A 115,343-nucleotide genomic window follows, 5' to 3' on the forward strand; every position below is an offset into this window, starting at 1 on the left:
GCGCGTGCTCGATCAGGCCTCAGGCGCACCAACTTTGGCCTCCGCCGTCAACATCGGCGCCTTCAACCTCGGCAACGCCATCTCCGCCTGGCTAGGCGGCCTGGTCATCGCGGCCGGCTTCGGCTACACCGCCCCCAACTGGGTCGGCGTCGTCCTGGTCCTCATCGCACTGGCCCTCGCCGTCTGGTCCGGCGCCCTCGAACGCCGCTCGACCACCCAATCCCCCACCGCCCCAACCGAACCCCGCATAGCCGTCACCCACCCCTGATCTACCCCGCCGCGCCGGCAATACCCCTCTGCGCCCAGCTCACGACGCGCCGCCCATTCGAGTACTGCCGCACCCTTCGTCAAATCAGTACCCCTCACCAGCCCTTACGCAGCAAGAGCGACAAGCAACCACAGAACGAAACAGACCTGGCACTCGCCCCGCCACATCCGCTCAACAAGCGACCCAACGCCGAACGGGACACAGCCGGTCCGGTCCCCCCGACTTGGGCCGACACGTCCCATTCAGCGACAACCTCGCCACCCAACGGGACACCACTGAGCCAGTCCTGGCACTTTTGCACAGTCACGTCCCGCTCGACGAGCAGACTGACGCCGAACGGGACACCACCGAGCCAGTCCCCACCACTAACCGCAACCACGTCCCGCTCGGCGGGCGTGTGGCGCTGGACACGACGCACCCCGGGTCGCTGAGCGATCCGGGGTGCGTGCGTTAACGGGTTGGGGCCGTGGGTTATTCGACGGTGACGGACTTCGCCAGGTTGCGCGGCTTGTCCACGTCGTAACCGCGGGCCTGCGCCACCTCGGCGGCGAAGATCTGCAACGGGACCGTCGACAGCAACGGCTGGAACAGCGTTGGCGCCGAGGGGATCTCGATGAGGTCGTCGGCGAACGGGCGCACCGTGTCGTCGCCCTCCTCGGCGATCACGATGGTTCGCGCGCCGCGCGCCTGGATCTCGCGAATGTTGCTGAGCAGCTTGGAGTGCAGCACCGCGCGTCCCTTCGGGGACGGCATCACCACGATCACCGGCAGGCCCTCTTCGATCAGCGCGATCGGGCCGTGCTTGAGCTCGCCCGCCGCGAAACCCTCGGCGTGCATGTACGCCAGCTCCTTGAGCTTGAGCGCACCCTCCAGCGCCACCGGATAGCCGACGTGGCGTCCGAGGAACAGCACCGTCGACACGTGCGCCAGCTCGCGCGCGATCGCCCGCACCTGCGGCGCCGTCTCCAGCACCCGCTCCACCAGCTTCGGCATCGCCTCGAGCTCGGCGAACTCGCGGGCCACCTCGTCCGGGTACTTCGTGCCGCGCGCCTGCGCCAAGGCCAGCCCGACCAAGTAATTCGCGGTCACCTGGGCCAGGAACGCCTTGGTCGAGGCGACGCCGATCTCCGGCCCCGCCCTGGTGTAGAGCACCGCGTCGGACTCGCGCGGAATCTGCGCGCCGTTGGTATTGCAGATCGCCAGCACGCGCGCCTTCTGCTCCTTGGCGTGCCGCACCGCCTCGAGCGTGTCGGCCGTCTCACCGGACTGCGAGATCGCCACGACCAGCGTCGACCGATCCAGAACCGGGTCGCGATAACGGAATTCGCTGGCCAGCTCCACCTCGACGGGCAGCCGGGTCCAGTGCTCGATCGCGTACTTGGCCAGCAGCCCAGAGTGGTAGGCACTGCCGCAGGCGACCACGAAGACCTTGTCGAAGTCGCGCAGTTCCTGATCGGCGAGGCGCTGCTCGTCCAGCACGATCCGGCCCGCGCCGTCCTGGTCCACGCTGAAATGCCCGATCAGCGTGTCCGCCACCGCGGCGGGCTGCTCCTCGATCTCCTTGAGCATGAAGTAGTCGTGGCCGCCCTTCTCGGCGGCAGCCAGATCCCAGTCGATGGTGAACGGGCGGGTGCGCGCGGTCGCGTCCGCGCCGGCGAAATCGGTGACCGTGTAGCTGTCCGCGGTGATCACCACGGCCTGGTCCTGGCCGAGCTCGACCGCCTCGCGGGTGTGTTCGATGAACGCCGTGACGTCCGAGGCGATGAACATCTCGCCCTTGCCGACCCCGATGACCAGCGGCGTCGACCGGCGCGCCGCGAAGATCAGGTCCGGGTGATCGGCGTGGGTGAAGACCAGCGTGAACGCGCCTTCGAGCCGGCGCACCACCGCGAGCGCGCTGGCCGCGAAGTCACCCGCCGTCGGTCCCTCGGCATAAGCCCTGGCCACCAGGTGCACCGCGACCTCGGTGTCGGTGTCGCTGCGCAGCTCGACGCCCGCGTCCTCCAGCTCCCGGCGCAGCGGGGCGAAGTTCTCGATGATCCCGTTGTGCACGACCGCGACCTTGCCGCTGTCGTCGCGATGCGGATGCGCGTTGCGATCGGTCGGCGCGCCGTGCGTCGCCCACCGCGTGTGTCCCATTCCGGTGCTGCCCGCGAAGCGCGCGACCCCGATTTCGGCGAGTTCGGCCTCCAGATTCGCCAGCTTGCCTGCCTTGCGTTCCACTGCCAGCGCACCGGCGCCGTCGACGATCGCCACACCCGCGGAGTCGTAGCCGCGATATTCCATGCGGCGCAACGCGTCAACGACAACGCCGAGCGCGTCCCGGTATCCGACGTACCCCACGATTCCGCACATGGCTCACCAGAGTACTTATCGGATAACGTTCTCGTCGTGTCGGCGTCTGTGAAATCACTCCTGAGCACCCTGACCAGCCGCGGCCCCCATCGGGTGCTGCGCGGCAATTTGGCCATCGCCGGGCAGCCGGGGGTGGTATTCACGCCCGAATCGGGGCTCAACCTGCCCGCCGTCGCGTTCGGGCACGGCTGGCTGACCAGCGCCGCGAACTATCGACAGCTACTCGAACACCTCGCGTCCTGGGGTTTCGTGGTCGCCGCCCCCGATACCGAGCGCGGGCCGATCCCGTCACACCTCGGCCTGGGCACTGACTTGCTTACCACCCTGGACATCTGCACGGGTGTGCGGCTCGGCGACGGCACCATCAGCGTGCATCCCGACCGGCTCGCCCTGGTCGGCCACGGCATGGGCGCGGGCGCCGCCGTCATCGCCGCGACCCAACGCCAGGTCGCCGCGGTCGCCGCCCTGTTCCCGGCTCCCACCGCTCCGTCGGCGGAAAACCTCGCCCCCGACCTGGACACGCCCGCGCTGATCCTGGCCGGCGCCACCGATCTCGCCTCGGTCAGCTCCAACGCCATCCCCCTCGCCACCGCGTGGGGCGGTCGCTCGGTCTTCCGCGCCATCGACGGCGCCTCCCACAACGGCATCATCGAGGGCCGCCGCGTGCTGGCCGCCGTCGGCGCGGGCAAACACGAATCCAAAACCGCCCGCACCACCCGAGCCCTGCTCGCCGGCTACCTACTCGCCACCGTCACCGCCGACAAGACCTACAAGGCGTTTGCTGACCCGGAAGCGGAGATCCCACACACCGCGGTCATCGACCCGGAAGCCAAGGAAGAGCCGAAGGCCCCCAAACTCAAGATCGGCCAACTCGCCGGCCTGCTCCGGCGGTAACACCCGCACTACGGCACAGCCAGACAACCTGATCTGAGACCGCACACCCTTTGTCCAAGCTGCACACCCGCTATAGAGGGTGTGCAGCATGTGCAAACGGCGTGCAGCACCCAACTCGCCCCGCAAACGGCGGAATCCGCACCCTAACTCGGGATCCGCACTCTAACTCGGGATCCGCACTGACTTTAGGGCCCTATTGTCGGTGCGGATCCCGAGAGAGGGTGCAGATCTTCGAGGGGACCGGCTGCCGGGGTGCTTCGCAGGCAGGTTCACTATCTGGCCCCCTTTTCGAACCACCACGAAACCGCCGGCCGACCACGCTCTTGTCCGAAGCGCTTGTGACGGGACCACAGCCAGATGACCACGCTGGAACGCGAGACCGCGTGCCTGACGGATAACTAAAGCCGGGTACGGCACACGACGTGCCCAGCACTACTTCAGTGAAAACCGGTGTAGGTCTTCAGTTTTACTGGCCAGGTCAGCCTGGGATGTCCTTAGTTGTACCTACCGGGTAGGTGTACCTGCTCCAAGGGGAAAGATCCGCGGTGCGGGCCTGGTTCGTAGTTCTGAAGACTTGTCCCAGGTTTTCACTGGAGCAGTGCTGGGCGCGTCAGGTGGGGTACCCGGCTTACCTCCCGCTGTTGGTATGGGCAACGTGGGAGTTCCGGCGTGGTCACTTGGCTGTGGTCCGGTTCAGAGAGGCTTGGGACAAAGACGACTCGGGTCATGGCGTCGCTGGGTGTATTCGAGGTGAGTCAAATGGTGGTTGGGTGCGTCGAGGGGAGTCATAAGGTCGTTCCAGTTATTGAGGGGAGTCATATGGTTGCTGTTGAAGATCAACTAGCGACCATTTGACTCACCTCGATGGCGGCTACCCCCGATAGCTCAGATCAGCCAGGTTTCGCGCTGGTAGAACGCGGCTTCTTCGTCCTCCTGGTCGACCGGGAGGACGTCGCGGTTGGCTTTGCGGGCGGCGATGGAGCGGGCGATGGCTTCGCGCTGTTCGCGGGCTTCGGTTTCGAGGCGTTCTCGCTCTTCGGCCTCGGCGCGCGCCTTGGCCAGCTCGTCCGCGTGTTCGGCGAGGAACTCGTGCATGTCGGTGGCGGCGGCGTCGGCGAGTTCGCGGCTGGTGTCGGCGGTCCGCCGGTTGATCTGCTCGAGTTCGTCCAGCAGCAGGGCCGAGCGGCGGCGGCATTCCTCGGCGGCGCGCTCGATCTCCTCGGCGTAACTCACGATCTCGGTTCTCCCCGATCCGCAGGTGGACGACATCAGCTCGCGGCTCCGCGCACACGCGCTCCCGGCCGCGTCCGCACTAGGCTACCGGCTCAGCGGCACGCTGTGGCGTGCTCACAGTGGTCCGGCCTCGGCCAGATCGCCCATCGGACCGGCCTCGGCCAGTTCCGCGCCGCTGTCGAACGGGGCGTCCGGATTCTGTTCGCCCGGCATGCGTTTGGGCTTGTGCTCGCCGTCTTCTTCGCGCCGCAAGGGTGGTGGGGTGCCGGTGCGCGCGCTCGGCTGGCCGGCGTTCTCTTCCTCGGCGGCGGGCGGCTTCTCGACCGGCTTCTGCTGCTCCGGTGCGGACGGCGCTGGGTCCACAGGCGACTTCTCACCCGGCTTTTCCTGGTCCGGCGCGGCCGGGGCCTGATCCCCGGGCGACTTCTCCTTCTCCGGCGCGGACGGGGTGTGGTCGGTGGGCTTGTCACCGGGCACCGCGTCGTCCTTCGGCTCGTTCACCGAGATGACCGGCATCCCGTGCTCGTCCAGCTTCACACTGAACTCCTGCGCCTTCCCGTCCCCCTCGGACATCACCAGCTTCAGCTGCCCGTCGGCCATCTCGAACTTCAGATGCTTACCGGCAACATCGAATTCGGCCGCGGGCTTACTGTCCGGCTTGCCGTCGCCGTCCTTGTCGACCTGCGTCGGCTCGATGAGCCCCTCGACCATCTTCACCGCGTCCTCGGCCCCGTCCTTGATGATCCCGGTCAAGGAACTGACCCCGGCATCGACAAGGCTGCTGATCCCAGATGCCAAGGGCGACAACTGACTCGCCACTTGGCTGAGCGCGGGCAAACCCTCCAGTGACGAGGTATTCGGGGTCGACGGCGTGACAGGCGTCGAGGGCGTGTTCGGTGTCGACGGAGTGCTCGGTGACGACGGAGTGCTCGGTGACGACGGCGCAGGCGTAGTACTCGCCGGCGCAGTAGGCGACGAGGGCGTCACCGGCGTCGACGGAGTACTCGGTGTCGACGGCGCAGGCGCAGTACTCGCCGGAACCGTCGGCGCGGCAGGGCTATCCGACTTCGGCACCCCCGACTCTTTCGGCGTCCCCTCACTTTTCGGCTGCTCCGGCGTCGGCTGCTGCACCGGCACCCCCGCCGGACGCGGATACGAAGCAACCGAAACCTGGCCCAGCGCACTGACTATCGGCGCATAGACCTGCTTGACCGCCGTATCGGTCAAATCACATGCCGCAGTGAACTTCTGCACCTTCGCCAGATATTCCGGCTTGAACACGTTGTCCAGCCAATGCTGACAACGCGCCTGAATATGCTGCTGATAGTCCGACCCTGGCAGGATCCCGAGGACATTCCGGGCCGCCCAGGCATCGGATCCTCCGGTCAGATCCGGAAAGATTCGGCCGAGCTTGCTGAGCAAACTGTCGTCTTGCCAGCCATTGCTGACCGCGATGCTCGTGCCGGAAATGATGTCGTCGATGTCTTCCGGCGACTTCTCGGCGATCTTGACGCTCTCGCCGTTCTCCAGGATGTAGCGCACGACGTCGGCTTTGATCTTGACCGCGGAGCGCAGTCCATCCCCCGCCGCCGCGATCGCCTTCCACGCTTCCCCCGCGGCCTTCCAGTCGATGCCCGCCTGGTCGACCTGCTGGTTCAGCATGGCGCTCGCCGCTTCGGCAGCCGCACCTTCCCAACAGCCCCACAGGGCCTTGGCTTGGCCACGCTGCACGTCCAGCTGAGCGCCCGCGTCTTGCAGCACGACCTGGAGCTTCGCCGCGACGTTGCGCAGCTTGTCCTCGTTCAACCCGTTCTGCTCGTAGAACCGCTTGTGCAGCTGCTGATAGGCAGGCAAGCCGGCGGTATCGCCGAATGCGCGCTTGAACCGTGGTTCGAACTTCTCGAAGTACAGCAGGCTCCGCGACCCGATATTCAGATACTCGGCGACGGGCGCGTAGGCGGGAACGTCGAAAGTCATGGCCGCCCTTACGCCTTGCTGCCATGGTCGAGCTTCGCGATGTCGAAGGAGGCCTCTTGATCGGTGTTCGAGTACTTCACCACCGCGGCCCCCACCACATCACCGGTGGCCAGCGTCGCCTCGGACCAGTTACCGAGCCACTTGTAGATCGCGTCGAGCCCGGCCTGGATCTGACGTCCCTGATCGGCGTAGTTCTCGCCCGCATCGGCCGGGCCGAACGTGGCGTCGGCCACGTCCTTCGCGCGATTGCGCACGGTCTGCCCGGACGTACTCAGGTCATTGCCGAGACGCCCCAACTCCCCGGTCTTGACGCCGACCAACTCGGATCCGGCCACGCGATCCCCTCCGTCCCTGCGTCGTGCACGATCTCCCCGGACTTACGTCGGCGCCGGGCGTCCCCATACTTCCTTCGACGCGCCTCGCCGACGTTCGGTTCCATCGAATTCGCAGAGCGGTGCCGAACCGGCTCGACGGATCTAGGTGCCGATCTTCCCGTGATCGGTGCGCACCCACTCCGAGGACCCGTCCGGATGCCGATGGAACTCCCACGCGGCGTAATCGCCGTCGTTCTCCACCACCGTGACGTGGTCGGCGAGCCCATCGTGGTCGTAATCGGTCCATACCTGCATGGCATCGCCACCGTTGGTGGTGATGGTGTCGAGCGTGCCGTCCCCATCGATGTCCTGCGTGGGATGGTGCAACTCGACCGCGCCGAGGCCGTCCAGCGACGAGGACGCGTCGATGCCGGGCAGTTCCAGACCCGGCAATTCACCCGAGGTGATCATTACTCCTCCTCAGCAGGACTCGTGGGGCTGTCATCCAATGACCCGACAACAACGCTATCGCTCCATCCTGACATCCATGGGTGCCCGACGCAGCCCCCTGGCCTCACTTCTTCGGCATCAGCAGCCACAGCACCAGGTAGACGATGAACTGCGGGCCGGGCAGCAGGCAGGAAACAACGAACAGCAGGCGCACGACATTGGCATTCCAGCCGAGGTAGTCGGCGATGCCGCCGCAGACTCCGGCGATCCATTTGTCCTGGGTGGAGCGGGTGAAACGGCGGGCAGGTGCGGTCATGGTCTTGTCCCTCTCTGGTGATGATCTCTTCGAACTCCACTCTGCCGAGCCGCACGCCGCGCCGCATCGGTCCCTGGGGCGATGCCGACCCTGATTTCCAGTACCCAGGGGTCAGGGTGCAACCCCGAGTGGCCGAGCAGGTACGGGTCCACGGCAGACTTGGGCCAGTGAGCACCACTTTGCACGCGCGCGGATTGTCCGCGGGCCACGGCGAACGCACCCTGTTCGACGACCTCGATCTCACTCTGGCCCCGGGTGACGTGATCGGCCTGGTCGGCGCGAACGGCGCGGGCAAGTCGACGCTGCTGCGCATGCTCGCGGACCGGCACACCCCGACCGGCAGCATCACCCTGAGCCCGCCCGACGCCACCGTCGGCTACCTCGCGCAGGAACCCGAGCGGGTGGCCGGCGAGACGGTGCTCGAATTCCTCGGTCGCCGAACGGGAGTCACGGCCGCCCAACAGACGATGGACACCGCAGCGGAACGCATAGCCGACGGTGGCGAAGACGAATACACACCCGCACTCGAACGCTGGCTCGCCCTCGGCGGCGCGGACCTGGACCAACGCGCCGCCGAAGTCGCCGCCGATCTCGGCCTGACCGCCAGCCTGCCCAACGGCCTGGACACCCCGATGACCGGCCTGTCCGGCGGCCAAGCCGCACGCGCGGGCCTCGCCTCGGTGTTGTTGTCCCGCTTCGACATTCTGTTGCTCGACGAGCCGACCAACGATCTCGATCTGGACGGCCTGGCCCGCCTGGAACAGTTCGTCACCGGCGTCCGGGTACCGCTCGTGGTGATCAGCCACGACCGGGAGTTCTTGGCGCTGACCGTGAATCGCATCGTCGAACTGGATCTCGCGCAGCAACAGGTCGGCCTGTACGACGGCGGTTACGAGGCGTATCTGACCGAACGCGAGATCGCCCGCCAGCACGCGCGCGAGGCCTACGAGGACTTCGCCGACACCAAGGCGGGCCTGGAGGCGCGGGCGCAGATGCAGCGCAACTGGCTCGAACACGGTGTGCGCAACGCGCGTCGCAAGGCCCGCGACCCGAAGAAGGTCGACTCGGACAAGGCCGGCCGCAAGATGCGCGCCGAATCCACCGAGAAGCAGGCCGCCAAGGCCCGGCAGACGCAACGCCGCATCGAACGCCTGGACGCGGTCGAGGAGCCGCGCAAGGAGTGGGAGCTGCGGATGACCATCGGCAACGCGCCGCGCAGTGGCTCGGTGGTGGCCACGCTGTCCGACGCGACGGTCACCCAGGGCGATTTCACCCTCGGCCCGATCACCCTCCAGGTCGACTGGGCCGACCGGATCGTGCTGACCGGCGCGAACGGCTCCGGCAAATCCACCCTGCTCGCGTTGCTGCTCGGAAAGATCAAGCCGCACACCGGATCCGCCACACTCGGTTCCGGCGTGGAGATCGGCGAGGTGGATCAGGCGCGCGGCCTGTTCCGCGGAAGCACCTCGCTGGCCGACACTTTCGGCGCGCAGATGCCGGACTGGCCGGACGCCGAGGTCCGCACGCTGCTGGCCAAGTTCGGCCTGCGCGGCTCACATGCGTTGCGCGCCTGCGAAACCCTGTCCCCCGGCGAGCGCACCCGCGCCGCCCTCGCGCTGTTGCAGGCGCGCGGGGTGAACCTGCTCGTGCTCGACGAACCGACCAACCATCTGGACCTGCCCGCCATCGAACAACTCGAGCAGGCCGTCGAATCCTTCACCGGCACACTGCTGCTGGTCACCCACGACCGCCGGATGCTGGACACCATCCAGGCGACCCGCCGCTGGCACATGGACTTCGGCAAGCTCACCGAAACCACCTGACCAGCGGCGCTGCCGATCAGACGGAGGCGACCCGCTTGGCGAGGTCGTCGGCGAGCTGCCTGGCCTGGGCCGGATCGGTCGCTTCGACCATCACCCGGACCAACTGCTCGGTACCGCTGGGACGCAACAGGACTCGGCCGGTGTCACCGAGGATGCGTTCGGCTTCCAGCACCGCGTCGCGCACCTCGGGCGCCGCCGCGACCAGCGACTTGTCGCTGACCGGCACGTTCACCAAAACCTGTGGCACGGTGTGCAATACGCCGGACAGGTCGGCCAGGCTGCGCCGGGTCCTGGCCATCCGGGCCATCAGTTTCAGGCCGGTGAGGATGCCGTCGCCGGTGGTGCCGAACTTCGGGAAGATGACGTGCCCGGACTGTTCACCGCCGAGCGTGTACCCGCCGCGGCGAAGTTCCTCCAGCACATAGCGGTCGCCGACGGCGGTGGTGAGCAAGGTGATTCCGGCTTCCCGCATGGCGATGTGCAGGCCGAGATTGCTCATCACGGTGCCGACCAGGGTGTCCTTCGCCAGCTCACCGGCCTCGTACAGGTCGAGGGCGAGAATCGCCAGGATCACGTCTCCGTCGACGACATTGCCGTCTGCGTCGGCCGCGAGGCAGCGGTCCGCGTCACCATCGAGCGCCAGACCCAGGTCGGCGCCGTGCTCGCGCACCGCCCGCTGCACCATCTCCAAATGCGTTGAGCCGCAACCATCGTTGATATTGAGGCCGTCCGGCTCGGCGTTGATCGCGATCACCGTCGCGCCCGCCTCCCGGAACGCCGCGGGCCCGACCTCGGCGGCCGCGCCGTGCGCGCAGTCGACCACCACGGTCAGCCCGGTCAGGTCCTGCGCGGTCGCCTCGACGAGGTGCTCGACGTAGCGCTCGTGCGTGCCCGCGATGCTGTACTGATCGGGAATGGTCTGCCCGTGGTCGCGCGCGCCGGACGCGTTGACCACCCGGCCGATGCCGCGTCCGGTCGGTCGCACCGCGACGTCCTCGGCGAGCAGCGCCTCGATGCGGTCCTCGATCGCGTCGTCGAGCTTGTGCCCGCCGGCCGCGAAGATCTTGATGCCGTTGTCCGGCATGGGATTGTGCGAGGCGGAGATCATCACGCCGAAGCACGCGTCGTAGAGCCCGGTGAGGTAGGCGACGGCAGGCGTCGGCAGCACGCCGACCTGAAGCACGTTCACCCCGGTGGCGGTCAGGCCCGCGGTCACCGCGGCCTCCAGCATCTCACCGCTGGCGCGCGAGTCGCGGCCGACCACCGCGAGCGGGCGTTCCTTGCCGCTGCTCAAGATCTGGGCGGCCGCACCCGAAACGCGCAGCGCCAGTTCCGGACTCAACGACTCGTTGGCCAGCCCACGGATTCCGTCGGTGCCGAACAAACGTCCCATACCTCAGCCCCTCATCGGTGGATCCGCGGCGCGCCCGAAGGCGACAGCCGGTGATGCCACGAGGGCATCCGAAACGCCGCGGCTTGATACAGCACGAGAGCAGGCGACCAGCCGATGCCGGAAGCCTGCTCTCGCACAGGTTGCCCGCCGACCGTACCGCCCCCGGCACCTCCAGGGTGCCGGATGACGGTGGTCGGCGAAGCCAAAATCAGCGCTTCGAGTACTGCGGCGCCTTACGGGCCTTCTTCAGGCCGTACTTCTTACGCTCGACGGCACGCGGGTCACGCGTCAGGAAGCCGGCCCGCTTCAGGGCGGGGCGGTCGTCCGGGGTGACCTCGATGAGCGCGCGGGCAATGGCCAGACGCAGGGCGCCGGCCTGTCCCGACGGGCCGCCACCGTGCAGCAGGGCGACGATGTCGAAGTTCTCGGCCCGCTCGACGGTCACCAGCGGCGACTTGACCAGCTGCTGGTGCACCTTGTTCGGGAAGTAGTCCTCGATGGTGCGGCCGTTGAGCACGAAGTTGCCGGAGCCCGGCACCATGCGCACGCGAACGACGGCTTCCTTACGCCGGCCGACGGTCTGCACCGGGCGGTCGATCACGATCGGGGCGAAGGTCTCCGCGGCGACCTCGGCCTCTTCGTAGCCTTCGCCGTCCTCGACAACCTCGACGGCGTCGAATTCCTCGACGACGGCTTCTTCGTTGAATTCCTCAGGAGCGGTCACTGGGCCACCTGCTTGATCTCGAACGGAATGGGCTGCTGAGCGGCGTGCGGGTGGTTCGGGCCTGCGTAGACCTTCAGCTTGCCCGCGATCGCGTTGCCGAGCTTGTTCTTCGGGATCATGCCCTTGACGGCCTTCTCCACGAGCCGGTCCGGACGGCTCTCCAACACCTGACCGACAGTGCGCGACTTGAGGCCGCCCGGGTGCCCGCTGTGGTGGTGGATCAGCTTGTCCGCCTTCTTGTTGCCGGAGATGGCAACCTTGTCGGCGTTGATGATGATGACGAAATCGCCACCGTCGAAGTTCGGTGCGTAGGTCGGCTTCGTCTTGCCACGCAGCAGATTCGCTGCTTGAACGGCGAGACGGCCGAGCACTACGTCAGTGGCGTCGATGACGTACCACTGCCGGGTGACGTCACCAGCCTTGGGGCTGTACGTAGGCACAGTGCTTCCCTGTCTGTAGTCGGTGTTGCCGGCCAGGCATGTGGTCGAAGCTCCCGGCGGCCGGTGGAGACCCGGGGTTCGATTGCACGACCGGTTTCCCGGTCGCCCATACGCCAACGAGCCACAATACCAGCCCGGATCTACCAGCCGAAATCGCGTCAGATCTGGATCGGTGGCCCTGGATCGATGGCCCGCCGCGGGCCGGGGAGCAGGAAGCGCAAGGTGTCGACGCTCGGCTGCCCGCAGTCCGGATCCGCGGCCTCGCGGTCGGGCCGACTCGCCGTCGGGCCGCGGGTGGACGAGATGCCCGGCCGGACCTCGTTGGTCACGTACGGCATCAGCGGGCACACCGTCGGACCGGCGGGCGCCGGCGCCGCGAGGCTCACCTCGGCCGCGGTCAGCTCGACCTGATCGGTACCGGTCGGCAGCGCGACCACGGCCAGCGCCAGCGCGCCGACCACCGTGTGCGCCCCGAACAGGTTGTCCTTCATCTTGTTCCACAGCTTCCCCTTGCGGGGACGGCCTTCGTCGTCGTCGTCGTCGGACTCCGGCTCGCGCCATTGCCCCTGCCGCCCTTGCTCGGCGGGATCGGACTGCGGCGCCTGATACGACCGCGCACCGGACGGCTGGGCGGGCGGCGGACCGCTCTGCGGCGCGCTGCTGCCGGGCGGACGACCCGGCTCCTCCGGGTACTGCCCCGGCGGCCGGGTGAACCGGCTGCCCAGCTCGGCCAGATTCGGCGGCAGGCCGCGCTGGACCTCGTCGCGGGTGATCCTGGTCGTCGGTTCCTCACCCTGCGTCGGATAGCCGGGCCCGTACTGCACGGGCGGCACCGTTCGCGGCGGGGACGGATCCATGTGGGGCTGTGGCACGTCCGTTCGGCGCTGTGAGGACTCCGCTTGGCGCTGTGCCGATTCGGCCTGCCGATGCGCGGCACCGGCCTGACGCTGTCCCGGCGCGGCCTGCTGCGGCGCGGATTCCGCCCGGTAGTGCCCGGCCGGATCGCGATACTGCGGTCCCGGATCCTGGAACTGCGTGGGGTCGACACGCGGCTGCGCGGGTTCGGCATGCCGGCCCGGCGGTGTCGCTGGTTCCGGCTCTTCGGCTTCGGTGTCGGTCACCAGCAGGTGGGCCGCGCCGAGCACGAGCGCGTGCATCGGATGATCGGCAACCTGGAGCCGGTGGCCGAGATGGTTCTGGAAGGCCAGTCGCAGCGCGTCGTTGAAACACACGTTGCCCGATAGCAGCACCGTCGAGGTGTCCGCGCCGATCGAGCGGGCCGCGGCCATCACCTCGATCACCACGTTGTCCGCGGACCTGGCGTCGCGCATGGACTCCATGGTCACCGGCACGTCGACCGATTCGGTCGGCTGTTCGTCGTCGCCGTGCACCGCGACCACCAGCACGGTCCGGCCGTCGGAGTAGACGCCGGTCGCGCCGATGCCGTGCGGTCGCGCCTGATCCGGCGGATGCACCAGCCCGAGCGCGCGCACATAGCCGGACAACGCGACGCTCTCCGGCAGCGGCTCGACGGTCACGTCGAGCTGTTCCACCAGCGCGGCGTACACCTCGACCTTCTCGTCCGGCCAGCCGTCCGGGAACGGCAGCGCCACCAGATCCGGCTTGCCGCGCAGATGCTTGCCGATCGAGGCGAGCGGGTTGTACATCCTGGCCCGGAACACCAGTTCGGCAGGCCAGGTCGCCCCGGCCACCACGATCTGTGGGTGGCCGAGGATGTCGCGCACATCGGCGATCGCCATGCCGAGGTCCGGGCGCTGCCGGTCCACGCCGGCGGTGTGCAACCGACCCGACGAATCAGCCAGCAGATACGCCGGCGGTGTCCACATACCCTCCACCTGGACCGGGCGGATCGGTGTGCCACCGCCACCCGCGGCCACGGACACCACATCCCAGCCGAGATGTACTGCCCCTACTCGCACCGTCACAGGCATAAGTGTGCCTGGTGTGCGGCCGAGATGCTTGCTGTTGTCCGGAGCCCCCGGTAGTGGCCGGAAAATCGCTCGCCCATCACGCGGCCGACGACTTCAGTCGCAACCGCCGCCAGGTGAGCACGGCGAGCACCAGGGTGATCAGCAGCAGCACGCCGACGTCCAGGGCCCAGATGCCCGGCGTGTGCTGCCACAACGTGTCCGGCTGCGCGTTGAGGAATACCTCACGAATGTTCACCGTCGAGGCGCCGGACGCGTAACCCCAGCGCGCCGGGAACAACCAGGACACCTGCTCGAGCACGACACGGCCGGTGACCGGGATCAGCCCGCCCGCCATCACCAGCTGCACCATGATGGCGACCACCAGCAGCGGCATCACCTGCTCGTTCGACTTGGCCAGCGACGAAAGCAGCAGTCCGACAACGACACAGCACACCGCGGTCAACGCGATATCGATGTACAACTCCGCGCTGCCCGAAGACAGCACCGCGCCCTCACCGGGCCGCTTCTTCCCGGCGAGCACGATGCCGACCAGCACCGCCGATTGCAGCAGCGCGGTGATGCTGAACACGGCGATCTTCGCGGACAGATACGCCGACGGCAGCAAGCCGACCGCGCGTTCGCGCTGGAAGATGGTGCGCTCGCCGACCAGATCACGCACGGTGAGCGTGGATCCCATGAAGCACGCGCCGAGGATCAAAACCACGAGTAGCTGCTGGGTTTCGCCGCCGCCGGTGGGCACAAAAGTGCCGTCCGGCAACGCCTTCAGCGCGCCTCGCTGGAAACCGTCCTTGCCCGGCACCACCAGCGACAGCGCGCCGAGAATGAACGGCAGGATCACCAGGAACGACAGGTAGCCGCGGTCGGCCAGGATCAGCCGCATCTGCCTGCGCGACAACGTCGAGAACTGTTTGCCGCCACTGGATTGCGGTGGCGAGCCCGCCGACCCGTATTGCTGAGGGGGCGGTGGCGGCGGTGGCGCGAACGCCTGCCTGGATCGATAGGCGGCGAACGCCTGATCCGGGTTGGCCGCCACATTGGCGAAGATCTCCGCCCAGTCGCTGGTGCCGAGCGCGTTGCCGACCCCGGCCGGGTTGCCGCAGTAGGCGGTCTTGCCGCCGGGCGCGAGCAGCAGCACCTGGTCGCACATGTCGAGGTGGGCGATGGAGTGGGTCACCACGATCACCACGCGGCCGGCGTCGGCCAGCTCGCGCAGCATCACCATCACCTGCCGGTCCAGCGCCGGGTCCAGGCCCGAGGTCGGCTCGTCCAGGATCAGCAGCGAGGGACCGGTGAGCAGTTCCAGCGCGACCGAGGCGCGCTTGCGCTGGCCGCCGGAGAGCCGGTCCACCCGGGTGTCCGCGTGCTCGGTCAGTGAAAGCTCTTTCAGCACACCGTCGATCACCTGTTGCCGGTCGGCACGGCTGTTGTCCGGCGGCAGCCGCAGCTCGGCCGCGTAGCCGAGCGCCTGCCGCACCGTGAGCTGGCGGTGCAGCACATCGTCCTGCGGCACCATGCCGATCCGGGAGCGCAGCGCCTCGTACTCGGCGTGCAGATTGCGGCCCTCGAAGGTGACCACACCGCCGGACGGACGGGTGGTGCCCGCGATCAACCGCGACAGCGTCGACTTGCCCGCGCCGGACGGACCGATCAGCGCGGTCAGCGTGCCCCGGCTGGCCTGCATGTTCACGTCGACTAGCAGCTGCTTGTTGCCCTCGACGGTGAAGCCGACCCCGTGCACCGCGAGCCCCTGCTCGGCCACCGGCTTCTGCCGGAGCACCAAAGTGCCCTGCTGCACGACGAAGTCGATGTTGCCGATGGTGATGATGTCGCGCTCGCGCAGCACCGAGCGCTGCTGGCGGTGGCCGTTGACGAAGGTGCCGTTGGCCGAGCCGAGGTCCTCGATGGTCAGTCCGTCGGACGCGGAGACCAGGCGCGCGTGCTTGCGCGAGGCCAGCGGATCGTTGACCACGATCTGGTTGTCGGAAGTGCGGCCGATGGTCAGGCCGCCGGCGGGCAGCCGGTCGCCGCGCGCGATCGCCGCGGTGGAGGCGCGGGCGCGCACCGGCGGCATGTTCGAGGTGTCGGCCCGGGTGGTCAGGTTGACGTTGATCTGCGGCGGCGCGTCCTGCGGCGGCGGATACACCGGGCGCTGGAACTGCTGGGCGGGCCGCTGGCCCGACATCGGCTGACCCGCCATCGGCTGCTGGCCCGACTGCGGTGGCCGCGCCGAGGGACGCTGCGGGGGTTGCGGATTGGCCGGCAACAGATGGAGCAGCGGACCGCTGATCGCGTCACCGAGACGGACCTGGGTCGGCCGGTCGATCGACACCGGCTGGCTGAGTCTGCGCGCGTCCACGAACACACCGTTGGTGCTTCCGTTATCGCTCAGCACCCAGGCACTACCCTGCCACGTGAGCGTCGCGTGCACCCGTGATACCAGCGGGCTGTCGACGAAAAGCGTCACCTCCGGCGCACGGCCCATGGTGACCTGCTGGCTCGAATCGAATACTCGTTCGTTTCCATCATGGCGCACGGTGATGGTCTGCGCCCCCGGTGAAGACATGCAGCGGATACTATTCCATCACCCGGACATCGGCGGTGCCCCCGACGCGCCTTTTGCCCCGATCCGGCGACCGATGTGAACGTGATACCGGCCGACGAGGGGGAGCCTTGCCGAAAGTCCGTGCGACGGCGATCATTACCGCCGCGCTGCTTGTCGTGGTGCTGGTCGCGGGCTGCACCAGGCTGATCGACGGCCGTGCCGTCTCCATCTACGACGACCCGTTCAAGGTGGCCGGACTGCCGACCACCAGCGGTCCGAGCGGACCGCGCCCCGGGGTCGAGGACAGCACGCTCACCGCAACCAACGGCGACGGCGGCCCCGAGGACACCTTGGCGCTCAACGCCGTCGACGACATCCAGACCTACTGGCACGCCGAATTCGGCAAAGAGTTCCAGAGCGGCGACTTCAAGCCGGTCGACACGCTGCTCTCCTGGAGCGCGAAGGCGCCCCGCAGCGATGCCCGCGAATTCTGCAAGGAAACCACCTTCCACCTGGTGAACGCCGCCTACTGCCGGCTGGACAACTCCATCGGCTGGGACCGCTCGGTGCTGCTGCCCGCCATGACCGAGACCTTCGGCAAGATGGCCGTGGTCATGGTGCTCGCGCACGAGTACGGGCACGCGGTGCAGACCATGGCCCGGCTGGTCGGCGCCAAGGACCCGGTGATCGTCAAGGAACAGCAGGCCGACTGCTTCGCCGGCGCGTTCATGCGCTCGGTCGCCGAAGGCAAGTCCAAGCACTTCACCATCAACACCTCCGACGGCCTGAACTCCGTCCTCGCCGCCACCGTGGCCATCCGCGACTCCGACCCCGACGACCCGGAAAGCGTGCACGGCTCGGCCTTCGAGCGGGTCACCGCCGTTCAGGTCGGTTTCACCGACGGCCCGAAGGGCTGTAAGCGGATCGATATGGACGAGATCAACCAGCGGCGCGGCAACCTGCCGAAGGACTTCGCCAACGACACCGGCCGCGGCGAATACGAGATCAACAAGGAGACCCTGGTCGAGCTCAGCAAGGCGCTCGCCGCGCTGCTGCCGACCAAGCCGTCCCCGACCTACGACTACTCCAGCGCCAAGATCGCCTGCCGCAACGGGGTCGCCACCGAACCGGTCAGCTACTGCCCCGACACGAACACCATCGGCACCGACATCCCCGCCCTCGCCCAGCGTGGCGCGTCCAACTGGGACGTGGACGACCCGCTGCCGCTGAAGGTGACCGGCGACTACAACGGCTACATCGTCTTCATCTCCCGCTACACCCTCGCGGTCCAGCAGCACAACGGCCAGGAACTCGTCGGCGCCAAGACCGGCCTGCGCGCGGCCTGCCTGTCCGGCGTCATCACCGGCAAGCTGGCCGCGCCGAACCGCCCGGCCGCGCAGGGCGACATCGGTCTCGCCGCAGGCGATCTCGACGAAGCGGTCTCCGGCCTGCTCACCGACGGCCTGGCCGCCAGCGACGTGCAGGGCAACACTGTCCGCAGCGGCTTCGCCCGGGTCGACGCGTTCCGCGCCGGCGTGATCAACGGCGAAAAGACCTGCACGTCAAGGTATTCGTAGTCGGCTAGCCGCCGAAGGGCGGCGGGGCGGAGTGTTCGAAGCGCAGGACGCGGTTGCCGAGCATGACCTCGGCGCCGGGCACCAGGACCATGGACTGGTTGGGGGCCAGGCGAATCCAGTCGCGGTAGCCGGGCAGGCGGGTGCGCGTGCCGTTGGTGGAGCCGCGATCCACCACGGTCACATCCCAGTTCAAGAGATGGACCTCGGCGTGGGCGCGGGACATGCCGCCGGAGGAGTCGTCCACCCGTAGCGGGATCAGGCCGCGTTGCGCGGCGTCGGAATGTTCCGGGTCGCGGCCGATTACCGCGTCCGCGGCGAGCACGTAGGTCATGCCGTCGTCGAGGATCAGGATGCCCAGCGGCGGGCGGACCACCTCGATCAGCGCCTGGGTCTGGTCCACCGGCATGCCGCACACCGTGCAGAACGCCGCGCGCGGATCGCTGGGATGCGCTCTGGCGCACTTGAATCCCATCACCTTGACGGTGAGCGTGGTGGCCTTCGCCGTCGCCTCCAGCCGCCGCTGCAACTCCGGATCGGGCGGCGCGGCCGGATTGGTGCCGCTCACCTCGGTATGCGCCCGGTGCGGGTCGTCGTCGAGGCCGTGCGCGGCGGTCGAGCGCTGACTTCCGGTGTGTGGCTGCGGTTCTTGCGGCTGTGGTTCGGGCGGCGGCTCGTGGTCGATGCGCGCGGTCGGCAGCAGTTCCTCGTCGTCGCGCCGATGCGCGCCCTCGCGCGGCACCCCGGTCAACGCCCTGGTTCGCACCTCTTCGGACCAGATGATCGCCCCGCCGGCCTGCGCGATGCCCTCGACCAGCCAGCCGATACCGCGCTGCGCAGGCAGTTCGGGGATGCGGCCCTTCGCGTCGTCCACGAACAACGCGACGGCTCGCGCAGGCACACCGGCCACCCGATCCACGGTGAACGCCGCGTCACTGCCCCGATGCCGCTCGACCGTGCCGTCCCCGGCCAGCACCGCGGTCACCGCGCCGTGCAGGAATATCGCCACCCCGCCGTTTTCCGCGGTGGACAGGATGCCGAAGTCGATCGGCTCCCCCGGACTGATCTGCTCGGCCTGCTTCATCAGCCACCGCGTGGCCTGGCGGGCGATCACCGCGCCGGGCCCCTTCGGCTCGTGCCCGGCCGCCTCGCGCACCAGCTCGGCCAGCGATTCCACGGCCAGCGCGGCCGGTGAATCCTGGGTCAACCTGCCCCGTCCGCGATGCCCGACGACGACGAGCGCCCCGGCGACGCGCACCACCGCGTGACCACCGACGACGACCTCGACCTGCCGATCCATCAGAGGTATCGGCCTCGACCGAAGGCACTGTCCAGGGGCGTCGTCACAGAAACCAGGGTATTGCAATCCCACAACTATCGACCCCCCTCCCAGGCGTCCGTCCGGTAACTTCAGTGACAGCACGTGAAGAAACGAGGGCCCGTCATGGTTCGGACATCGCGAATCGCGCTTGCCGCGTCGTGTATCGCATTGGCTGGTCTTCTGACCGGGTGCGGCGGCGTACGAGGCACCGCTACGGCGGGCGAGGTCGACGTACGCCAGCTAGAGGTCGGCACCTACGCGGTGGACCGGCACCAGTACAACCAGGACCCCGGCGACAAGGGCGCGCTACTCGAGGGCATGCGGATGTCCGACGCGGTGGTGCCGACCGTAGTGATCGATCCGTCGCTCAAGGTGGGCCGGGGCAGCACGGTGGTGGCCGACGCCGACCAGGCGCTCGATTTCGTGGCCAAGTCCTCCAAGCCGGTGTTCGACGATCGCAAGCTGCTCACCGGTTACGCGGCCAGCGGCGCCGACCAGCCCGACCCGGCCGGGCAGACCAACCCGGCCCCGGACGCGACCGCGGTGACCACCGCCCTGTTCCGCTTCCCGGATCCGGCGATCGCCAAGCTCGCCGCCCGCGAGCTGGAAGACGTGGATATCACCATCTCGCCGGACAATCGCAAACTGCCGTCGACCAAGTACCCGGACGCCTACATCCATTGGCGCCCAGGCGTTCCCACCGTGGGCACCTTCATGGCCTACAAGGAATTCGTCATCTCCCTGTTCATCCAGCGCCCGCGCGCCGACAGCGCCGACCTGACCGGCTGGGTCGACAAGGCGCTCGCCGCGCAGGTCACCCAGCTGGACAAGTTCCAGGCGACGCCGCAGGAGAAGATCAAGGACCTGAAGGTCGATCCGGACGGACTGCTCGCCCGGGTCGCGGTCAGCGACCGCAAGAACCGCGCGCCCGACCCCGCCGTCTTTGCCATCTTCGGCCCGCGCCACATGGTGCACCGCGCCGAGGACGAATCCGCGCACCTGCGCCTGGTCGAGGAGGCGGGCGTCGACCGTCAGGCGGTCGCCGACGACAGTTACGTCGCCCGCACCAGGGACACCACCGCCGCCCAGAAACTGGCCGACGGTCTGATGGAAAGCGAAGGCGCACACTACGACACACTCGGCGCACCGAAGGACGTGCCCGGCGCCAAATGCCTGCAACTCAACGGCAAGGGCAACCCGGACCGCGAATACAAGTACCGGTGCTACGTCGCGTACAAGCGTTATGTGGGTGTCGTCACCAGTGACAAAGAACCGGATGTCCGGCAGAAAGTGGCCGCGGAGTACGCGCTGCTCGCGAACAGTTTGTGAGCCGAACCCCGAATGTTGTGACCGGGTGTCGCGTCACGCGGTGACGTAGGATTCCGCGGGAACCACAGTCGTCAGGGGAGGGATGTTGCAGCTCCGCGCGAAATCGATGCCGCGCCGGACGGCGTATGCCCTGATCACGGCGGTGATCCTGACGATTGCCGCCGTTGGTTGCGGATCGGATGAGCCGCGTGCGGATACTCCCGTCGCCGCGGTCGACCTCGACAAGCTGGACGTCGGCAATTACGACGCGAAGCCACGTCAATTGGGTGCGGTGAAAAGCCTCGAGCAGGCTCGGATAATCGAAGCGGAACGGCTCGGCAATTTCGTGCCCGTACCGCTGGATATCGACCCCCGATTCGCGCACAGCAATCCGTTCGTCGCCACGGTATTCACCGACCCGAAGTACGCCCTCGACCACAGCATGGCCGTCGACCGGTTCGCCGAGGCCGCGCCCGACTTCGTCGCCGGCTTCCAGAGCTACGGCCGCACCGAGGAAGACAACCGGGGCATCGACCTGATGAACGCGGTGCTGATCTTCCCGGACGAGCAGAAGGCCACCGACGCCGCCGCGGCGCTGGAGCGGGTCGATCACGAGGCCAACGACCGGAATACCACCGTCGAGATACCGAAATACCCTGCCGCGCACGCACACTGGCAGCCGAACCAGCAGTCGATCGGATCCTGGTATGCCACCGGCAAATTCGTCGTCTACACGTGGATCTACGACTACCTGAAGATTTATCTGGAGAAGGTCGATCTGCCCGCGATGCTGTCGCTGGTGCAGAAGAGCCTCGACACGGTGGTCCCGGCCATCGCCAAGTTCAGCCCGACCCCGCCCGACAAGCTCATGGAACTGCAAATCGATCTCGACGGCATGCTCAACCGCACCATCGCGCGGCCGAAGGAAGACTCGTGGCTCAATCCGCCCGGCGCCTTCAATGCCCGCACCGCACTGCATTTCGTCAATGATCCGCCCGACGCGCTCCGCTATCTGGAGAAAGCGGGCGCCGACCGGTACGCGTCGAACGGAGTGGAGCTCTACCGGGCCCGCGACGCCGCCGCGGCCGCGACCTTGCAGAAAGACATGGGTGGTCTGACCAAACGGTTCAAGAGTTCCGCCGCGCCGGCGAATCTGCCCACCGCCGACTGCCACGAATACATCGGACGAACGACCATGGCGATCCGCTTCTACTGCTCGGTGTCCTACGACCGCTACGCCGCGTTCTCGGCATCGCACCAATTGCTGGACGCCCAGCAGCGGATCTCGGCCGAGTACACGTTGCTGGTGAATACCAAATGAGGCGCGCGGTGTTGTTGTCGCTCGCCGCTGTGGTGACGGCGAGTCTTACCGCGTGCGGATCGACCGTGGCCGGAAGCTTCCAGCCCGCCGAGGTCGATATCCGCAACCTCGACACCGGGTCCTACGCCACCGAGCCGCCCAATGCGCACGATGACGATTACCGGCCCGATTTCACCTCCATGCCGCACATCGCCGCAATGCGATTGTCGGACTACGTGATACCGGCCTACGAAATAGATCCGCACCTGAAGTACGGCCAGCTGCCGTTCGAGATAACCCGCGGACTGCTGCCCGGCGAACTCGGTAGCGAAGGCGACCTGAAGCCGATCGCCGAACGGAACAAATTGCTGTTCGGTTTCAAGACCACCGGTTTCGATCAGAAGACGACGATCGTCCCGTCCGCCTGGCCGATCAAGACGACGCAGCACGCGACCACGATCTCGACGATGGTGATGCAGTTTCCCGATCCGGAGCGGGCGACGGCGGCGGCATCGCAGTTCTATGACGCGGATCTGAATGCCAACCGGGAGCAGAACCAGCCGGTGACGCTGCCGAATTACCCTACCGCGCATGCCCATTGGCGTCCGGGCACGCCGTTTCTGCGCGCCTTCCTGGCACACGGGTCCTACGTTGTCGCCTATCTGGTCTCCAGCAACGAACCGGAGCTGAACGCATTGCTCGGACTCGCCGAAAAGTCCTATGCCGCACAACTTCCCGCGCTGGATCAGCTGAAGCCGCTCACCGACGAAGAACTGTTCCAGTTGCCCTGGGATACCGACCGTCTGCTGAGCCGCGCATTGAATCCGAACAAGTCCGAACGACCGGCAATCGGCAGTCAAGCGCTCTACGGCCTGCGCGGCATCGTGCAGTACGCCGACGATCTGAGTATCGCGAAACAACGCTTCGGTGCGATGAACGCGGACCGGTTCGCCGTTTCCAACGGCACCATCGTGGCCCGCACGCCGGACTCCGCGGCGGCGAAGAAGATTGTCGCCGAACGCCGCACTCCCGCACCGACGACGCATGATGCCGATCCCCCGCCGAATGTCCCGGATTCCGCCTGCGTCGAGAACAAGCGTTCGGCCATGGATTTCGAGATAAAGCGATTCACCTGCATCGTCGCCTACCGCCAATACGCGGGCTTCGTGACCGGCGATCAGTTACTGGATGTGCAGCAACGCGCCGCCGCGCAATACGCGATATTCGCGAACAGCCGCTGATGCGACGCACCAGGCCCGCTCCGCGCGTTCCAGTATGCTGCCGCGTGGGGACCGACTCAGGAGATTGTGGATCATGGCGATAAGCCCCGGCACTATCGTGGGCGGGTACCGCGTCCAGGGCGTGCTCGGCGCGGGCGGCATGGGCACCGTCTACCTGGCCAAACATCCCAGCCTGCCGCGCATGGACGCGTTGAAGGTGCTCAGCGGCGAACTCAGCAACGACCACGAGTTCCGCACCCGCTTCGAGCGCGAGGCCAATCTCGCCGCCGGCCTCGACCATCCGAACATCGTCTCGGTCTACAATCGCGGTGAAGAAGACGGTCAGCTGTGGATCGCCATGCAGTACGTCGACGGCACCGACGCCTCCGCCGAGCTGGCCCGCGACAAGCGCGCGATGAATCCGCTTCGCGCCCTGCGGATTACCACCGAGGTCGGCAAGGGCCTCGACTACGCGCACCGAAAAGGCTTGCTGCACCGAGACGTCAAGCCGGCCAACTTCCTGCTCTCCTCCACCGAGGGTGACGAAGAACGCGTGCTGCTCACCGATTTCGGCGTCGCCAAGTCCAACGACGACACCACTGAGCTCACCCAGACCGGCAGCTTCGTCGCCACCATCGCCTACGCCCCGCCCGAGCAGCTGGTCGGCGGACACCTCGACCACCGGGCCGACATCTACAGCCTGGCCTGCGCCTTCTTCAAGCTGCTCACCGGCCGAAACCCTTACCCGGCAACGCAACCCGCGCTGGTCATGATGGGGCACCTGCACGAGCCGCCGCCGCTGGCCACCGCGGTCGATCCCAGCCTGCCCGCCGCCATCGATCACGTCTTCGCCAAGGCGATGGCGAAGGACCCCACCGCGCGGTACAACACCTGCCGTGAATTCACCGACGCGGCCGCGAGCGCCTTCTCCCCCGGCTATGTTCCGGCCCCGACAAGCACCTCGGGCAGCTATCCGGTTCAGTCCTACGATCCGCGGCCGAATACCGATCCGCGCGTTGCGTTTTCGGGTCCGCAGACGGTGGTGCCGCAGGCTCCCAACCGCAGGCGGTGGGTCATCGGCGCGGGGGCCGGTGTCGTCGTTGTCGCGCTGGCCGCGGGCCTGGGCATCTGGGGGCTCGGCGGTAATGACAAGTCCAGCACCAACATCGCGGCCACGACCACTGCGGCCAGCTCCACGGCCGCGGTGAGCGCGCTGCCGTCGAAGGAACAGGCCCGCGCGGCCAATCCAGCCTTCCGCGGCAAGACCATCACGGTGGTGGACGTGCAGCGCTCGGTCGATTTCAACAAACCGGTTTCGATCTTCCTGGGCGGCACCGCACAGTCGAAGTTCCTCGAGGACTTGGGCTTTGTCTACAACCCGGGCTACGTCGCGCAGGGTAGCGAACCGTCGCCGCGAGCGATGAAATCGGGAGACACACTGGAGGTTGCGGCCGACAGCTTCGTCCTCGCGGTTCGCACCGACGAAGACGCCGGAGGCGGCGGGCTACGCGGGCTGCCCTACCAGGTCGCGGGTACCCGTGCCACCGTCATCCCGCTCGACGATCCCGAGGCCGTGGCCGCATTCCGCAATTGGACTCCAGGCTCGGAACAGACACTCCTCGACAAGTTGGTCCCGCTGCTGCAGAAGCGCGTGAAGTAGTTCGAGCGGTGTCGCGGGACGACCGTCCCGGGTGTTATGTTGCCGAGCAACGATACGTCGCCGCAGGCCGAGCCAGCGCACGCGCGTATGCCGGGGGGATCATTGTTCGTTGGCTTGTCCTCCTGCTTGTCAGCCGATGGAGGGAACGATGCGAAGACCATTGAGAGCCCTGGCCGTCGGATTGGCAGTCCTGTCCCTGGGCACCGCAGGATGTGGGTCTGATTCCCCTACCCCGCCGCCCGCAGTCGACATCAGCCAGCTCGACGTCGGCAGCTACGCGACCGCACCACGCGAGATCGGCAAACCCGGATTCGACCGCGCACGGCTCAGCGAAGGCCAGCGCCTCGGCAGCTTCGTCTCGCTACCGATGGACATCGACCCACGATTCACCTCTCAGCCCTATTCCGAGACCAGTTCGTTGATGGCATTCATCGAAACCTTGTATAACCTCAACCTTTCCGCTGAGAGTTTCAAGGCGAATACACCGGGCTTCATAGCCGGCTTCTATAGCCTGGCGTACTCCGAGAATGAAATTTCACTCGCCACCTCCCTCACGAACACAGTGCTGCTGTTTTCAGATGAGCACTCCGCCACGTCGGCCGCCGCAGCTCTTGCTCCGGCTGTCGCGGCAAAGGAAGAACTGAGCGAACCGGTTGGCATCAGCAAGCACCGAGACGCTGTTGCGTACTGGAAACCGGGGACGCAGGAGCTCCACTCGTTCCAGGCGAGCGGACAGTATGTGATCTACACCGAGGTCAAAGACGCAGCCAAGATCGCGGTCGGCACCACCGATCTACCTGCCATGATCTCTCTCGTAGACAAGAGTCTCGATACGGTTGGCGCCCGGCTGCGCGAGTTCCGCCCAACACCGCCGGACAAACTGACCGATGTCCCTATGGATCACGACGGCATGCTCGGCCGCTCGCTTCCGCGACCGACCGAAGACGGTTGGCGCAACCCACCCGGACTGTACGATCGCGCGGGCGCGCTGAATCTGAGTAGCGATCCGGTACGAGACAAGAAACTGTTCGACGAGGCCGGCGTCGACTGGTTGGCGTATAACGCCGGGCACCTCTACCGCGCCGAAAATCCGAAAGGTGCGCAACTTGTCCGAGACGGCCACAGCGCACCAAACAAGCTGCATCGCCGGATCGGTCCGCCGAAGAATCTTCCCGACGCTCGCTGCCTCGAGTACCGCCCAAAGGACATACTGATCCCCAGATTTCATTGCGTGGTGGCATACGACCGGTACACCGCAGAAGTGTGGTCGGATCAGCTGATCGACGTATATCAACGGATCTCGGCGCAGTACGCGATGCTCGCGAAAGCGAAGTGAGGCGCATGATCAACACACGTATGCGGCACACCTGCGCTGTCTTTGCGCTGCTCGTCGTTTCCGGGTGCGGTGCGCCGATGACCGGGACGCCGCTGCCCGGCGAGATGGACGTCCGCACCCTCGACGTCGGCCAGTACTCCACGGAGCCGCTGGACTCTTACGAGGAATTTCAGCACTCGGTGCGCAGCGGGACCGCCCTGGCCATCTCACGCCTGGCCAACCACGTGGTGACAGGTAACGATATCGACGCCAAACTGCGCTACGGCACCGGCGTGCAACAACTCGCCAAACCCGAAGATGTCAAGAACGTCCTGGCCGAACAGAGCGTACCGGTCGCCGCTCGAAACAAGATGCTGTTCGGATTCGCCTCCGGCAGTAGCGATTTCCGGCCAGAGCCATTCGTGGAAGTACCGTCGGACTCGACACTCACCACCGTGGCCGTCATGCAGTTTCCGGACTCCCAGTCCGCCGACCGGGCGGCGACCGAATTCGAAGAGACCGACTTCTCCGTTTCCCCGGACCAGAACGAGCGTGTGCAACTCGCGAAATACCCTATGGCGCATTCTCATTGGCGCCCTGGAACGCCGACTATAGGTTCGGTCGTCGCGCACGGAAGCTATGTGGTCAGCACTTTCATCTCCACATCCCAGCCCGTCCTCGCCGACCTGACCGCACTTATAGAGAAGGTTTACGCAGCACAGTTGCCTATGCTCGACACGCTTGCGCCGCTGTCTGCCGAACAGGCCCTGCGATTGGACCTCGACCCTGAAGGCATAATCCGCCGAGTCCTCAATCCCGGCAAGCTGGCTGTACCCGATCCCGGCGGCCTCGCGGCATACGAACTGCAAGGATTTCTACACTTTCAGACCGACCGCATAGCGTCGAAGATTCTGTATGCCGACAGCGAGCGTTTCGTCTTCTCGGATGCCTACTCGCCCACAACGAACAGCTACACCAAGGGAGTTGCACAAAGCTTCGGCAAGGGGACCGACAGGTTCCTGCAAGGAGCCATCCTGATCCGAACGCGGGGTATCGACTCGGCCAAAGCACTCTGGTTGGCGATTCTGGACGCACCGGACGCCAAACAGGCACCGTCGAATGTTCCGGACAGCAAATGCACCGAACTACCGACGGATAAATACGTCAAGGACTGGGTTTGCGCCGTACGGTATCGCAGCTACGTCGGCTACGTCTGGAGCACTCAACTGCAGGACGCACAGCAGCGTGCGGCAGCTCAGTATGCCGTGCTCGCCAACAGCCAGTAGCGCACCGGCCCTGCCAACATCACCGACCCTTTGCTGCCGATATACCTGCAATCTGATGTAGCGGGAGCCATAGTGGTTGGGTAAGGTACAACCAGCCAGCCCACTCGCCAATCAAGACATCAGCGAGCAGGGGGAAGGAGGGGAGCCGAGCGCTGGCGTTGCAAGCATGCCAAGATGACCACGTCCGTAGCCTGTCGAGCGGCCCATACGCGGCCCCGACACCACGGACGAGCACGGCAACGGACACTGGGGTCTGATCTCCGTAGGGGGAGATCCAAATTTTCTCGAGTCGGATGGAACCGATCAGACCTATCGAGCGTCCAATCAGATGTACAGGCCAACTGGGGGCTTCTGCCGTTGGCCGAGACGGGAAACCGAGAAGGAGCCGAAAATGGCAGGACAGCTTCAAGCGGACCACATCGCCATCGAGAAGTTCGCGCAGAACTGCAGTGATCGTCACACCGCACTGCAGAACGCGATCACCGCGCTGAACACGCGGTCGGACGAAACCACCGCGACCTGGTCAGGCCAGGCACGGAAGGCGTTCGATGCGCTGATGGACGCCTACTTCGAACAGGCGCGGAGGCTGAACGACACGCTGGACCAGACCTCCGACAGCCTCCGCAAGGCCGGCAAGTCTTTCGTAGCGCAAGACGAGCAGTTTGCTCAGCAGGTATCGCAGCAGGCTTCCAGCCTGACACTCCCCTGATCGATCAGCCGAACCACTAATACCACGGAGGAGTTCCAGATGGTAGCGAACGACCCGAATACAATTTCCTCTAACTTCGGCGCGGTCGAGGCTGGCGCACAGTCCATCGTGTCCGAAGCGAAGAACATCTCGAGCATGCTCGAGGACTTCCACAAAGAGGTCACCGACTTCGTGACCAACAACTGGAAGGGTGACGCCAACGACGCGTTCGCCCAGCTCCAGTCGCAGTGGAACACCAACGTCACCCAGCTGAACGCCACGCTGGAGACCGCCGGTCGCGCCGTCAGCTCCGGCAACACGGATCTGCAGAGCACCGACACCAGCCTCGCTGGTCTTTTCTGAGATCCTGTCTCGGCTAATTCGGGCCCCCGGCAAGCTACTTGCCGGGGGCCCGAATTATGTGCTGTCCAAACACTTATGGATAAAGACGAGGCAATCCGCGGTGCGCGACTGCTGGCCTCCGACATCGAGAATTCACTGGGTTTTTCAGCGCAGCTCACTTCCGATGTCACAGAAGAATGGCTCGAGTTCAGAGAGCAGACAGGACGACCCGCGCCGAATTCCATGGTCGGCCTCAGCGTTCCCGACGTGGGCTCGTCAGCGGCCCTAGACCCCGGCGATCTGGAGAGCACGACCGCCGAGGAGTTCGCGATGGCGTTGGCCCGAATCCTGCAGGACGACATCCAGATCCACACCCGAGAGCTATGGCCGAAGGACCCGGCCACCAGCGGCCGGGCGCTGCACTCGAGCGAGCGCGGTTGGCAAAGTATGGAATACCGCGCGTATCTCGTGCCGTACGGCCGACTGGGCCGAGATGCCAGCCCTATTGAATGACACGAACCGAACTGCCGAAGTTCTCACAAGTCGTCGACAAGGACTGCCAGTCGTTGTCGGCGTATTGGCAGCCGATGCTGACCTGAATTCCGTACTCCAGCAGCACATGCCAGCGGACGGTGGAGCCGTCGCCGGGGCGCTCGGTGTAGGCGAGGGTGGAGCGGCCGCCGTAGACGACGTCGCGCTGCAAGTCGGACATCACGCCGGCCGGGCGCTGCTTCATCTGGGTTTCGAGTTTCGTCGCGACCTGGTCGTAGGTCGCGCCCGGTGCAACCGGGGTTTGCGTCACTGTGACGCGTAGGCGAGCACCGTCATCCGGGGACAGATCCACCCGGGACTTGCCGGAAGCGTCCGGCGTCGAGGCGAGATGCCAGCCGTCGGGGATCTGAAAGCGGATGCGGCCGTATGTTTCCGGTCCGGCGGCAGGGGTGGTTGTCGGTGCGGCGGCGGTACTGCTCGGTGCCGATTCGCTGCTGGGTTCCGCGGTAGTAGGCGCAGCGACCGGTGCATCGTCGGAGCGGTTCAGGAAGACGACACCGCCGACCACGGCCGCGGCGACCACGACGACCGCGGCGATGGCCGCACCCACATATCCGAGACCGCCGCGACGCGGCTGCTGCGCAGCGGCTCGTTCGCGCAACGGCTGCATCCATTCGTCCTGCGGCAGAACAGACGGAAGCTCCGACTGATGAATCGGTTCGGTCTGCCGCCCACGGATCAGATCGGACCCGATGAGCGCCCGCAGACCAATGCCCTGCCCGCATCGCTGCTGAACAGCAGCGCGGAGGAGGTCGAGTTTCCCGGCCTCGGTGACACCAACGGATTGCGCGAGGTCGGCAGGCTGACCGTCGAGCACACGATCTATCAGCTCGCACAACGCGGTGAAGCCACTCGATTCCGGCAGCACCTCGGCGAGCGCCAAAGCCGGCTGGTGCTCACAGGATTCGATGTGCACACCCTGATGGCTGCGGATGACCGCGGTCGCCGTGGTGGTGAGCGCGCCGAACTCCAGCACCAGCGTGCGCCGACTGTGGCTGGTGCCCTCATCCGCCGCGACCGCCCGCACCGCAAGCTCCTCGAACACGACGTCCGCCGTGAATCGCCGAGCCGCCTGGTCGAGGACGGACCGCCGCGACGCACCCCATTCGGTCGGGCAGATCAGCGTGATCCGCTCGCACGGCGCGGCGACCCGCAGATTCTCCAGCACCGCGGCGAACACCGCGGTCAACCCGTCGACGACGGTGGGAACACGCGGCAACAACGCCACCGCCTCCGCAGGCACATACTGCACCGCAGAACTCACCTGCGTCGGCGGCGTCAGCGACTCCCCGACCACCAGATCGAACCCGTTGCTGCCCAACACGATCGAGGGCGGCACGTCCCAGTGCGTCGTCGCGCCACGCGCCCAGACACGCGTGTCGGTGACCACGAGCTCGACGGTGGACATCAGGCTGTCGGCGGCATCCAGGCCGTCTGGATCAGACCTTCGCCACTACGAGAGACATAGGTGCCGCGTCCCGGCGGCATCGGGCCCGGCCGCGTCGTACCCATCAGCACACCCTCGTCACGGCTGCAGCTCATGGTCAGACCGGCCGCACTGAGATCCTTCATCCTGGCCAGCGTCGCCTCGAACATGGCGCGACCGGCACCGCCGGAACGCCGGGCGATGATCAGGTGGAAACCCAGGTCTCGGGCGTGCGGCAGATGTTCCAGCAACGCCTGCACCGGATTTCCGCTCGACGTGGACACCAGGTCGTAGTCGTCGATGATCACATACAGCTCCGGCCCGCTCCACCATGAGCGTTCCTTCAGCTGCTGCGGCGTCACGTCCGTACCCGGCGACCGATTGCTGACGTACGCGGCCAGGTCGATCATGTTCTGGGTGAACTGCGGTGCGGTCGAGCCGTATCCGGCGAGATAACCCTCCGGCACCATGCCGAGCATCGAACGCCGGTAGTCGCCCATGATGATCCGCGCCTGGTCCGGGGTGTTCGACGCGCAGATTCCCTCGACGATCGAGCGCAGCAGCGTCGTCTTTCCCGACTCGGTGTCGCCGATGATGATGAAGTGCGGGCTGACGGCGAAGTCGATGTAGACCGGCGCCAGCTCGGCTTCGTTGATACCGATCGGGATGCGCATGCACTTCGCCGACCGGTCGACCTGCGCCGGCCAGTTTCCGGCCAGCTGGAGCATCTGCTCGCGCGGCAGTTCCTCCGGCAGCATGCGCACCGACGGCGCCGGGCGGCCCGGAGTCAAGCGGGCGATGGTCGCGACGGCGTCGCCGACGGCCTGGCCGATGTCGGTCGGATCCGAGCTGCCATCGATGCGCGGCAGGCCGGTCAGCATGTGCAGGCAGTCCGGCGTCATACCGCGACCAGGGCGGGCCTGCGGAACCATCGACGCGAACTTGCGGCCGAGGTCGGAATCCATCGGATCGCCGAGTCGCAGTTCGATTCTGGTGGCGATCTGATCCTTCAGCGCGGGTCGCGCCTCGCGCCAGCCGGCCAGCGCGATAACGATGTGCACGCCGTAGGACAGACCCTGCACGGCCAGGTTCATGATCGTCTGCTCGAGCAGCTCAAAGTCCTGGCGGATGGAGCCGAAGCCGTCGATCACCAGGAACACATCGCCGAACGGATCCTCGTGCGCGCCGGTCGCGGCCGGGCTGCTGGACGGATCCATGGCGCGCAGACGGCGGAACTCGGTCATCGACTCGATGCCGAGCTGCCGGAACCGCGCCTCGCGGGTGCGCACGATGGTGGTCATCTCGGCGACGGTGCGCCGGACCTGATCTCCGTCCAATCGGCTTGCGACCGAACCGACATGGGGCAAACCCTGCAGGCTCATCAGCGTGCCGCCACCGAAGTCGAGGCAGTAGAACTGCACCTGTTCGGCGGTGTGCGTCAGCGACATGGCCATGATCAGCGTGCGCAGCGCGGTCGACTTGCCGGACTGCGGGCCGCCGACGACGGCGACGTTGCCGCGGGCGCCGGACAGGTCGACCACCATCGGGTCACGCCGCTGGTCGTAGGGCCGGTCGACGATGCCGATCGGCGCGCGCAGCGTGGCCACCGCGGAGTACTCGCCGGTGAGGATCGAGCGCGGGATGAGCTGGTCGAGCGTGGGCGCCTCGTCCAGCGGCGGCAGCCAGATCTCGTGCGCGGGGCGGCCGTGGCCGTTGATTCGCGAGACCAGCATGTGCACGTTGGAAACCTGCTCGCCGTCGTCGCCCTGATGCTCGGTCTCGCCGGGCTCGGCGGGCAGCGGAACCCGGTCCACCGCACGGAAATCCACGTGGGTGGCGGTGAACGGACGGGCCTTGATATCGATGTCGCCGGACTGGGTGGCGACGGTGATGTCGCGCTGCGAGCCGCCGCCGACGTACGCGCCGGAGACGTAGGAGGCCTGGAACCGGACGATCTCGCCGGAGTCCGACTTGAGGTAGCCGCCACCGGGGTTGTTCGGCAGGTTGTAGGCGTCGGGAACACCGAGCACCTGGCGGGATTCGTTGGCGGAGAAGGTCTTCAGGCCGATCCGGTAGGAGAGGTGACTCTCCAGACCCTTCAGCTTGCCCTCTTCGAGGCGCTGCGAGGCGAGCAGCAGGTGCACGTGCAGCGAGCGGCCGAGCCGGCCGATCATCACGAACAGTTCCGCGAAATCCGGGTGCTGGGTGAGCAATTCGGAGAACTCGTCGAGCACCACGAACAGCGCGGGCAGCGGATCCAGGTCGGCGCCGGCCGCGCGGGCCTTCTCGTATTCGGAGACGTTGGCGAAGTTGCCCGCGGCGCGCAGTACTTCCTGGCGGCGGTTCATCTCACCGGCCAGCGCGTCCTTCATCCGGTCGACGAGGTCGGCCTCTTCTTCCAGGTTGGTGATGACGGCCGCGACGTGCGGCACGCTGTCCAATCCGAGGAAGGTCGCGCCACCCTTGAAGTCGACGAGCACCAGGTTGAGCTGGTCCGGCGAGTGCGTGGCGAGCAGGCTGAGCACCAGCGTGCGCAGGAACTCCGACTTACCGGAACCGGTCGCGCCGATGCACAGGCCGTGCGGGCCCATGCCGTTCTCGGCGGCTTCCTTGATGTCGAGTTCGACGGGGAGACCGTCCGCGCCGACACCGAAGGCGACCCGCAACCGCTCCCGGCCGTAGCGCGGACGCCACGCGTGCTCGGGGTTGAACATGCCGATGTCGCCGAGGCCCATCAGCTGACTCCAGGTCGAAATCACCTCGGAGTCATCGGTTTCCACGTCACTGCTGCGCTGTGTCGCCGCCCGGTACGGGGCGAGCCGTCGAGCGACCTGTTGCGCCTGCTGCGGGCTGATCCGGTCGATCAGCGCGAAGCGCTCCTGATTGCCGGTCGCGCCGCGGCCGACGCATTCGCCGTTCTCCACGATCATCTTGATGCCGCGCGAGACCGCCAGCCGCGGGGCGTAACCGCACAGGTCGATGATGGTGACGCCCTCGTAGCCGGATTCGCGCAGCTGATCGTCCTCGGCCTCGAGCAGGCCGCCGTCGACGACGATCACGATGTGCACCATGTTCGCGTTGGCCGGCTGGTTACGCGAGTAGCGGACCCGGTTGCCGAGCAGCGGCTGCAATCCGGCCATGGCTTCGCGGATCGAGCCGTAGAACATGCGCTGGGTGCCGATGCCGTCCTGGGCATCGGGGTGCTGGGTGTGCGGGAGCCACTTGGTCCACTCCCATTCGCGCGCGGTGTCCGGACCGCAGACGAAGGCGAACAGCACCTGGTCCGGTGCCTGGAACATGCTGAGCTGCAACAGCATCGCGCGGGTCATGTCCCTGGCCTCGACCCGGTCGCCGTCCAGGGCGATGGTCGCGAAGCCCTTGACCGCGATGGCGGTCGGCAGGTCGGGCACGGTCGAGTGCGCGCGCACGAAGCGGCGCAGCGAGACGGCCGCGATGGGCTCCAGCTCTTCCACCGGTCCGGTCTCCGGCGCGACCAGGCGGGTCGCCAGGCGCTGGCCGCCGACGCCGATGCGGGCGTGGCAGAAGTCCTTGTCGCCGGCCCGGCGCTCCCACATGCGGCTGGTGCCCGCGAGCATCCAGATCAGGGTGGGTTCGGGATGACTCCACTCGACCGAGGCCCGCTGCTGGGTCGCCGTGGTGTCGACGTCGCGGCGCACCTGGTCCAGATAACGCAGATAGTCCTTGCGGTCCTCGTTCGCCTCAGCGGCCTTGGCCCCCTTGCCGCCGCCCTGACCGGCGAACATGCCGACCATCGAGAACATCATCATGAGCGGGAACATCATGCTCATCGGATTCGACCCGATGCCACCGCCCTGGGTGAACATCAGCGCCATCATGCCGACCATGCCGATGATCATCACGACCGGCATCAGCTTCATCAGCAGGTTGCCCGGCGTCACCCGAGGGATCTCGGGCGGCGGCTGCAAGGTGACCTCGCCGCCGGGCGAGCGCGGCATCTCCCGGCGCGCGCGACGCTGAAACCGGACGGTACTCATCTGCGAGAATCCCCCTCCTCGACTGCTGTGATTCCGGCTCAGTGTAGAGGCCGTAGCCGACATGTCGTACAGTTCGACCAGCATTCTGCTGCCCGAACCGTGGGTTCGCAAACTCGACGTAGGGTCTCGGGTTTGCGAAAATACGAGGTAGAAGACGAGTTGGGGGAAGCTTGACGCACGCGCGACTTGACCACATCGATGAAAACTCCTCGCACGGCATCGTCCGCGCACCGGATCTCGCCCGGGTGACAATCCTCGCCAAGCACACCCAGGTGGATATGGCGATCCCGGTGGACGTGCCGGTCGCGCTGGTGATTCCGAGCGTCGTCGACATGGTCGCACAGCACAGCCGAACCAACGATTTCGACAACGAGGGCGAGCGCTTCGAGCCCGCCGAGTGGGTGCTGGCGCGGATCGGTCACCCGCCGTTCTCCAACTCGCTCAGCCTCGGCGAGCACGGTGTCCGTGACGGCGAGCTGCTCATGCTGGAGAGCGCCTCGCACACCGCGCCCACGCCGCTGTTCGACGACATCATGTACAACGTCGCGATCGCCGATACCGATCATTACCGCAGCTGGACCCCCAAGGTCGCGCGGATCACCGGCTCGGTGCTCGCCGCCCTCACCATGCTCGTCGGCTGTCTCGGGCTGCTGCTCGCGCCCGGTTCACTGCCTTATTGGGTCAGCGGTTCGGTCGCATTGGCAGTGACAATTCTGCTCGTGGTCGCGGCCATGGTGCTCAGCCGGATGTATGGCGACACCTCCACCGCGCTGGTTCTCGGTGGTTGCGCGCTACCGACCGCCTTTACCGCGGGCATGCTCTACGTGCCCGATCATTACGGCTGGCCGCACATTCTGCTCGGCTCTGTATTACTTGGCGCCACTGCGGTTCTGGCGTGGCGGGTCAGCGGCGTCGGACTCGCGCTGTTCATCGGTGCGACCACGCTCGCCGTCTATGCCGTGCCTGCCGCCCTGGTCGGCCTGCTCACCGCGCAGCCCGAGCGCGCGATCGGCGCCGGTGCCGCGGCACTCGGCCTCGCCGGTCTGGCCCTCGCACCGCGAATCTCCATGCTGCTGGCGAAACTGCCGCTGCCGCCGGTCCCCTCCCCCGGCACCCCGATCGACCCGACCGAGGACGACCCCGACGACCACCGCGCCCTGCCCACCATGGAGGCGCTGCGGGTGAAGTCGGAACGGGCCCGCATGTACCTGGCCGGCCTGGTCGCCGCCACCACCCTGGTCACCGCCATCGGCGCCCTCGCCGCCACCGACCCGATGGCCGACGACCCGTACTGGCAGGGCATCGCCCTCGCCATCGTGTGCGCCGTCGTCCTGATGTTCCGCAGCCGCACCTACGCGGGCGCCGAACAGGCCGTCGTCCTCATCGCGGGCGGCGCGGGCATCGTGCTGATCATGTTGGTAGGCGCCAGTTTCGAGATGGACCAGCCGCTCGCCGTCTTCGGCACCGCCATGGTCATCCTCATCGCCGCCCTCATCCTCGGCATCATCATCCCCAACCAATCGGCCACCCCACCCATGCGCCGCGGCGTGGAACTCCTCGAATACGCCTTCGTAGCCGCCGTCCTCCCCCTGGTCTTCTGGGTGGCCAGCCTCTACTCCCTCGTCCGCGGGCTGTGAACCGCTACCTGCGCACCGGCGCGGCAGCGACTGTGCTCGCCCTGAGCATGTCGTTCGGGTTGGGCGCGAGTCAGGGTGTGGCATACGCGGATCGACCGCCCCCGGTCGACCCGTCCTTGCTGCCGACGGGCGACCCGGCGCGACCGCCGGACAAGACCGAACATCCGCCCAACTCACCCTGCTACTCCACGCAGCAGGGTGGCGATGGCCCGACGGTTCCACCAGCGCAGCTTGCGCTCAATCTGAAGCGCGCGTGGGATTTCTCCCGTGGTGAGGGCCAGCTCGTCGCCGTCATCGATACCGGTGTCGTCCGTCATCCACGCCTGCCGGATCTGGAGGCAGGCGGTGACTACGTAGCAGACCCCGGCGACGGCGTCAGCGAGGACTGCGACGCGCACGGCACTCTCGTGGCGGGCATAATCGCCGCGAAACCGGTAGACGGGCAGGGGTTTTCCGGCGTCGCCCCAGATGCACGCATTCTGTCGATCCGCCAAACCAGCGCGCTGTACGAGACCCCCGGTCGGCAGGACAAGAAGCCCGAGGACGCGCCGGACGGCTACGGCAGGATCGATGCACTCGCGAGCGCGATTCGCCGGGCTGCCGACCGGCGTGCCTCTGTCATCAATATTTCCCTGGTCTCCTGTGTGGCCAAGGACCAGGCACTCGGTGATGGTGCAGTCGGTGCCGCGGTGCGGTACGCGACTTTGGAAATGAACTCGGTCGTGGTTGTTGCTGCGGGCAATACGGACAAGTACTGCAAGCCGAGTAATCCGAATCTAATCAACCCACTGCACCCCGACACTGATCCGTGGAAAAACGTGACGACAAACGTCACGCCTGCACGTTTCGACGATTACGTCCTCTCGGTCGGTTCAATCGATGAAAACGGTGCGCCCTCGAAGTTCAGCGTTCCAGGTCCTTGGGTCGGCGTAGCGGCACCCGGTGAAAACATCGTGTCACTCGATCCGCGTGGCACCGGCACTATCACCGGCAAGTACGAAAAAGAGCAGCTGATTCCGAATAACGGCACCAGCTTTGCCGCACCCTACGTGTCCGGTGTGGTGGCACTAGTCCGTGCTCGCTTCCCTGAGCTCAGCGCGCTCGAAGTGATCAAACGCATCGAAGCCACCGCACACGCCCCGGGCGAGGGCTGGAACCCTTATATCGGCTACGGCGCAATCGATCCGGTCGCGGCGCTCACCGCCGAAGTCACGAAACCCCTTCCACCGAAGAGCTCGGCCGCACCAAAGCAGGTGCAACTCGCGGTACCCGCACCAACCCCACCGCCGGACCACCGAGCCCGCAATGTCGCCCTGATCGGCAGCAGCACCGTCGCCATCCTGCTGATCCTGGGCATGCTCGCGTCATTCCCGATCCGCCGCAGATTCGGCATCTCCGGCGACGACATGTAGCAGAAGGGCCTCAGCGAATTCCGCTGAGGCCCTTCTGTTCAACCGCAGTCGAATTCTACTCCACGTTGTGCAGCGGAGATTAGCAACTGCTATACATTGCTGCCACTCAATGTCATTTTATACGAGCCGTTTCCCTCGCTCACACACACAAATTTCCAGTAGCCAGCATGAGTTTGATTCGGCTCCTCTTGCCGAGTGAGTCTGTCGTTCTCCTGCGCAGCAAGGTTCTCGCAATCTGCGTATGTCAAACCTGTGACGTCTGCCGGGTACGCGGACGCGACACCAGCGCCAACGACTCCCGCCGAGCCCAGCGCCGAAACGATCATAGAGATGGACGCGACCACCTTCAGAAAATTCTTCATTCTTCCCCTCTGATTCAGCCCTGAGCGACGACCGCGCTCAGGATTTCGACTAGGGTCTCGGCATGCGGCCGTCTAAGCAGCCCGCGTCCGCTATCCCACCCGAAACTTGTTCTGACACTTGGTATGACGCAGCAAGATCACGATCGGTTCCCTCGGTTCGGGAACTTCTTCGATCCGCCCGGCTCGGCGACTCGTGCGCGCTGCCGGAAAATCCGCTGAGCTGCCTGTAGCGTCTGCACGGCAAACTGCGGTACACAGGGTGCCGGATACGATCAACGCAGGTAGTGCCCATGTCGCAACAAGAGCAAGCAGTCAGCGCCGCGCCCGCTAACCATGGGCTGAGCCGTCGTCAGGCGTGGGAGCGGGCCACGGGTGTGCCGATGGTGGTGCTTGCCGTCCTTTTTCTCGGCGTTTATGCCTGGTTCGTGCTCGACACCGGCGCCTCGCCACAATTGGATGCTTGGCTCGGTCGGGTCGATGTGGCGATCTGGGTGGTGTTCGCGGTCGATTTTCTGGCGCGGCTCGGATTGTCTACTCGCCGTTGGGAATTCCTGCGCACGCATCCGATAGAACTGTTGATGGTGATCGTTCCGCCGTTTCGGCCGCTACGGCTGGTGCGGGCGGCGGTGCTGGTGCTCGGCACCCTGAATCGGCACACGTTGAGCCACCGCACCCGCCTCTCGGTGTTCGTCGGCAGTAGTTCGGTGCTGATCCTGTTCCTGTGCAGCCTGGCCTTCTTCGACGCCGAGTACGGCGTGGAAGGCAGCAAGGTGCTGAACTTCGGTGACGCGCTGTGGTGGTCGGCGGTCTCGGTCACCACGGTCGGTTACGGCGACGTCTACCCGGTCACCGTCGAGGGCAGGCTGATCTCCCTGGTCCTGATGACCTTCGGTATCGGCATCATCTCGTTCGCCATCGGCACCACGACCAGCTGGGTGATCGATCAGCTGAAGACGGTCGAGGAGACGGCCGACCGCACCGATCGGGAGATCAACGTGCTGGTCGAGGAGATTCGTGCGTTGCGCGCCGAGGTGGCGGCAATGCACGAGACCAACGGCGCGGACAATCCGAATTCCATTGGCGCGGACGGCCGTTAGCCGACTACTTCGACGAGGCGATCGGCTGCTTGGCCGGGCTCGGATCCGGGGCGATGCCGTCGTGCGCGACCATCGCTTCCTCGCGGCCCATGGTCGGTCCACCGGCGAGCAGACCCACGATCGGCCACGGTGCGGGTTCGGGCGTGACGCCGCCTTCGGTGTCCATACCGAGCGCCTTCGCCGCTTCCTTGTTCTTGATGCCGTAGCGAACGCCGGTGTCGGAGACGTAGAACAGGCTGTCCTTGCGCCGACTGTCGACTTCGATGCCGGTGGTCTGGATGAAGGCGCCCGAGCCCGGCTTGAAGTACACCGAATCGACGTTGTCGCCCTTGCCGTCGGCCTGCGCGAGCGGAACCAGCTTGGCGTTCTTCGGCATCGGCAGGTCGGTGGCGTCGATCACCGACAGCTTCGCGCGCACGGCGACGTCGGCGTTGCCCGCGGCGCCGGCGATCGGCTCCCAGGACAGGCAGCTCACCGGGCGAGAGTTCGTTTGGACGATCGTCGGCGCGACATCCGGGTAGGTGTCGACCTTCAACGCCCGCGACGGCTGCGCACGGGCCGCCTCGAAGTCACCGATCGCGGTGCCATGGTCCGAGCTCGGCTGCGAACTGCGGATGATGGCGGCGGTCAGCGGGCTGATCGGCTGCAGACCGTCACGCAGGATCACCGCGTTCTGATCGGCCTTGCCTGCCACCTGGACCACGGTGCCGATCTTCAGGTTGTTGATCGGGTAGCTGGGCGTCCCGCCCGGATCATCGATCTTCGGCGGCACAATCTGATTCACCTCGGGGATGGAGTTCAGCAACCCCTCACTGATCGGCCGGGGAATCGCGCCTCGAATCTTCAGCGGAACGGTGACCGACGGGTCGTTCATGTCGACGCGAGCCCGCGTGTTGTTCCACACCAGATAGGTCGCGTTCTTGCCTTTGACCAGCAGACCTTGGTCCCGGTCCATGGCCGACGCCTTGTCGTTGAGCTCGAGGTCGCCGATCAGCACCGAGGTGGTGCGGTCGTCGCTGCCATCGGTCTTCAACGAATCACAGACGGTCCAGCTCCGCCCCTTGCCTGCTTTATCGAAGATCAGCGAGCTGGGCGCACCCGGAATGCCGATCAGCTGGCCGCGCGGCTTCTTACCGAGTTCGGAATCCTTGACGATCGTCGGCTTGGACGAGTCATCAGCGGCCAGACGAGCCGAGGCGAGGTTGAGCGTGGGGTAGACGACGTCGTCGATCTGGACGTAGACGCCGCCCGATTCCTTCGCGATCAGGATCTTCTTGTCCCCGATTTTGTCCTGCGGACGCAGCAGGGCCAGGACCCCGCAACCGGCCAACACGACGATCGCCAAAACCAGCCCGGCCGCGTACGCCCGCGACTGCGAGCGCATCGGGTCGTGCAGCATTCGCACGTCCCGGCGGACCAGGGCGTGCTCCATCCGGCGGACCAGAAAGCGATAGCCGCTGACCTGCCACCGAGTGGTGGGTTTTGAAGGCATTATTCCTCCCCCGAACAGTGCTCACGTTCGCGCAACACAGTACAGTTCCCGAGGACTCTTGTTCAGCTCGGCCACTCCTAATCGGCCGACATCGGGTACTTGGGGGACGACGATGGCGGAACCTGCCGGGGCGGGACCACGGCCGCTGCTTGGCCGAATCTCGCTGCAGAATCTGTTGATTGCGCAGGTCATCGGCTTTATCGCGGGCGTAGTGGCGTTGCTCGCCGGGCTACAGCCGCTGATCGCGCTCGGGGTGGGCATCGTCGTCGCGCTGATTCCGCTGATCCCGATCGCCAAGCGCACTGTGCTGGACTGGATCGCGACCTGGTGGCGCTACCTCACCAAGCGCGAGTACACGATCGGCCAGACGGTCGACTTCCGCGGCACCGACGGGCGCTCGCTCGGGCTGTACTGGGAGGGCAGCCGGGTGGTCACGGTCGTCGAGGTGCTCGCCCCGCCCGGCGGACTGACCCGGATCGCCCGCAACACGGTGCACGCCTCGCACCTGCTTCCGCTGCCGGAACTCGCGAAATGCCTCAACCAGCACGACATCCTGCTCAGCGGCATCGACATCGTCAGCCACGGACACCGCAGCCGTTCGGGCACGCCCGCGGGCAAGATCTACGAATCGCTGCTCGGCCCGCTGCCTGCCACCGCGCATCGCACCGTGTGGTTGGCGATCAGCTTCGACGCGGTCGCCTGCCCGGAGGCGGCGGCCCGACGTGGCGGCGGCGCGGAGGGTGCTTCGCGCGCGGTCACCATCGCGACCCAGCGCATCATGCGCGCGCTGGAGGACGCCGACTGCAACGCCCGCATCCTGACCGCGCCGGAAATCCGCAAGGCGGTCCTGCAGATCACCAGCGGCTTCGACCCGCGCACGCTCGAACATCGTTGGCGCTACGCCGAAATCGGCAACAGCGTGAACATCGGCATGGCCGTCGATCCGAAGCGGCTCGGCTCGGACCTGCTCGCGCAACTGTGGGTGGCCCCGTCGCGCGGCACCACGGTCGCGGTCCGGCTGCGGCCGGGTAGCTCGGCGGAGTCGGTGAGCGTCGGCGCCGCGTGGCGGCTGACCGCACGGGAACTGCCGGAGCGCAGCAAGCTCGCCGGCATGGTGTCGATGAACGGACGGCACCGCGACGGACTGCTCGCGCACCTGCCGCTGGCCGTGCCCGGCGTGGACGCCACGGTCCCGATGAGCGAATACCCGATCGACGTGATCGACGCGCTGCACCTGCCGTCCTCCGGCTGTGGTCAGCTGATCGGCTCCGACGACGAGGGCAACGGCGTCGCGGTCCGCATCGTCGGCGCGGGCATCTCGACCGTCTACGTCGCCGGCGAGCTTTATCTCGCACAGCAATTGGTGTTCCGCGCGCTCGCGGTCGGCGAACGCGTCCTGATCCGCACCGACCGGGCGCACGCCTGGGAAAACCTGGTCACCACCATCGGCAACCCGGAGCGACTCACCCTCGCCGTCGAAACCCACCAGTCCGACGCGGGTTTCACCGCGACCGTCGTCGACGGCGTCCTCGCCCCCGCCCCGCACGCCGGCGTCACCACGATCTACGTCACCGGCGACCCGATGGGCTGGCCGGGCACCCGCCCCGACCTGTCCATCCACCAGCCCGGAGCGATCGGCAACCACGTCATCCTGCGCACCGGCACCGCCCAGGTCGACCTCACCCTCGTCTCCATCCCCCGCGAAGCCACCTACATCGGCCACCCCCGCGGCCGCCGCGGCGCCCCGGTGCCGAGCGCAGGCTGACACCGCGCACTTCTGACCGGCCGGGCTCGAATCCGCCGGCGATTTCGTGCGCGGCGGCGCGAATCAACCGGGGTACGGGTCGGTTGTCCGAGCTGCGCGCAGATTCCTTGCCCACCAAGCCAATTGGCGGAGCATGCGGGCTGAAGCATCGATGGCGGCGCCGTCGTGGGTTTCGCCGGACGCGTCGAATTGCTTCTTCGCTTGGTGGAAGCTGACGGTTTCGCGGATCGAGACCATGTGGATCTCGGCGACCACCTGACGCAATTGTTCGACCGCGCGTAGGCCGCCGGAAAGTCCGCCGTAGGAGACGAAGGCGATGGGCTTGGCGCGCCATTCTTGTTTGGCAGTGTCGAAGGCAGTTTTGAGGGACGCCGGGTAGCCGTGGTTGTACTCGGAGGTGATGGCGACGAAGGCGTCGGCGGCAGCCAGCCGGGCGCGGTAGGCGCCGGCTTCGGGGGTGTCGGTCAGGTCGGTGGGCAGGGGGGTTTCTGCCAGATCTATGACGCCCGTATCGAACTCGGCGTGTGCGCCTACCGTGCGCAGGAACCAGTCGGCGACCACCGGAGCGAAACGCTCCGGACGTACGCTGGCCACGATTACCTCGAGTCGCAACGGAGTGTCCACCGCGTGAGCGTAACGGGCGCGGTCGAACGGAGTCCGTCAATAGACTGCCCGTGGCCGGAGCGAACGCGGCAGCACGCCCGGCGCGGTGAAAGGAAGACGAAATGATCTTGGTAACCGGGGCGACCGGAAACATCGGCGGCGAACTGGTGACGGCGTTGAGCGAGTCCGGCACGCCGGTCCGCGCTCTGGTGCGCGATCCGGCCACCGCCACGCTGCCCGCCGGCGTCGAGACGGTGACCGGCGATCTGAACCGCCCGGAGACCATGGCCGAGGCCCTCGACGGTGTGCGCGCGCTGTTCCTGCTGCCGGGCTACGACAACCAGGCCGACCTGCTCGGCCGCGCGAAAAAGGCCGGGGTGCAACGGATTGTGTTGCTGTCGAGCGCGTCGGCGGCGTTGCAGGACCTGGACAACGCCGTCTCCCGCTACATGACCCTGTCCGAGCAGGCGGTGCGCGAATCCGAACTGGCGTGGACGTTCCTGCGCCCGCGCTCGTTCATGTCGAACGCGCTGCGCTGGCTGCCCCAGCTCGCGGTCGGCGACGTGGTGCGGGTGCAATTCCCGGACGTCCGGGTCGGCGCGATCGATCCCGCCGACATCGCCGCGGTCGCCGCGCGTGCACTCACCGGCGACGACCTCGACGGCCGGATCCTGGAACTGACCGGCCCGCAAGCGCTGCTGCCCGCCGACCAAATCGCCTTGCTGGCAGCGGTTCTGGACCGGCAACTGGTCGCGCACGGGCTCACCACCGAGGAGACCAGGGCCGAGCTGGCAGCCACCATGCCGCAGCATTACGTCGACGCCTTCTTGAGCTTCTTCGCCGACGGCACGCTGGACGAGGAGACGCTGTACCCGACCGTGCAGGAGGTCACCGGACGCGCGCCGCGCACCTTCGAGCAGTGGGCGCGCGCACACGCCGTCGACTTCGCCCGCTGACCGCGTCAGCGGACCCCTCGTACGGTCCGCGCCGCCGAATCAGGCACGATATGTCCTGGCTATCAGCCTGACCGTGGCATAGTGTTCGACTCGGGAGGGGGATTCGTGATACTCGGGCGCTGGCTGCTCATCGAAACGCTCGGCCACGTCGACACGTGGTCGCTGCTCGCGGTCGACACGGCGCCGCGCGAGTGGAAGTCGTTCCAGCGCGCGGTATCCACGCGACTACAGCCCCTCGTCGCGACCGCCTACACCACCGGTTCGAGCATCGACCAGCAGCTACCGCAGTCCCGGCACAACTGGTCGGGCCAGCGCATCCTGGTGGTGCCGCTGCACGGACCGGACAACCGCGTGCACGCGGTCCGCCTGTGGGTCGGCACCGGCGAGCCACCGCCGCCGGTCGGCGTGGCCGCGTTCGGCGTCGACGCGCGCGCCCGGCGGATCGAGGCCCTCCCGCACGACCTCGGACCGCATTTCGAGCCCGACCACATCGTCTGGATCGGCGCGGAATCCTTCGAACTGATCGAACGATTCGACGGCGCACTGGATCTCGTCGCCACGCTGGCCAGGTCCGAGCCCGGCGACCGGTGGCTGGATACGGCAACCGTGCGTGCGCGCACCGGACCACGCACGCTGCTGCTCGCCGCCCGCAACCCCGACGAGAACCGGTATCGGTGGCTCGGTTTGGCGGTCGACGTCACCGACAGTGTTGCACCGCAACGGAAATCATTCGAAGCGGCGACCCTGGACCTGCTGCGCGGCGCACAACCGAACCTCTACCTCGCCATCGTCGACCTCGCCCAGGTGCGGCTGGTCCGCTGGGTCACCGAACCCGTCCCCGGATTGCGCTGGGGCCGCGGCACCGACGAACGCACGGTGCCGCATCCGGCCGACCGCCATCGAATAGTCCGCGCCCGCAATGACATCCGATCCGGTGCCGAGCGGGTGACGATCCCCGGCGTGCGGATGGCCACCGATACCGGCGACTGGCTGGTCGCCGACCTGGCCGCGTCCCCGCTCCCCAGCGGCACCACGGGCACACCGACACCCGAATTCGCCTTGGTTCAGCTGGATATCGTCGACTGGCCACACACCTGACCGAGCACGACGGTCAGCCCGCCGCCGCGCGCACGGGAGCCGCCGCGAACTCGGCCAGCCCGACCCTCGGCGCCACCATCGCGGTGAAACCCAATGTCCGCCTGGCCCGTTCGGGATCGGCGACGAAATGCCGCACGTCACCGAGCCGGTACTGCCCGGTGACAATCGGCGCCGGACCACCGCACGCCTTGGCCATGATCGAGGCGAGCTCCCACAGCGTGATCGGCCGCCCCGACGCGATATTCAGCGGAACGAACCCGGGCAGCGCCTGCTCGACCGCCGCGAGCACCGCCACCGCGGCATCGCGCACATGCACGAAATCCCTGACCTGCCCGCCGTCTTCGAACACATGCGGAGCCCGGCCCTCGTCCAGCGCGGCCCGCACCTGGCCCACCAGGCCGGCCCGCGCGCCCTCGCCGTAGACCTGATGCAACCGCAGCGCCGTCACCGCGCCGCCGACGTTCAATCCCCAAGCGAAGGCATAGTTTTCCTGCGCCACCTTGCTCGCGCCATAGCTGTCCCGCGGGCGCAGCGGTGCGTCCTCGCTCACCGGCTCCCAGGTCAGCAGGTCACCGGTGCGGGGCGCGCGATGATCGAACCTGCCCCGATCCAGATCCGCGCGCCTGCGCAGTCCCGGGAAGAACGGCCCGCCGCGCGCGCTGCGGTAGCGACCCTCGCCGTACACCGTGATCGAGGACGCCAGCACCAGTCGGCGCACCTTCGCCTGCTCCATAGCGCTGAGCAGCGCCGCGGTGCCGAGATCGTTGTGTGTCGCGAAGTCGGCCGGGCCGCCCGCGGTGACCGCGGCCAGGTGACAGACGACGTCGATGCCCGCGAGCAGCGGCACCAGCGCGTCGGTGTCGCGCACGTCCACGCGCGCGACACCGTCCGGCGGTTCCGCGTCCGGGCCGTGTCTCGCGGCGAGCATCAGGTCGATCGCGACGACCTCATGCCCGGCGGATGACACGGCTTTGCACACGTGTGTTCCGAGGAAACCGGCCGCGCCGGTGATCAGCACTCTCATTCACCGCACCCTTGTTCGGCACCCCCGCATGGGTCAGGGTAGCTCGAACGGCAGCGACACCCCGGTATGAACGCGGCACCGATCGCAGGTGTCGGTCTCGGTGACCGCGGCCACCGAGCGCCGGATCAGGTCCTTGAACGGCACCAGGTTGCGCTTGAACTCGGCGAACACGTCCACCGCGTGCACGCCGCTGCCCTCCTCCAGGCCCGCGTCCAGGTCGGTCACCAAAGCGACTGCGGCGTAGCACATCTCGAGTTCCCGGGCGAGCACGGCCTCGGGGTGGCCGGTCATGTTCACCAGGTCCCAGCCCTGCCCGGCGAACCAGCGGCTCTCGGCCCGGGTGGAGAACCGGGGGCCCTGCACGACGACCATCGTGCCCGCGCCCTTCATCGGCAGCACGTCGTCGGCGGACTTGATCGTCGCGGTGCGCAGGTCGTCGCAGTACGGGTCGGCGAAGGAGACGTGCACGCCACCGCCGTCGAAATAGGTCTGCGGACGACCGGAGGTGCGGTCCACCAGCTGATCCGGCACGGCGACCGTGCCGGGACCCCAGTCCGCGCGCAGGCTGCCCACCGCGCACGGCGCGAAGATCCGGCGCACGCCGAGCGAACGCAACGCCCACATGTTGGCCTGATACGGCAGGGTGTGCGGAGCGAATTCGTGATTCTTGCCGTGCCGCGGCAGGAACGCGACCGGGCGCCCCTGCACCTCGCCGACCGCGATCGGCGCGCTCGGCGCGCCGTAGGGGGTTTCTACCTCGACGTGGGTCGCCTCGTTGTCGAAGAAATCGTAGAAGCCGCTGCCGCCGATGACGGCGAGCGCGGGCTTGGCATGCGAACTCATGCACCGATTCTCTCGTCTCGATGCGACAGCCGCTCGAGGGGGACCGAAACTCCGGGCGACCGGCAGCTAGAGCCTTGACGGCGCCCGCCTGACAAGCGAGGCAGAAAACTGTACCCTAGGGGGGTATTAATCCGGTTCGCCCGCAGACCGGCAGCCAGCGAGGAGACACGGTGACCACGACCCCCCAGGACCACACCGCGCACGATCACGCCGCGCACGGCTACATCACCGCGAAGGACGACTACCTCAAGCGGCTGCGTCGCATCGAGGGTCAGGCGCGCGGGCTGCAGCGGATGGTCGAGGAGGAGAAGTACTGCATCGACATCCTCACCCAGGTCTCCGCGATGACCAAGGCGTTGCAGGCGGTGGCGATGGGGCTGCTCGAAGACCACATCAGTCACTGCGTGGTCGATGCCGCGGTGGCGGGCGGGCCCGAGGCCGAGGCGAAGATCAAAGAGGCGACCGACGCGATCGCCCGGCTGGTCCGCTCCTGACCCAGCCGGTCAGCCGTGCCAGCGGCGGTAGACCTCGGCGGCGCCGGGATGCAGCGGGACGGGCGCGGTGCCGATGAGCGAGCGGCCGTCCAGGAACTGGGTGCCCGCGGCCTCGGTGGGCACCAGCGAATCAGCTTGATAGACGAGTAACTCGACAATCGAGGCGGCGACGTCGTCGGGCAGGGATGCGGCCGCGAGCAGGAAGTTCGCCACTCCGATGGTGTGCACGGCAACACCGCCGGGATAGGCGTCGGCGGGAATCTCCACCCGGTCGTACACCGGTCCGAACCGCTCGCGCATCGGCCCGGCCAGTTCGCCCATGTCGACCAGCCGCATGCGTTTGGGGATCTCGAGCACGCTCGTCGGGACGCCGCCCGCCCACAGCAGCGCGTCCGCTTCCCCGGATGCCAGCTCCGCCACGGCCTCGCGCAGCGGGCGATGCGAAATCTGCACGTCCACTTCGGGATCCAGGCCGGCGACGCGCAGGATCCGGTCGCCGGTCGAGGCCGCCCCCGAGCCCTCCGCGCCCAGGCTCACCCGGGCGCCACGCAGCTCCGCGACGCTCCCGATCGTGCTGTCCGAGCGCACCACCAGCTGCAAGTAGTTCTCGTACACCCGGCCGAGCGCCACCTGATCCGTCGTGTCCCGCACCGAATCCGACAGTGCCAGTACCGCATCCACCTGTCCGTGCGCCAGCAACGTCAGGTTCTCCTGCGAACCCGAGGTGATCACCCGCTCGATCCGCACGTCACCCGATCGAGCAGCAGCGGCGGCGAGCAATCCGGTGAACGCGTAATAGAACCCGCCGATCTCCCCCGAGGCCAGCCGCACGACCGGTCCCCCATTACTGGGCCCGCACCCGACAATGCCTGCCGCCGCGGCCATTCCGCTCAGCGCGAGAAAACCCCGCCGGCCCATCAGCACCATGACACCTCGCATCGACGCGTTGTGCCGAATACTGCTCGCGACAACAGGTTCTGCTCTGTCACACGTCCCTGGCCACCGGCAGTCCAGGCGTCGCCACCCCGCGCTCCGCCATTGTCCGCCCGCCGTCCATAGCGCGGCCGCACGGACCGAACCGGACGGCATAAATGCCGGGCCTGCACATCGCAACGCTTCGTCATACGGCCTCCGCCGCAGGTATCCGGATGTGCACGGCGAGGCCGTGCGGGTCGATCGATGCCACCGTGAGGGTGCCCCCGCGGGCTTGTGCGAGGGCGGCGGCGATGGGGAGGCCGAGGCCGGAGCCGCCGCTGACGGCGGTCGAGCCGCGGAAGAAGCGGGTAGTGAGTCGGTCGAGTTCGTCGGACGGAACACCGGTTCCGTTGTCTTGAACGGTGAGCGTGACCCAGCCTGGTTCGACGGCGACGGTCAGCACCGTGCGGGTACCTGGCCCCGCGTAGCGGGACGAATTGCTCAGCGGCACATCGAGAATCTGTGCCAGCACGTCGGCGGGGACGGCGACGTCGGCGTGTTCGATGGATGGGCTGACGTGCAGTTCCTGCCCCGCCGCCTCGAAGGCCGAGTGCCACGCGTCGAAGCGGTCGGCGACCACTTGTACTGCGTCGCAATGATCGTCGGCCTCGCCGAGCTCGGCCAGGTCGAAAGCATCCGGGGTTTCGGCGGAGGCGAGCGCGAGCAGGCCGTCGAGCAACGCGGTCAGCCGTTCGACTTCTGCGCTAGCGCTACGAAAGGTGCTGGCCGCGTTGCCTGGTATTGCGTTCTCCAGCGAGTCGAGTCGAATCATCAGCGCCGCCAACGGGTTCCGCATGGCATGCGCGGTATCGGCGACAAGCTGCCGTTGCGCGTCCACCGAGTCGGCAACGGCCAACGCCATCGCGTCGAAAGATTCCGCGACGGCCCGCATTTCCGGCGGACCACCGTGATGCCTGGCGATCGATACCGGATGTTTCGCGGCAATCGTCTCGGCCCGTGGCTTGGGCAGGGTCGCGGTGAGCTCGGCGACCGAGTGCGACAGCGCCGCCAACGGACGCAGCACCCAGCGGCTCAAAGTCAGTGCGAGCAAAGTGAACAACGCCATCGCCACCGCGCCGCCGAGCACGATCAACGCCCAGGTCCGCGCGATATCGGCGCGCGCACGCGCGGTCGACGCCTCGATCACCACCGCGCCGCCGACCTGCACCCCGGTGCCGACCGGACGCGCGACGAGCATGGTCGGCGCACCCCACGGCGTCAGCTGATCCACCGCTTGCGGCCGCTGATTACGCCGGGCCGCCGCCACCGCGGCGCCGATCCCCGGATCGTCGAGGTTCGCGCCGCCGTTGGCGGTTGTCGTGCCCCTGGCATCGACTACCAGCACGTTTTCGCCGTACAGCTCGTGATAGCGACCCACCTCGTCGGACAACGCGCGACTATCGCCTCCGGCCGACGCGGCCGCGGCGAGGGTGGCGAACCGATCGGCATCACCGGAACGGGCGAGCACCAACTGCTGGGTCCGGCTCGTCGCCACCGTCAGCGACAGCGGAACGGCGAACGCCAGCACCGCGATCGCGGCGAACACGGTCAGCGCGATGAGTAGCCGGCGCCGCATGCCCTGCCCCTGCTCACTGCCCCCACCGATACCCGTAACCGCGAATCGTGGTGATCAGCCCCGGCCGATTCAGCTTGGCGCGCAACCCGGTCATGTGCACGTCCAGCGACCGCGAGACCGCGACGAACGCGTCGCCCCAGATCCGGTCCATCAGCTGCTGCCGGCTCACCGCCGCGCCCGGCCGTTCGACCAGCGCCTGCACCAGCTCGAATTCCTTCTGCGTCAACGTGATCGGCTCGCCGCCCACCTCGACCGCACGCGCTTGCAGGTCCACCCGCACGTCTCCGGTGACCACCACATCCTGCGCCGGTTGTGCCGCGGCGGCCGCGCGCCGGGTGACGGTCTCCAGCCTGGCCATCAATTCCGCGATCCGCGGCGGCTTCACGATGTAGTCGTCCGCACCGCCGCGCAGCCCGCGCACGATCGACCGTTCGTCGCTGCGCGCAGTCAGGATCAACACCGGCACCTGACTCACTTCGCGCAGCTGCCGCAGGATCTGTAGTCCGTCCGCATCGGGCAGGCCGAGGTCGAGAATGACCGCGTCATAGCCGCGGTGCGCCGTCAGCAGATCCGCGCCGCGTCGTTTGCGCTCGGCCCGGTAGCCCCGGGCGTTCAGCGCCTCGACCAGCGCGTCCCCGACGCCGTCGTCATCTTCGACCACCGCAAGCCGCACGCGCCGATCGTCCCACAGCGGGTCGATCGGCGCGGGCGGCGGGCCGATGCTCACGCAGTGGTCAGCCGGCGTTCCGGCGCAGCCGCCCCGGTATCGGCGGTAGCGATCCCCTCGGCCTCGATGGTCGAGGAAGCCGAGGTCTCCCGCATGAAGAAGTAAGTGACCAGCGAGACGAGGATGCAGCCCGCCACGTACCAGAAGTACACCGACTCGTGGTTCGCCTTCTTCAGCGCGAGGGCGATGGTCTCCGCGGTGCCGCCGAAGATGGCGACGGTCAGGGCGTACGGCAGGCCGACACCGAGCGCCCGGATCTTGGTCGGGAACAGCTCCGCCTTCACGATGGCGTTGATCGAGGTGTAACCGGTGATGATCACCAGGGCCAGCATCATCAGCGCGAACGCGGCCAGCACGTTCGTGGTGTGCGCGAGCACGGTCATGATCGGCACGGTCAGCAGCGTGCCCGCGACGCCGAAGAAGATGAGCAGCTTGCGCCGCCCGACCCGGTCGGACAACGCGCCCGCCAGCGGTTGCAGCACCACGAATACGAGCAGGGCGATGAAGTTGATCCACGCGACCGTGCCCTTGGAGATGCCCGAGGTGTTGATCATGAACTTCTGCATGTAGGTCGTGTACGTGTAGAACGCGACCGTTCCACCGAGCGTCAGGCCCATCACCAGCAGGCATTCGCGCGGGTACTGCAGCAGCATGCGCAGCGAACCACGGGCGGGCGGCGGCTTCGGCTCGCCGCGCTGCGCGGCGGCCGACTCGGCGGCCTTGTCCTTGCCGTACTGGTAGGCGTGCTCCGCGATGCCGTCGGTGATGAAGACCCGGTTCTCCGGGTCCGCGGCCGCGGCCCGGAACTGCTCGGACTCGTCCATGCTGCGCCGCAGCCACATCACGATGAGCGCACCCGCCGCACCGATGAAGAACGGGATGCGCCAGCCCCAGTTGTTCATTTCCGCGCTGGTCAGGAACTGCTGCAGGATGATCTGCACGCCGAGCGCGACGAGCTGGCCCGCGACCAGGGTGACGTACTGGAAGCTCGAGTAGAACCCGCGCTTGCCCGACGAGGCGACCTCGGACAGATACGTCGCGCTGGTCGCGTATTCACCACCGACCGAAAGCCCTTGCAGCAGACGGGCGATGAGCAGAATGGCCGGCGCGGCGAGGCCGATGGTCTGGTAGCCGGGGGTCACCGCGATCAGCAGCGAGCCCGCCGCCATCACCGTCACCGACAGCGTCAGCGCGGAGCGGCGGCCGAACTTGTCCGCATAGCGGCCGAGCAGCCAGCCGCCGATCGGCCGCATCAGGAAGCCGACGGCGAACACGGCGGCCGTGGAGAGCAGCTGTGCGGTCGGATCGTCCTTGGGGAAGAACGTTTTCGCGAAGTAGACGCTGAACGCCGCGTAGACATACCAGTCGTACCACTCGACCAGGTTGCCGATCGATCCGCGAAGCACATTCGCGACGACCCGTCGCTCGCTCACGGGCTGTGTCGTAGTCACAAGATCTCCTTCTTCGACGCATCAGCGCGTCAGCCGAGATCGAGTGTGTCTGCTGTCACAGGCTGTAGGGAACAGTCCTGGCTGCTTCCTAACAGTCCCTTAGGACGGTTGTGCTCCCATGAATTGCTACGCGTTCAGCAGCGGGGCCAGGGTGCGCAGGACGGAGACGTAGTCCTCGTTCAGGACCTGAACCGCGACGTGGTTGCCGCCGGCATCCAGATGCGCATTGAGCTGGGCCACCACCTGTTCCGGGCCGCCGTGCGCGATGACGGCGTCGAAGACGCGGCCGCCGGGGTTGGCGAGTTCTTCGTCGGTGAAGCCGAGCCGGGTCAGGTTCGAGGCGTAGTTGGTGAGGCCGAGGTAGAAACCGACGATGCCGTCGGCGAGCGAATGTGCTTGTCGCGCATCATCGGTCAGCACAACCTTGTGTTCGGTCGCGATGAACGCGTCCGGTCCGAGCGTCGCGCGGGCCTGCGCGGTGTGCGTGGACGGGACGAAGTAGGGCAGCGGGCCCGCGGAGCGCTCCGCGGCCAGCTTCAGCACGCGCGGGCCGAGGGCGGCGACGGCGCGACGCTCGACCGGGACGCCCAATTCGTCCAGCTCGTCGAGGTATTCGACCAGGGCGTCGTAGGGCTTGCGGTATTCACCGGTGTGCTCGGGGTGTCCCGCGCCGACACCGAGCAGGAAGCGGCCGGGGAACCGCGCCTCGATCCGGTGGAACGACTCGGCGGCCTGCTTCGCGGGCGAGGCCCAGATGTTCACGATGCTGGTGGCCACGTTGATCGTCTCCGTCGCCTCCAGCAACGGCTCGACGGTGGACAGGTCGGCGGGCGGCGATGCGCCGAGCCACAACGTTCCGTAGCCGGATTTCTCCAGCTCCTGCGCGTCTTCCGGGGTGAACAGGTTGTACCCGCGCCACACACCGAACCGTCCGAGACCCTCGTTTGTCATGCTTTGCGGAACCACCCTGCGATCGTTCCTATTCCGGCACCGCGAAACCTCGGCGTGCAAGGTTCAGCTGCCGCAGCAGCCCTCGCCGGACGGCACCATGCGCACCTCTCTGGTCTGCGCATTCCGGGCGGCCAGGTCGGCGTCGGCGGGGTAGTCGACGGCAACCAGGCTCAGGCCGTGCGCGGGGGCGACGGTGACCGAGCTGGAACGTTCGGTCTCGGTCAGCAGCGAAGCGGTCCAGTCCGGCGTACGGCGGCCCTCCCCCACCGCGAGCACGGCGCCGACCAGGCTGCGGACCATGGACCAGCAGAACGCGTCCGCGCTGACGTAGGCGGTGAGCAGATCACCATGCCGGGCCCAGTCGAAGCGCTGGAGTTCACGGACCGTGGTCGCGCCCTCCCGGCGACGGCAGAAGGCGGCGAAGTTGTGCAGGCCCAACAGCTTTCCCGACGCCGCGCGCATGGCGTCGATATCGACGTCGTGGCGGCAGGCGACGATGCCGCGCGCTTGCAGCGGCTCGGCGCCGTAGCGGGCGGTGGTCAGCCGGTACACGTAGTGCCGGCGGATCGCCGAGAAGCGAGCATCGAATTCAGGGGGAGCGAGCCGAATCTCCTTGATCCGCACGTCCTTCGGCAGGAAGCGCGCCATCCGGTGCACCAACTTGTCCGTGTCCACCTCGGCGGCCGTATCGAAGTGTGCGACTTGGCCTTCCGCGTGCACGCCGGCGTCGGTGCGTCCGGCGACAGTCAGCTGCACCGGTTCCCGGAACACCTTGCTCAGCGATTCCTCCAGCACACCCTGCACGGTGCGCAGCCCGGGCTGGCGCGCCCAGCCGGTGAAATCGGTTCCGTCGTAACTGATGTCGAGCCGAAAACGGGCGGACACCCGCGCGTCCGTCGACGACTCATCCGCAGAATCCACCGAATCCTCCACCGTCACAACATCTCCTGGTGATACGAACGAGCCCGCCGACCCGGAATCGGGTGGCGGGCTCGTTCGAGAACTCCGACGCGAACGTCAGGCGTCCTTCTTGTCCTCAGCGGCCTCATCGGCAGCCGGAGCCTCGACCTCGGCGGTCTCGGCCACGGCCTCGTCAGCGTTCTCCTCGACAACCTCGGCGGCCGGAGCCTCTTCGGTCTTCTTGGACGACGCGACCCGGCGAGCGCGGTCGGCCTCGTTGGTCACGGTCTTCTCGCGGACCAGCTCGATGATGGCCATCGGCGCATTGTCACCCTTACGCGGCAGCGTCTTGGTGATGCGCGTGTAGCCGCCCTCGCGACCCTCGAACGAGGGGCCGATCGTGGCGAACAGCTCGTGCACGACGTCCTTGTTGCGGATCACCTTGAGCACCTCGCGACGGTCGGCAAGGGTGCCGCCCTTCGCCTTGGTGACAAGCTTCTCGGCGTAGGGGCGCAGCGCCTTGGCCTTGGACTCGGTGGTCGAAATACGACCGTGCTCGAAGAGCGCCGTCGCCAGATTGGCGAAGATCGCCTTCTGGTGCGACGCCGACCCGCCGAAGCGAGCACCCTTCTTGGGCTTGGGCATTGTTTGTTCTCCTTGTGTGAGGCCGGGCCGGGGTGCCTACCCCAGCGGCCTAGAGCTGTTCGGTCTCGGCGTAGTCCTGCTCGCCACCGTCGGTGTCACTGAACGTGCCGCTGTCGCTCCACGTTCCGGTGCTCGCGTCGTAACCCACCACAGACGAAGGATCGAACGACGCCGGGCTGTCCTTGAGCGAGAGGCCGAGCGCGTGCAGCTTGACCTTGACCTCGTCGATGGACTTCTGGCCGAAGTTGCGGATGTCCAGCAGGTCCGACTCGGTGCGGGCGACGAGCTCGCCCACGGTGTGCACACCCTCGCGCTTGAGGCAGTTGTAGGACCGGACGGTGAGGTCCAGGTCCTCGATCGGCAGACCGAACGAGGCGATGTGGTCCGCCTCGGCCGGCGACGGGCCGATCTCGATGCCTTCGGCTTCGACGTTGAGCTCACGGGCCAGGCCGAAGAGCTCGACCAGGGTCTTGCCCGCCGAGGCGAGCGCGTCCCGTGCGCTGATGGAGTTCTTGGTCTCCACATCCAGGATCAGACGGTCGAAGTCGGTGCGCTGTTCGACACGGGTGGCCTCGACCTTGTAGGTCACCTTGAGCACCGGCGAGTAGATCGAATCCACCGGGATCCGGCCGATTTCCGCACCGGACGCCTTGTTCTGCACGGCGGGGACGTAGCCGCGACCGCGCTCGACCACGAGCTCGATCTCCAGCTTGCCCTTGTCGTTCAGGGTGGCGATGTGCATGTCCGGGTTGTGGACGACGACACCGGTCGGCGGCACGATGTCACCGGCGGTGACGGTGCCGGGGCCCTGCTTGCGCACGTACATCGTGACCGGCTCGTCCTCCTCCGAGGACACGACCAGACCCTTGAGGTTCAGGATGATGTCGGTGACATCTTCCTTCACGCCGGGGACGGTGGTGAACTCGTGCAGCACGCCGTCGATACGAATGCTCGTGACCGCGGCCCCCGGGATCGAGGACAGCAGGGTACGCCGAAGCGAATTGCCCAGGGTGTAACCGAAACCGGGCTCGAGCGGTTCGATGGTGAACTTCGAGCGGTTCTCGGCAACGACCTCTTCGGTCAGTGTCGGACGCTGTGAAATCAGCATTTAGGATCATCCTCCTGTTTGGGCGCCCGCTATTTGACGCCTCGTTTAAGGGGTTGTGCGTGATCCACCGTTTCGATGGATCACGCACCGTGTAGCAGCGTGTTACTTCGAGTAGTACTCGACGATCAGCTGTTCCGAGAGCGGCACATCGATCTGGGCGCGCTCGGGCTGCTGGTGCACCAGGATCCGCAGGCGGCCCGGGATGACCTGGAGCCAGCCGGGAACCGGACGGTCGCCGACGGTCTCGCGCGCGACCTGGAACGGCAGCGTGCCCAGCGACTTCTCCTTGACATCGATGATGTCGTACTGGGTCACCTGGAAGCTCGGAACGTTGACGCTCCGGTTGTTCACGGTGAAGTGACCGTGGGAGACCAGCTGGCGAGCCTGACGACGGGTACGGGCCAGACCGGCGCGGTACACGACGTTGTCCAGGCGGCACTCGAGCAGACGCAGCAGGTTGTCACCGGTCTTGCCCTTGAGGCGGTTGGCCTCTTCGTAGTACCGGCGGAACTGCTTCTCCATGACGCCGTAAGAGAAGCGAGCCTTCTGCTTCTCCTGCAGCTGGAGCAGGTACTCGCTCTCCTTGATCCGCGCGCGGCCGTGCTGGCCGGGCGGGTAGGGGCGACGCTCGAACGCCTGGTCGCCGCCGACGAGGTCGACGCGCAGACGACGCGACTTGCGGGTGATGGGGCCTGTATAACGAGCCATTTGTTATCTGTTTCCTTTCCCGCTAGACGCGACGACGCTTGGGCGGACGGCAGCCGTTGTGCGGCTGAGGGGTGACATCGGAGATCGTGCCGACCTCGAGGCCCGCGGCCTGCAGCGAACGGATCGCGGTCTCGCGGCCCGAACCCGGGCCCTTCACGAAGACGTCGACCTTCTTGACGCCGTTCTCCTGCGCCTTGCGGGCAGCGTTCTCGGCGGCGAGCTGCGCGGCGAACGGGGTCGACTTGCGCGAACCCTTGAAGCCGACGTGGCCCGAGGACGCCCAGGAGATGACGTTTCCGGCCGGGTCGGTGATCGACACGATGGTGTTGTTGAACGTGCTCTTGATGTGCGCGTGGCCGTGCGGGACGTTCTTCTTTTCCCGGCGACGCGACTTCTGGGTCTTCTTGGGGCCGGAGGCCCTGGACTTCGGAGGCATCGGTTATCCCCTACTTCTTCTTGCCGGCGACGGTGCGCTTCGGGCCCTTGCGGGTGCGCGCGTTGGTCTTGGTGCGCTGACCACGCACGGGCAGGCCACGACGGTGGCGCAGGCCCTGGTAGCAGCCGATCTCGATCTTGCGACGGATATCGGCCTGCACCTCGCGGCGCAGGTCACCTTCGACCTTGAGCTCGGGCGAGCTCTCGATGTAGTCACGCAGCTGCGTCACCTGGTCGTCGCTGAGGTCCTTGCTGCGCAGGTCCGGGCTGACGCCGGTGGCCGCGAGGATCTCCTTGGAGCGGGTACGGCCGATGCCGTAGATGTAGGTCAGCGCGATCTCCATGCGCTTTTCGCGCGGGAGATCGACGCCCATGAGACGTGCCATGTGGCAGGTTCCTTCGACTGTTGCGGAGGTCTGCTCCCTGTCCGTCCCCGCGTCTTGTTTGGGGCACCGGCCTCCGTACCGGTGGTTGGCGCACACGCCTTCCGAGCGAACCCGGAATACCGCAGCGTGCGGCTGGAGCTGGGAGTTCTTCTTTAGTTGGCCAAGCCGATCAGTGATCGGTGCCCGGCGGGATCAGCCCTGGCGCTGCTTGTGGCGCAGGTTGTCGCAGATCACCATGACCCGACCGTGACGGCGGATCACCTTGCACTTCTCGCAGATCTTCTTGACGCTCGGCTGAACCTTCACGTCCGTCCAATCTTGTTGTGGTTCACACGGGTGTGAACACAGTTTTTCCCCAGCCGTTTCGCTGGGGAAGTCTGTTGTGCCGCCCTGTCGAGCAGCTGCTCTCGGTCCCGCCCTGGCCGGTGAGGCGAGGTTTTCACCCTGCCGAGCCCCCTGCGGGGGTCCGGGGGCGAAGCCCGCCGGGCGGGGTGTGGGGGTTGCACCCCCACAAAACACCAAGTAAATCGACTACCGGCGAGCGCTCTCCGCGAGCAGGGCTCACCCAATTCGATTTACTTGTAGCGGTAGACGATCCGGCCGCGCGACAGGTCGTAGGGCGACAGCTCGACGACCACACGGTCCTCGGGGAGGATACGAATGTAGTGCTGCCGCATCTTCCCGCTGATGTGCGCGAGAACCTTGTGACCGTTCTCGAGCTCGATCCGGAACATCGCATTGGGCAGCGGCTCGACAACTCGACCCTCGACCTCGATGGCCCCGTCTTTCTTCGCCATGTCCTCCGCGATCCCGGTTACGCTCAACCTGGTTTGTTTGGCTTGTTTCTGCTTACATGGATCTGTCGGTCGAAGTGACCGCTAGACACACAAACAGTCGGCGCATAGGTGCACCGCCGCTCCAGCTTACCGGTACCCCACGGTTCCGGCAAAAATGGCCCGTGCCAGCACCTGCCGCCACTACTCTTTTCGCCCCGTTCAGAGCACGAAATCCGGTGCCGCGGGCCCCTGGCCTCCTGCCCCGCTGCGGTACACCGACGTCGCGTAAACTGACCGCTGTCCAGGTAACAGGGTCGAGCAGATCAAGGGGGATCCCGTGAGGGAGCGCAGCGAGCGAACCCCGAACGCAGCGCCCACGGGCATGACGGAACCGAGCGCTAGCGAGGTGGAGGCATGAGCCGGAACAACGACGGCCTCCCCATGCTGCCGCCGTGGCTGTCCGAGAGCGATGTCACACAGGTCGGCTACGAAGCGCCGGTACAGAATCTTCCCTCCGACGATGTGATCGACGAGGGTCCGAGTCAAAGACGTCAAGACAAACGCGGCAAGCGGTGGCGCCGCGACAAGAACGACCGGCGCGGCGCCGACGAGCAGCCGAACGAGACGAGCCAGCGCGCGCCCGAATCCCCTTCCCGCACCCCGGACTCGCCTCAGCAGGATGGTCCGCGCGACGACCCGTGGCGCCAGTCGGGTCTGGACGCCTACGTCCAGCCGCGGCCGGACGACGCGTGGCAGGCCGGACCGCCGCAGCGCACCGAAGCACCGGCAGCGCGAACCGAGGCGCCCCAGCAGCGCACCGAGGCGCCGGCGCAGGCGTTGCCCACCCGCAACCCGGGCCCGCCGCCGCCCGCCTTCCAACCATTGGGCAGGCGCACGGCTGCCGAGCCGTCCGTGTCCAACGAACCGGCTCCGCGTCCACCGGCGAACCGGCCCGAGCTACCACCGCCGCCCGCCCTGCCGGACCCGCCGCCGCAGGCCTCGACGGCCACACCCGACGCGCCGACCCGAGCACCGCAGGCTCCGGTGGAGCGCGCGCCCGAGTCCACTCCCGCGCCGCAAGCTCCCATCCAGCGGCCGCCCGAGTCGACCCCGCCGCTGCAGGTTCCCATCCAGCGAGCTCCTGAATCCACCCCACCGCCGCAGGCCCCCGTCCAGCGGGCACCCGAGTCCAGTGGTCCGCCGCCGTGGCTCGCCGGGCCGCGCCCGGAGCAGCCGACACCGCCGCCGGCCCAACCGCCGAGACGGCCACCGCTGCCCGATCCCCCACCGCCGCAAGGCGACCGATCGGCAGCGCCCACCGCCGAACCGGCACCACCGGCGCGGCTCGATGCACCGACACGTGGTGTCGAAGGCCCGCCGCAGGGTGAACAAGCACCTGCCCCGCAGAGCGCTGCCCAACGACCGGGCCCCGCAACACCTCCGGCGATACCGGACCGACCCGGACCGCGCGAGCAGAGCCGCACGCCCGGCGACGCACCCGGCGAACGGCCCACCGCGGCAACAACTCCCGAGCTGCCGAACCGTGCACCGTATGCGCCGCCCGGAGTCGAGCGGGATGCGACACCTGGCACCGCGCCGGAGCAAGCCCCGAACCGTGCACCGATCGGAAACTCGGCGCCACCGAGCCCAGCCGATCAAGGACCGCCGGCAACCGGCCCACTGCGCGCACCGCAGTCCGAACGACCACACGCTCCCGCTCCCGAACCGGGACCGAACGGCACGGCAGGCCCGCAACTCTCCGGCTGGCCGACCGGCCAGCCGACCTCGGGCGTCACCGAACGCCCGGAATCCGGCCAGCAGCAACGCGATTCCGGCCGGCAGGCCCCCGACTGGGTGCCGTCGTCCAACGCGGGCGCGGGCCGTCCGTCGAGTAGCGGGCGGCATCGCCTGCCCTCCGAGATCGAGTTGCAGCAGGGCGCGGACGAATCCGGCCGCCAAGCTCCGCCGCAGAACGGCCCCGGGCCACAGCCGTACGCACCCACGGGCACGGTCGGCCCGACCGGCTACACCCCGCCGACGATCGGCCAGGCGCCGGGCAACGAACAGCCCGGTCCACAGGCACCGGCCGAGCCGTGGCGCAATGCCGCGGCACCGGTGTGGGCGGACGAAACCCCCACCCGGACAACGCCGCAGGCCCCCGGCAGCGAACAGCCCGGACCGCAGGCGCCCGGCGAGCCGTGGCGCAACCAAGCATCCCCGGACGAAACCGCCTCTCGGACACCACCCTTCACGGGCGGACAGGCTCCAGGCAGTGAACAACCAGGACCACAGACCGAACCCCCGCAACGCGCACCCGGCGGTTTCGCCGGACCGCAGGTCGGCGGGCAGGCACCGGGCGGCGTGTCGCCGACACCGCCAGCGCACCCGGGCCAATGGGGGCGTCCGCCGGTCCCGCCCGGTGGCCAGTACCAGCCGGGCGTGCAGTACCAGTCGGGGCCGCCGCCGTCGCTGGACGATGTGCCGATGCGGCGAGCCAAGAAGTCGCCGGGCAGTGGTTGGCGCAAGGCCGTGCATCACGTGTCGGGCGGCGCGATCAATCCGGGACTGTCCGCGGAGGAACTGCGACTACAGGAACTGGTCGCGCGGATCCGGCAACCCGTGCGCGGCGACTACCGGATCGCGACGCTGTCGCTGAAGGGCGGCGTCGGAAAGACCACCACGACAATGGGTATCGGGTCGATCTTCGCGTCCATCCGGGGCGACCGGGTGATCGCGGTGGACGCCAACCCCGACTTCGGCACGCTGTCGCAGCGAGTACCGCTACAGACCCGGTCGACCGTGCGTGACCTGCTGCTCGATCCGTCCATCCAGCGCTACTCGGACGTGCGCAGGCACACCTCGCAGGCCACGAGCCGGCTGGAAGTGCTTGCCAGCGAACGCGATCCGGCGGCGTCGGAGGCATTCAGCGAGGAAGAGTACCGGGCGGTCGCGCGAATCCTGCAGCGCTTCTACAACATCATCCTGACCGACTGCGGCACCGGGCTGATGCACTCGGCGATGTCGGGCGTGCTGGATCTGGCCCATTCGCTGGTGCTCATCTCCTCCCCCGCCATCGACGGGGCCCGCAGTGCCGCAGCGACTTTGGACTGGCTGTCGCTGCACGGACACGATCACCTGGTCCGCAACGCGGTGGTGGTGATCAACTCGCCGCGGGCCGGATCACCGAATGTCGGCATCCAGCAGTTGCGGGAGTACTTCCTGTCCCGCTGCCGCGCCGTGCACATCATCCCGTTCGATCCGCACATGTCCGAGGGCGCCGAGATCGATCTGCACCGCTTGCACAAGCAGACCAAGCGCGCCTACGTCGAACTCGCGGCCACCATCGCCGACGATTTCGCCACCGATCACCGCCGCTACCAACCCTGAAACACCCCCGTGTCACACCGTCACGTGACGCGGGGGTCCGCAGGTGGCAGAGCTAGGGAAAACGGTTGCGGGAGTTACCACTCCGGGAGACGACGCCTGCCCGCGATGATGTCGCGGACCAGGTCGTCGTAGGCATCGGCGAGTTCGGCCAGGTGATGCCAAGCGCCGTGCAGTCTTTCGTCGTGTGCGTCGAGAGTCATCAGCGCGTGATGCGCGCGCACCGAGGATTCGGCGAGCCGGTCGATGACCGCGCCCACCGTCTCGGTGTGCAGGGTCGCGCCGAGCCGATGCTGCGGCACGCTGCGCGCGACCCAGTCATCGATGGCCATGACCAATTCGACTCTGCGGCGCTCGATTTCGAGGACCACCAGCGGATCGGTGTCCACCGAACCGCCGCGGCCGACCAGTCGCCGCTCGTGCAGCACCGCGAGATCGCGAGCGAACCAGAGCAGCGGACCACCGACCACGCGGTGCCCACGACACGCCCGAACAAGTAGATCGGAGGTGGGAAGCAGCCCAGGAGCGTGGGACTGCACCACCGAATCGGTACACCGCAGTGTGCCGGGAAGAGCCATTACGACTGTTGTATCCGAACCTGCCACGTTGCCTCGCCGTCATCGCCGCACAACACCGGATCAGGACGTTCATTACAATAAACCTCTGAAGGCACCTGTCAAGCGTTACCGGGCCGTAGGAAGTCACGAAGAGTACACTTCGTTACCTGCACGACCAACCGAGGAGCAAGATGGCGGACGGTCCGACGTACCACCGGATCGCAGACCTCCTCCGCGAGGAGATCCGCGCAGGCAAGTGGAAACCGGGTGATCGGTTGCCCAGCCACACGGAGCTGGCCGAGCACATGCAGGTCTCGCTGACGACCGCTCGCAACGCGATTCAGGTCCTGGTCACCGAAAATCTGGTCTATACAGCTACTTCCCGCGGCACCATCGTGCGAAACCAGGAAGTTCTGGAATCGGTTGTCACCGAACATATTCGACAGGACCGGCCGAAATCGCCGCACGATATCTTCGAGGAGATCGCGCGCGCCGCTCACCGGGTGCCGTCGAAGGAGTTCGCCGCGAAGATGGAGCCGGCCGGGCCCGCGGTCGCGTTATGGCTCGGCGTGCCGGAGGACTCCTGGGTGCTGGCCCGGACGGTCGTCCAGTATCTCGACAACGAGCCGTGGTCCTGGGAGGTCACCTTCTATCCGCGAGACCTGGCCGAGGCCACCGGAATCGACTCACCGCACGACATTCCGGAGGGCACCACCCGGCGACTGGCCGATCGCGGCCACGCGGAGACCGCGCACCGCGACACGGTGACGGCGCGCCCCGCCTCCGCCGAAGAGGCCGTCGTGCTCGGCGTGGCGGCGGGCACCATCCTGCTGGACCACCTGCGGATCGGCGCCAACCACGAGCGGGTCACCCGGGCGACCCGCCACCGCTCGATCGCCGCGAGCAACCGGCTCGCCTATCAACTCGGCGACGCCGAGGGTCTGGGCGTGATCGGGCGGACCATCGGCGTGCCCTACGGGCCGGGTATCCCGTCGGCATGAGCGAGCGCAGCGAGCGAATCATGTGTCAGCGTGCATCGCGCATGCCGGAGCCGAGCGCCAGCGAGGCGCAGGCATGAGCGTCATCGTGCTCCGCCAGGCGACAATTGGCGATCTGGGCGTGATCTGCCGGCTGCGGCTGCAACGCACCGCGTGGCTGACCGCGCGCGGCTCCGATCAGTGGACGGTCGCGGGCCGCGGACTGCCCATCGAGATCTTCGCGCGGGGGGTCGGCCGCTCGCTGGACGCGGGCGAGACCTGGATCGCGGAGGTGTCCGGCGAACCCGCGGGCACCATCACCGTCAATCGGCACGCCGACCCAGGGCTCTGGTCGCCGTGGGAACTATCCGACGCGGTCGTCGTCCATTACATGATCGTCGACCTGCGTTTCGCCGGACAGCGGATCGGCCACCACCTGCTCGCGCACGCGGGAGTGCTTGCGCGCCAACAGGAACTGGAGTGGGTCCGGCTCGACGCGTGGACCACCAACACCGAACTGCACGACTATTACCGCAGGGAGGGCTTCCAATTGGCGCGCATCGCGGGCCCGATCGCGACCGGCCCGTCCCGCGCGTTGTTCGAACGCCGGGCCGACAGTTGGGATCTCGGCGCGCCCGTAACCGTCCCCGCCGCCGGGATCGCCCGGACCGCACCGAATCTCGGTGCGGTCCAACCGAACAACTGACCTACGTCGTCGGCGGCATGAAGGCGATCTGCACCATTTCCTGGCCGCGGCTGCGCGAGGCCAGGGTGCCCCGGCCCGGTGGCAGCTTGCTCGGGCGGATCTCGCCGATGATCTTGCCCTCGTCGCGGGAGCCGCTCATGATCAGCGTGTCCACCGACAGGTTCTTCAGGCCACCGATGATCGGATCGTAGAGGGCGCGCGAGACGCCGCCCATGCGCCGGGTGACCACGAAGTGCATGCCGATATCGCGGGCTTGCGGCAGGTATTCGATCAGCGGCGCAAAGGGATTGATGCCGCCGGTCGCCACCATGTCGTAGTCGTCGACCACGATGTAGATCTCCGGGCCCTCCCACCAGCTGCGGTCGCGCAGCTCCTGCGGCGTGATGTCGGAGCCGGGGATCCGCTTGGACAGGAACTCGGCGACCTCTTGGATCATCGGCCCGCAGGTCTGCGACGAGGTGGAGTAGCCGGCCAGGTGTTCACCCTCGACCACGCCGAGCATGGTCCGGCGGTAGTCGATCATGATGATCTTCGCCTGGTCCGGCGTCGAGTTCTCCACCACGCCGGTCACGATGTTGCGCAACAGCGTGGTCTTGCCGGATTCGACGTCGGCGAAGGCCATGAAATGCGGATCGGTGCCGAAATCCAGGACCAGCGGCTGCAATTCGGATTCGCCGATGCCGACGACCACCCTGGTCGGGCTGAGTTCGATGCCCTGTTCCCTGGTGGCCGCCAGCAGCCCCTCGCGACCGAATTGCAGCGGCAGCATCCGCACCTCCGGCGCCTGCCTGCCCGCATGCAACTCGGCCAGTTCCTGCCTGGCCCGGGTGACGCCGTCGGCCAGCGAGTCCGGATTCGAGTCGGAATCCAAGCGCGGCAAGGCGACCAGCATGTGCAGCTGATCCGGCGTGAGACCGCGGCCAGGACGGCCGACCGGCACCTGGAAGGCGGTGCGCCGCCCCATCTCCGAGTCCGTCGGGTCGCCCAGGCGCAGCTCCAGCCGGGTGCCGATCTGATCCTTGACCACCGGCCGGATCTCCGGCCAGCGGGAGGCGCCGATGATCACGTGGATGCCGTACGACAGGCCCTGCGCCGCAATAGCATTGATCTGCGGTTCCAGCACGTCGAACTCTTCGCGGATCGCGGCCCAGCCGTCGATCACCAGGAACACGTCGCCGAATCGGTCGTCGGCCAACGGATTTCCGGCCGAGGCCGCGCCGTCGGGCACGTGCGCGGCCGCGGCGAACTTGCGCCGCCGGAACTCGGCCATCGACTCGATGCCCAACTCGGCGAAGCGCTCCTCGCGCTGACGCATGAGCGAGGTGAGCTCGGCGATGGTGCGGCGCACCCGATCTCCGTCCAACCGACCGGCCACCGAGCCGACGTGCGGCAGGCCGACCAGGCCCGCCATGCTGCCGCCACCGAAGTCGAGGCAGTAGAACTGCACGTGCTGTGGGGTGTGCGTCGCGGCGGCGGCCATGATGATGGTGCGCAGGGTGGTCGACTTGCCCGACTGCGGGCCGCCGACGACGGCCACATTGCCTTGCGCGCCGGCCAGACTGATGGTCAGGACGTCACGGCGCTGCTCGTACGGCTTGTCGATCACGCCGATCGGCATCCACAGCTGGCCGTGCCGGTTGACCGGCGACCGCCAGTCCGGATCGGGCAGCAGCATGTCCACCGTCGGCGATTCGTCCAGCGGCGGCAGCCACACCTCGTGCGCCGGGCGGCCGTGTCCGGTCAGTCGCTTGACCACGGTGTCGAGCAGCGAGTCCGGAATCCCCTCCTCCGTGCCGGGCGCGCCGGGCGGCGGCGGGAGTTCGAGCAGCGGGTTGGTCGGCGACGGCGGCAGATCCAGCGCGGACTCGGATTCGACCGGTTCCGGCGCCTCCACCGGCGAGGCGGTGAAGACCGCCGGGCGCTGGCCGCCGACCGGGCTGCCGTCCTCGCCGGTCACCGTGCCGATCGGCGCGACGTACGGACCGGACACGTAGCTCGCGTTGAACCGCAACGGATCCGAGGCATCGCTCTTCAAGTAGCCTGCGCCGGGCACGCTCGGCAGGTGGTAGGCGTCGGTGATGCCGAGCACCGCGCGAGATTCGTTGGCGGAGAAGGTGCGCAGGCCGATCCGGTAGGACAGGTGCGACTCCAGGCCGCGCAGCTTGTTCTCCTCCAGGCGCTGCGAGGCGAGCAGCAGGTGCACGTGCAGCGAACGGCCGAGCCGGCCGATCATGACGAACAGCTCGGCGAAATCCGGCTTCTGCGAGAGCAGTTCGGAGAACTCGTCGACCACGACGAACAGCGCGGGCAGCGGATCCAGCGGAACGCCCGCGGCTCTGGCCTTTTCGTAGTCGGTGACGTTGGCGTAGTTGCCCGCCGAGCGCAGCAGTTCCTGGCGGCGGTTCATCTCACCGGCGAGCGCGTCTTTCATGCGGTCGACCAGGGACAGTTCCTCTTCCAGGTTGGTGATCACCGCGGCGACGTGCGGCAGTGAGTCCAGACCGAGGAAGGTCGCGCCACCCTTGAAGTCGACCAGCACCAGGTTCAGCGCGTCCGGCGAGTGCGTGGTGACCAGCGAAAGCACCAGGGTGCGAAGGAATTCCGACTTACCGGAGCCGGTCGCGCCGATGCACAGGCCGTGCGGGCCCATGCCGTTCTCGGCCGATTCCTTGATGTCGATCTCGACCGGAGTGCCGTCGGGGGTGATGCCGATCGGCACGCGCAGCCGTTCGCGCGCGGTGCGCGGCCGCCAGACCCTGGCCGGGTCGATCTGCGCCGCGTCCGGGATCTTCAGCAGCGCCATCAGTCCCGGGTCGGCCGTCGAACCCTCACCGAGGCTGACGATCTGGGCCGCGGTGGCCAGCCGGTAACGCGACAGCGCCCGCGAAAAGGCCTCGGCCTCAGCGGTACTGACCTGATCGGCGGTGGCGAACTTCTCCACGCCCACCGCGCTGCGGGCGGACACGTCGCCGTCCGCCGCGACCAGTTGCAGGCCGCGCCGGGCGGCGAGACCACCCTCCGGCGCGGTGAGGTCGAGCACGGTCACCGAGTCCAGGCCGGACTCGCTGATCAGCCGTTCGTTGCCGTTGACGTAGCCGTCGTCGATGATGACCACCAGGTGCAGCCGCCCCTGGGTGGGCTGCGGGTTACGCATGAAGCGGCCGCGCTCCATCAGCTCGGCCGACAGCGCGGTCTCCAGCTCGCCGAGCGAGGTGTACATCATCCGGGCCGAGCCCATACCATCGCGCACCGTCGGATGTTGCAGGTGCGGAAGCCATTTCGCCCATGCCCAGGGTCCGTCCGGGTCGGCGCAGACGATGGCGACCGCGAGATGGTCGGGGCCGTGGAAGGTGACCAGCTCCATCAGCATCGAGCTGGCCAGCATGCGCGCGTCCTGCGCCGGGCCGCTGATGTTGATCGCCGGGAAGGCGCGCAACGACACCGCGGTCGGCAGGCTGTGCACCACCGAATGGGTGCGCACGAACCGGCGCAGCGCGACGGTGGAGACCGGCTCCAGGTCCTCCAGCGGACCGGTTTCCGGCCTGGCCAGCTTGGTGGCCAGCCGATGGCTGCCCATGCCGACCCGGACGTGCCCGAAGTCGGGATCGTTGGGCCTGCGCTCCCACATCCTGCGGGTGCCGATCAGCGACGGCAGGTCGGCCGGGTCCGGGTGGCTCCAGGCCAGCGTCTCCAGCTGCTTGGTGCCGGTGCGGCGCACATCCTTTCGGATCTGATCCAGGTAGCGGAAGTAGTCCTTGCGTTCCTCGTTGAGCTCGACCGCGCGCTTGCCCGTGCCGCCGCGGAAGCCCGCCATCATGCCGACCATCGACATCAGCATCATCATCGGGAACATCATGGACAGCGGATTGGCCAGCAGGTTGCGCCCCATCATGGCCATCATCGCGATCATGCCGATCACCGCGACCACCATGACGACGGGCATCAGCTTCATCATCAGCGGCGCGGGCAGCGGGCGTGGAATCTCCGGTGGCGGGGTCAGCGCCACCTCACCACCGGGTGCCCGTGGCGGCGCTATCCGGGGGCGTCGTACGAAACCTTCGGTAGCCATGGATTCCTTCGATCGATCGAGCTCTCTGCGTTCGGCGCGGAGCCGGTGTTAGGGGTCGAATTCGGCGTCGATCTCCCGACGTCTGCGGCGGTACGGAATCGCTACCGCCACACCGATTGCCAGTGCGGTCAAACAGGTCAGCGAGCCGATCACCGCGATCCGGCGCGGCCGTGGATCCGGTCCGGGCGGGATCACCGGCGCGGCGATCGCCCGATCGATATCGGCGCCTTCGCTCACCGACTTCTCCGGCAGCTGCGCGGTCAGCGCGGCGAGCGGGTCGATCAGGCCCGCGCCGATCGCGTCGTCGTGGCCGGTGCCCGGCGCCTGCGCGGTCCGCATGATGCGGTCCATCACCTGTCGCGCATCGAGATTCGGGAAGCGCGACCGCACCAGCGCCGCCAGACCGGCCACGTAGGGCGCCGCGAAACTGGTGCCGTCCACCGGACGGATGCCCTCGTCGGTCTGCACGCCGTTCACCAGGCCGACGCCGCCGCCCTTGCTGTCCAGCGAAACGATGTTGCGGCCGATCGCGGCCACCCCGACCCAGGGACCGTGCAACGACAGATCCGACGGCTTGCCGTCCGCGTCCACCGAGCCGACGGCCAGCACGTACGGCGAGAACCACGCGGGGCTGGCCACCGTGCTGACCGCGCCCCAGCCGGAGCCGGAGTTCTGTTTCTGGCAGGGACCGTTGTTCTCGACATTGCCCGCGGCGGCCACCACGACGACGTTGCGGTCGTAGGCGTACTTCACCGAGGCGCCGAGCGAGGAGTCGGCGGTGTCGGATCCGGCTGGGCTGCACGCCACTTCGGAGATGTTGATGACGGTGGCGCCGAGATCGACCGCGCGCACCACGGCCGCGGCCAGGGTGAGCACGCTGCCGTAGCCGTCGGCGCGGATGCTGCCGGGCGGGCGCTCGCCGCCGCGGTCCTTCTTCTCGTAGGCCAGGCTCAGCTGGCGGATGCTGAGGATCTCCGCGTCCGGTGCGACCCCGGTGAACGCGTCGGCCGGACTCGGCTGCGCCGCAATGATTCCGGCGACCAGGGTGCCGTGCCCGTCGCAGTCCACCGTGCCGTCGGTGTCGGAGACGTAGTCGCCGCCCGGTTGCAGCGCGGCCAGGCGTGGATGCCGCTGCACCCCGGTGTCGATGACCGCGACCTTCTGTCCGGCGCCGCGGCTGAACTGCCAGGCCGCGGGCAACTCGAGGACCCGCTGCGAGATCGGCGGCTCGTTCGGCGGTGACCCGGTGAGCTGAGGTTCGGCGCACTGGTCGGCCTGCTGGGTCGGTTCCAGCGGCGCGGGGCGCCCGCTCAACGCCTGCGCGATACCGAGCGCGCCCGGATCGATCGCGGGCGGCGAGATCGCGGAGGCGGGCGGTGCGGGCACGCTCACCAAACCCACCACCGCGACGGCGCCGGCCATCCGCAGCAGACTGCGACGGAAGGCGCTAGGTCCCATCGCTGCCCGCACTCATATGTTCCGCGCCAATGAGTAGACGTTCATGATCCACAGCACCAGCGGGATCAGCGAGATGATCAGCAGGTACTCGAAGATCTCGATCATTCGCCGGGTCACCGGGGTGACCTCGATGTGCGGCCCGATCACGCCGAAGCCGATGGTGCCCGCGGCGAAGGCGACCAGCAGGCCGACCGAGAGCATTTCCAGATCCGCGTCCCCGAGGGCCGCGCCGACGACCAGCGAGACGAACACCAGGCAGCCGCCCGCGATCAGCGTCGCGGCCTGGGTGAGATCGGCGAAGGACCGGCCGCGCAGGCACAGGATGATCCCGGTGACCACGGCCAGCACGATGCCCTGCCAGCGGTCCGAGCCCAACGGGTCGGCCGCGCCGAACGCGCCGATCACCGCGCTCAACGTGCACGCGATGATCAGGCCGGACTGGTACTGGTTGGCCGCCCTGGCCCGCTCGCCGAGGCCGGACGCGGACGGCAGCGCGGTGGCGCCGATCGCGCCGATGCCCTCGATGGTCGGGCGCTGTTCGTGATCGGCCGGGTCGATCGCGGCGCCCGCGGTCGGCACCGGCGGGATCGGCAACCGGGCCAGCCCGGCCGCCAGCCGCGGCACCAGCGACAGCATCGCGATGCCGACCACCACGAGGCCGCCGCCCACCTTCGGCAGGCCGGGATGCCAGGCCAGATACACCGCGGCAGTGATACCCCCGACGACGCTGAGCGCACCCGCGGCGGAGAACAGCGTTGCCCCGGTACCGATGACCCGATACCCGAGCACGGCCGCCACCAGCGTCACCGAACAACCGAGCAGCAGATGCGCGCTGCCCAGCTCGCCGGGCACGAACAGCGCGGCACCGCCGAACAGCAGCAACAGGCCGTCCAGCGACAGCCAGGTGGCCGTGACCTGGTCGAGGTATCGGCGGGCCGCGAAGCCGGCGGCGACGAACGCGCCGATGCCCACGGCCGAGAGCACGAACGCGGGCGCGAGCGGATCGCCGTGCCCGCGCGAGATGACCAGCAGCGCAAGCGCGGCAAGCACGGTCAGCACGCCGGCGACCAGGCCCATCCAGCGCGCGGAGTTGCCGGTCCAGCTGCGGAATTCCTCGGCGGTGAGCCGGGAGACCGCGTCGATCACGTCGTCGAAGAGCGCGGGCGATTCCTTCGCGGTCACCGAACGCAGCACGAGCAGCTCGCCGTCGTGCACGTCGGCGTCGTTGAGCGTGCGGCTCGGCGCGAACGCCTCCTGGCCGACCCGGGCCAGCGTCCAATGCTGGGCCTGCAACGGCACCGCGTCGTCCTCGGCGTCGAGCTGGTCGGGATTGCGGGATTCGATCAGAGCCACCAGGTCGCCGATGAAGCCGGCGATCGGCACGGTTGCGGGCAGCCCGACATCGAGCTGAGTGTTGCCGCCGATGACGGAAACCCGACTCAACTCCGGTTCAGCGGCGCGTGTGCCACTGGTAGGTGACTCGATCAACGACCCCGGACCCCCGGCCTCTCCACTGACGATTGTTCACGCCCCGACTGCACTGGGTGGAACGTCTTCTGAGTGAACGACTTCGACACCAGTAAGACTCTCACCTAGACAACGCTTGCGTTGCAACCTCCCGGCAGCTGAACCTAATGTAACGGACAGACCAGGCACTGCGCGATCGGTAGTCTGGGGGGCATAAAGAACTCATCCGCTACTACGAACGAAGACTTCGGGGTCCGACAGCCATGACCGGCAATCGCCAAGCACAACGAGCCTTCGACGCCGGAATTCTGTCGCTGGGATTGTCCATCGAGGGCCAGGAATCCGCGCGCGACCTCGAGTACGCGAAGCTCGCCTTCCAGCGCGCCACCGAGTGGGATCCGACGATGTGCGACGCCTGGCTCGGCCGCGCCGCCGCCGGTGAGCTCACCAAGGACGTCTTGTTCAACATGCACAAGACCAGCGCGAGCACGCTCTACCGGGAGCAGCGCAGGCTCGGCCTGCAGCCGCGCGACCTGGCCGGCCGCTTCCTGCCCGGCCTCTATATCGATTACCCGCTCGCCAGCTACACCGAGATCTGGCTCGCCTGGGCCGCGCAACTCATCGCGGACAAGGAGTACGACGAGGCCGAGCGGGTGCTCAACGAACTCGATACGCACCGCAGGTCCCAGCTGAGCGACCCGGATCGCGAGATCGACAAGCGCATCTGCGCCTACGTCCGCGGCGTCCTGCATTACAACACCCAGCGCTGGCCCGACGTGATGACGGTGCTGGCCGGTTCGGCCGAGTGGGACGACCCGTACCTCGCGGCCGGGGCGAACGTCATGGTCGGCACCGCGTGCGCGCAGCTCGGGCTGTTCGGTGAGGCGATCCGCCGGATGGAGCAGGCCGAGGCCGGCCCGATCCCGGCCGCGCGGTCGACCGCCATGTTCTGCCGCGGCCTGTGCCTGCGCGAATCCGGCAACGAGGAAGTGGCGCAGGGCCTGTTCGAGAAGGTGTACTCGCAGGCGCCGGATTTCGAGGCGAACACCGCCGCGATGCGCGACCGCACCTACCGGATCAGCATCACCTCCCGGGAAACGATCGACGCCCGCACCGACAAGTGGGATCCGGCCTCCGCGCCGTCGATGAAGGCGATGGAGCAGGCCGAGACCGAGGACCGGGCCAAGAAGATCCTGGCCGACGCCCGCGCCGAACTGGACTCCCAGATCGGTTTGGCCTCGGTGAAGACCCAGGTGGCCAAGCTGCAGTCGAGCGCGCAGATGGCGAAGATCCGCGCGGAGAAGGGCCTGGCCGCCGGGGCGCGCGGCCAGCACCTCGCGTTCACCGGTCCGCCCGGTACGGGTAAGACCACCATCGCCCGGGTGGTCGCCAAGATCTATTGCGGCGTCGGCATCCTGAAGACCGACAAGGTGGTCGAGGCCAAGCGCGTCGACTTCGTCGCCCAGCACCTCGGCGGCACCGCGGTGAAGTCGGAGGCGCTGATCGACAGCGCGATGGACGGCGTGCTGTTCATCGACGAGGCGTACACGCTGATCCAGACCGGCCTGCAGGGCGGCGACTCGTTCGGCCGGGAGGCCATCGACACGCTGCTGGCCCGGATGGAGAACGACCGCGATCGGCTCGTGGTGATCATCGCCGGTTACGACGGCGAGATCGATCGCCTGCTCGCCGCCAATGACGGTCTGGCATCCCGCTTTTCCAAGCGGGTGCAGTTCCCGTCCTACACCCCCTCCGAGCTCGGCGAGATCGGCAAGGTCATCGCGCACAAGCGGGACTCGGAGCTGTCCGACGACGCGCTGGAACTGCTCGTCCTGGCCTGCACCCAGCTCTACGAGTTGCAGAGCACCGACCAGAGCGGCCAGCCGCGCCGCGGCGTCGACCTGGCGGGCAACGGCCGGTTCATCCGCAACGTCATCGAGGCGGCCGAGGAAGAGCGCGAGTTCCGGCTGGCCAACGACGAGAGCCTGGATCTGGCCAATATCGACGAGTCGATGCTGATGCGGATCGAGGCGCCCGATATGCACACCGCGCTGTCCGGCATCCTCGCGTCGCTGAACGTCCCCTTCACCATCTGACCGACGCGGCCTGCACCATCTGGTGCAGGCCTACCGGAGTGTCAGTGCTCCGGTTCCAGCGGCAGCTGATCGCGCGCGGTGAGCGCTTCCTTCGCGGACAGCGTCGCGCCCGGGACCATCTGACCGATGATCGCCCACGGCGCCAGCCGCGGGGTGTCCCCCAGACCGAGTACCCCTGCGGTCGCCATGTCCGGAATGCCATAGCGCACACCGTTATCCGCGACGTAGAACAGGCTGCCGCGGCGCGGGCTGCCCGGCCCCATACCGGTCACCTGAACGAACTCACCGGTGCCCGGCGGGACGTATACGGCGTCCACCCGGTCGCCGGTCCCGTCGGCGGTGGCCAGCGCGACCGTCTTCGCCGATTCCGCGATCGGCACGCGCACACCGGCGAGCAGGGTCACCGAGGCGCGCTCGGCGGGCCCGTCGCCCGCGTCGACCTTGCGATTGGCCGGCGCCGTGCCCGGCGTCTTGGACCAGGCCACGCAGGTGACCGGGGCGTCCTCGGCGTTCAGGATCTTCGGGGTCTCGACCGGAAAGTCGTTGACCGGCAACGCATCATGCACCACCCGCACCCGATCGAGCACGTCCGGCGGCATGATCGGGATGTCGCTCATTCCGTGCGAATCGGCGAACCGGATCACCTGCGCGGTGAACGGGCTCACCGGCTGCAGCGCGTCGGCGAGCACGGCGTACAGCTCGGGCTTGCCGTCGCCGACGTCGCGGATGGAGATGACACCGCCGACCGGGATCTTCGACAGCGGGCCCGGGCCGGGCTGGCCTGCCTGCGGGATCTGCGGCGCGACCAGCGGCGGGACTTCCGTTGTCGCGCCGAGCATTCCGGTGCCGATCGGCCGCGGCCGGTGCGTGGTCAGTTGCAGCGCGCGCTGCAGCACCGAGTTGCCCGGATCGACCTCGGCCCGCTTGCCGTCGTAGACCAGGTAGGTCTTGTCGCTGCGCTTCACCAGCAGCGCCTCGTCCTTGCCGACCGTGCGGGTGCGCTCGCCGAGGGCCGGACGGCCCGCGATGACCGTCGTGGTGCCGCCGGTGGCCGAGGCCGCGCTGCCGCCCTGCGAGAGCGCGATCGTCTCGCACAGCGCCCATTCCGAGCGGGACCCCTGCCCCGACCCCGGCAGCGCGCTCGGCGCACCGGGGATGCCGACCATCGGTCCGCGCGGCATGCTGTTCAGCTTGCTGTCCTTCACCGCGTTCGGCTCGGCATTGCTGCCGGTGATCAGGCGCGCGGAGGCCAGGTTCAGCACCGGGTGCAGCGTCTTGTTGCCGTCCTCGGACTGCACGACGACGTAGAGCGCACCGCTCTGCTTGCCCGAGACGATCAATGAGTCGCCGATCGCACCCTGCGGGCGCAGGAAGCTCAGGATGGCCGCACCGGCGATCACCAGGATGCCGAGCACCAGGCCGACCAGCAGCGAACGCACCTGGGACCGCATGGGATCGTGCAGCATTCGCACGTCACGCCGTACCAATGCGTGATCGAGTCGGCGCAACAGGAATCGGTACCCGTTGACCTGGGCTCGGGTAGTCAGCTGTGCCGGCACTAGGTCTCCATTGAACTGTCGAGAACCATCTTCATCGACACGGTACCGTAATTCCAGGACGGCCCTGAACCGATGAATTCATGGTCTTTCGGCGGTGGCCGTACGGGTGGCAGACAGGGACAACGCGGTGACGACAACGATGAACGAGACCAGGCCCGACGGGGAGACCGAACCGGAGAGCAGCGGCGCGCCGACGCAGGCCGCCGACCGGGCCTCGGCCTACGACACCCTGCGCGACCCCGAGTTCTGGCTGTTCCGGATCTATCCGCTGCGGGTGCTCGTGCCGGTGGTGGTGCTGGCCGCCGCGGTCGCCTGGATCGTGCTCGCCACAACGCATTCGCTGTGGGGCGCGATCGGCGGCGGCATCGGTTTCGCGGTGATCTTCCTGCTGCCGATTCGCGGCCGCACCCCGGCCGCCCGGATCGGCGGCGCGCTGGCCCGGCGGCGCAGCGGGCTGCGTCCCGCCGACCATCTGACCCAGGCGCCCGCCTTCGACGTGCCGTTCAGCGAGGGCGGCGGTTACGGGGTGCGCTGGGACGGCGAACTGCTGCTCACCATGCTGCGCATCGATCCGCCGCCGGACACGCTGACGCTGCTGCGCCGCGGTTCGCTGAGCACCGATCAGCTGCTCCCGCTCACCGAGATCGCCCGCTGCCTGGACCAATTCGACCTCACGCTGGCCGGGGTCGATCTGGTGAGCACCGGCGCGCGCACCGCGGGCACCGGCATGATCTCGCACCTCTACGACAGCATCCTCGGCCCGCTGCCCGCGATCGCGCACCGCACCCTCTGGCTGGTGCTGCGGCTGGACCCGCTGGCCAATGCCGAGGCGGTGGACAAGCGCGGTGGCGGCGGCACCGGCGCGCTGCGCACCGCGATGATCGCCACCCGCCGGGTGGCGAACCGGCTCGCCGCCCACGACATCGCCACCTCGGTGCTGACCGCTGCCGAAATGAACACCGCGGTCCGCGAACTCACGCACGGCTTCGAGGTCGATCAGCTCGCCGAATCGCCGCAGTCGCTGGAGTATCAGGGCCGCTACCTGACCCACTACCAGATCGGCGCGGACCTGATCGGCCCGCGCGGGCTGGCCGATATCTGGACGGTGCAGAGCCTGTCCACCACGGTGACGCTGCGGCTGCGCCCGGGCGCGCACCGGCACGACACGCGCGCCGACCATGCGGGCACCGTCGTGCTCAACGCGGTGGTCCGGTTCGACACCACCTTCGAGCCGGAGGAGCCGCCGCTGCCCGGCCTGCGCGAGCTGCCGGGCAATCAGCTGCGAATCCTGTTGGACACCTTGCCGATCGGCGCCGCCGGACGCTGGGGCGCGGACACCGGATACCGCGGCACGCTCACCGCGCTCACCGACATCGCGGTGCCCACCGCGGGCTGCGGCCAGTTGATCGGCGCCGACGAGATCGGCCAGGGCATCGCGGTGCCGCTGGTCGGCGAGGGCACCCGGCACCTGGAGGTCATCGGCAACCTGGACCTGGCCCAGCAGGTGATCCTGCGCGCGACCGCGCTCGGCGCGCACGCCATCGTGCACACCGCCCGGCCCGACGCATGGCACACCATGGTGACCAATCTCGATGCGCCGCACGTGCTTTCGATCGCGCCGCGGTCGGCGGGCGCCAGCTATCACGCGCCGTCGGCGCCGCCGTTGCCTGCCGCGCCCTATCCGAGCACCACAGTCGTGGTGTTCGACGGGATCGCCCCGACCACGCACGCGGGCGGCGCGACCATCGTGCATGTGCGCACGCCGGATCAGCCACCGAGCGCGATCGATGCCGACGTCACGCTGACCCAGGATCCGGACGCGCCGAACCGGATCACCGTGCGCACCGCGACCGCCAGCGCGACCGTGTTCATGGTGACCACGCCGGACGAGATGCACTACATCGGCGAATCGCTCGCCGCGCGCTGATCCCGCGGTGCCGCCGTTCGCGCGGTATCAGGCCCGGAAAACCGAAACGGCCGAACGGAACTGGATGTTCCGGTCGGCCGTCAGGTGACGGACATGTCAGAAAGCGGCGAAACCGTCGCCGACCTTGCCATCGGCCTCGAGCGCGCGCTGCAGCGCGTTCTCCACCTGGGCGCCGAGGGCATCCAGCTTCTGCAGCGTGTCCTCGAGGCCCTGGGTCAGGTTCTTGTGCGCGCCGTCGAAGCCCTGCGACGCGTTCTCACCGGTCAGGTTGTCGTGGAACGCCTTGGCGGCGTCGTTGAGCGAGTCGATCTCGCCCTTCATCTTGCCGCCGTGCGTCTGCAGGTCGCTGTAGAGCTCGTTCATGGCAGCGGGATCGTAAAGGATGGTCATTCGTCAATTCCTTCGAACGATGGGTTCGGAAAACAGAGTGGAGCAGGCGCCGATCAGGCCTGGTCCATGGCCTGCAGGGTCGACTTGCCGTTGTTGACGGCTTCGGTGAACTGGTCGAGGCGCTTGTTCAGGTCTTCGGCCTCGTCGTGCCAGTCGCCGGCCACCTGAACGAACTTGTCGGACGCGTCGCCCTTCCAGCCCTTCAGCACATCCTGCGCGGCCTGGTCGATTTCCTTGACCGAGGTGCGGAGGTTGTTGATCGCGGTCTCGAGATCGCCGACGACCTTCTGGACGCCGCCGGCCTCGACACCAACAGCCTTGCTCGAGCCACCGAGTGAGGTGAGGGACATTTGTTTGACCTTTCGTCATATTTGAAGATCGTTCTCAGACAAACGATCTCGTCGAACTACAAGACAACCGAAGTTGCCACCCAGGAATTACTGCGGCAGCCACCTCCCCCCGGGCAGCCCCTCGATCAACGTGGCGACTGCTTGCGCAACCCGGTGGTCGGTACCCGGCGTGACCGTGGACCAGACCTGCTGATCCGGGGAAACCGTCGGCGCGGCGACGATCCGCCCGCGGGCGGTGTCGTACACGGCAACGGCACCCGGTGCTCGGGTGGTCACGCCATCCTCATGGGCGCACGCCACGATCTCGGCGTATGCGTGCGTCGCACCGAAGGCGAGCCCCAATTTCGTGGCGTCGCGTTCGGTGGCACCCAGGGCATAGAGAGCGTCGGTGAGCTCGCTCGGCGTGGCGGCGGCGTTCAGCCGCTCGGCCAGCTCCGCGGCGGGGACGCTGAATTGGGGGATCTCGGCGGGCGGGCACGGGTCCATCGCGGCGAGCAGCGGGCGCACCAGATCGGTCGCCGATCCGTCGGTCCACAGCTGTCGCACCTCGAAGGTGTCGCCGGTGCGCACCGCGAGCGCGTGCGCGTGTCCGCGCCGCACCACGCAGACCCGCCGGGTGCCATGCTCGGTGAAGATGCGGGCGGCCAGTTCCTGCTCCGGCAGCGCCAGCGTGAACAACGTCTCGGCCAGGTCGGGAACCACCTCGCCGTCCGCGTCGATCAGGCCGTCACCGATCAGGCCGGCCACCGCGTGTTCCTGTGCCCGCTGCCATTCCTCGAACGAATCCTGTTGCGGCCCTACCGATAGCGCCAGCGGCAGGGTCTGCACCCCGGCCCGGTCGGCGACGGCCAGCAGCGCGTCGTTGCTCAGTGTGGTCACGGCGCACCGCCGGTTTCGGTCCGGGTCTCGGTGGGCGCCTTGGTCACCGACTCGGTGCCGCCGAGAACGGCAGGGGCGGCTTGGATTTCGCCTTCGAGCCCGATCTGGTCGGCCTCGCCCGCCAGGCTGGCGCGCGGGAACCGAGCCGAATCCTGGCCGCCGCCACCCGCGCCACCCATCGCACCGGGGGCCACCGGCGCGGACTGGCCGGTCGCGCCGGTCGTGCTGACCTGGGTGGATTTGGTCGTGGGCTCGGTGGTGGTCGTGGATTGCGAGTACACCGGCGCGCGGTAGGAGGACAGTGCCCGCGGCGGCAAGGTCGGCATCGCGATCGAACCGATCGGCATCCCGCCGAAGCCCGGCATGGCCTTCGGAGCGGCGGCTGCGGCGGTCGCCGCCTGTTCCGCGGCCAGCGCCTGCTCCGGCGCGATCTTCGGCGGCTCTTGATGCTGCCACGGCGTGGCCAGCGGTTCAGCGGCCGTCTCGTAACTCCGCATCACCCGCGACGCAACGGCTTTCGCCACATCGGCGTCCGCGTCGTTGTCCGCCGCGACCGCGCGGATCGGGGCGCCGAGCATGGCGCCCATGCTTTCCAGCATGGCCTGCACCTGCTGGATCTGCTGGATGTCCGCGGTGTTCGGCATGGTCAGCTTGGCCACCTCGTACGCGGCGACCTGGGCCTGCAGGCGGGTCGCGTTCGCGGTCGCGGTGCCGGCCGCGTCGACCAGCCAATCCCGCAGCGTGGTCACCTTTTCCATGACCTCGTTGCTGCGCCCGGACTGCCACGCGGTGCGCAGCGAAGCAAGGACCCGCTCGTATTCGAGCACCGCCGCACCGAAAACCGTGGCGAGCCGCGCCCATTCGGCGGCTGCCTCGGCCATCGGCACAGAGCCCGGCCCCGTGGTGAGGTCTCGCGCGAGCCGCTCCGGCGGCCGAGCTTCCCACACCACGCCGGTAAACCCTGGCTTCGGTGGTTCGATCATTGCTGCGCTGTGCCTTTCCAAGACAGGCCTTTCCCCGGACCGTGCCTCAGGCGGACCTGCCGCCTGCCGCGTCGAAGTCCGCGACGCTGTCACTTTCCATCTGGCTGAACTCGTTGGTGTGCAACCGCAACGTGGCCGCCAGCTTTCGCATCTCGGTCACGCTGGCCTGGGCGCTCGCCAAGTACGAGGTCGCGACCTCGTTCCCGGTCTGCGCGGCCCGGCCGGAGACTTCGTCCGCCCCCGCCGGCTGAATCGTCAATGCCTGCTCCGCGGCCTGCAGGTCCGCCGCCAGCCGGTCGGCGAGCACATCGAGTCCGCTCGATGCCTCCCCGGCCGCGGCCGCGTCGAACTGGAAGCTCGCGAATGCGCCATCACTACTCATGAGACCCTCCTCAAAGTCAGAGCGTGAGTTCTTTATCCGGCGGGGGTTCCGACGTGGTGTCGGCCGCGCCGACCACCGGCAACGAGACCCCTTCGATCCGGCCGACCACTTCGTCGCCGTGCTGGCTGGTCACCATCTGACCGCGCAGCGAGTCGGTGCTGGACGCGCCGTCGCGGGCCAGTCCGGCCGCACCCGCGGCGCCGGACATCGGCATGCCCATGCCGCCCGCGCCGGTCCCGCCGGTCGACATCGCCGCTGTAGTAGCGGGACTCGACCCGGCGCCGCTCAACCCGGTGAGCGAGCCCATCGAGCCGCTGGCGACGCGCGTGCCCTGCCACGGGTTCAGTGGTGCGTTGGTCGCGGCCACGCCGGGGCCGGGGCCGAAGGCGCCAGGGCCGGAGCCGATGCTGCCCTTCGCGGACACTTCCGCGGCCTTGGCCTTCTCCTCGTCGGAAAGTCCTTCGCCGGTATGGGTTTTCGGGTCGACGACCGGCTTCGGCGCGCTGAGCGCCGAACTCGCCTGGGCGAGTTGACCGAGCGACTGTGCCGCCGTGGTCGCGGTGCTGATCAGCGGCGTCACCATGCTCATCAGCTGACTGAGCTGATCGGCGCCACCCGCACCCGCGACGCCCTTGGGCGCGTTGGTGATCGGGACCTTGGTCCCGGTCGAGGTCATGGAGGCGCTGTGACCGAGCAGTTCGCCCTTGGTCTTGACCGTGATGCCGAGCGCCTCGGCCATCGACTCGACCGCCGAGGCGGCCAGAAACACCTGTCCCGCAGGGGTTGCCGCGTACAGCGGGGCCAGCGCGAGGGTGGCGGAGAACTTCGCCACCACCGCGGACATCAGCCCGGCACCGGTGAAGACGCTGCCCGCCGCGTTGGTGAGCACTGCCTTCTCCTGGGTGCTCTGCGCCTCCAGCTTGCCTGCGTCGGTCGCGGCCTCGCCGGCCTTCTTCGACGCTTCCATCGCCGCCATGCCCTGCCAGACCGACATCGCGGTCTGGATCGCGGAGGTGCCGATCTGCATCACCGTCTGCATGACGGTCGAGATGCCGGACAGTAGTTGGGTCGGGTCGACCGGCGGTGCCGGGGCCGCCGCGTTCTGCGTGCCGTCGGCATTCGCCGGGGCGGGGGCCGGGGCAGGCGGTGCGCCCAGCTTTCCGCTGCCGAACGCGGACGCCAGGTCGGTCAGCGGCCGCATCAGCGCGGTGAGATCCAGCGGCGGCAGCGGCGGCATCTCCGGCATGTGGATGAACGAGGGCATCTCGGGCATGTTCGGCAGGCCCATGCTGTGCAGGATGTCGTTCACCGGCTGGTCGAGCATCGGAGCTAACGCACTGCCACGCAACAGATCCAGCACAGTTGGATCCAACGGCTCCGCCCCCGGCGGTGGGATTGCCCCGGGGATGGTCATGACTTCGAGTTGACCGATCCGATAGCCGCGCCGGACGCGCTGTCGGTGACCTCGTAGGTGCTGGCGGCCTCGTGCGCGGTCAGCGCGGTGCCCGCGTGCACCGCGGCCAGCTCGGCCACCGAGCTCAGATGGTTCGCCTGCGCGAACGCGAACGAGGCGAGGAACTCCTGGCCGATCAGGCCGAACACCGGTACGACCGTGCCGATGGTGGCGGCTTGGTCGACCGCACCCGCCGACGCGACGCCCGCGGCCATCGCGGCCGAGGCGGAACCGTAAGCCCGAACCGCATCCGGGACAACTTCAATGTGATTCATGACTGACATCCAATCCCGAAACACCCAGGTGTCTCGTCAAACCCTACCTACCGGACCATGTTTGGCGCTGATCGCGACATAATTTCTAGATCACTGACCCGCGTTTTCCTCGTTGTATGCGGTGACCAGATCCGCGCGTTCGGCGAACGCCCGATAGGCGGCCGCGCGTGCGGTATCGATCAGTGTCTGCTCGAAGTCGGTCGGCGAGAGCTTGGCGATCGCGCCGCTGAGGCTCAACCCGACCAGCGCGCCGTTGCCGTCCACCGACGCGGTGACCGCCCCGTCCTCGGAGGTCTCGGTCACCAGGATCCCCGTGGTCGCGTCGTTGAGATCGCGCAGCCGGTACATCTGTTGCTGCACCCGCGCGATCAACTCGTCCATCGTGTCGACCATGACTACCTCCCGAATTCTCGTCCTGGTCAGACTGATCGAAGCCAGCTCTGCGGCTCGGTCTCGTACTCCTGCTCCTCGATGATCTCTTGTCTGGCGACTTCCTGCTCGGTGGGCAGTCCCGTCATCGCCAACATCTCGGAGGTGAAGCCGGCCTCGCGTAGCTGCGTCCGGCGGGCCAGCCCGGCCCGGTTCGCCGATTGCTTGCACAGCCGCAGGATCTCGGCCGCCAGCGCCGCCGGATCACGCCGCAATTGATCCTGGTCGAGCTTGATGCCCAACGGCAGGCCCTGTTCGGTGGTACGCACGGCGATCGAGCCGGTCAGCGAGGTCACGACGAATTCCGTCGGAAACTCCTGTCCCGCATCGTCTTTAAGTTCCGTCATAGCCGCCCGCTCTCCGAACATGGGATCAATAACAGCGTCTCACGCATGTCAACTCCTTAACAACTCCTTATGCACGATCATCATGGCTGGTTGATATTCCAGGTTTTCGCCGATCAGGCCCATAAGAATGGTGTCCGTCGACGTACTGATCGTTTGATATCGGTTGCCAGTGAAGCCATTCGGATCGTCGGCGTGCGACGTGGGATTCTTGATCCATTGCTCGATGCCGAAACCGGCTTTGCCGCCGTCGTCGGCGCGCTTGTCCGCCGCGCCGAAAGGCTCGTCGAGACCGTTCGTCGCCAGCGTGGCGAAATGAGCGAGGTCGCCAACCGGTGGACCCGGTCGTTCCCCCCGCGCCTGATCACTCATCCGCTACTGGCCCTCCTCGTAGCTGCGACGGTGCTGACGCGGTGTGCGCACGGTCAGCATCGCAGCCAGTTCTAACAGCGTGCCAATTCTATGGGTACTAGCGTCCCGCTCGCATGTACAGACCCGAATCTTGGTGGCAAGCACGGCTTGAACATATCCTGACCAGCGGCGGTGAACTATTCGCGGCAATCTCAGAAGTAGCGGAGGTAGGCGGCCCGAAAGGCCTCGTCACGCAGGTCGTAGTCGATCGGCAGGTAGTCGTTGGCGCGGACGTGCTGGACGAATTCGTCCGGGATGGCCAGCAGCCTCCATCACGTCGAAGACCTCGGGGCCTTTGCGCAGGTAGTCGAGGATCCGATCCCGGTCGGCGAGCTGCTCACTTCTTCCTCGTATTGCGTTCATTATGTTCACAGCCGATGGTCAATGGAAGACAGTGGCGCATTGACGCGGATCGGCCATTACATCGCGGACGATTAAACCGAGGTCGGTCCCACCACCGTTGAGCGGGTACGGAAAGTCGACGACCGGCTGACCGTCGACATGCACCCGGAATCGCGCGTGCCGTTGATCGACATGCTCCCAGCCGACGCCGACGGTGGGTGCGTCGAGGTCGAATTCATTCGATCCGAGACGCAGCGTCAGCCGGCCTTCCTTGCGGTAGAACACGGCGAGCACATCACCGAAGTAGCCGAGCACGCCACCGACCGGGCCGGTGGCGGCCGGGATCGCCCGCAGGGACCCGCTGTCCGGATCGAACGACGCCCAGCGGCCGCCGTCGAGCGGCTGGATGACGACTTCGCTACTGCGCGAATCGTTCTCACCGTTCCAGCGGCGCCGGTCGCCGTTGCGCGAGCCCGCACCGTTGGCCGCTGCGCCGCCCATCGGCGGCATCACCGGTGGCGGCGGCAGCATCGGCTGCTGCTGATCGCCGACCGGTGCCCCGTTGAACTGCCCGGGGTTCGGCAGGTGTCCGTTCTGGCCGTTCTGGCCGGGGAAGCCGGGCTGTCCTGGGAGTGAAGACTGACCCGGGAGTGAGGTCGACCCAGGCTCTCCGGGGTACGGGGGTAGCGCCTGCGGTGGGTACGACGGCAGGCCGGACTGGCCGGGTGTCTGGGTAGGCGACGGATCCGGTGATGTGGGTGGGGTTGTCGGCGGTGTAGTTGGTGGGGTCGTCGGCGGGGTGGTTGGTGGGGTCGTCGGCGGCGTCGTGGGCGGAGTTGTCGGCGGCGTCGTCGGTGGCGTCGTCGGCGGCGTCGTGGGTGGCGTCGTCGGCGGAGTTGTGGGTGGCGTCGTCGGCGGAGTTGTCGGCGGCGTCGTAGGTGGCGTCGTCGGCGGTGTAGTTGGCGGCGTCGTCGGCCGGGTCGTCGGCGTGGTCGGCGGCCTCGGCGTGTGCGGCCGAGTCGGCGGTACCGGATTCCGTGGCGGAACCGGCGGATGCGTGGTCACCGGAGGGTGCGGGGGCACCGGCGGATGCGGAGGTTGCGGCGGCTCCGGCTTCTCCGGGAGTTCCGCCTCCGGTACATGGATATGGAGAGGGGGTCCCACCTCGGGCGGGAACTCGAACTCGTACTCGTGCGGCGGATGCGGTATGTGCGAACGGAACATCGGCGCCTGCGGCTCACCGCCGCGGAATCGATCGTCCCCACCGTCGTCGTTCCCGTTGTCCGAGCCGCGATCACGATTCGAGCCGCCGTCGATGGTGCCGCTATCCGACCCTGAATCGTCGTCGCCTGCGGAATCATCCCGGTCGGATTCCCGAGCCCGATCACGCGCGGACATCGAATCACCCGGCAGCTCAGCGGGATCGGTATCGTCGCCCGTGCGCTCGCGTTCCGCCACGGCGTCCGGATCGACCGGCTGCTCCCGATCGGAACCGTCGGCGTCGTTATCGCGATCCGGAGTCGAGCCCGGGTCGACCTCTTGCTCAGCCGGATCGGTGACTTCGTGGTCACCGAAGCGATCCGGGACCGGCCGGGTGCGCGTCGAATTGCCCTGCGGTTCGTGCTGGTTCGTGTTCTCCGTAGCCGGACGGGTCCGGTCGCCAGCACCGGGATCGAGCGAACGCAGCGCTTCGGCCTGGGTTTCGGCGCGACCCAACTCCGCCTCGATGCGTCCGACTTCCGCTTCGGCGACCAAGTAGTCCTTGGCCGCGCGCTCGAGTTCGGCGACCTGGTCCAGCCGGGCCTGCTGCTGGGTGACGTCCAGGGTCCGCGTCCGCAAATCCGCTGCGCGCGCTTCGATTTCCCGTTCGGAGCGCAGCTCGTGCGGTTCGATCGTCATGGACAAACCCTCGGCGGCCGCGGCACGCGCCGCTTCGGCGCGATCGAGCCGATCCTGAGCCTGCACCAGATCCAGTTCGAGGCGCTCGCGAAGTTCCTCGACCTCGCGCCGGGCCTCGGCGTCGACGTCGGGTTGCGTCGCTTCGTCGGGCTGGGTCGCCGGATCACGTTGCGTCGCACCATCGGGCTCCGCGACCGGGCCGGGCAGTTCAGGCTGCTGCCCGTTGCGGACCAGCGCGCGAGCTTGCTCGAGCGCGGTGTCGTGGCGTTCGATGTTCTGCTCACGCAACCGCACCTGTTCGGCGGCGTCCTCGAAATCGCGGAAGGCCTGCGACAGTTCGTCCACCCGGCGCTGCCCCGCCGGATCCGGCTGCTGCGCGCGCAGCTCGGCCAGCCGGGTCTCGACCGGCTCGGTGCCGCCGAACAGCCACGCCGGATCGATCCCCATGCCCTGCTCCAGCGCGAGCAGCGCGTCGGTGCGCGCGTCCAAAGTAGCTCGCGCCTCGGACAATTCGAGCTGATAGCGATCGCGCGGCAGGAACGGCGTCGATTCCGGCAGCGGCGCGGCGGCGTAGGGAATGCCCGCCCGCCAATCGGTCAGCGGCGGCCGGTCCGCGTCCCAGTGGAAGCCGAGACCGACCGCGTGCGTGTTCGCGTCGTGCCAGGTCTTGTTCCGGTTCTCGGGGTCGCGCAGGAACTCCGATTCGGCCAGCGCGTCGTAGAGCATCACGATGTCCTGCTTCAGCGGCCGGCCTGCCACGAGGCGGTTGATCGCCTCGGCGACGTCGGCCAGCTGATCCATCCGCTGCCGCACCAATCGTCCGGTGGGATCGGCGTAATCGGTGACCAGGTGCTCGTCGTTCATGAAGTGATCGAGGACCTGCTGGATCTGCTCGCGGGTGAAGCGTGGCGGCGGCAGGGCGCTGTCGGCGGTGGCGTCGTGCCACATGTGCGGCGCCAGCTCCGCGGCCATCCGATTGAGCCGTTCCTCGGTGACGCGGCCGTTGTTCTGCTGTTCCAGCAGCAGGGTCTGGATGTCGGCGATGGTGTCGCGCACCGCGATTCGATCATTGCTGTCGAACATGCCGAGCGTGCGGTCGGCCAGCTCATCGATCTGCCGGTCGATCCGATCCAGTTGCTCGGTGACGTCGGGCCGGGTCGGGTCGATGCCGCGGTGGGCGTCCACCAGTTCCTTGCGCACCAGGTCGATGAGCTTGCGTGCGGCGACCGACTGCTGATCCTCGCCGAACTGCGCCAACTGGGCGGCGATCGTGTCGGCCAACCGGTCGTCCGCGCGGAACCGGTCGTATTCGGCATCGGCCCAGTCCTGGACCCGCTGCCATTGCGCTACTTCGTGATCGAAGACCTGCTGCAACCACTCGGGGATCTGCACGTGCTCGTCCAGGCGCGAGTGTTCGCTCGCCTCCCAGCCGCGGAACATCGGCTGGATGTTGGTCTCCGGCGGCTTGTGCCAGTCGAATCCGTCCCACACCGTCGCGAACGGCGGCAGCTTCTGCAACCACGGCCGGGCCTTGACCCAGTCGCCGATCGCCGGATGCCGGTGGATCCAGTCTCGGACCGCGGGATGGTCGATCGCCTGGAGCAGGGTGCGGATATCCCGCTGGATGGCATAGAAATCGCCGCCGATGTGGAGGGTGACGATGTCATCCGCCGGTACGCCGCCCTCGAAGTATTCGACCGGCGCGCTCATCGGGTTCATCGGCAGCATGTTCTTCGCGATGTGCCCCGGCGGGATGTCGGCGAACGGGGTGGCCAGGTCGTTGATGTAGTCGGCGAGGCCGGCCCACCAGTCCGGGTTGCCCGGGTCGTATTCGCTCAGGCTGTCGCCACGGCGCAACTTGCCCTCGGCGTCCACATTGACCGACCAATCGGGCCTGCTCGGGTTGACCGTGTGCCAGTCCCCGGCAGCGTCGCGCCAGCGGACCACCAGCATGCCGGGGTCGCCGTTGATCCAGCCGGTCTCGGTGCGCTCCATCGGCGGACCCGGATGGATCACCGACTCCTGTCCGGGCGCGGTCTGCCGGTACTCGATCCGCGGGTGCCGCAACATCGCCTGTGCGACAGCGGAATTCGTGCGGATCGCGTGTTCGAGCGCGGCGTCGTGCAGCGCGTGCGGACGCGCCGGGTCAGGCTGCTGACCGAAGACCACGATCCGGGGGCGATCGCCCTCGATGATGCCGACCCGGTCGGTCGCCATCCGCCCGCCCTCGGTGTCGATGGCGTCGCGCCACTCGACTACCTCGTGCCAGCGCTCGGTGAGCTGGGTCATCCGGTCTTGCAGGCGGGTCATCGCGGTGTCGGCCCGGATGACGTCGGTCGCGGCCGACTCGAGCTCGTCGAGCATGGCCGGCCGGTGCGGATCGGTGCCGTCGTCGAGCTGCCGCTGTTGCCGCATCGTCTCGGCCAGTCGCTGGGGTTGCGGGCCGAGATCGGACAGCGGAATATGCAGTCGCTCCGCCAGATCCTCCAGGACCGCGCGCCGGCGCTTGCTGTCCTGGAAGATCGCCGCCTGCTGGTTGGCCAGCCGATCCAGTGCGGTGACCACGTCCGCGGACAGCGGCCGGTCCCGGTTCACGTTCTCGCCGTGCAGCACCTGCAACCTGGCGTCGATCCGGTCGACGGCCGTGTCGAGCAGATTGAACGCCTCGACGGCCTGGATCAGTTTGCGAATGGATCGTTCGCGCAGCTGACGCTCGGGTCCGGCCACCGGCTCGTGCACGACCCTGGCGGGGTTGTCCAGGTTGGCGGGCACCCGCACCGACCGGCTCCGGGCTTCCCGGTGCAGCTCCATCACCCGCTGGGCGAACGCGTCACCGGTCAGGTCGGGCACATCGAGTCGCGTGGCGATGGCATCCCGCACCGCACGAGCAGCTTCGCGCTCGCGCGCCAGCTCGCCCCGTTCCTCGAGCAGGCGGTCGTATTCGGCCTCCCGGGTTTCCGCCGGACCGGTCAGCTCGTCCATTCGGGCGATCTCGGCGGTCAACCGGTGGATCGTCGCCTCGGTCTCGGGCACCCGGTTGGACAACCGCTCCAGTTCCTTGACCCGCAGCAGGTCGTGCGGTTGCCACTCCTGCCCGTCGGGTCGGCGGTGGTTCAACTCGCGCAGTGTGTCGGCGAGGTCGTCGCCCGGGCGCAGCGCCGACCAATTTTCGGCCGGGTCGACGCCGAGCAGCTCGGCCAGTTCGTTGCGGCGGCGGGTCGCGGCGTCGAGGTCGCGGACGGCGAGGTCGCGCGCTTCGACCAGTTCGGCGCGGCGTTCGGCGTTGTCCGCCAGGTGCGCCGGGTTCGGCTGCGGGGCGTCCTCGGTTCTGGTTGCGCCGCTTCCGTTTTCGGGGGTGCCGGGCCGCTCGGGAGCACCCGGGTGTGGCCGTCCGGCGTCGCCCGGATCGCCGGGAGCCTCGGATCGGGGCGCAGCGCTGTCCGGGCGCACGTTCTGCTCGAGCATCGTCAACCGGTCGAGCACCGACTGGTGCCAGTCGGGGTGATCGGCGAATTCCGGTGCGAGCGCTTCGATCCGGCCGCGGATCTCGGCCAGGTCGGCCGCGCTCAAATCATGCTGACGCCACTGCAATTGGCCGTCGGGGCCCACCTCGAGGAAGTGATGGGCGAAACCACTGGTGGTTTCGGCGTTCGGGCGCTGCCCGCCGCCGAACGCGAGGCTGTGGTCGATGCCGCTGATCACGCCGTCCCGCGTGACCAGCCAGTTCGTCATGCCGCGGTCCGGCATCCGAATCAGCGTGTCCAGCAGGCCGAGCCGGACACCGGCCGGGGTGTTGGTCAGCCCGGTCTCCTGCGGGCTCCACGCGCCGGGATGCCGGCCGCCCGCCCAGTCGCCGGGCATGAGCTGCATGTAGACCACGTGGTCGCCGGCCCGCACGACATGCGGCACGTTCGCACCGACGGCGTGACCGATCTGTGCCGCATGCACTTCCGCGTCGGCGTGCTGAATATTGCCGAGCGTCTTGCGGATCAGCTGCGTGCCGTCCTCGAGGGTGATCCGCGTCGCCTCGTCGCTGATCCGCTCGAAGTGGATAGGCTCACCGGACGCCAACGCGGCCTCTACCCGAGCCACCGCCTGCGCGAGCGCCGCAGCCTCGGGATCGGTTTCAGTCGGCTCCTGGACCGGGCCGCCCTCCGGCGGACGATGGCCGTCGCTGGAATCACCGTCGCCGGGATCACCTTCCTGCGGCGGCGCCGGCGGTTGCGGCGGCTTCTTTCCACCGTCGTCGCCGCCGGTCGCCGGCTTGGGCGCCGACTCATCGACGACCGGCTGTTCCGGACGCTGCGGTGCGGCTGGTCGTTTCGGACCGGAGTCACCTGGCTGGGCGGGCCCACCGGACGGTTCGTCCGGCGCGGGCGGATCGCCGTCCGGGCGCACGTTCTGCTCGAGCTTGGTCAACCGGTCGAGCACGGACTGATGCCAGTCCGGATGATCGGCGAACTCCGGTGCCAGCGCCTCGATCCGGCCACGGATCTCGGCCAGCTCCGCCGCGCTCAAATCATGCTGACGCCACTGCAATTGGCCGTCGGGGCCCACCTCGAGGAAGTGATGGGCGAAACCACTGGTGGTCTCGGCATTCGGGCGAATCCCGCCGCCGAACGCGAGGCTGTGATCGATACCGCTGATCACGCCGTCCGGAGTGACCAGCCAGTTCGTCATGCCGCGGTCGGGCATCCGGATCAGCACATCGAGCAGGCCGAGGCGAACGCCGCTCGGTGAGTCGGTCAACCCGGTATCCCGTGGGCTCATCGCGCGGGACTGCTGCGTGTCGGCCCAGTCGCCCGGCATGACCTGCATGTAGATCACGTTGTCGCCGGCCCGCACGATGTGCGGCACGTTCGCGCCGACGGCGTGCCCGACCAGGGACGCGAGCTGTTCCGCGTCGCCGTGCCGAGGGTTGGTGAGCACCTTGCGGATCAGCTGTGTGCCGTCCTCGAAGGTGATCAGCTCCACCCGCTCGGCCCGACGCATCGCGCCCTCGCTGAGCACCTCGACCCGGAACGTCTCGCCGTTGGCCTCCGCGGCCTCGACCCGAGCCACCGCGCGAGCGAGAGCCGCTGCGTCCGAACCGGTTTCGCTCGGATCGCCGGCGGGTTCACCCTGCGGCGGACGGTGGCCGGCGGAACCGCCGTCATCTGGATCGCCGGCCATGGGCGCTGTCGGCGGTTGCGGCGGCTTCTTTCCACCACCGCCACCGTCGGCGGCCGACTGGACGGTCGAATTCTCCGGCGTCTCCTCGGCTTGCACCTCGGCCGGACGCAATTCCCCGGCGGGGTCCGGAACGTTCGGCGGCGCCAGGTCTACGACACTCACCCGGCCCTGATCGTCGACCAGCACCTGCCGGTAGACGACCTCGACACCCTGCTGGTCCAGGTTGGCGCGCAGTTCGGGGCCGATGAGGTGCACCGGTTCGCGGAACGGCGTGGCCACCAACAGCCGCTGGGCATCGCCCGGCAGAACGGCTATCCCGTCCGCATTGGCCAGTGGGCGGCCTTCCGTGGCGAGCAGGTCGCGCGCGGCCACCGTGGCGGCTTCGGTGCGCAGGTGGTTCACCGTCCGGATCGACTCGTGGTACCGGCCGAGCGTCCTGGACACCTCGCCGGTCGCTTGCACGATCTCGCCGTAATGCTGTTGTGCCACACGCAGATCGGCGAAATGCTGCACCATCTCGGCAGACGGGACCTGCTCGCGGTTATTGAGTTCCGCGACCCGCGCCTCTGCGTCGTCGTGCACCGCACGGACTTCCCGCTCCAGGTCGCGGGCATTGAGCCCATCCGCGTTCACCCCGAGCGCACGCGCCATCGTGCGCGCCTGATCGAGCAACCGCGCACCGTTGTCGGCCGCAGCGGTCATCCGATCGACGATCCCGTCGAAATCCACTGCGCGAGCAGACGGTTCGTACGAACGCGGGTCACCCACCGTCGACCACTCACCGGACGGCTCGACCGCGGGCGGACGGTTGCCGACTTCCTCCGCAGGCTTGACCGGCGCGCTCGCGGGCTCGTTCGGCTCTCCGGTCGGCCGTTCCGGCTCGGTCACCGGCCGGTTCGCCTCGGTTGCCGGCTTGCTCGCCTCCCCTGCCGGATTGTCGACTGCGCTCGGTTCCTCAACCGACTTGTTCTGGGCCGCAGCATCATCCGCCGGTGGGGTGCTCTGCATATCCTTCGGCTGCGGGGCCTCGCCGGTGGGCGGCTTCTTCGCGCCGCCGCCATCACTGGGTGCGTCTGGTTCTGGGCGGGTTGCGGCCAGGGGTGGGGCGTCCGGCGGGTCGGTTCGGTGTACCTGGGTGCGGCCGTCTTCGCCGGGGACGAGGCGGTAGACGACGACGTTGTCACGGTTCGGGCCGACCAGCTCATCGAGTTCCGGATGTACCGCGGCGGCCCGGTCGAGCAGCGTCGTCGGGTCTGCCGATTCGCCGCGCAGCACGGCGATCACCTGTGGTGGATCGCCGGGGACAACACCGATCTGCGGCACACCGTCGAGCGGCTCCGCACCGGCCTCGAGCATCGTGTTCTTTCGCAGCTGATCAGCCAGCTGCTGATCCCGCTCGGCCGCGTCGCGCTCGGCGAACCTGTGCCGCTCGAACGCTTCCTCGGCCGCGGCCGGATCCTGCGCCTGCCGAAGCTCTTCCTCAGCTTCGTCCCTGGCCCGCACAGCGTCGGCCTTCACCTGCTCCAGGCGATCGATCTCGTTACTGCGTTGCCGCGCATCGGCTTCGGCGAACCGTTGCTGCTCCGCCAAAGCCTCCGCAGACCGAGCGAGAACCTCCGGCGAGTCAGTCCGGTGCACCTGCGTACGGCCGTCCTCACCGGGAACAAGGCGGTAAGTGGTGACATTGTCGCGGTTCGGGCCGACCAGATCACCAAGCTCCGGATGCTGCGCGACCGCACGATCAATCAACGTGGTCGGATCCGTCAACTCACCGCGCACGACAACGATTGCCTGCGGCGGATCGCCTGGAATGATGCCGATCTGCGGCGCACCGTCCAACGGCTCCGCGCCCGCTTCGAGCATCGTGTTCTTCCGCAGCTGGTCGGTGAGCTGCTGATCCCGCTCAGCCGCATCCCGCACGGCGTACTTGTGCCGCTCGTACGCCTCGTCGGCTTCGGCCGGATCCTGCGCCCGGAGATGTTCCGCTTCGGCCTCGTCCCGAGCCCGGATGGCGTCGGCCTTGGCCTGCTCCAGCCGATCGATCTCGTTACTCCGTTGCCGCGCATCAGCTTCGGCAAACCGCTGCTGCTGCAGGACTTCGTCCGTCACCTGTGTAGGCCGATTCGCCTCGGCCACCGGCTTATTCGCTGCGCTGTCCCCGGTGGGCGCGGGCCTCTCGCCCACCGGCGTGGGAGTTTCGCGCACCGACGCAGGCGCCTCGCCCACCGACGCAGGCCTCTCGCCCACCGACGCGGACGTCTCACGCACCGGCACAGGCGTCTCACGCACCGGCGCGGCCTCATTGACCGGCTCGTTCGGCTTGTTCGCCGGCTTGTCCGCTACCGCCGTCGGCTCTTTGCTCGGCTTGTTTTGTGCCGCAGCATCATCCGCAGCCGGAGTGGTCTGCACCTCGGCCGGCTTCGGCGCCTCGCCAGTCGGTGGCTTCTTCGCGCCGCCGCCATCACTCGGTGCGTCGGGCTCTGGGCGGGGCGCTGCCAAGGGTGGGGCGTCCGGCGGGTCGGTCCGGTGCACCTCTGTGCGGCCGTCTTCGCCGGGGACGAGGCGGTAGGTGGTGACGTTGTCGCGGTTCGGGCCGACCAGATCATCGAGTTCCGGATGTACCGCGGTGGCTCGATCGATCAGCGTGGTCGGATCCGTCTGCTCACCGCGCACCACAACGATCACCTGTGGCGGATGGCCGGGAACGACACCGATCTGTGGCACACCTTCCAGGGGCTCCGCGCCCGCTTCGAGCATCGTGTTCTTGCGCAGCTGATCGGCGAGCTGCTGATCCCGCTCGGCCAGCTCACGCTCGGCATGGTTGCGCTGCTCGTACGCGGCCTCCGCCTCGCCCTGGTCCGCCGCCTCGTCCAGCCGTCTCGCGGCATCGTCTCTGGCCCGCACCGCGTCGGCCTTGGCCTGCTCCAGGCGATCGATCTCGTTACTGCGTTGCCGCGCATCGGCTTCGGCGAACCGCTGCTGCTCCGCCAAAGCCTCCGCAGACCGAGCGAGAACCTCCGGCGAATCGGTCCGGTGCACCTGTGTGCGACCGTCTTCGCCAGGGACGAGGCGATAGGTGGTGACGTTGTCGCGATTCGGTCCGACCAGATCACCAAGCTCAGGATGCTGCGCGATCGCTCGATCGATCAACGTGGTCGGATCCGTCTGCTCACCGCGCACCACGACTATCGCCTGCGGCGGATCACCCGGAATGATGCCGATCTGCGGCGCGCCGTCGAGCGGCTCCGCACCGGCTTCGAGCATGGTGTTTTTTCTGATCTGCTCGGCGAGCTGCTGATCCCGCTCGGCCGCATCCCGTACGGCGTACTTGTGCCGCTCGTACGCCTCGTCGGCTTCGGCCGGATCCTGCGCCCGGAGATGGTCGTTTTCGGCCTCGTCCCGAGCCCGGATAGCGTCAGCTTTGGCCTGCTCGAGCCGATCGATCTCGTTACTCCGTTGCCGCGCATCGGCTTCGGCGAACCGCTGCTGCTGCAACAACTCTTCCGCGGTCGGCCCGGGCGCTTCCGGTTTCGCGTTCGAACCCGCTTCCAGCACGGGCACTTCCGGCTGCTCACCACGGATCGCCGCGCGGGCGCGGTCGAGTTTGCCGTCGTGCTGTTCCAGGCGCTGTTCGAGGCGCATGACCTCCGCGGTGGAGTCGTCGAAATCGCGCAGCGCGGCCGACAGGTCATCGATGTGCCGGCGACCGTCCGCGTCCGGCTGCTGGTTGCGCAGGTTGGCCAGCCGGTCGGCGGGATCGGCGGCCCGGAACAAACTCTCGGGATCGACGCCGGCTACCCGCGCGGCTTCGAGCAGTGCGCGTGAACGGGTGTCCCACAGCGCCTTGGCGTTGGCCAATTGATGCTCGTAGCGGTCGCGCGGCAGGAACGGCTCCGGCGCATGCAGTGGTGCAGGCGCGTACGGGATATTCGCGCGATCGCCGGTCAGCGGCGGCCGGTTCGCATCCCAGTGGAAGCCCTCGGCCACCGCGTGCGCGTTCGCGTCATGCCAGGTCCAGCGCCCGTTCGGCGGCGGCGGAGTGCGCAGGAAGTTGGATTCCGCGAGTGCGTCGAGCATGAGGACGATATCCGCGGGGAGCGGCTTGCCGTCCACGATCCGGTTGATCGCCTCGGCCACGTCGGCGAGCTGGTCCATCCGCCGCGTCGTCAGCCTGCCGTTGGGATCGGCGTAATCGACGGCCGGGTGCTCATCGACCATCAAATGATTCAGGATCTGCTGAATCTCGTCCCGGGTGAAGACCGGATATTCGTGCTTCGGCGGGGCGCCGTCGGGTTGCGGGCGATCGGGGAACGGGTCGGGCCAGTTGTGCTCTTCGATCTTCGGCGGCAGCGGACGAATGTCCGGGGCCAACTCGTCGACGATCCGGGTGATGTCGGCGTCGGTGATCGGCTGCTCGTTCCGGACATCGAACAACCGTTGCCCGTTATTGATGTCGAGCAACTGCTGCCGGATTTCAGCGATCTTGTGCCTGATCGCCACCCGATCGTCGGTGGCGAAGTGGTCGAAGGAATCGTCGGCGATCCGGTTGATGGCTTCGTTGATCCGCTGCACCTGGCGGTCGATGCCGGCTTGGTCCGGAGCGATACCGCGATGCGGATCGACCAGTTCCTTGCGGATGCGATCGACCAACTCCTGTGCGTCGACCCGCATCTGCTCTTGCCGGTGCTCGGCCAGTCGTTCGGCCATCCGGTCGGCGAGCTGATCGTCGGCCCGGAACTTGGCGTATTGCTTGTCGGCCCACTCCTGTACTTCCCGCCAGTTCGCGACATCCTCATCGATCGCAGGCCGCAGCCAGTCCGGAATCTCGACCCTGGAATGCTCGGCCGGCTCCCAGGTGCGGTACATCGGCTGGAAATTGGTCTCCGGCGGCCGGTGCCACTGGAACGACGACCACATGGTGCCGACCGGGAAGAACCGCTTCAGCCACGGACGCGCCAGTACCCAGTCGCCGATCGCCGGATGCCGATGAATCCAGTCCCGGACGAGCGGATGGTCGATCGCCATGAACAAGGTGCGGAGATTGCGTTGAATAGAAGCGATGTCGCCGCCGAGATGCTGGCTGACGATGTCGTCGGCCGGCATGCCGTTGTCGAAATACCTGGTCTCGACGTTCATCGGGTTCAGTTGGAGCATGTTCTTCGCGATATGCCCGGGCGGGATATCGGCGAACGGCGTCGCCAAGTCGTTGATGTAGTCGGACAGGCCGCCCCACCAATCCGGATTGCCCGGATCGTATTCGTGGCCCGCGTCAGGACCGCGGTTGGTGCGCTGGCTCGGCTTGGTCGGATCGACGTCATGCCACTGACCGTCCGCGTCCTGCCAGCGCACCATCACCAGGCCGGGGTCACCGTTGATCCATCCGGTGGCAGTGCGCTCGACGGCCGGACCACCCATCGGCTCCTGCCGCACGGTGCCGTCCGGATCGACGACCACCCGCTGGTATTCGATCCGCGGTTGCCGCATCATCGCCTGTGCCACAGCCGGATCCGTCAGTATCGCGTGCGCCAGCGCGTCGTCGTGCCCCGCGCGGGACGGCTCGAATTCCGCGCGCGGACCGAACACGATGATGCGCGGACGCTCCCCGGGCACCAAGCCGACCCGGTCGGTGACCATCCGGCCGCCCTCGGCCGCGACGAGATCCCGCCACACACCGTTGAGCCGTGCCATCTCGTCGCGCAGCTTGCCCATTTCGTGCTCACCGACGAGCACGTCGCGCGCGGCGGCTTCCAGCTCATCGAGCACGCGGTGGCGCTCGGCCATCTCGCCGTTGTCCACCCGCATCGTGCGCGTGCGATGCCAATCCAGAGCTTTTTCCAGGTCACGCGGATGCGGGCCGAGCTCCGATACCGGAATCCCGAGCCGCCGGGCCAGGTCCTCCAGCACCGGTCGGCGCGCCTCGACCTCGCGGAGCAGGTCGGCGTACTCGTGGGCCAGGCGATCGAGGGCGGTGCCGGTATCGTCGCCGGGCGGGCGCTCGCCGACGACGCCTTCGGCGCGCAGCTGCGCGAGGCGTGCGTCCTTCTCGGCGATGGCCGCGTCCAGACGCTCGCAATCGCGCATGGCATCACTGAACTTGCGGAGGTCACGCAGATGCAATTCGCGCTCGGAACCACTGAGCTGTTCCCGGACGATCCGTTCCGGGGTGTCCAGGTTGCCGGGGATCCGGGTCCGCCGCGATTGCGCCTGGTCGTACAGCTCGAGCATGCGACGTTCGAACGCGGCGCCGGTCAGATCCGTGAACCCGAGGTAGGTGGCGATCTCTTCGCGCTTCGCCCTGGCGAATTCGCGCTCATGGTCCAGTAGACGCCGCTCCTCGAGCAGGCGGGCGTACTCGCCCTCCGGGGTCTCGAGTCGTGCGGCTTCGCGTGCGGCGTCCAGCTCGGCCAGCTCGCGATCGATCCTGGCGATCTCGTTGTTCGCGTCATGGACCCGGTTGGACAGCTGCTCGAGCTCGTCGATGCGGGCGTGCTCGCGCGGCTGTTCGCGCACCTCCATGGTGCGGTTGCGCAACTCCTCCAACGTTTGCGCGAGATCGTCGCCCGGACGCAGTGCCGCCCAGTCGTTTTCCGACGAGACGCGCAGGCGGCCGGCCAGCTCGTCGCGCTGCCGCTGGAGCGCGTCCCGCTCGGCGACGACACGATCCCGCTCGGCTTCCAGCTCGTGCTGGCGTGCGGCGAACGGGTCCTCGGGGGGCGGCGTGCCGTCGGTCTCGTGCGGCGGCTTGCCGTCGGTCTCGTGCGGCGGCTTGCCATCGTTCTCGTGCGGCGGCGTCCCGTCACCGGGCTTCCGATCGCCGTGGTTCGTGCCGTCCTCACCCGGATCACCAACGGGCGGTGTCGATTCCGGCGGCTTCTTCCCGCCGCCCGCGCCCGCAGGTTCGGGCTGCGGGCTGGATTCCTCGCGCGGCCAGACCTTCACGTCGCCCTCGTGCGGAACCTCGCCCCCGGGCTCCGGAGTCCGGTGCTTGCCCGCCTCCGCGGACGGCACCTCCGGCTCGGGGCGCGGCAGCGTGCCGTCGGCGATGTCGCGCGAGAACTCGGCCCGCAAAGCCAGCATCCGCGCCCGCCATTCGGCGTGGTCGGCCGCCATCTCCGAGGCCCAGTCCCGCGGTTCGGTATCCGCGATCCGCCGCATCTCGGTGGCATGATCGGCGGCCATCCGCGCCGTCCACTCGGCGGTCTCGGCCCGCATCCGATCGGCCCAGTCCGCGGTGCTCTCGTGCCGCCCGTTGCCGTCGTTCCCGGTGTCCGAGTGATCCGGACGGTCGCCCCCCACGACGGGATCGTCCGTGCCCGCGTCGGCCGGACGCACCGGAGTCGCGGACACCTCGTCGGCCGGTTTGATGACCAGGTAACCCTTTTCGTGGGCCTCTTGCTCGGTGAAGATCCCGGCGATGTCCTTGACCTTCGGGATCGGGCTGTTGCCCTCGTGCACGTCGACGAGCTTCATCAGCCCTTCGGGCGTGGTGGCCGCGACGTCGAGATCGCTGTCGGGGTGGAACGGCGCGCCGGACTTCTCCGAGATGCCGGTTTGCCGGCTGCCGAAGATCACCAGTGGCTCACCGGTTTCCGCGACGGATTTCCTTGCGGCGTCCAGCATTTCGGGCGTCACGCCGGGACCGGGTTCGCCGATCACTTCGACCTCGGGCAGGCCCCCTTCCGGCGGCCTCGGCAACACCCCATCCATGGCGTCGTGGCGCAGGCTGTCCGGGTCGTTGTGGCGGCCGTCGTAGGCCTGACCGACTCGCCGGTCCGGTGCGGGTGTCGCGGCCTCCGCGAGCAGGCGCGCCCGATCCACCGGACTCAGCTTGTGCTCCGGCTGGCCTTGGGTGTCGAAAATGACGGCGCGCGTGCTGCTCAGATCCCGTGGCACGCGGGGCGGGTAGCCATGATCGGCCACGCCGGCGCCGAGGTCACGGACCACGATGTCGCCGCCTTGATTGACCAGCAGATACGCGTGCGCGCCGACGCCGTGGTTGTCTCGATAACCCGAATAGGCGTCGACGACCAACGCGGACGATCCATCGCCCAGCGCCAGCAACCTTTGCTGAATGTCGTTGTGCGAGGTGAGTTCCAGTCGCCCGCCCGCCGCGGCCATCAATTCGCCGTCGGTCATCCCGTCGGGACCGATTACCCGCTCCGGCATCCGAATATGGTCGCCGCCGTACATCGCCCGGAGTTCGCCGAGCGACAATTCGCCACAGCGACCGCGGCGGTCATCCGGAAGATTGAACGCATCGTCGGACGAGTGGTGCTGGGACTGGAAACCGCCCAGATTGTCCATCGGGACCGGGACATTGTTGCGCTCGAGATCGAACCGGGTGATCGTCACCTCACCCTTGATATTGGTGTGCGCCTTATAGTATTCGACCTCGAGCGTGCCGTCGCGATGCGCTTTCAGCAAATCCTCTCTGGTCTTGAGGAACGCCTTTCCTTCATCGCTGTTGGGATCGAGACCGCGCTCGCGCATCTGCTCGGGCGTCTCGTTCAGGATCTGCTTGAGATTCCGGTCGATGGCGAGGGTGTTCCGGAGATACTCCGGGGAGCCCTGCTCTGAACGGCCGTAAGGGGTTTCGGCGCCCTCCAGGGTCGAGCCGACACCCTTGGCCTCGATCACCATCAGCTTGGGCGGCGGGCCTGGTACGAACATGGCGAAGTCGACCGAGTAATTGCCATCCCAGGCACCCTCGAACGGGGTGATCTGCACGGCGCCGTCGGGCAGGTGCCCGAATGATCTGGCGCCCAACTCGCCCAGCAATTTCGAGGTGGTGTTCATTTGATCGCCGAGCAGATTGTATTTCTCTGCTTGGGCTTTCATTTCCGCCAGGCGATCCAGCTTGGCGTCCGTAGCCGCGTCGTCCAGGCCCATGGCCTCGATTTCCCGCGTCTTTGCGGCGATGAGCTTTTCCAGCTTCTTCTCACTGAGCTGGTGGACGTCGGTCTTGCCGTCCGAGTCCTTGATATCGAACTCGCCCATGAGCGGCTCGAGCAGATCACGCGCCGCTTTGCGGTCTATGCCCTGCTGTTGCCGCTCGGCGGAAGCCTTCGCCAGATCTTTGACGATCTCCGGGTCGGTGGGCGTATGCGGCTCCGGCGGGCCGAGGTCCTGGTGCCGATGCGCATATCCGCTGCTGCTGGCGCTGTTGGGATCGGTGGCGAAGCCGTTACGATCGCGCAATTGATGCGGATAAGTATCGCCGCGCCAGGTATTCGGCGCATCGCCGAATTTGTGCAATTTGCCGTCGGCGGCGCTTCGGTAATAGTCGGGGCCATCACCGGAACGACGTAGGTACCCGTCGGCGTCGCGGTTCATTCCCGGCGGCACCGGCTCGTGGGCCGGGTGCGGTGGCGGGTCCGGCACACTGCCGATCCGCGCCGGATCGCCGAGATCGGCTGGGTTGGCGAGCAATTCGTCCCGGATACGGCTGGGCACCTTGTCCACCGGCGTGCCGTCCGGCTTGAACATGATCGCGCTGACGCTGTGCAGTTCCTTCGGTGTCCGCGGCGGGTAGCCGTGCTCGGTCCCCATGCCGGGGTCGTGCACCTTGATCTGGCCGCCCTCGTTCACCAGCAGGTACGCGTGCGCGCCGACACCGTGCTCGTCGCGCGGACCCTTGTAGGTGTCCACGACGAGTGCGGTGGCGCCGTCGCCCATCTTCAACAGCCGGCGCTGGATCGCGTCGTGGCCGCCGGCGAAGTCGCGCAGCTGCCCGCCCGCGGCGCCGACCAGCTCGCGCTGGGTCATGCCGTCGACGCCAATAGTCCGCTCCGGCAATCGGATTCCGTCACCGAAGCGTTCTTGAAGTTGCCGCAGCGAGAGCTCGCCACACTTGCCGCGATTCGGATCGTCGGGCTCGAGCGGCCGCTTGCTGTCGTTGTCGCCGTCCTGGCGCGGTGCCGTGCCCTCGCCGTCGGTTGCATGCGGACGGGGCGTGCTGTCGGCGCCCGACTGCCGCGGATGTGCGGCGGCGCCCACATCCGCGACCGGGACGATCTGCACGTCGTCCTGCCGTGGGCGGCTGTCGGAGTCGTCACCGTGGTCACTACGCCGCGCGGAATCCGCGTCGCCGGCCCGGTTCGGGCCGTCGCCGACCGGCCGAGCGTCGTTCGCGCGCGGGCGTCCGGCCTCGTCCCTGGCGTGCGGCTCGGCCCCGGAGCGCGGCCGATCCGCTTGTGACGCACCGGCTTCCGGCTTGTTCCTGGACTCCGGGCCGTCCGCGTCCGAGCGCGGCCGAACTCTCTCGTCCGAATCCGGGTGCACCTGGACGTGCTCGTCCGCTCCGCCTGCCTTGCGCTCCGGCGCCCGGGACACCTCGGAACCACTCGACTCCGCGCGGATACCGGGAGTCGAATCCTTGCCTGCCCGAACAGGATTCGACTCCGAGACACCCGCACGCGAATCTCCGCGCGGACGATCGGCGCCGGGCTTGGCGTCCGGCGATCCGGCGCGCGAGTCGGTTGCCCTCGATTCTCCGCCGTGCCTGGCCTCGCCACCACGCCCCGGCTCCGCCCCGGCGGGCCGAGAGGTCGCGGCGTCACCGGCAGGCCTGGATGTGGCGGCGTCGCCGGCTTGCCGAGGTGCGGCACCGTCACCGCTTTGCCGAGGTGCGGCACCGTCGCCACTGTGCCGGGGGGCCGCACCGTCGCCGCCGGGTCGAGCTGTTGCGCCGTCGGCTCCTGGCCGGGCCGGCGCACCGTCGGCTCCTGGCCGGGCGGGCGCACCGTCGGCTCCTGGCCGGGCGGGCGCACCGTCGCCGATGCGTCCCGCATCGCCCGAATTATGGTTTACCGCAGCACTTCCCGGCTCTGCGCCAGAATGCTGCTGTGGCGAAACCGATCGATCGGCGCTGCTGCCGGACTCGCCGGTGCTGCTGTCGTGGGTGGTGCCACCGTCGGCGATGCCCGCCCGGCTGCGATCCGCGCCGCTACCGTCGGCTCCGCCCGGTTCGGCTCCGGCATGCTGCTCCGGCGAACCGGCACGACTCTCGGGGGCGCTGCTGTGCTGCTGCCCGCCGTCGGTGCCGCGACTTTCCGAATTACCTTGCTGCTGACCACCATCAGAGCCACGGCTCTCCGAACCGCCCTGCTGCTGACCGCCGTCGGTGCCACGACTTTCCGAATTACCTTGCTGCTGACCACCATCAGTACCGCGGCTCTCCGGACCACCTTGCTGCTGACCGCCATCGGAGCCACGGTTATCCGAATTACCTTGCTGCTGACCATCATTCGTGCCGCGGCTCGCCGAATCACCGCCTTGCTGCCGGTCGGCGTCGGTGCTGTAGGTCCGATCCGAGTCGCCGGTGCGCGAAGAGTCGCCGTTTTGCGACGAGGTGTCATCGGTCCGCGTGGACGACCCGTCACCCGAGTTGCCGCGATTGTTGGCCCCGCCGCCGACGTTGTCTCCGCCGGTCCGGTCACCACCCGTACCACCGTGCTCGCTCTGCCCGACCCCGCCGGTCTGCGTCGGGCTCAGACCATTGCTGCCGGCCGGACGCATGTCCGGGCCGCCATTGCTATGTGTACCAAGGCCTTCCGGTCCCAGACCCGCGTATCCGATCCGTGGCCCGCCCGGCGCCCCGACGCCGGTCGGCGCGCCCATTCGGCCGAAGTGAAAATTGGTGGCCCGCGCCTTGTTGCCACCGGACATCGCGCCGTTGGACAGGCCGGCGGTGATCATGCGCGGGTCGAAGTTGTTGAGCGCGCCGCCCCAGCCGTTGTGCATCACGTCGAGCGCGAATTGCGGTGCGTAGCCGGCGATCGACCCGGCGAAGCCCGCGCCGACGCCGGTGATCGCGCCCTTCATGCCAGGGCCCAAATCGACGTGCTTCAAACGGTTTCCGAGCCAATGGCCGGCCCCCGCACCGCCGAGCGCGCCCGCACCCGAGGACAGCGCGGTCATTCCGACCTGGTTCCAGTCGATGGCCTTGCGGTGGCCCTGTTCCTTCTGGATCCACTGGATCCCCAAGTCCTGGATGGTGCCAAGCGCCAGGTCCAGCGCGACGTGCTTGAAGAGGAACTTGGCGGTGCTGGTGATGGCCATCTTGATGGCGTGCTTGATCGCGGCCATGATCGACTGCCGGGCGATCATCCGGATGGTGACCCGGGTCGCGGCAATGGCGGCCAGCTCCACGGCGGGCGCGGTGGGCGGAAACAGCCACGCCGCGGCGAGTTCGATGGCCAGCAGTCCCAGCGAGGACCACATCATCCACTTGGCGTACTCGATCTCGGTACCGATGCCGTCGGCGGATTCGCCGATCTTGTCGAAGAATTCGGCGAGCTTCTTGAGGTTGTTGTTTTCCTGCTCTTTGCTGGCACCGGTGCCGTCGCGCATCATGTTGAACGCGCCCGCGATCTCATCGCGCGCCGCACCGGACGGATACGCCCCTAGCGCGGCGGACTTCGCCGCGTCGATATCGGCCATGATGCCGCGCAACTCTTCGGCGGCGTTGCGCCAGTCACCGGCCAGCGCCCGCATGCCGGTTTCCGAGCCCTCGGGCCAATCGCTACCGGCGACCCACCCGAGGGTTTCGAGGAGTCCATCCCAGAAGTCCATCTAGATCACCAACCGGAATCGGTGACCCCACGCTCCCGGGACTTCACAGTGTCGATCTGCTCGACATTGTCGAATGCCATGGCGGCGCTGTCGGTTTCGGCAGTGGTGGCCCGCTCCATCGAATCGGGTTTACTCAGTGACGCATGTATCTGCGCGGGCATCTGGCTGCTCAGATCCGGCATTCCTTCGACCAGATCCGACAGTTTCGGCAAGCGCGCCCGCTCCTGCTGGAACGGCGCGAGCAATTCCTGCGACTGGCGGCGCACGTCCGCGGTGGCTTCCTGCGCCGCCTGCGTGACGGCACGTGCCAATTCCGCGTATTCCAAATCCTCGACGCCTCGACCGAACTTGGTCTCGATAACGTTGCCGTCGGCATTGACCACGACGGTCACCCGGCCACCACGCACGGTGGCCTTACCCATCAGTGCAACGCGCTGTTGCTGCAATCGCGCGATCGAATGAAGCTGCGATTGCACCTCTTCCATCAGGCCGGCGACGTCTCCCCGAGAAAAATCGTGTGCCACGGCTACCGACCCTTACTCACCTGTTGAAGCTATCGCCATTGCGCTTATCCAAGTCCTGCTGCAACTGGTCGGCAACCTTCCGCTGGTCCTTGGCCACCTGCTTGAAGGAGCCCGCCATACCGGTGACGCCTTCGGTGAGATTCTTCTTCGACGACAGATATCCATCATCGCCGCCGGGACCGTTTGCGAACTGGCTACCCATCTTGTCGTCACCCCACGGGGCGCCGCGACCGGAGATCACTGAGTTCAGGTTGGTCACCACATCGGTGATCCGGTCGCCGACATGGGCAGTCTTACCCGCGGCAGCACGGAAATCGTCCGGGTCGAACTCGAATTTCTCGTCCGCCACAATGCACCCTTTCCCGCAGTGCGAGGGCAGCCAACCCCCGGCCCGATCCTGAAATCATTGGCGGAGTTCATGATCAGTTCACCCGACCTCCGCCGCCAGTCAATAAACCGTAACACCAAGAGTAGTGGTGGACCACTCCAACCGAACACCCCATTACTAGGGGCACCGGAGCCGATTTGTCGGCTCCCAGCAGCCAAGATCAGGCGTCCACCTGCCCGTGCCGCCGCTGGAATCGCTGCTCGAACTCGGCGATGTAGAGCGAGGGCGCCACCGAGGACGACGACTGTTCCAGCACGCCGTCGTCGGCGATGTAGAACAGCGCCCGGCCGATCGCGATCTCGCCCGGCGCGGTCGGCACGTACACCATCCAGCCGATGCTGATCCGGTCCGCGCGCAGGCCGTCCATCGGATACCGGGAGGTGTCCATGCCGCTGTTCAGGATGAACTGCCGGACCCTGGCGATGGCGTCTTCCTGCGGCATCGGCTCCGGCACCGTCATCGTCACGCCGGCCATGGTGAGCTGGTACAGGGCGCTGTCGATCTCGAAGCCGCCGTCTTCGCCGAACACATCGACCAGGGTGGAGCGGGTGACCACGCCGATCTCCGCGGCGGACACCAGATTGGCCACCGCTTGCCGTAGCCGCGGGCTCGGCGATTCCGCGATCAGGCCGGACACGATGTCGACCACGGAATCCGGCGACCACATGCCGGGCACCGCGTCGCTGAGTTCGTCGGCGATCGGTGAATCGCCGCGATACCAGTTGCCGCCTTCCCACCAGTAGCAGAACGAGAGCAGGCCGCCGGCCGCGCGCGAGTTCAGCACCGGATTGGCTACCCACTCCGGCGCGCCCGCGTACAGGTCGGGCATCGGCACGCCCTCGTTGTAGACAGCGTTCAATTCCGGTGCGTTCCATACCCCGCCGGACAGCACGGCCCGGCCGCCCGGCACCGAGTACAGCGTGGAGCCGCTGCGCTTGGACCCTTCGAACCAGCTCAACGCGGGCAACACGCGCGGACCCAGCGGCGATCCGGCCGCGACGAATGCCGCGGCGATCACCGCCCAGCGGGCCGCCAGCAGCGGGAACGCCGGAAAGTCCGTGGGCGCCAGGACTCCGCGCCTGCCCGCGTCGCGATCCGCCCTGGCCTGGGCCGCGGCGTCCTGCGGCGTCCGCGACTGCCGATCGGCATGCCCGATGTAAGCCGCCAGCCACACCGGCAGCACGTCGCGCGGATAGACCTCCAGGTCGGCGCGATAGATCTCCGGTGCGAAGAGTTGTTCGTCGGGGAACGGCTGGTCGCCGTAGTCGTAATCGACCTCGACCTGACCGCTGCTGGTCAGCGTCATGCTGTACCGCCACCACGGTCCGTCGCTGAGCTGAGCCGACACGTGCCGGTGCTGGCGGACCAGGGCCAGCACCTCTTCCGGCGGGTAGGCCCGCGCCATGCGTTCCTCGTCGTCGGTGAACACCGCGAGGGCCACCTCGGCGGCGACGGTCACCGCGAAGACCGCTTCCAGTCGCTGCCAGCCGTCCGGACCGGCCCCGCCCAATTCCCTGGCGATCTGATGGCTGATCGCGGTGGCCACCTCGGCCGGGTCCGCCACCGGCGGCGCGGCCAGTCCGCCGGCGAGGGTGAAACCGACGTCGGGTTCCTGGTCGCCGGACTCGGGGACGACCGGCTCACCGGGTTCGGCGAAGCCGTTCTGCTGCTCGGGGGTGGCCAGGAACTGCTTCATGAAAGCCGTTTGGGCGGCGGTCGTCTCGGCCCCGGCCGGCGCGCCGGAATGATCGTGATCCGGCGCAGGCTCGTCGCGCGGCCCGGGGTCCGGAGCCTGGTCGTCTGGACTGGTCACGTCGCGGAAATCTCCTCATCTGCGCACCGATCGGCGACTGGCCCGAAGAGGAAGCCGCCCCGCGTCCATCCTGGCACAGCGGATCGCGCCTCGTCAGCTCTGCGCAGGCAGGCCGAGCAGGGGCAGATCGAGCTTGCGGTTGCCCGCGTTGCCGTTCCACGCTTCGTAGTGGAACGCCGCGGGGTCGGCGATCCGGAACGCGTCGCGCAGCCCGGTCACCACCATCGATGCGATCCGCCGGTAGGTCGCCGAGTCGATCGGCCAGGGCGTATCGCGCCACCAGTTGCCGCTGTGGGTTTCGTCGGGTTGCTGCCAGCCCGCGTCGATCAGCAACCGGGCCCCCGCTTCGCCGGCACCCCGATCCGAGTCGAGCCATTCGTCGCCGACGATCTCGGCGAACAGGGTGTCCTCGGATTGGAGGAACTGCGCGTACCGCGCGACCTCGGCCGACTCATCGGACTCGACGATTTTCACCACGGCACCCGCGGGAAGCTCCGCGAGATGCCGGGCCAATCCCTCGGCGAACTGATCCCACCCGGTCAAATCAGCCCCTTTTCCTGCAAATCGATGGTCCGATCGCGAGCCGCGAGCCGCGAATTGGCGATCAGGGCCAACTGCACCGTGATGTCCAGGTGCCTGAGCACGATGGTCGCTTCCGCGCCCGCCCAACGAACCTCCGCGGACTCACCGGGGATGCGGGCCGTCGGTTCGCCGAGGCCTTCGGTCAGCGCGCTGGTCATCCGGGCGAACGCGTCGGTCGTCTGCGCCATGCCCGCCGGATCGCTGTCGACGAAATCGGTGACTTGCAACGTGAGGTCGACGGCCTGATCGGCGTCGATGTGGATCATGCCGCTGGACCGGCCGAATCCGGCATCGAGGCGGACCCACTCCGGTCGCGTCGTCTTGACCTGCCAGCCGAACGACGCCGCCAGCTCCGGGATGTCCGCTGCCGGGTAGGGCCAGTTCACCGAGCGCAGCCGACGCGCCAGGTCGACGATCTGGTCGTCGGACAATGCACGCCATTCGGTCATGGAATCACCCTAGTACTTGCTGTCGGACCGCATCTTTTCTTGGCGATCGACTGTGCCACAACCAGTGCGGTAGCGCGACTACGCGGACAGCGGGCCGCGGCGGAGCTCCGCGCGCTCGACCTCGGCGATGAACTGCTCGACGCTGTTCAGGGCGGCGCGGGCTTCCGGGAGGAAACGATGTCCCACCTGGAATACGTGGAACATGCCTGGCCACAGCTGAACCTCGCACTGTCCGCCCGCAGCGCGTTGGACCGCGCCGTAGTGTTCGGCGTCGGCGCTGAGCATTTCGCTGCCGCCCGCTTGCAGCAGCATCGGGGGAAGATCGGGGCCGACGTGGGCGGCGACGTTCAGCCGGGGGTCGTCGAAATGGGTTGTGCCGGTGTAGAGGCCGGTCATTCGGGTGGCGAGGCCGAAGGACATGAAGGCCTCGTTCACCTCGGGGCGGCGGGCGTCGGCGAGGGTCCAGGTCGAGTCGACCAGGGCCGAGAAGCCGACGAGGGCCTTCGGTTGGGGCAGGCCGAGTTCGCGCAGTTGTACACACAGGCCGAGGGCCATGTGGCCGCCGGCCGAATCACCCATGAGCACAATGTCTTTCGCGGCGTAGCCTTGTTCGAGCAACCAGAGGTAGCCGTTCAGGACGTCGTCGTGGGCGGCAGGGAATCGGTGTTCGGGGGCGCGCCGGTAGCGCAGAGTGAAGGCGGGGCGGTCGAGGCGGCGGGACAGCTCGGAGACCAGGCCGCGGTGGGTGGCCGGGCTGCAACCGACGTAGCCGCTGCCGTGCAGGTAGTAGATGAGTGATTGCCCAGGGCTCGGAGCCGGGCCGACCCACTCCCCCAGGGTCCGGCCGCGCGGTCCTTCGGTGTCGACCGGCGTGGTCGGCAAAGTGCGGTCGAACCAGATCCGGCAGGCGACGGCCAGCCCGAGTCGTGCGCCGGCCACGCCGAAACGGTTGGCGGGCAGGCGCGCGCCGAGCGGTCGCAGCGTGGTGTGCAACGCGAGAATCACGCCACGGCTGGCCAGAGATAGCGGATCACCATTGATCATCTACCGATTGAACCCAACGTCACCGGCTGTGGCAACAACGGTCAGATCGACCGGGCACAGTGCACAAAAGTGGCCGCTACCTGCTGTTCGATGTCACAGTCTGGCGAGGTCAGGCGAAGATCGCGGCGCGGCGGGCGGGATCGGCGAGGACGTCGCGGATCAGCAGGCCTAGGTCCCCGTCTGCGGGGACGGAACGGTAGATCACGTCGAAGGCCGGGACGCCGGCGACGCTGACCACGAACCTGGTGTTGCGACGATCGTACGGATACCAATCGATAGCGACCGGGCCGTCGAGATCGATGTCCTGGTTGCCGACCCGCAATCCCAACCTGCCGTGCTGGCGGTAGAGCACCACCGGGACTTCGCCCAGCTCGGCGTAGACGCCGCCGAGTTGGTTCGTTCCACCGGGCGTCGCTTGCAGTGCGCCGGTGATCGGATCGAACTCGGCCCATACGCCGTAGCCGACGTATGGGCGAACGACAATCGTTGCGCCGTTGCCGTTTTCGCCGGCGTACGAGCGACGGCCGTTGCCGCCGTTGTGCCGACCGTTGCCGCCTGGACCCGGGCCGCCCATGGGTGGTGGGGGCATGGGGGTCCATGGGGGTAGAGAGGATCCCGGCGGGTCGGTTGGGATCGGGCCGCCCGGTGGCAGATTCGGCGGCAGCGCGGGGGTGCCAGGGGGAACCGGGCCGCCGGGGGACGGATGCGGGAGTGTCGGAATCTGCGGCGGGACCGGCAAGTTCGGTGGCATCGGCCGGTTGGGTGGCTCCGGCAAGCTCGGTGACACCGGGATATGCGGCGGCTCCGGCAGATTCGGCGGCACCGGAATATGCGGAGGCTCCGTCGGTGAATCCGGCAGTTGCGGTGGGACAGGCAGATTCGGGGGCACGGGGATCTGCGGTGGGATGGGCGGATTCGGCGGCACTGGGATGTGCGGTGGCACTGGCGGGTATGGCGGCAGCGGGATGTGCGGCGGCAATGGTGGAATCGGCGGCACCGGGATATGCGGCGGGACCGGCAGGTTCGGCGGCACGGGTGGCGTCGGAGGGACAGGGGGCGTCGGCGGTACAGGAGGCATGGGCGGGGTCGGTATATGCGGTGGCGCCGGTACATGAGGCGGCACCGGAGGGCGCGGGGGCTTCGGCGGTGTCGGCGGATGCGGCGGCTCCACCGGGGGTTGTGGGTCCGGCACCGGCCACGGGATCGGCGCGGAATCCACCGGCTCGGGGAACTCGAACTCGTAGTCCCGCGGCGGATGCGGGATATGCGACCTCAGCGCGCGACCAGGCAACTGCGGTGGACGCGAATCCCTTTGGCCGGTATCGGAATCTGGCGGATCACCGCCATCACCACGATTCGTACGCGCTCCGCTGTCACCGGCCTCGACCTTCGGCCCGGACTCCTCCCCAGACTCCGGCACACGCGGAGGTGACTGCTCGGACACTGATGGATCACCACCATTCCGCCGATTCGTATGCGCACCAGCATCACCGGCCTCCGGCCTCGGCGCGGACACCTTCGTCGAGTCCGGCTTGCGCGAAGGTGACTGCTCGGACTCCGATGGGTCACTGCCAATTCGCCGATTCGTATGCGTACCAGCATCACCAGCGTCGAGCTTCGGGGCCGACTCCTCTGCTGAGTCCGGCTCGCGCGGGACTCGTTGCTCTGTGCTTGCGTCGGATTCAGACAGGTCATCGTCGTCGCGCCTGCTTGTATGTGCACCCGCGTCGTCAGCTTCCTGCTTCGGAGCGGACTCATTGGTGGACTCGAGCCTGCGCGTAGGCGACTCGTTGGCGCCTGTCATGGGTTCCGAAGGGGTGCCCTCATCGCCTTGCTTCGTATGCGCACCAACGTTTTCCGGCGTTCGCGCGCTTTCCTCCGCTGATGCCGGGTCACGTGGAGGCGACTGTTCGAATCCGGCATCGGGTTCCCGGCTGGTTGGCGGTTCGGAGTCGGGCGATCGATCTTGTGCTGGGGCGCGGTCGGGGGCGTCTGATCGGTCGTGGCCTGCGGCAGGGTCCGGGGTGGTAGTTGGTTCGCGGGCCGCTGAGCCGTGCGGGTCCGAGTGCGGGTCCTGCGGCAAGACGGCGGTTGTCGGTGGTTCCTCGTCCGGGCCGTCGGAGTCGCGGCGGTCGAGTTCGTCGAACTTGGCGATCATTTCGCGATGTGCGGCCTCGAGGTTCGCCATGAGTTGCTGGTGTTCGCTCTGGGCCGCGAGATCGGTGCGGATCTGCTCGAGGTGGTCGAGTACGCGGCGCAGTTCGGCGTCGGCCTGGTCTGCGTGCCGGCGGTAGGCCTCGTCCACCTTCGCCAATTCGCGGGCCAGCGCCGCATCGATCCGGGTGGCCGGGTTCGTCGAATCCGGCTCCGGTGCGGGACTTTGCGACTCGAGCTGCGCAGCCAGGTCGCGACCGATCTGCTCAAGCTGATCGAGGACTCGCTGTAACTCGGCATCGGCCTCTGCCGAATGCCGACGATACGACTCATCCAGGGCGGCAAGCTCGCGTACCACCGCTTCATCGATCCGCGAACGTGGGTCCACCGAATCCGACTCCGGCACAACGCCTTGCGGCTCGAGTTGTGCGGCGAGGTCGCGACCGATCTGCTCCAGATGGTCGAGCACTCGCCGCAACTCGGCATCAGCCTCCTCCGAATGCCGACGATACGACTCATCCAACGCCGCCAGCTCACGCGCCACCGCTTCATCGATCCGCGAACGCGGGTCAACCGAATCCGACTCCGGCACAACGTCATGCAGATCGAGCGGCTTGTCCAGGTCGCGACCGATCTGCTCCAGACGGTCGAGCGTCCGCTGCAATATGGCGTCGGCCTCATCGGTATAACGCTGCTGCGATTCGTCCAGAGCGGCCAGCTCGCGTGCCACCGCCTCGTCGATTCGGGAACGCGGATCCGTACTCGGCCGATCGTCGGGTGCTTTCGGCTCGGTGCTCGGCGGCTCCTCGGGTGTCTTCGTCCGGTTGCTCGGGTCGTCCGGGCGCTGTTCCGAATTCGGCTGCCGCACCGGGTCATCCGTGGTTGTACGGTCCCGCGCACCCGGCGGCTGATCGCTGCCCTCGATCGCCGGTCGCTGCGCGGACCCGTCCGATCCTGGCCGACGGGGTGGCGGCTCGGCCGGGGTCGAGGCGGGCGTTGGGCCATCCTCGTCGGGCCCGCCCAGTTCGGGCCGGGTGTGCCCGTCACCGGGCTGTCCGGTGTGCTCGCCCGCCGGCAGCTGCTCCGGCGCCCGGTAGAACTGGTCTGCCAGGTCGGCGAGTTCACGGATCTGCGCCGCTCGCTGCCGGACCTCGTCCCGCATCTTGGCGATTTCCGCGGCCAGTTCCGTGGGGGTCAGCCCCTCGTGCTTTTCGATCTTGCCGTCGCGGTAAGCCTCGTACACCTTGCGGAACGTCGCGTCGTCGGCGTCGGCGAGATCGACGCCGACCAGCCGCGACCAGTCCCGGTTGGGGTCGGGCCGATCGCTCTCGGCATCGCTGTCGCGATCCCAGGCGCCGTCGCCGTCGGGGCGGCGCGGATGGTCGGCGAGCGTCTGCCCGAAGTCGAGCGAATCCCCGGAATCCATTGCGTCGCGGATGATGTCGCGCAGTGCGTGGATCGCCTCGGGATCGTGGATCGGCGGCTCGCCGGTGACCCGCGGATCGGCGGACAGATCGCCGCGCGGCACATCGGCATAGGGATCGAGCTTGATCAGCGACTTCGCGTACTCGGTGAGCGCGTTCTTCAGCAGATCGTGCTTGCCGTCGCGCTCCAGTTGCGCGAACAGTTTACGCAGCTTCTTCGGATCCAGGCTCTTCGAGTCCAGCCCGTGCACCAGCCTGCCCGCGTCGTTCTTGGTGTATTTCGGCGGGAAGAGTTCCGACGGCTCGACGCCCAGCCGCTTCGCCAGCTGATCGCGCGCGGCGGCGAACCCGGCCGGGTCGAGGTCGCGCAGCTGCTTCGCGTAGGCGACGAGATCGCCGACCTGCTGTGCGCGCAACGCGTTTCGGAACGAACTGTCGGTCAGCGCTTCGGCGAGCCGCTGCGGGGTCAGCTCCGCCTCCGGGATGCCGAGGCGGGTGGCGAGCTGGCTGCGCGCGTCACCGATGTCGTTGAAGGACGAGGTGTCGTTCATCGACCGGGCGAAGTCGGCGAGCGCCTCGATCTGCCCGGCTCGAACGGCGTTGTCCAGCTTCATATCCGCGATCGTCTGAGCCACCCGGTCCGGGTGCAGCGCCTCCGGTTGCAGCCCGAGGGTCCGCGCGAGATCCACCAGGTCGGCGAGCACTTCGGCGCGCGGCCGGGGCGGCGGTTCCGGCGCGTCCGCCGGCGACGGCTCGGTATGCGGGACGTCGGTGGGGTCGAGCACGACCGGCCGCCACTGGCCGTCCTGGTCACGCAACAGGGTTACCGCCAGATCGCGGCCGTCGATCGTCTCGCGGTGGTGATAGACGTCGGGTGTATCGACCGGTTCGAGATGGATGTGACCGTTCCGATCGGTGCGCGCCTTGTGGTAATCGACTTGAACGTCACCACGATTCACCGCCTGGGCGAGGTCCGGATGGTCGGCCAGCGCGCGAGCCAGCGCGGCGGCCCGGTCCTGTGGTCCGTCGATGACGACGAGCCGGTCCGGCACATCCTCGCCGACCGGAATCCGGATGACCTGGTCGCCGAACGGTTCGCCGATCGGCGGCTGATCATCGGATTCGGGATGTACGCGGAATTCGGCGGCCTCGGCGAATTCGGCGACCCGGTCCGCGCGCGCCTGATTCGCGGCCCGCAACTCGTCGATCCGTTGCGTGCTGACCGAGTCGATGTCGAGGCCGAACATCTGTGCCCAGGTGGACAATTCGTCGCGCAGCTGGTCCCGGCGCAGCGCGTGCTCGAAGTAGGCGCGCGGTCCCTGGTCCCGGCCGAGCTCGGGGTCGTTCGGGCCGATATCACCCCATTCCTTCAGCGGGTCCGCGCCGTTGCCGACCGGCGTGTAGTTCTGCACCCCGGTCGAACCGTCGAAGGCCGCGTTGAGCTCCTTGAGGAAGCGCCCCATCGGGTTGTCGTCGAAGAAGCTGACCTGGTCGGAGTACGGGACCGGCCGTCCGGCCGGATCCGGCTCGCTCGAACGGACCGGACGATGGCCGGGGTCGTCGTCGAACTCGTCCTCGTCGAAGTAGAGGTCCTCGTCCTCCTCGTCGCGGCGACGCTGGTCGGGCCCGTCGAGTTCGCCGGGCCGATGGCGCTGCTCGCCCTGGTCGAGAGCGGGACGCGAATCCGGGCCTGCCACATCCTCTCTGGTGTACGGCCTGGTCTGCTCCTCATTGTATCGCCGGTGCGCGTCGGCGAGGCCTTCGATCGCCGCGGCCTCGCGCAGCGCGCGGTACTCCTGCTCGTCGATGACCCGGCGCACGGTCGCCGGATCCTCGTCGGGCAGGTCGAAGCCGAGCCGGTCGGCCAGCTCCGAGAGCGACTCGTGTTCGGGCGGTGGGCCATCCGGGTCCGGCGTGGGCTCCGGCTGCGCCGGTGGTTCCTGCTCGAGCGCCCGCGCCTCGTCTTCGGAGACCAGGTCCAACCGCTCCATGTCATCGACGATCCGCTGCCGCTGCTCCGGATCCGACACCGAGAGCGCGTCTTCCAGGACGGCCCTCGCTTCTTCCGCCGAGATCTGGCCGACCTCGAAGAGATCGGTGATGGTCTCCCGCACCAGATCCGGGTCGGCGTCGCTGACCCAGAAGCGGTACTCCTCGCCGTCGGCGGTGCGCGGCGCGACGAAATCGCCCGCGACATCGGGGGTCCGCCCGGACAGCTGGCCCAGGATCGGGAGGTGTTCGCGGTTCTTCCAGATCGTCGCGCCCTCTTTCAGGATGCGAGCGACGTTGGGCGCCTTGTCCGAGGCGTCCGGCGCCGGTCCCACGTGCGGGACGTCCGGCAAATGCGGCACGTGCGGAGCGGGAGCCGGGGTGGGCGGCTGGTCGAAGAGGTGTGGCGCGTTGGCCACCCCGTCCCGCAGCGCGGTCTGACCGCGGCCGTCCTCGCCGGAGCCGGACGGGTACTTGGGGTTGTCCCCCTCGTAGCCGCGAACGTAGATCCGGTCCCGAATGCGTTCCCACGCACGCCGAACCGGCGACTTCTTCTCGACCTCGCCCGAACCTTCCTGCCGCGCAGGCGGTTCCCCGTCACTCGCGGGTACCGCGCGCCACCGATCCGCGCCATCCGGATGCAGCGCCAGGGGCACCTGCTCGCCATCGATGTCGAGGGTGCGCGGGTGGGTGTCGTCGGCGAGCACCACCGAATCCGGCTCCAAGACCGGAAGTCCGCTGGAGTCGTTGTCGCGGTTGGTGTTCGACTCACCGCCAGGGTCGTCCGGCGAAACGGGCGGCGGCAGTTCGGGCGGCTTCTTGCCGCCGCCGTCCGAACCCGACGCCGGTTCGGCCGGTTCACCGTCCGGCGGTCGGTGCCCGACCCCGACCTCGTGCAATGCCGGATCCCGTGGCGGCAGCCCGGAGTCCGCGTGCTGTTGCGGAATTCCGTTCTCGTCGAACAGGATCGTGCGGGTGAGCTGTACCGGATAGTCGCCGCCGGGCGGGACCGGCGGGAACTCGTGCGGCAGACCCAGGACCGGATCGCGCACGACGATCTCGCCGTTCTCCTTGACCAGGACGTAGGCGTGCGCGCCGACGTTGTGCTCGTCGGTCTTGCCGTAGACGTCGATCACCAGCGCGGCCACCCCGTCGGGGCGCTCGATCCGGTTGCCGTCGGAGTCCAGCACGAAACTGCCGTCCGGCCGGGTCTCGTACATCAGCGCGTCGTGAATCTCGTTGTGGTTCTCGACGTCTCGCAGCGGTGCGTGGGCGGCCTGCTCGATTTCGCCCTGGGATACGCCGTCCAGACCGATTTCCCTGGTCGGCACGTCGATCACGTCGCTGCCGGTGAGCTGGCGGATGAGTTCGAGGCTGCGGACCGCGCAGTCGCGCTGCTGGTCGATGTCCGACGGGTCCGGTCGCGCGGCGGCGGGGTCGGCGGCCGCGGCGGTATCCGGTTGTGTGGTCCGATGATCCGCGCGCGATGCGGCGTCCGTGCCCGCCGCGGCGGCGAGGGGCAGCACGCCGGCTACATCGAGCGGTGCCGGGCCGTCACCCTCGCGTCGAGTGTGCGAACTGTCGGTCGGCGACGGCGCGTCGGCGTCCGGCGACTGCCGCACCTCGTCCGCACCCGAGCGGGCGCGCGGCGGCTGCTCGCCGCTGGAACCCGATTGCAGCGCCGACTGATGATCGCCGCGGACCGGCGCGTCCGCTACGCCGGTGCGACCCGAGTCGCGGGTGCGCGGGGCGGTTCCGTCACCGCGGGCGTCGCCCGCCCGGGGACGATCGGCGGACGGGCGGGTATCGCCCGGCGGACGGCTGTCCGGACTTCCGGCCCGCGACTGCTCGACGCGGGTGGCGTCCGATCCGGTGTGCGCACGCACATCCGCGGCGGCCGGGCGGGACGTGCTGGAAGATGCTGAGGTGTTGCGGCTTTCACCGGCAGTCTGCGGATTGGACGATGCCGGATGCGCAGGTGTAGTGCCCGGCTGGCTGGTGGGCGTCGCATGGGTCGGCGCGTTGGTAACCGGTCCGCCATCGATGTTATGCACCGTAATCGGATCGCCGCCAATGGACGTCGCGTCGATCCGGCCGTCGGAACCCGCGCCCCGTACAGCGTCTGCTTCCGGTGCGATGCCCGCACGCTGAGTTGTGGGGTCCTTGGAATCAGACTGCGCCGCAGTGTGATCCGTGCTCGTACCGGCGCCGTCGACCGGTCGGGCGCTGCCGTCGCCGGTCCGGCTCTGACCGTCGCCGTCGGAATGCGCCGCAGAGTCTCCGGCCGCCCGGTCCGCATCCCTGGCCGTCGCATCGCCCGCTCGACTCCCGGCCTCACCGGTGCTGTCGCCTGTTCCTCTGCTCTCGCCGGATCCGTTGGCATCGAACGCATTCCGACCGTCCCCTGGCCCCCGGCTCTCGCCGGACCCATTGGCATCGCCCGCATTCCGACCATCGCCCGAACCACGATTCTCGCCGGACCCATCGGCATCGCCCGCATTCCGACCATCGCCCGAACCACGGCTCTCGCCGGACCCATCGGCATCACCCGCATTCCGACCATCGCCCGAACCACGGCTCTCGCCGGACCCATCAGCATCACCTGCATTCCGACCATCGCCCAACCCGCGATTCTCGCCGGATCCGTTGGCGGCATGCGAGTTCCGGCCGTCGCTCGATCCACGATCATCGCCGGACCCGTCGGCATCGTTCGAGTTCCGGCCGTCACTCGATCCGCGATGATTGCCGATGCCCGCGCCGTCGCCCGCACTCTGGCCGTTGACC

General features: G+C 67.9%; 77 protein-coding genes and 2 pseudogenes (1 of these 79 running past the window's edge). 25 read left to right on the forward strand and 54 right to left on the reverse strand.

Annotation, left to right across the window (positions count from 1 at the left end):
- A pseudogene (locus AB0M22_RS42870) lies at nt 1-268 on the forward strand (MFS transporter); the annotation flags it as partial.
- A gap of 471 nt (nt 269-739) precedes the next feature.
- Here AB0M22_RS42870 and glmS read toward each other — a convergent pair.
- Complete coding sequence (glmS, locus tag AB0M22_RS42875) at nt 740-2,623, reverse strand: glutamine--fructose-6-phosphate transaminase (isomerizing) (protein WP_364739145.1); 1,884 nt, start codon at nt 2,621-2,623, stop codon at nt 740-742.
- A gap of 36 nt (nt 2,624-2,659) precedes the next feature.
- On the opposite strand from glmS, the gene AB0M22_RS42880 reads away from it, so the two are divergent.
- Complete coding sequence (locus AB0M22_RS42880) at nt 2,660-3,517, forward strand: dienelactone hydrolase family protein (protein ID WP_364739147.1); 858 nt, start codon at nt 2,660-2,662, stop codon at nt 3,515-3,517.
- Nucleotides 3,518-4,402: 885 nt separating this feature from the next.
- Here AB0M22_RS42880 and AB0M22_RS42885 read toward each other — a convergent pair.
- From AB0M22_RS42885 to AB0M22_RS42905, 5 genes are all read right to left on the reverse strand, one after another.
- Entirely contained in the window at nt 4,403-4,750 is a 348-nt protein-coding gene (locus tag AB0M22_RS42885) for a hypothetical protein (protein ID WP_364739149.1), read from the reverse strand.
- 114 nt (nt 4,751-4,864) lie between these two features.
- Nucleotides 4,865-6,727: a hypothetical protein gene (locus AB0M22_RS42890; RefSeq protein ID WP_364739150.1), complete on the reverse strand. Its 1,863-nt coding sequence runs from the start codon at nt 6,725-6,727 to the stop codon at nt 4,865-4,867.
- An 8-nt stretch (nt 6,728-6,735) separates the two neighbouring features.
- Nucleotides 6,736-7,062 (reverse strand): hypothetical protein, encoded by a 327-nt coding sequence (locus tag AB0M22_RS42895; protein WP_150404200.1) that lies wholly within the window; start codon nt 7,060-7,062, stop codon nt 6,736-6,738.
- Nucleotides 7,063-7,203: 141 nt separating this feature from the next.
- Nucleotides 7,204-7,512, reverse strand: coding sequence for a DUF6802 family protein (locus AB0M22_RS42900; RefSeq protein WP_364739153.1), 309 nt, complete (start codon nt 7,510-7,512; stop codon nt 7,204-7,206).
- Nucleotides 7,513-7,615: 103 nt separating this feature from the next.
- Complete coding sequence (locus AB0M22_RS42905) at nt 7,616-7,807, reverse strand: PspC domain-containing protein (RefSeq protein WP_364739154.1); 192 nt, start codon at nt 7,805-7,807, stop codon at nt 7,616-7,618.
- Nucleotides 7,808-7,974: 167 nt separating this feature from the next.
- Between AB0M22_RS42905 and AB0M22_RS42910 the strand changes: the two genes are divergently transcribed.
- Entirely contained in the window at nt 7,975-9,630 is a 1,656-nt protein-coding gene (locus AB0M22_RS42910) for an ABC-F family ATP-binding cassette domain-containing protein (RefSeq protein ID WP_364739156.1), read from the forward strand.
- Nucleotides 9,631-9,646: 16 nt separating this feature from the next.
- On the opposite strand, the gene glmM is transcribed toward AB0M22_RS42910, so the two are convergent.
- The 5 genes from glmM to AB0M22_RS42935 form a co-directional block, all read right to left on the reverse strand.
- Nucleotides 9,647-11,023 carry a phosphoglucosamine mutase gene (glmM, locus tag AB0M22_RS42915; RefSeq protein WP_364739157.1) on the reverse strand — a complete coding sequence of 459 codons (1,377 nt, stop codon included), beginning with the start codon at nt 11,021-11,023 and terminating at the stop codon, nt 9,647-9,649.
- A gap of 208 nt (nt 11,024-11,231) precedes the next feature.
- On the reverse strand, nt 11,232-11,747 hold the full coding sequence (gene rpsI / locus AB0M22_RS42920; protein WP_364739159.1) for a 30S ribosomal protein S9: 516 nt from the start codon (nt 11,745-11,747) through the stop codon (nt 11,232-11,234).
- Nucleotides 11,744-12,187 carry a 50S ribosomal protein L13 gene (gene rplM, locus AB0M22_RS42925; RefSeq protein WP_107654232.1) on the reverse strand — a complete coding sequence of 148 codons (444 nt, stop codon included), beginning with the start codon at nt 12,185-12,187 and terminating at the stop codon, nt 11,744-11,746. Before rplM ends, rpsI begins: the two co-directional genes overlap by 4 nt.
- A gap of 158 nt (nt 12,188-12,345) precedes the next feature.
- On the reverse strand, nt 12,346-14,133 hold the full coding sequence (locus AB0M22_RS42930; protein WP_364739162.1) for a hypothetical protein: 1,788 nt from the start codon (nt 14,131-14,133) through the stop codon (nt 12,346-12,348).
- Nucleotides 14,134-14,215: 82 nt separating this feature from the next.
- Complete coding sequence (locus AB0M22_RS42935; RefSeq protein WP_364739164.1) at nt 14,216-16,702, reverse strand: FHA domain-containing protein; 2,487 nt, start codon at nt 16,700-16,702, stop codon at nt 14,216-14,218.
- A gap of 107 nt (nt 16,703-16,809) precedes the next feature.
- Between AB0M22_RS42935 and AB0M22_RS42940 the strand changes: the two genes are divergently transcribed.
- A complete protein-coding gene (locus tag AB0M22_RS42940) occupies nt 16,810-18,258 on the forward strand; it encodes a metallopeptidase (protein WP_364739166.1) in 1,449 nt (482 codons plus the stop codon).
- A gap of 4 nt (nt 18,259-18,262) precedes the next feature.
- On the opposite strand, the gene AB0M22_RS42945 is transcribed toward AB0M22_RS42940, so the two are convergent.
- A complete protein-coding gene (locus AB0M22_RS42945; protein WP_364739168.1) occupies nt 18,263-19,555 on the reverse strand; it encodes an FHA domain-containing protein in 1,293 nt (430 codons plus the stop codon).
- A gap of 189 nt (nt 19,556-19,744) precedes the next feature.
- Here AB0M22_RS42945 and AB0M22_RS42950 point away from each other — a divergent pair, with 189 nt between their 5' ends.
- From AB0M22_RS42950 to AB0M22_RS42990, 9 genes are all read left to right on the forward strand, one after another.
- Nucleotides 19,745-20,905 (forward strand): hypothetical protein, encoded by a 1,161-nt coding sequence (locus AB0M22_RS42950; protein ID WP_364739170.1) that lies wholly within the window; start codon nt 19,745-19,747, stop codon nt 20,903-20,905.
- Between the two features lie 82 nt (nt 20,906-20,987).
- The gene (locus AB0M22_RS42955; RefSeq protein ID WP_364739172.1) at nt 20,988-22,205 is read left to right on the forward strand and encodes a hypothetical protein; all 1,218 of its coding nucleotides are present in this window, start codon (nt 20,988-20,990) and stop codon (nt 22,203-22,205) included.
- 8 nt (nt 22,206-22,213) lie between these two features.
- Nucleotides 22,214-23,425, forward strand: a complete 1,212-nt coding sequence (locus AB0M22_RS42960; protein WP_364739174.1) for a hypothetical protein — start codon at nt 22,214-22,216, stop codon at nt 23,423-23,425.
- Between the two features lie 73 nt (nt 23,426-23,498).
- Entirely contained in the window at nt 23,499-25,064 is a 1,566-nt protein-coding gene (locus AB0M22_RS42965; RefSeq protein ID WP_364739176.1) for a serine/threonine-protein kinase, read from the forward strand.
- A 148-nt stretch (nt 25,065-25,212) separates the two neighbouring features.
- On the forward strand, nt 25,213-26,400 hold the full coding sequence (locus tag AB0M22_RS42970) for a hypothetical protein (RefSeq protein ID WP_364739178.1): 1,188 nt from the start codon (nt 25,213-25,215) through the stop codon (nt 26,398-26,400).
- Nucleotides 26,401-26,405: 5 nt separating this feature from the next.
- Complete coding sequence (locus AB0M22_RS42975) at nt 26,406-27,665, forward strand: hypothetical protein (protein ID WP_364739180.1); 1,260 nt, start codon at nt 26,406-26,408, stop codon at nt 27,663-27,665.
- A gap of 391 nt (nt 27,666-28,056) precedes the next feature.
- Complete coding sequence (locus tag AB0M22_RS42980; RefSeq protein WP_364739182.1) at nt 28,057-28,374, forward strand: WXG100 family type VII secretion target; 318 nt, start codon at nt 28,057-28,059, stop codon at nt 28,372-28,374.
- 39 nt (nt 28,375-28,413) lie between these two features.
- Nucleotides 28,414-28,716: a WXG100 family type VII secretion target gene (locus AB0M22_RS42985; RefSeq protein ID WP_364739184.1), complete on the forward strand. Its 303-nt coding sequence runs from the start codon at nt 28,414-28,416 to the stop codon at nt 28,714-28,716.
- A 75-nt stretch (nt 28,717-28,791) separates the two neighbouring features.
- Nucleotides 28,792-29,208 (forward strand): hypothetical protein, encoded by a 417-nt coding sequence (locus AB0M22_RS42990; RefSeq protein ID WP_364739186.1) that lies wholly within the window; start codon nt 28,792-28,794, stop codon nt 29,206-29,208.
- Here the strand turns inward: AB0M22_RS42990 and AB0M22_RS42995 are convergent.
- A complete protein-coding gene (locus AB0M22_RS42995; protein ID WP_364739188.1) occupies nt 29,198-30,655 on the reverse strand; it encodes a type VII secretion-associated protein in 1,458 nt (485 codons plus the stop codon). The genes AB0M22_RS42990 and AB0M22_RS42995 overlap by 11 nt on opposite strands.
- The gene (gene eccCa, locus AB0M22_RS43000) at nt 30,655-34,689 is read right to left on the reverse strand and encodes a type VII secretion protein EccCa (RefSeq protein WP_364739190.1); all 4,035 of its coding nucleotides are present in this window, start codon (nt 34,687-34,689) and stop codon (nt 30,655-30,657) included. The genes AB0M22_RS42995 and eccCa (AB0M22_RS43000) overlap by 1 nt, the downstream gene beginning before the upstream one ends.
- 170 nt (nt 34,690-34,859) lie before the next feature.
- Between eccCa (AB0M22_RS43000) and eccD (AB0M22_RS43005) the strand changes: the two genes are divergently transcribed.
- From eccD (AB0M22_RS43005) to AB0M22_RS43015, 3 genes are all read left to right on the forward strand, one after another.
- Nucleotides 34,860-36,326, forward strand: coding sequence for a type VII secretion integral membrane protein EccD (gene eccD, locus AB0M22_RS43005; protein WP_364739192.1), 1,467 nt, complete (start codon nt 34,860-34,862; stop codon nt 36,324-36,326).
- On the forward strand, nt 36,323-37,738 hold the full coding sequence (mycP, locus tag AB0M22_RS43010) for a type VII secretion-associated serine protease mycosin (RefSeq protein WP_364739193.1): 1,416 nt from the start codon (nt 36,323-36,325) through the stop codon (nt 37,736-37,738). The genes eccD (AB0M22_RS43005) and mycP (AB0M22_RS43010) overlap by 4 nt, the downstream gene beginning before the upstream one ends.
- A gap of 652 nt (nt 37,739-38,390) precedes the next feature.
- Complete coding sequence (locus tag AB0M22_RS43015) at nt 38,391-39,197, forward strand: ion channel (protein WP_364739195.1); 807 nt, start codon at nt 38,391-38,393, stop codon at nt 39,195-39,197.
- A 4-nt stretch (nt 39,198-39,201) separates the two neighbouring features.
- Here the strand turns inward: AB0M22_RS43015 and eccB (AB0M22_RS43020) are convergent, their stop codons facing one another.
- A complete protein-coding gene (gene eccB / locus AB0M22_RS43020) occupies nt 39,202-40,689 on the reverse strand; it encodes a type VII secretion protein EccB (RefSeq protein ID WP_364739197.1) in 1,488 nt (495 codons plus the stop codon).
- Between the two features lie 112 nt (nt 40,690-40,801).
- Here eccB (AB0M22_RS43020) and eccE (AB0M22_RS43025) point away from each other — a divergent pair, with 112 nt between their 5' ends.
- On the forward strand, nt 40,802-42,454 hold the full coding sequence (eccE, locus tag AB0M22_RS43025; RefSeq protein WP_364739199.1) for a type VII secretion protein EccE: 1,653 nt from the start codon (nt 40,802-40,804) through the stop codon (nt 42,452-42,454).
- Between the two features lie 63 nt (nt 42,455-42,517).
- On the opposite strand, the gene AB0M22_RS43030 is transcribed toward eccE (AB0M22_RS43025), so the two are convergent.
- Complete coding sequence (locus AB0M22_RS43030) at nt 42,518-43,078, reverse strand: NAD(P)H-dependent oxidoreductase (RefSeq protein ID WP_364739201.1); 561 nt, start codon at nt 43,076-43,078, stop codon at nt 42,518-42,520.
- Nucleotides 43,079-43,179: 101 nt separating this feature from the next.
- Between AB0M22_RS43030 and AB0M22_RS43035 the strand changes: the two genes are divergently transcribed.
- Together AB0M22_RS43035 and AB0M22_RS43040 are read left to right on the forward strand one after the other, a co-directional pair.
- Nucleotides 43,180-44,013: an NAD(P)H-binding protein gene (locus AB0M22_RS43035; RefSeq protein ID WP_364739203.1), complete on the forward strand. Its 834-nt coding sequence runs from the start codon at nt 43,180-43,182 to the stop codon at nt 44,011-44,013.
- An 81-nt stretch (nt 44,014-44,094) separates the two neighbouring features.
- Complete coding sequence (locus AB0M22_RS43040) at nt 44,095-45,111, forward strand: GAF domain-containing protein (RefSeq protein ID WP_364739205.1); 1,017 nt, start codon at nt 44,095-44,097, stop codon at nt 45,109-45,111.
- A 13-nt stretch (nt 45,112-45,124) separates the two neighbouring features.
- Here AB0M22_RS43040 and AB0M22_RS43045 read toward each other — a convergent pair whose 3' ends face one another.
- Nucleotides 45,125-46,135 (reverse strand): NAD-dependent epimerase/dehydratase family protein, encoded by a 1,011-nt coding sequence (locus AB0M22_RS43045; protein WP_364739207.1) that lies wholly within the window; start codon nt 46,133-46,135, stop codon nt 45,125-45,127.
- Nucleotides 46,136-46,168: 33 nt separating this feature from the next.
- Nucleotides 46,169-46,978 (reverse strand): S-methyl-5'-thioadenosine phosphorylase, encoded by an 810-nt coding sequence (locus AB0M22_RS43050; RefSeq protein WP_150404175.1) that lies wholly within the window; start codon nt 46,976-46,978, stop codon nt 46,169-46,171.
- A 170-nt stretch (nt 46,979-47,148) separates the two neighbouring features.
- Here AB0M22_RS43050 and AB0M22_RS43055 point away from each other — a divergent pair, with 170 nt between their 5' ends.
- Nucleotides 47,149-47,472, forward strand: a complete 324-nt coding sequence (locus AB0M22_RS43055) for a metal-sensitive transcriptional regulator (protein WP_150404174.1) — start codon at nt 47,149-47,151, stop codon at nt 47,470-47,472.
- Nucleotides 47,473-47,481: 9 nt separating this feature from the next.
- Here the strand turns inward: AB0M22_RS43055 and AB0M22_RS43060 are convergent, their stop codons facing one another.
- The 13 genes from AB0M22_RS43060 to infA form a co-directional block, all read right to left on the reverse strand.
- Nucleotides 47,482-48,411 (reverse strand): TAXI family TRAP transporter solute-binding subunit, encoded by a 930-nt coding sequence (locus tag AB0M22_RS43060; protein ID WP_364739210.1) that lies wholly within the window; start codon nt 48,409-48,411, stop codon nt 47,482-47,484.
- 181 nt (nt 48,412-48,592) lie between these two features.
- Complete coding sequence (locus tag AB0M22_RS43065; protein WP_364739212.1) at nt 48,593-50,023, reverse strand: HAMP domain-containing sensor histidine kinase; 1,431 nt, start codon at nt 50,021-50,023, stop codon at nt 48,593-48,595.
- A gap of 13 nt (nt 50,024-50,036) precedes the next feature.
- The gene (locus tag AB0M22_RS43070; protein ID WP_364739267.1) at nt 50,037-50,696 is read right to left on the reverse strand and encodes a response regulator transcription factor; all 660 of its coding nucleotides are present in this window, start codon (nt 50,694-50,696) and stop codon (nt 50,037-50,039) included.
- Nucleotides 50,697-50,746: 50 nt separating this feature from the next.
- The gene (locus AB0M22_RS43075) at nt 50,747-52,201 is read right to left on the reverse strand and encodes an MFS transporter (protein ID WP_364739214.1); all 1,455 of its coding nucleotides are present in this window, start codon (nt 52,199-52,201) and stop codon (nt 50,747-50,749) included.
- A 126-nt stretch (nt 52,202-52,327) separates the two neighbouring features.
- Complete coding sequence (locus tag AB0M22_RS43080) at nt 52,328-53,152, reverse strand: LLM class F420-dependent oxidoreductase (protein ID WP_364739215.1); 825 nt, start codon at nt 53,150-53,152, stop codon at nt 52,328-52,330.
- 63 nt (nt 53,153-53,215) lie between these two features.
- Nucleotides 53,216-54,073, reverse strand: coding sequence for a tRNA pseudouridine(38-40) synthase TruA (truA, locus tag AB0M22_RS43085; RefSeq protein ID WP_364739217.1), 858 nt, complete (start codon nt 54,071-54,073; stop codon nt 53,216-53,218).
- 96 nt (nt 54,074-54,169) lie between these two features.
- The gene (rplQ, locus tag AB0M22_RS43090) at nt 54,170-54,697 is read right to left on the reverse strand and encodes a 50S ribosomal protein L17 (protein ID WP_364739219.1); all 528 of its coding nucleotides are present in this window, start codon (nt 54,695-54,697) and stop codon (nt 54,170-54,172) included.
- A gap of 49 nt (nt 54,698-54,746) precedes the next feature.
- Complete coding sequence (locus tag AB0M22_RS43095) at nt 54,747-55,805, reverse strand: DNA-directed RNA polymerase subunit alpha (protein ID WP_014981770.1); 1,059 nt, start codon at nt 55,803-55,805, stop codon at nt 54,747-54,749.
- A 102-nt stretch (nt 55,806-55,907) separates the two neighbouring features.
- Nucleotides 55,908-56,513 carry a 30S ribosomal protein S4 gene (gene rpsD / locus AB0M22_RS43100; RefSeq protein ID WP_150404164.1) on the reverse strand — a complete coding sequence of 202 codons (606 nt, stop codon included), beginning with the start codon at nt 56,511-56,513 and terminating at the stop codon, nt 55,908-55,910.
- 22 nt (nt 56,514-56,535) lie between these two features.
- Nucleotides 56,536-56,949, reverse strand: a complete 414-nt coding sequence (rpsK, locus tag AB0M22_RS43105) for a 30S ribosomal protein S11 (protein WP_040731638.1) — start codon at nt 56,947-56,949, stop codon at nt 56,536-56,538.
- 10 nt (nt 56,950-56,959) lie between these two features.
- Nucleotides 56,960-57,334, reverse strand: a complete 375-nt coding sequence (rpsM, locus tag AB0M22_RS43110) for a 30S ribosomal protein S13 (protein ID WP_014981767.1) — start codon at nt 57,332-57,334, stop codon at nt 56,960-56,962.
- A 192-nt stretch (nt 57,335-57,526) separates the two neighbouring features.
- Nucleotides 57,527-57,640: a 50S ribosomal protein L36 gene (gene rpmJ / locus AB0M22_RS43115; protein WP_011207363.1), complete on the reverse strand. Its 114-nt coding sequence runs from the start codon at nt 57,638-57,640 to the stop codon at nt 57,527-57,529.
- A gap of 269 nt (nt 57,641-57,909) precedes the next feature.
- Nucleotides 57,910-58,131: a translation initiation factor IF-1 gene (gene infA, locus AB0M22_RS43120; RefSeq protein ID WP_003418601.1), complete on the reverse strand. Its 222-nt coding sequence runs from the start codon at nt 58,129-58,131 to the stop codon at nt 57,910-57,912.
- Nucleotides 58,132-60,573: 2,442 nt separating this feature from the next.
- Here infA and AB0M22_RS43125 point away from each other — a divergent pair.
- A pseudogene (locus AB0M22_RS43125) lies at nt 60,574-61,497 on the forward strand (MinD/ParA family protein); the annotation flags it as partial.
- 74 nt (nt 61,498-61,571) lie between these two features.
- Here the strand turns inward: AB0M22_RS43125 and AB0M22_RS43130 are convergent.
- Nucleotides 61,572-61,964, reverse strand: coding sequence for a DUF4254 domain-containing protein (locus AB0M22_RS43130; protein WP_191094103.1), 393 nt, complete (start codon nt 61,962-61,964; stop codon nt 61,572-61,574).
- Between the two features lie 278 nt (nt 61,965-62,242).
- Here AB0M22_RS43130 and AB0M22_RS43135 point away from each other — a divergent pair, with 278 nt between their 5' ends.
- Nucleotides 62,243-63,052 (forward strand): GntR family transcriptional regulator, encoded by an 810-nt coding sequence (locus AB0M22_RS43135; protein ID WP_364739223.1) that lies wholly within the window; start codon nt 62,243-62,245, stop codon nt 63,050-63,052.
- 73 nt (nt 63,053-63,125) lie between these two features.
- Nucleotides 63,126-63,734: a GNAT family N-acetyltransferase gene (locus AB0M22_RS43140; RefSeq protein WP_364739225.1), complete on the forward strand. Its 609-nt coding sequence runs from the start codon at nt 63,126-63,128 to the stop codon at nt 63,732-63,734.
- A gap of 1 nt (nt 63,735) precedes the next feature.
- On the opposite strand, the gene eccCa (AB0M22_RS43145) is transcribed toward AB0M22_RS43140, so the two are convergent.
- From eccCa (AB0M22_RS43145) to eccD (AB0M22_RS43155), 3 genes are read right to left on the reverse strand one after another with little or no spacing between them, the layout of a single operon-like run.
- Nucleotides 63,736-67,803, reverse strand: coding sequence for a type VII secretion protein EccCa (eccCa, locus tag AB0M22_RS43145; RefSeq protein ID WP_364739227.1), 4,068 nt, complete (start codon nt 67,801-67,803; stop codon nt 63,736-63,738).
- A 48-nt stretch (nt 67,804-67,851) separates the two neighbouring features.
- Nucleotides 67,852-69,225: a type VII secretion-associated serine protease mycosin gene (mycP, locus tag AB0M22_RS43150; RefSeq protein ID WP_364739229.1), complete on the reverse strand. Its 1,374-nt coding sequence runs from the start codon at nt 69,223-69,225 to the stop codon at nt 67,852-67,854.
- 48 nt (nt 69,226-69,273) lie between these two features.
- Entirely contained in the window at nt 69,274-70,704 is a 1,431-nt protein-coding gene (eccD, locus tag AB0M22_RS43155; RefSeq protein ID WP_364739231.1) for a type VII secretion integral membrane protein EccD, read from the reverse strand.
- 287 nt (nt 70,705-70,991) lie between these two features.
- Here eccD (AB0M22_RS43155) and eccA point away from each other — a divergent pair, with 287 nt between their 5' ends.
- Nucleotides 70,992-72,824: a type VII secretion AAA-ATPase EccA gene (eccA, locus tag AB0M22_RS43160; RefSeq protein WP_364739232.1), complete on the forward strand. Its 1,833-nt coding sequence runs from the start codon at nt 70,992-70,994 to the stop codon at nt 72,822-72,824.
- Nucleotides 72,825-72,865: 41 nt separating this feature from the next.
- Here the strand turns inward: eccA and eccB (AB0M22_RS43165) are convergent, their stop codons facing one another.
- Nucleotides 72,866-74,383, reverse strand: coding sequence for a type VII secretion protein EccB (gene eccB, locus AB0M22_RS43165; RefSeq protein ID WP_364739234.1), 1,518 nt, complete (start codon nt 74,381-74,383; stop codon nt 72,866-72,868).
- A gap of 127 nt (nt 74,384-74,510) precedes the next feature.
- Here eccB (AB0M22_RS43165) and eccE (AB0M22_RS43170) point away from each other — a divergent pair, with 127 nt between their 5' ends.
- Nucleotides 74,511-76,310, forward strand: coding sequence for a type VII secretion protein EccE (eccE, locus tag AB0M22_RS43170; RefSeq protein WP_364739236.1), 1,800 nt, complete (start codon nt 74,511-74,513; stop codon nt 76,308-76,310).
- 96 nt (nt 76,311-76,406) lie between these two features.
- On the opposite strand, the gene AB0M22_RS43175 is transcribed toward eccE (AB0M22_RS43170), so the two are convergent.
- The 18 genes from AB0M22_RS43175 to AB0M22_RS43260 form a co-directional block, all read right to left on the reverse strand.
- Nucleotides 76,407-76,700, reverse strand: coding sequence for a type VII secretion protein EsxR (locus tag AB0M22_RS43175; protein WP_150404154.1), 294 nt, complete (start codon nt 76,698-76,700; stop codon nt 76,407-76,409).
- 53 nt (nt 76,701-76,753) lie between these two features.
- Nucleotides 76,754-77,050: a WXG100 family type VII secretion target gene (locus AB0M22_RS43180; RefSeq protein ID WP_150404153.1), complete on the reverse strand. Its 297-nt coding sequence runs from the start codon at nt 77,048-77,050 to the stop codon at nt 76,754-76,756.
- Nucleotides 77,051-77,137: 87 nt separating this feature from the next.
- Nucleotides 77,138-77,929, reverse strand: coding sequence for an ESX secretion-associated protein EspG (locus tag AB0M22_RS43185; protein ID WP_364739239.1), 792 nt, complete (start codon nt 77,927-77,929; stop codon nt 77,138-77,140).
- The gene (locus tag AB0M22_RS43190) at nt 77,926-78,912 is read right to left on the reverse strand and encodes a PPE domain-containing protein (RefSeq protein ID WP_364739241.1); all 987 of its coding nucleotides are present in this window, start codon (nt 78,910-78,912) and stop codon (nt 77,926-77,928) included. Before AB0M22_RS43190 ends, AB0M22_RS43185 begins: the two co-directional genes overlap by 4 nt.
- Nucleotides 78,913-78,958: 46 nt before the next feature.
- Nucleotides 78,959-79,294, reverse strand: coding sequence for a PE domain-containing protein (locus AB0M22_RS43195; protein ID WP_364739243.1), 336 nt, complete (start codon nt 79,292-79,294; stop codon nt 78,959-78,961).
- A 16-nt stretch (nt 79,295-79,310) separates the two neighbouring features.
- Nucleotides 79,311-80,708, reverse strand: coding sequence for a hypothetical protein (locus AB0M22_RS43200; RefSeq protein ID WP_364739244.1), 1,398 nt, complete (start codon nt 80,706-80,708; stop codon nt 79,311-79,313).
- Entirely contained in the window at nt 80,705-81,022 is a 318-nt protein-coding gene (locus AB0M22_RS43205; RefSeq protein ID WP_364739246.1) for a type VII secretion target, read from the reverse strand. The genes AB0M22_RS43200 and AB0M22_RS43205 overlap by 4 nt, the downstream gene beginning before the upstream one ends.
- A 90-nt stretch (nt 81,023-81,112) precedes the next feature.
- The gene (locus tag AB0M22_RS43210; protein ID WP_364739248.1) at nt 81,113-81,415 is read right to left on the reverse strand and encodes a YbaB/EbfC family nucleoid-associated protein; all 303 of its coding nucleotides are present in this window, start codon (nt 81,413-81,415) and stop codon (nt 81,113-81,115) included.
- A 26-nt stretch (nt 81,416-81,441) separates the two neighbouring features.
- Nucleotides 81,442-81,798 carry a hypothetical protein gene (locus AB0M22_RS43215; protein WP_364739250.1) on the reverse strand — a complete coding sequence of 119 codons (357 nt, stop codon included), beginning with the start codon at nt 81,796-81,798 and terminating at the stop codon, nt 81,442-81,444.
- Between the two features lie 48 nt (nt 81,799-81,846).
- Nucleotides 81,847-82,167 (reverse strand): hypothetical protein, encoded by a 321-nt coding sequence (locus tag AB0M22_RS43220; RefSeq protein WP_364739252.1) that lies wholly within the window; start codon nt 82,165-82,167, stop codon nt 81,847-81,849.
- 420 nt (nt 82,168-82,587) lie between these two features.
- Nucleotides 82,588-102,192, reverse strand: coding sequence for a hypothetical protein (locus AB0M22_RS43225; RefSeq protein ID WP_364739253.1), 19,605 nt, complete (start codon nt 102,190-102,192; stop codon nt 82,588-82,590).
- Nucleotides 102,193-102,197: 5 nt separating this feature from the next.
- Nucleotides 102,198-102,716 carry a YbaB/EbfC family nucleoid-associated protein gene (locus tag AB0M22_RS43230; protein WP_364739255.1) on the reverse strand — a complete coding sequence of 173 codons (519 nt, stop codon included), beginning with the start codon at nt 102,714-102,716 and terminating at the stop codon, nt 102,198-102,200.
- A 16-nt stretch (nt 102,717-102,732) separates the two neighbouring features.
- Nucleotides 102,733-103,065, reverse strand: coding sequence for a hypothetical protein (locus tag AB0M22_RS43235; protein WP_364739256.1), 333 nt, complete (start codon nt 103,063-103,065; stop codon nt 102,733-102,735).
- A 199-nt stretch (nt 103,066-103,264) separates the two neighbouring features.
- Nucleotides 103,265-104,917, reverse strand: coding sequence for a hypothetical protein (locus tag AB0M22_RS43240; protein ID WP_364739258.1), 1,653 nt, complete (start codon nt 104,915-104,917; stop codon nt 103,265-103,267).
- 93 nt (nt 104,918-105,010) lie between these two features.
- Nucleotides 105,011-105,460, reverse strand: coding sequence for a hypothetical protein (locus tag AB0M22_RS43245; RefSeq protein WP_364739259.1), 450 nt, complete (start codon nt 105,458-105,460; stop codon nt 105,011-105,013).
- Complete coding sequence (locus AB0M22_RS43250) at nt 105,457-105,948, reverse strand: DUF6301 family protein (RefSeq protein WP_364739261.1); 492 nt, start codon at nt 105,946-105,948, stop codon at nt 105,457-105,459. Before AB0M22_RS43250 ends, AB0M22_RS43245 begins: the two co-directional genes overlap by 4 nt.
- Before the next feature lie 78 nt (nt 105,949-106,026).
- Nucleotides 106,027-106,992, reverse strand: coding sequence for an alpha/beta hydrolase (locus tag AB0M22_RS43255; protein WP_364739262.1), 966 nt, complete (start codon nt 106,990-106,992; stop codon nt 106,027-106,029).
- 109 nt (nt 106,993-107,101) lie between these two features.
- Nucleotides 107,102-115,343, reverse strand: partial view of a hypothetical protein gene (locus AB0M22_RS43260; protein ID WP_364739264.1) — the 3' portion only. 1,202 nt of this gene lie beyond the right edge of the window; only the last 8,242 of its 9,444 coding nucleotides appear in the window; its start codon lies beyond the right edge, outside the window; its stop codon occupies nt 107,102-107,104.

It is taken from the genome of Nocardia sp. NPDC051756, from assembly GCF_040681495.1.
Classification (GTDB): domain Bacteria; phylum Actinomycetota; class Actinomycetes; order Mycobacteriales; family Mycobacteriaceae; genus Nocardia.

Bases quoted from the DNA above. Each gene is read 5' to 3' on its own strand.
- glmS (WP_364739145.1), bottom strand. From the start codon at position 2,623: ATGTGCGGAATCGTGGGGTACGTCGGATACCGGGACGCGCTCGGCGTT.
- AB0M22_RS42890 (WP_364739150.1), bottom strand. From the start codon at position 6,727: ATGACTTTCGACGTTCCCGCCTACGCGCCCGTCGCCGAGTATCTGAAT.
- AB0M22_RS42900 (WP_364739153.1), bottom strand. From the start codon at position 7,512: ATGATCACCTCGGGTGAATTGCCGGGTCTGGAACTGCCCGGCATCGAC.
- AB0M22_RS42905 (WP_364739154.1), bottom strand. From the start codon at position 7,807: ATGACCGCACCTGCCCGCCGTTTCACCCGCTCCACCCAGGACAAATGG.
- glmM (WP_364739157.1), bottom strand. From the start codon at position 11,023: ATGGGACGTTTGTTCGGCACCGACGGAATCCGTGGGCTGGCCAACGAG.
- AB0M22_RS42935 (WP_364739164.1), bottom strand. From the start codon at position 16,702: ATGTCTTCACCGGGGGCGCAGACCATCACCGTGCGCCATGATGGAAAC.
- AB0M22_RS42945 (WP_364739168.1), bottom strand. From the start codon at position 19,555: ATGGATCGGCAGGTCGAGGTCGTCGTCGGTGGTCACGCGGTGGTGCGC.
- AB0M22_RS42955 (WP_364739172.1), top strand. From the start codon at position 20,988: ATGTTGCAGCTCCGCGCGAAATCGATGCCGCGCCGGACGGCGTATGCC.
- AB0M22_RS42965 (WP_364739176.1), top strand. From the start codon at position 23,499: ATGGCGATAAGCCCCGGCACTATCGTGGGCGGGTACCGCGTCCAGGGC.
- AB0M22_RS42970 (WP_364739178.1), top strand. From the start codon at position 25,213: ATGCGAAGACCATTGAGAGCCCTGGCCGTCGGATTGGCAGTCCTGTCC.
- AB0M22_RS42975 (WP_364739180.1), top strand. From the start codon at position 26,406: ATGATCAACACACGTATGCGGCACACCTGCGCTGTCTTTGCGCTGCTC.
- AB0M22_RS42980 (WP_364739182.1), top strand. From the start codon at position 28,057: ATGGCAGGACAGCTTCAAGCGGACCACATCGCCATCGAGAAGTTCGCG.
- AB0M22_RS42985 (WP_364739184.1), top strand. From the start codon at position 28,414: ATGGTAGCGAACGACCCGAATACAATTTCCTCTAACTTCGGCGCGGTC.
- AB0M22_RS42990 (WP_364739186.1), top strand. From the start codon at position 28,792: ATGGATAAAGACGAGGCAATCCGCGGTGCGCGACTGCTGGCCTCCGAC.
- AB0M22_RS42995 (WP_364739188.1), bottom strand. From the start codon at position 30,655: ATGTCCACCGTCGAGCTCGTGGTCACCGACACGCGTGTCTGGGCGCGT.
- eccCa (WP_364739190.1), bottom strand. From the start codon at position 34,689: ATGAGTACCGTCCGGTTTCAGCGTCGCGCGCGCCGGGAGATGCCGCGC.
- AB0M22_RS43015 (WP_364739195.1), top strand. From the start codon at position 38,391: ATGTCGCAACAAGAGCAAGCAGTCAGCGCCGCGCCCGCTAACCATGGG.
- eccB (WP_364739197.1), bottom strand. From the start codon at position 40,689: ATGCCTTCAAAACCCACCACTCGGTGGCAGGTCAGCGGCTATCGCTTT.
- eccE (WP_364739199.1), top strand. From the start codon at position 40,802: ATGGCGGAACCTGCCGGGGCGGGACCACGGCCGCTGCTTGGCCGAATC.
- AB0M22_RS43035 (WP_364739203.1), top strand. From the start codon at position 43,180: ATGATCTTGGTAACCGGGGCGACCGGAAACATCGGCGGCGAACTGGTG.
- AB0M22_RS43045 (WP_364739207.1), bottom strand. From the start codon at position 46,135: ATGAGAGTGCTGATCACCGGCGCGGCCGGTTTCCTCGGAACACACGTG.
- AB0M22_RS43050 (WP_150404175.1), bottom strand. From the start codon at position 46,978: ATGAGTTCGCATGCCAAGCCCGCGCTCGCCGTCATCGGCGGCAGCGGC.
- AB0M22_RS43060 (WP_364739210.1), bottom strand. From the start codon at position 48,411: ATGCGAGGTGTCATGGTGCTGATGGGCCGGCGGGGTTTTCTCGCGCTG.
- AB0M22_RS43065 (WP_364739212.1), bottom strand. From the start codon at position 50,023: ATGCGGCGCCGGCTACTCATCGCGCTGACCGTGTTCGCCGCGATCGCG.
- AB0M22_RS43080 (WP_364739215.1), bottom strand. From the start codon at position 53,152: ATGACAAACGAGGGTCTCGGACGGTTCGGTGTGTGGCGCGGGTACAAC.
- rplQ (WP_364739219.1), bottom strand. From the start codon at position 54,697: ATGCCCAAGCCCAAGAAGGGTGCTCGCTTCGGCGGGTCGGCGTCGCAC.
- AB0M22_RS43095 (WP_014981770.1), bottom strand. From the start codon at position 55,805: ATGCTGATTTCACAGCGTCCGACACTGACCGAAGAGGTCGTTGCCGAG.
- rpsD (WP_150404164.1), bottom strand. From the start codon at position 56,513: ATGGCTCGTTATACAGGCCCCATCACCCGCAAGTCGCGTCGTCTGCGC.
- rpsK (WP_040731638.1), bottom strand. From the start codon at position 56,949: ATGCCTCCGAAGTCCAGGGCCTCCGGCCCCAAGAAGACCCAGAAGTCG.
- rpsM (WP_014981767.1), bottom strand. From the start codon at position 57,334: ATGGCACGTCTCATGGGCGTCGATCTCCCGCGCGAAAAGCGCATGGAG.
- infA (WP_003418601.1), bottom strand. From the start codon at position 58,131: ATGGCGAAGAAAGACGGGGCCATCGAGGTCGAGGGTCGAGTTGTCGAG.
- AB0M22_RS43135 (WP_364739223.1), top strand. From the start codon at position 62,243: ATGGCGGACGGTCCGACGTACCACCGGATCGCAGACCTCCTCCGCGAG.
- AB0M22_RS43140 (WP_364739225.1), top strand. From the start codon at position 63,126: ATGAGCGTCATCGTGCTCCGCCAGGCGACAATTGGCGATCTGGGCGTG.
- eccCa (WP_364739227.1), bottom strand. From the start codon at position 67,803: ATGGCTACCGAAGGTTTCGTACGACGCCCCCGGATAGCGCCGCCACGG.
- mycP (WP_364739229.1), bottom strand. From the start codon at position 69,225: ATGGCCGGCGCCGTCGCGGTGGTGGGTTTGGTGAGCGTGCCCGCACCG.
- eccA (WP_364739232.1), top strand. From the start codon at position 70,992: ATGACCGGCAATCGCCAAGCACAACGAGCCTTCGACGCCGGAATTCTG.
- AB0M22_RS43175 (WP_150404154.1), bottom strand. From the start codon at position 76,700: ATGACCATCCTTTACGATCCCGCTGCCATGAACGAGCTCTACAGCGAC.
- AB0M22_RS43180 (WP_150404153.1), bottom strand. From the start codon at position 77,050: ATGTCCCTCACCTCACTCGGTGGCTCGAGCAAGGCTGTTGGTGTCGAG.
- AB0M22_RS43190 (WP_364739241.1), bottom strand. From the start codon at position 78,912: ATGATCGAACCACCGAAGCCAGGGTTTACCGGCGTGGTGTGGGAAGCT.
- AB0M22_RS43195 (WP_364739243.1), bottom strand. From the start codon at position 79,294: ATGAGTAGTGATGGCGCATTCGCGAGCTTCCAGTTCGACGCGGCCGCG.
- AB0M22_RS43200 (WP_364739244.1), bottom strand. From the start codon at position 80,708: ATGACCATCCCCGGGGCAATCCCACCGCCGGGGGCGGAGCCGTTGGAT.
- AB0M22_RS43205 (WP_364739246.1), bottom strand. From the start codon at position 81,022: ATGAATCACATTGAAGTTGTCCCGGATGCGGTTCGGGCTTACGGTTCC.
- AB0M22_RS43210 (WP_364739248.1), bottom strand. From the start codon at position 81,415: ATGGTCGACACGATGGACGAGTTGATCGCGCGGGTGCAGCAACAGATG.
- AB0M22_RS43215 (WP_364739250.1), bottom strand. From the start codon at position 81,798: ATGACGGAACTTAAAGACGATGCGGGACAGGAGTTTCCGACGGAATTC.
- AB0M22_RS43220 (WP_364739252.1), bottom strand. From the start codon at position 82,167: ATGAGTGATCAGGCGCGGGGGGAACGACCGGGTCCACCGGTTGGCGAC.
- AB0M22_RS43225 (WP_364739253.1), bottom strand. From the start codon at position 102,192: ATGGACTTCTGGGATGGACTCCTCGAAACCCTCGGGTGGGTCGCCGGT.
- AB0M22_RS43250 (WP_364739261.1), bottom strand. From the start codon at position 105,948: ATGACCGAATGGCGTGCATTGTCCGACGACCAGATCGTCGACCTGGCG.
- AB0M22_RS43255 (WP_364739262.1), bottom strand. From the start codon at position 106,992: ATGATCAATGGTGATCCGCTATCTCTGGCCAGCCGTGGCGTGATTCTC.